Source organism: Klebsiella sp. KP20-425-1 (assembly GCF_025813515.1).
Lineage (GTDB): Bacteria > Pseudomonadota > Gammaproteobacteria > Enterobacterales > Enterobacteriaceae > Klebsiella > Klebsiella pneumoniae.
Window position 1 is genome coordinate 2,147,996 of sequence record NZ_CP109614.1, and the last position, 111,349, is coordinate 2,259,344.

The following is a 111,349-nucleotide window of genomic DNA, read 5'->3' on the forward strand; positions in this document are numbered from 1 at the left end:
TTATCAGCGAAAGAAGGAATCTCAGTATGAAACGCAAAACGATGATCACCTTAGCCCTTCTCAGCGCCCTTGGCGCCTCCACGGCCGCCTGGGCCGTTGATTACCCGCTTCCTCCCGCCAACAGTCGGCTGATTGGTCAGAATCAGTACTGGACGGTCCAGGAGGGAGATCGCAACCTGCAGGCGATTGCGCGCCATTTCGATACCGCGGCGATGCTGATCCTCGAAGCCAACGATACGATTGCGCCGGTGCAGCCGAAGCCCGGCACTCAGGTCCTTATCCCTTCTCAGATGCTGCTGCCCGACGTGCCGAGGGAGGGCATTGTCGTCAACCTCGCCGAACTGCGGCTGTATTACTTCCCGCCGGGAGAGAATCAGGTGCAGGTCTATCCGCTGGGCATTGGCCAGTTAGGTCTGGAAACGCCGGAGATGACTACCCGCGTGGGGCAGAAGATCCCTAACCCTACCTGGACGCCTACCGCCGGCATCCGCGCGCGCTCGCTGGAGAAAGGGGTGACGCTGCCAGCGGTGGTCCCGGCCGGACCGAACAATCCCCTGGGCCGCTATGCGCTGCGTCTGGCCTACGGTAACGGTGAATATCTCATCCACGGAACTAACGCCCCAGACAGCGTTGGTCTGCGCGTCAGCTCGGGCTGTATGCGGATGAACGCTGATGACATCAAAGCGCTGTTCAGCCAGGTGAAAACCGGGACGCCGGTACGGATTATCAATCAGCCGGTGAAGTTTGCCGTCGAGCCGGATGGTAAACGCTATGTCGAAGTCCACAGGCCGCTTTCGCAGACCGAAGGGGAAAACACCCGGACCATCGCTTACACGCTGCCAGCGGCGTTTCACGCCTTCGCAGAGGATAAAGCAGTGGATGACCTGCAGTTGAAAAAAGCGATGTCGAGAAGGGCGGGGTATCCGGTGGTGGTGTCGGCTGGGGCAGGTAGCACGGCGACGTCGCTGTCGGCGCAGAATAGTTCGTCTGACAACGGTCTGCTTACCCAATAGCCCTCATGCTGAGGGCAAAAAAAATGGCGCACAGAGTGCGCCATTTTTATTACCAGAACTCTTACTTACGGTAAGAGTGAGCCTGGTTGTCCAGACGCTGGTTAGCGCGAGCTGCGTCGTCTTTAGCAGCCTGAACGTCGGAACGCATTGCGTTCACGTCGTTGCTCAGCTGGTCAACTTTAGCGTTCAGAGTCTGAACGTCAGAAGACAGCTGATCGATTTTAGCATTGCTGGAGCAACCAGCCAGCAGAGTAGAACCCAGGATTACCGCGCCCAGTACCAGTTTAGTACGATTCATTATTAATACCCTCTAGATTGAGTTAATCTCCATGTAGCGTTACAAGTATTACACAAAGTTTTTTGGGATGAGAATATTTTTTTTACCTGAACGCACTTATTTTTGATCGTTCGCTCAAAGAAGCATCGAATTGCTCAGAATCGCTGAAAAAGGCGAGTGAAAACAGCGCGCTTCCATCGGATTCATCTTAGATAATCCCTTATTAAATAGTAAATTCCGATTTGCATTTTTAATAGGAAGAGCTAATCAATGAATAAAAAAAAGCGCCCCGCGAGGCGCTTTATTAAAAAAAACCAATTAACCTGTAAATTATTACAGCACGTGTACGGAAGCGGTATTAGTCGTGCCGCTCGGCACTAATGCGCCGGAAACCATCACCACTACGTCGCCTTTACGCGCGAGGCCGCTCTTCAGCGCCAGGTCTTTGCCCAGATGATAGAAATCATCGGTAGAGGCAATCTCTTCCACCAGCTGCGGTACCACGCCTTTGCTCAGCACCAGCTGACGAGCGGTGGTTTCGTTGGTGGTCAGCGCCAGGATGGTGGCATCCGGGAAGTATTTGCGCACAGCGCGTGCGGATTTACCGCCCTGGGTGGCGACCACGATCAGCGGCGCTTCCAGTTTCTCAGCGGTTTCTACCGCGCCGCGGCACACCGCTTCGGTGATGCGCAGTTTACGGTTGTCGTTGTTGAAGTCCAGACGGCTGGTCATCACGCGGTCGGTACGTTCGCAAATGGTCGCCATGATGGTGACCGCTTCCAGCGGGTATTTACCTTTCGCGGATTCGCCGGACAGCATCACCGCATCGGTGCCGTCGAGGATGGCGTTAGCCACGTCGCCGGCTTCAGCGCGGGTCGGACGCGGGTTCTTGATCATGGAGTCCAGCATCTGGGTGGCGGTGATAACCACTTTACGCGCGCGGATACATTTTTCGATGATCATTTTCTGGGCGAAGATAACTTCTTCAACCGGGATCTCCACGCCCATGTCGCCACGCGCAACCATGATGCCGTCAGACGCTTCGAGGATTTCGTCGAAGTTGTTCAGGCCTTCCTGGTTTTCGATTTTGGAGATGATCTGGATGTTTTCACCGCCGTGGGCTTTCAGGTGCTCACGGATCTCGACGACGTCGGAACGTTTACGGATGAAGGAGGCCGCGACGAAGTCCACGCCCTGTTCGCAACCGAAGATCAGGTCCTGTTTGTCTTTCTCAGCCAGCGCCGGCAGGGCGATGGAGACGCCCGGCAGGTTAACGCCTTTGTTCTCGCCAAGATCGCCATTGTTCAGCACTTTACAGATAACTTTGTTGCCTTCGATAGCCGTGACTTCCATGCCGATCAGGCCATCGTCCACCAGGACGGTGTTGCCGACGGCGAGGTCGGAGGTGAAGCCTTCATAGGTTACCGCAACGATTTCGTTGTTGCCGATGACGGATTTATCGGTAGTGAAGGTGAAGGTCTGGCCTGCTTTCAGGGAGACGTCGTTGCCGCCTTCCAGCTTGATGGTACGAATTTCCGGCCCTTTGGTGTCCAGCAGAATAGCGGCTTTCTTACCGGTTTTGCTCATCACATTGCGCAGGTTCTGGATGCGCTGACCGTGTTCCGCATAGTCACCGTGGGAGAAGTTCAGACGCATCACATTCATGCCGGCTTCCAGCATTTTGGTCAGCATCTCTTCAGATTCGGTTTTCGGACCGATGGTGCAAACAATTTTGGTCTTTTTCATGACAGTTTTAGTCTTTAAGTTGTGAAGGATATGGAATTCTCGCTCCGCGGGCGCACTGCCGGGGAGCCAAACCTGTATTACGAAAGTTGCTAAGCCACGCCCTAAGGATAGGTGACAACCCTGAAGCGTGCAGAAGAATGTGTGCTGGCGGTTCAGCCCATGAAATGTGGCAAGGTGTTATGCGTTTTATCATGCAGTCCAATGCGCTGAAACCATTCAAGAAAGAATCGAAGCGCATTATACGCTGCCGAAATCAAAAAGGAAAATAAAAACCTCGTTTCAAATTATGGACAAAACGCGTAACAAAACCGGCACGTTATGCAAAAATCTACGCAACACACTTTTTCGTCACCGGCTATGAAAAAGGGTAAAAGAAATGGATTATTTCGCCATCATGAGCCGGTAAAATGCGTCATTGAACCTTTAAAGTGGCGATGGTTTGCGTTGTGCGGGAAATCTATCAATAATGATTTGATTGATAATGATAAAATACGAGCCAAATTCTATGGGAAATAAAGCGAAAGACGACGACCTGTACCAGGAAATGTGCCGCGTGGTGGGTAAAGTCGTGCTGGAAATGCGTGACCTGGGTCAGGAGCCGAAACACATTGTCATTGCCGGTGTGCTGCGCACCTCGCTGGCGAACCGCAAAATCCAGCGTTCGCCGCTCACCGTGGAGGCTATGGAGAAAGTCATTCATGCGCTTTCCGGGCACTGATCCCTTACGCCGGCGGGTCAGGAAATCACGAAGCGGATCACCGCCCTGACGGCAATGTCACAATGGTGAGCCACCATCGCTTCATCGTCGATGGCGGGTAGCGGATCGTCAAGATACAGGCTGCTGAAGGTGTAGAAGTTCGACACCTGATAAAAGCTGAAGCTGCTGATTAACCGGTGGACATCGCGCGCGTCGAGCCCCGCCTGAAAGACGCCCTGCTGCTGGCCGCGCAGTAAAATGTCTTCCAGTATCGACAGGGCGGTACGATTCAGCGGCTTCAGTTCACCCGAGCTTTTTAACCACTTGCCGCGCTGCATATTCTCCATGCAAATGACGCGCATATAGTCCGCATGGGTGGCGTGATAGCGCACGCTCCAGCGCACCAGCCGCACTAGCGCCTCCACCGGCGGCACATTCTCCAGCCCCAGCTGCTGCTCGGTTTCGCGGATCCGCGCATACACATGCTGCAGCACCTCCTGATAGAGCTGTTCTTTGCTTTTGAAGTAGTAAACCACCATGCGTTTGGTGGTCTGCGCCTCGGTGGCGATCTGCTCCATGCGGGCGCCTGACAGCCCGTGTTCAGCAAAGACAGCGATAGCGGCGCTGAAGATCCGCGCCTTCAGGGATTGTGCTTCATCATGGGCAACGACGGTCATGGCAACTCCTTTTTCTTGGGTGACAAAAAATACACATAATGATCACAATTTAGCAACCTGGTATGGCGCAAATGAACCAAATGATACATATTCAAGGCTTACGTCAGCTGTTGACCCGAGGACCTTATGCTGCGCTCTATCGCCACCGTTTCGATTTCCGGCACCCTGCCTGAGAAGCTGCACGCTATTGCGGCGGCGGGGTATCAGGGGGTGGAAATTTTCGAGAACGATCTGCTCTATTATACGGGGACGCCGGCGGAAATCCGCCAGCTTGCCGCCGATTTAGGGTTAAAAATCACGCTTTTTCAACCCTTTCGCGATTTTGAAGGCTCCAGTCGGGCGCAGTTTGCGGCGAATATGGCCCGCGCTCGGCGCAAGTTTGCTCTGATGCGCGAGCTGGGCTGCGAGACGCTGCTGCTGTGCAGCAATGTGCAGCCGGACTGCTCGGCGGATAGCGAATTGCAGGTCGCGGACCTGCGGGCGCTGGCCACGCTGGCGGAAGAGGAGGGGATCGCTATCGGCTATGAGGCCCTGGCCTGGGGAACCCATGTGAACCGCTGGCAGCAGGCCTGGGAGCGGGTGCGGCGGGTGGACAGCCCGGCGTTGGGCCTGGTGCTCGACAGCTTCCATATTCTGGCCCGCGGCGACACGCTGGACGCGCTACCGTCGGTGCCGGTGGAGAAAATCACCTTTGTACAGCTCGCCGATGCGCCGTATATGAAAATGGATTTGCTGGAGTGGAGCCGCCACTTCCGCTGCTTTCCCGGACAGGGGGAGCTGCCGCTGGAGGCATTTGCCGAGCAGATCACCCGCTGTGGCTACCGCGGCCCCTGGTCGCTGGAGATCTTCAATGACGGTTTTCGCGCCTCGCCGAACGGTGCGACGGCCAAAGATGGTTATCGTTCGCTGCTGTGGCTGGAGGAGCAAACCCGCCGTCGGCTCCCGACGTGCGATGCCGATCTGTTTTCACCGCCGCCGCTGCCGGTCTATCACGGGCTGGAGTTTATCGAGTTTGCCGCCAGCGCCGCCGAGGCGCAGCGCCTGGGGCAACATCTGCAGGCGCTGGGTTTTCAGCACGAGGGAAGCCACCGCTCCAGACAGGTGACGCTGTGGCGCAACGGCGGGGCGCGGATCGTCATCAACCATCAGCCGCACAGCTGGGCCGACCATTTTTATCAACGCCACGGGGTATCGCTCTGCGCGATGGCGCTGCGGGTCGAGCACAGCGCGTCGCTTGTCGCCCGCGCCCGCGCGCTGGGGTATGCCACCTGGCAGGGCGACGCCGGGCCGAACGAAACGCCGATCCCGGCGATCTGCGCCCCCGACGGCAGCCTTATCTATCTCATCGACGCCGGGGAGGCTATCTACGAGCGCGATTTTCATCTGCGTGATGGCGTGACGGTGCGCGAGGATTATCTCGGTATCGATCATCTGGCGCTGGGAATGGAGGCCGACAGCCGCGATAACTGGGTGATGTTCTTCCGTACGGTGTTTGGTTTTTCCCTTGAGCATGAGCAGACGCTGCCGGACCCGTATGGACTGGTGCGCAGCCTGGCGGTGCGCAGCCCGCAGGGCGATATCCGTCTGGCGCTGAATATTTCGCAGAGCCGGGCGACGCAGATCGCCCGCTCCGTCGCTTGCTACCAGGGGGCGGGGCTGCAGCATGCCGCCTTTGCCTGCCGCGATCTGCCGGCCGCCTGCGACCAGCTTGCCGAGGTTGCCCGCCATACGCTGCCGATCCCGGCCAATTATTATGACGATCTGCTGGCGCGCTTTGGCGGCGAGCTGGACGTCGGGCAGCTTCAGCGCCAGCAGCTCCTCTATGACCGCGATCCGCAGGGGGGAGATTTCCTGCATCTTTACACCCGGCCGTTTACCGCCGGCCGCTTTTTCTTTGAGTTAACCGAGCGCCGGGCTGGCTATGCGCTCTATGGCGCAGCGAATGCGGCCGTCCGTCTGGCGGCGATGCAGTATTGTTAGCCTGAATCAAATGGTTCATTATGCGTTAAACACAATAACAACACCCTCTGTACCCGAGACAGGAACCGACTATGAGCTCATATAGCCCTAACCCGACGGCTGCCGCCCAGCCAGCCGTCACCGTGCGCCGCTCCCGGCGGCGTATCGGCATTCTTGCGCTGTTGGCCATTGGCACCATGATCAACTATCTCGATCGCACCGTACTGGGGATCGCCGCCCCAAAGCTCACCGCTGAGCTGGGGATCGACCCGGCGATCATGGGAATCCTCTTCTCCGCCTTCGCCTGGACCTATGCTCTGGCGCAGATCCCCGGCGGATTGTTTCTCGACCGCTTTGGCAACAAAGTGACCTACTTTTTGTCACTGACCCTGTGGTCGCTGTTTACCCTGTTCCATGGCATGGCGGTGGGGCTGAAGACGCTGCTGCTGTGCCGCTTCGGGCTCGGCATTAGCGAAGCGCCGTGCTTTCCGGTCAGCAGCCGGGTGGTCAGCGCCTGGTTCCCACAGCAGGAGCGGGCGAAGGCCACGGCGGTGTACACCGTGGGGGAGTATCTCGGGCTGGCCTGCTTTGCGCCGCTGCTGTTCTGGATCATGGACGGTTTCGGCTGGCGGGTGCTGTTCGTCAGCGTTGGCGCCGTCGGCATTCTGTTTGCCCTGGTGTGGTGGCGCTGCTACCGCGAACCGCATGAAGATCCGCGCCTTAGCCAGCAGGAGCGCGAGCATATCGAAAACGGCGGCGGCCTCAGCGCCCCGACCGACCAGCAGGTGGCGTTCAGCTGGCCGCTGGTCCGCCAGCTGCTGAGCAAACGGCAGATCATCGGCGCCAGTATCGGCCAGTTTGCCGGCAATACCGTGCTGGTGTTCTTTCTCACCTGGTTCCCCACCTGGCTGGCCACCGAGCGGCATATGCCCTGGCTGAAGGTTGGCTTCTTCTCCATCCTGCCGTTTGTCGCCGCCGCCGGCGGGGTGATGTTTGGCGGCTGGCTCTCCGACAAACTGCTCAAGGCCACCGGGTCGGCCAACCTCGGTCGTAAGCTGCCGATCGTCGCCGGCCTGCTGATGGCCAGCTGCATCATTACCGCCAACTGGCTGGAGAGCGACCTGGCGGTGATCCTGGTGATGTCGTTTGCCTTTTTTGGCCAGGGGATGGTGGGTCTCGGCTGGACGCTGATCTCCGATATCGCCCCGAAGGGGCTGGGCGGCCTGACCGGCGGCCTGTTTAACTTCTGCGCCAACCTCGCGGGGATCCTCACCCCGCTGGTGATCGGCTTTATCGTTGCCGGGTTCGGCAATTTCTTCTACGCCTTAATCTACATCGGCGGCGCCGCGCTGTTGGGCGTGGTGGCCTATCTGTTTATCCTCGGCGACGTCAAACGTATCGAGTTATCGCAGTAAGCAAAGGAGCAAGGCATGGTGATTAGTGGGAATACGCGGCTGATAGCGCACCTTGGCTATCCGACCGCCAGTTTTAAGGCGCCGATGATCTACAACCCGTGGTTCGTTGACCAGCAGGTGGACGTGAAGGTGGTGCCGATGGGGGTCAGGCCGGAGGACTACGCCGCGTTTATTCCGCCGCTGTTTACGATGACCAACATCATCGGCGCGCTGGTGACGATGCCGCATAAAATCGCCACCTGCGATCTGGTGCAGCGCCTGAGCCCGACGGCGGCCATCGCTGGCGCCTGCAATGCCATCCGCCGCGAGGCTGACGGTAGCCTGAGCGGAGACATGTTCGATGGCGAGGGATTTGTGCTGGGCCTGCGTCGTAAAGGGTTTAACCCGCAGGGGACGCGGGCGCTGGTGGTTGGCAGCGGCGGGGTGGGATCGGCTATCGCCGCCTCCCTCGCGGCGGCGGGGGTCAGCGCCCTGACCCTGTACGATACCCGGCCCAAGGTGGCGCACGCCCTCGCCGGGCGGCTGCATCAGCACTATCCGCAGCTCGATATCACCCTGATGCAGCCCGATCCTGCCGGGCACGAGCTGGTGGTCAATGCCACCCCGCTGGGGATGAAGGCCAGCGATCCGCTGCCGCTGGACGTCGACCGTCTGGCGCCTGGCGCCTGGGTGGGGGAAGTCGTCATGACTCAGGAGTACACCCCGCTGCTGAGGGCCGCTCAGGCACGACAGTGCCACATCCAGCGCGGGACCGACATGCTGTTTGAAATGATCCCTGCCTATCTGCGCTTTTTTGACCTACCGGTAGCCACCCCCGAGCAGCTGCGGGCGCTGGCAGAAATTCGCTACTGACGCGACGGCAAACCGGGTAATATAGCGCTATATTATCCGGTTTATAGCGATATCCTATGGCAAATACCACTCTCACGCTGCTGGCGGCGGGAAGCCTGAGAAGCGCCTTCCTGCCGCTGGTCGCGCACTTTCGGCAGCACACTGGCCTGGCGGTCGATGCGCAGTTTGGCCCTGCCGGCCTGCTGCGCGAGCGGATCGAAGCCGGGGCGCCATGCGCGGTTTTTGCTTCCGCCAATGCGGCGCACCCGCAGGCGCTGCTGCAGGCGGGTCTGGCGCAGGAATGCCAGGGATTTGCCAGCAACCAGCTGATGCTGACCGCCCGGCGGTCGCCGGACAACGATGGCCTGGACTGGCTGGCGCTGCTCAGCACGCCCCGCCTGCGGTTGGCGACCTCCACGCCGGGCTGCGATCCGTCGGGAGATTATACCTGGCAGCTGTTCGCCCGAATTGAGGCACGCTATCCAGGGTTGGGCAACGCGATGGCCGGGCGGGCGCAGCAGCTGGTCGGCGGCAGAGACTCACTGAGCGTGCCGCCGGGAGAGATAGCCGGCGCGTGGCTTATTCGTCAGAATCTGGCGGATCTGTTTATCGGCTATGCTCACTATGGCCCCGCGCTGGCCACCTGCGACGTTCTGCGTACCCTGACCATCCCGGCGCCGTGGAATATTCGCTGCGATTACCAGCTGGCGCGTCTCAGGGCCGATCCCGCCGCGCTGGCCCTGTATCGCTTTATCCTCGGCGACGTTGGCCAGGGGTATCTCCGGCAGGCGGGTTTTATGCCGTTCAGCGACGCAGCGTAAACCCCGGCGCCAGCAGAGGGAACGCGGAGGCGGCATGGCGGATCAGGCGTACCGGCAGGCCGTACGCTTGCCGGAGATGCGTTTCGCTCAGCACGTCGGCGGTCTCGCCCGCCAGCCACCGGCCCTCCGGCAGCAGAAGCAGCGTATGGCTGGCCACCTGTAGAGCGTGGTTGGGATCATGGGTGGTGAACAGGACGGTGCGCGCCTGGCGGTGGGCGAGGTCGCCGATCAGCTGCAGCACCACCTGCTGGTTACCAAGGTCCAGCGCCGAGCAGGGCTCATCCAGCAGGATATTCTGGCTGGCGCTGACCAGCGCGCGGGCAATCAATACCAGCTGCTGCTGGCCGCCGGAGAGGGCGCCGAAGTCATCTTCGGCCAGGGCGGCAATCCCCAGCTGCGCCAGCGCCTGCTCAACCCGCCGGGCATCCTCCTCGTCCGGCTGGGCAAAGAGATCCACGTGACGGGCCCGGCCCATCAGCACCACATCGCTCACGCGCCAGCGAAAAGCGGGACGAAACGACTGCGGAACCAGGGCCACGCCGCCCTCGCACTGCATCTCGCCGCCCAGCGGCGGCAGCACGCCGGTCAGGGTATCCAGCAGGGTACTTTTTCCCCGGCCATTGGCTCCCAGTACCGCCCAGATCTCACCGGGCCGGCAGGCCAGCGTGAGCGGGGCGAAGAGCGGCTGACGGTGGCCGTAGCGTAGCGCTTGCAGCGATAATGAGCTGTTCATCAGGTCGTACTCCGGCGTCGGGATTGCACCAGCAACACGGTAAACAGCGGCGCCCCGAGCAGGGCAGTGATGATCCCGATCGGGATCTCCGCCTGGGTCAGCGTGCGCGCCAGATCGTCCACCACCAGCATCAGCGCGGCGCCGAGCCAGAAGGCGGTGGGCAGCAGGCGACGATGGTCAGCCCCTACCAGCAGACGGGCGAGGTGCGGGACCACCAGACCCATCCAGGCGATGCTGCCGCTGACCGCCACCTGGGCTGCCACCAGCACCGCGCAGCAAACCAGCACGCCGCGACGCAGCGCGGCCACCGGAACGCCAAGACTGCGGGCATCCCGTTCCTCCAGGGCCAGCAGGTTGATACGCCAGCGCAGCTTCCACAGCACCCCGGCGGCAAGCGCCAGGGGCAGGGACATAAGCAGTACCTTATGCCAGCTGGCGGTCGCGAAGCTGCCGAGCAGCCAGAAAACGATGTTCGGTAACGTCTCTTCGCTGTCGGCGAGGTACTGCATCAGGCTGACCAGCGCGGCGAAGAAGCCGCTGAGAATGATCCCGGACAGAATCAGCCCCAGCGTGCTGTCCCGCCCCTGCAGGGCGGCGAGGGCGTAAATCAGCCCCAGCGCGACGAGGCCGAAGAAAAAGGTCGAGGCCATCATCAGCAGACTGCCGACGCCCAACAGGATCGCCAGCGTGCCGCCGAAGGCGGAGCCGGCGGTCACCCCGATGATGTGCGGGTCCACCAGCGGGTTCTGGAACACGCCCTGCAAGGTGGCGCCGCACAGCCCCAGCGCGCCCCCGGCCAGCAGGGCCATCACCACGCGCGGCAGGCGAACCGACCAGACGATCTGCCCGATCACCCCTTCTCCTGGCGGCAGATGGACCAGGGTGTGGCCAACGGCGCTCAGGCTTAACGGGTACTGGCCGAAACAGAGCGAGGCGACCGCGATCGCCAGCGTCGCCAGCGCCAGGCTTCCCTGCACCAGCCAGGGCTGAGAGTTAGCGGGCATCTGGCGTCCACGCCACGCGGTAAAAACGCTGATAATAATCCCTGGCTTTACTGTCCACATCGATGCTCTGGTAGCGCGCAGGATAGAGTTTTTTCGCCATCCACAGCTCACCCAGCGCCAGGGCCTCCGGCATCGGGTAACCCCAGGCTTTGGCATACTCCGGCATCAGCCACACGCGGTGATGTTTCACCGCATCGATCGTCTGCCACTGCGGGTCGTTCTCTATCTGTTTGACCACCTGCGGATAACGGTCCTGGACGAAGATCACCTGGGGGTTCCACTCCAGCACCTGCTCCAGCGACACCTGGCGGGCGCCTTTTACGCTGGCGGCCGCCACGTTCAGCGCCCCGGCGTGCGCCATCATCAGCCCGGTGTATTTGCCAGCGCCATAGGTATTCAGATCGGGGTTGGCCATGTACACCCGCACCCGCTGGTTCGGTGGAATATCGGCCACCGGCGCATTGGCTTGCTTGCGCGCCTCGAAGGTGTAGTGAATCAGCGCCTCGGCCTCGGGCTGGCGTTCGACCACCTCGCCGATAAGGCGGATCCCCTCCATCAGCCCGGCGTTATAGGCCTGCTCTTCGTCAGCCATGGTGGGGTTCATTTTATTTTTTTCCCCGGCGGCATCGTGACGCAGCGAGATGGCCACCACCGGGATCCCGGCCTGTTGGATCTGCGCGATCATCGCCGGCGGCGCATAGTTGGCGACGAAAACCACCTGCGGACGCAGCGCCAACAGGCTTTCAATATTGACCTGGGTGAGATCGCCCGGGGTCGCCAGTTGCCCGATCTCGGGCATAAAGCGGGCGAACTGCGGCCCGAGCTGTTTCTGCCAGCTGCTTAAGACGCCGACGATATCCTCGGCGGCATGCAGTTGTACCAGCAGGTTGAGCGTCTGATGCTGCAGAACCACAACGCGGGTGACGTGGTCGGGGAGGGTGACCTGGCGACCCAACTGGTCGGTGACGGTGCGGTCGGCGAAGGTCTGGCCGGTGAACAGGCTGGCGCTGAGCAGCGTCAGGCCCAGCAGTAAGGGGTGTTTTGACATGGTGTGGCCCGAATGGCGTGAAAATTCGTTGTGTATTAAATTATATAACGAAGCCGGGCGCAATGGTTGATCGCATTTATCCTCATCACGATCAGGGCATTTCGTACCACACTTCTTCCTCTTCCATGCGGGCTTCTATCTGCCTCGCCACCCTCTGCAGCGCAGGGAGATGCTTCTGCGCCGCCTGCTCAATGGTCATCGCGCTGGCGATATAGACCAGGTTCAGGCAGCCGATAACCCGCTGCTGACTGCAGACCGGCACGGCGATCGAGGCGATTTTCTCCTCCTGCCGCCAGCCGCGGAAGTTTTCGCCATAGCCGTTCTGGCGGGTGCGGGCGAGGATCGCCGCCAGCCGTTCCGGTTCGCGGGCCAGCTGATACTCAGCTTCCGGACGGGCGGCCAGCATGCTGACGACGGCGTCGCGTTCCGCGTCGGGGGCAAAGGCCAGCCACGTCAGTCCGGAGGCGGTGAGCAGCAGCGGCAGCCGCCGTCCGACCATCGCGCGGTGAAACGACAGTCGGCTGAAGCGGTGGGTAGTCTCGCGCACCACCATGGCGTCGACGTCGAGGGTGGTGATGTCCGTTGGCCACTGCACCTCGCGCAGCAGCTCGCCGAGCAGCGGCGTGGCGAGGGCGGAAATCCAATGTTCGTCACGAAATCCATCGCTCAGCTGGCGGACGTTAATGGTCAACCGGAAGCTGTCATCGGAGCGGCTGCGGCGGACAAAACCCTCCTCCTGTAGCGTCTCCAGCAGCCGGCGCACGGTGGTGCGATGCAGGCCGCTAAACTCCGCCAGCAGGCCCGGCGTCGCGCCGCCGTCGAATTTATTTAACAATTTTAATAACAATAAACCCCGGCTTAATCCGCGCACCGTTTTGTACGCTGCGGACTCATCGTCACGCATAAATCCTCCATTAAAATGCTTTAAAAACAGTTTTGTGCACCTGGTGCACATTCGATGATGTTTTGATTGTAGCCGAAAACCCCCGCCCTATACTCAGCCCATTATAAAAATACGTTTACACATGATTAACAAATTGCCTGTCAGCCGGGCAGTTTCCGAGTCGTGAGGTCGCTGAGAATGACAACATCTACACCCGATATTCAACCCGCCGTGCAGCATACCGCTCAGGTCGCCATCGTTGGCGCCGGTCCGGTTGGTCTGATGATGGCCAACTACCTTGGCCAGATGGGCATCAGCGTGCTGGTGGTGGAAAAGCTCGCCACACTGATCGATTACCCGCGGGCCATCGGCATTGACGATGAATCCCTGCGGGCGATGCAGGCGGTGGGGCTGGTGAATGACGTGCTGCCGCATACCACGCCGTGGCACGCCATGCGTTTTCTCACCCCAAAAGGCCGCTGCTTTGCCGATATCCAGCCGATGACCGATGAGTTTGGCTGGTCGCGGCGCAACGCCTTCATTCAGCCGCAGGTCGATGCGGTGATGTATCACGGTCTGCAGCGTTTCCCGCAGGTCCGCTGCCTCTTCTCCCGCGAAGTGGAAGCCTTTAGCCAGACCGGTGACAGTGTCACGTTAAATCTTAAAGGACCGGACGGCGAACGGGAGACGGTGCGCGCGGACTGGCTGGTGGCCTGCGACGGCGGCGCCAGCTTTATTCGTCGTACGCTGAACATCCCCTTCGAAGGTAAGACCGCGCCGAATCAGTGGATCGTCATCGATATCGCTAACGACCCGCTGGCCACCCCGCACGTTTACCTGTGCTGCGACCCGGTGCGACCCTACGTTTCCGCCGCGCTGCCCCACGGCGTGCGCCGCTTTGAATTTATGGTGATGCCCGGAGAAACCGAAGCCCAGCTCAGCGAGCCGCACAATATGCGCCGTCTGCTGAGCAAAGTGCTGCCGGACCCGGACCGCGTCGAGCTGATCCGCCAGCGGGTCTATACGCATAACGCCCGCCTTGCCGAGCGCTTTCGCATTAACCGGGTGCTGCTGGCCGGCGATGCGGCGCACATCATGCCGGTCTGGCAGGGCCAGGGATATAACAGCGGCATGCGCGACGCCTTCAACCTGGCGTGGAAGCTGGCGCTGGTGGTCAATGGCAAAGCGGGAGAGACGCTGCTCGACAGCTACCAGCAGGAGCGCCGCGACCACGCGAAAGCGATGATTGATCTGTCGGTCACCGCCGGCTACGTGCTGGCGCCGCCGAAGCGCTGGCAGGGGGCCGTGCGCGACGGTCTCTCCTGGCTGCTAAATTACCTGCCGCCGGTGAAACGCTACTTCCTCGAGATGCGCTTTAAGCCGATGCCGCAGTACCGCGAGGGGGCGCTGCTGACCGACGGCGCCGGCAAGACCTCGCCGGTGGGCAAAATGTTTATTCAACCGCAGGTGACGCTGGAGAGCGGCGAGAGCGTGCTGCTCGACGAGGTTATCGGGGCGAATTTCGCCATTATCGGCTGGGGCTGCAACCCGCAGTGGGGGCTCGACGCCGGGCAGATCGCCCGCTGGCGCGCGATTGGCGTGCGCTTTATCCAGGTGGTGCCCGAGGTGCAGATCCACCGCGAGCAGGATAACGCCCCCGGCACGCTGCGGGTGGGCGATACGCAAAACCGCCTCAAAAGCTGGTTTGCACTGCATAACACCGCCATCGCCGTGGTCAGGCCGGACCGCTTTGTCGCCGCTCTCGCCATCCCGCAAACCCTCGGCGCGCAGCTGACCGCTCTGGCGGAAAAAATGACCCTCGCAACCGGCGATACCGCCCACGCTGAAGAGAAGGTGGCCTGATATGCATGCCTATTTGCACTGTCTCTCCCACACTCCGCTGGTGGGATTCGTGGACCCGGAGCAGGCGGTCCTCGATGAAGTGAACCGGGTGATTGCCGACGCCCGGCGGCGGATCGCTGAATTCGATCCAGAGCTGGTGGTGCTCTTCGCCCCCGATCACTACAACGGTTTTTTCTATGACGTGATGCCGCCGTTCTGCCTCGGCATCGGCGCCACCGCGATTGGCGACTTCGCCAGCGCCGCCGGCGACCTGCCGGTGCCCGCCGAGCTGGCGGAAGCCTGCGCCCACGCCATCCTCAACAGCGGTATCGACCTGGCGGTGTCGTACAACATGCAGGTGGACCATGGCTTCGCCCAGCCGCTGGAGTTTCTGCTGGGTGGCCTGGACAGCGTGCCGGTGCTGCCGGTGTTTATTAACGGCGTCGCCGCGCCGCTGCCGGGTTTTCAACGCACCCGGCTGCTGGGCGAGGCGATGGGCCGCTTTCTCAATACCCTCAATAAGCGGGTGCTGATCCTCGGCTCGGGCGGACTCTCGCACCAGCCGCCGGTGCCGGAGCTGGCGAAGGCCGACGCCCATCTGCGCGATCGCCTGCTCGGCGGCGGAAAACAGCTGCCGCCGGACGAACGCGAACGGCGCCAGCAGCGGGTGATCAATGCCGCCCGACGGTTTACCGAAGACCCGCACTCGCTCCATCCCCTCAACCCGGTCTGGGACAACCGCTTTATGAGCCTGCTGGAGCAGGGGCGGCTGAGCGAACTGGACGCGATCGGCAATGACGAGCTGTCGGCGATGGCCGGGAAATCGACGCACGAAATTAAGACCTGGGTGGCCGCTTTTGCCGCGCTATCCGCTTTTGGCCGCTGGCGCAGTGAAGGCCGCTATTACCGGCCGATCCCCGAGTGGATCGCCGGATTCGGCTCGCTGAGCGCCACCACCGAGATTTGATTAACCGGGAGACTAACATGAGCTATCAACCGCAAACCGAAGCCGCCACCAGCCGATTCCTCAATGTCGACGAGGGGGGCCGCACGCTGCGTATCCATATCAATGACTGCGGCGACGGGAAAGAGACCGTGGTCATGCTGCACGGCTCCGGGCCGGGGGCCACCGGTTGGGCCAACTTCAGCCGCAATATTGACCCGCTGGTCGAGGCGGGCTATCGCGTGCTGCTCCTCGACTGTCCGGGGTGGGGCAAAAGCGATGCTATCGTCAACAGCGGCTCGCGTTCGGATCTCAACGCCCGCATTCTGAAAAGCGTGGTCGATCAGCTGGGGATCGATAAAGTCCATCTGCTGGGCAACTCGATGGGCGGCCATAGCGCGGTGGCCTTCACCCTGAGCTGGCCGGAGCGGGTGGCTAAGCTGGTGCTGATGGGCGGGGGGACCGGCGGCATGAGCCTGTTCACGCCGATGCCGACCGAGGGCATCAAGCTGCTGAACGCCCTGTACCGCGAGCCGACCATTGAAAACCTCAAAAAGATGATGAGCATCTTCGTCTTCGACACCCGCGACCTCACCGAGGCGCTGTTCGAGGCGCGTCTCAACAATATGCTGTCACGCCGCGACCATCTGGACAACTTCGTCAAGAGCCTGGAAGCCAACCCGAAGCAGTTTCCTGACTTTGGCCCGCGGCTGGGCGAAATCAGCGCGCCAACTCTGATCGTCTGGGGACGCAATGACCGCTTCGTGCCGATGGACGCCGGGTTGCGCCTGCTCGCCGGGATCGCCGGTTCGGAACTGCATATTTACCGCGACTGCGGCCACTGGGCGCAGTGGGAACATGCCGACAGTTTTAATCAGCTGGTGCTCAATTTCCTCGCACGGGCTTAAGGAGTAAATGATGACTTTTTCTCTTGACGCGCTGGCCCGGCAGCTGCGCGACGCGGAACAGAGCGGCCAGGCGATCGCCCCGCTGCGCGATATTCTCGGCGTCGACAATGCCGACGCCGCCTATGCCATCCAGCGTCTGAACGTCCAGCACCACGTGGCCCATGGCCGGCGGGTGGTGGGCCGCAAAGTGGGCCTGACCCATCCCAAAGTGCAGCAGCAGCTGGGCGTCAATCAGCCGGACTTCGGCACCCTGTTTGCCGACATGTGCTACGGCGACAACGCCGAGGTGCCGTTTGGCCGCGTGCTGCAGCCGAAGGTGGAGGCCGAGATCGCCCTGGTGCTGAAGCAGGATCTGCCGCATGCCGATACCACTTTTGATGAACTGTATAACGCCATCGAATGGGTATTGCCGGCGCTGGAGGTGGTGGGCAGCCGGATTCGCGACTGGTCAATCGGCTTTGTCGACACCGTCGCCGATAACGCCTCCTGCGGCCTGTACGTCATTGGCGGCCCGGCGCAGCGTCCGGCGGGACTGGATCTGAAGCAGTGCGCCATGCACATGACCCGCAACCAGGAGCTGGTCTCCAGCGGCCGCGGCAGCGAGTGTTTGGGGCATCCGCTGAACGCCGCAGTCTGGCTGGCGCGCAAGCTGGCGAGTCTCGGCGAACCGCTGCGGGCCGGGGATATCGTGCTGACCGGGGCGTTAGGCCCGATGGTGACGATTAACGAGGGGGACAGCTTTGTCGCCCATATCGAAGGTATTGGCTCAGTCGCGGCACGCTTCGTTGCCGCCGGAGAAGGAGATCGTGATGCGTAAACGTAAAGTCGCCATTATCGGCTCCGGGAATATCGGCACCGATTTAATGATTAAAATCCTGCGCCACGGCCAGCATCTGGAGATGGCGGTGATGGTCGGCATCGACCCGCAGTCGGATGGCCTGGCCCGCGCCCGGCGCCTGGGCGTTGCGACCACTCACGAAGGGGTGGGCGGCCTGATGCAGATGGCGGAATTTGCCGACATCGATTTTGTTTTTGACGCCACCAGCGCCGGGGCGCACATCAAAAACGATGCCGCGCTGCGCGAAGCGAAGCCGGGGATCCGCGTTATCGACCTGACGCCGGCGGCGATTGGCCCGTACTGCGTACCGGTGGTCAACCTCGCGGACAATCTCCATCAGGGCAACGTCAATATGGTGACCTGCGGCGGGCAAGCGACCATCCCGATGATCGCCGCGGTCTCGCGAGTGGCGAAGGTGCATTACGCGGAGATTGTGGCCTCGATCGCCAGCCAATCCGCCGGGCCGGGCACGCGGGCCAATATTGACGAATTCACCGAAACCACCTCGCAGGCGATTGAAAAAGTCGGTGGGGCGGGCAAGGGCAAAGCGATTATTGTACTGAACCCTGCGGAGCCGCCGCTGATGATGCGCGATACCGTCTACATCCTGAGCGAGCTGGCGTCGCAGGAGGCGATTGCCGCCTCGATCGCCGAAATGGCGGCAGCGGTGCAGGCTTACGTCCCGGGCTACCGGCTGAAGCAGCAGGTTCAGTTTGAGGTTATCCCCGAGGACAGGCCGGTCAACCTGCCCGGCGTCGGCTGTTTTTCCGGCCTGAAAACCGCGGTGTACCTCGAAGTGGAAGGGGCGGCGCACTATCTGCCAGCGTACGCGGGCAACCTCGATATTATGACCTCGGCGGCGCTGGCGACGGCGGAGCAAATGGCCGGGGCAATGCACAGCGCGGCGGGAGCGACAGCATGAACGGTAAAAAACTTTATATCTCGGACGTGACGCTGCGCGATGGTATGCACGCCATTCGTCACCAGTATTCCCTGGCGCAGGTGCAGCAGATCGCCAGCGCGCTGGATAAGGCCGGGGTCGACTCCATCGAAGTGGCCCATGGCGATGGCCTGCAGGGATCCAGCTTCAACTATGGCTTTGGCGCCCACAGCGACATCGCCTGGATTGAAGCGGCAGCGGATGTCGTGAGCCAGGCGAAAATCGCCACCTTACTGCTGCCGGGCATCGGCACGCTGCACGATCTGAAAGCAGCGTATCAGGCCGGGGCGCGGGTGGTGCGGGTCGCCACCCACTGCAGCGAAGCGGACGTCGCCGCGCAGCATATTGCCTTTGCCCGCGAGCTGGGGATGGACACCGTCGGTTTTCTGATGATGAGCCATATGATCTCCCCGCAGGCGCTGGCGCAGCAGGCGCTGAAGATGGAATCTTATGGCGCGACCTGTATCTATGTGGTGGATTCCGGCGGGGCGATGAACATGAACGACATTCGCGACCGCTTCCGCGCCCTGAAGGCGGTGCTGAAGCCGGAGACCGCCACCGGGATGCATGCCCATCATAATCTGAGCCTCGGGGTGGCGAACTCGATCGTCGCGGTGGAAGAGGGGTGCGATCGCATTGACGCCAGCCTGGCCGGGATGGGGGCGGGGGCGGGCAATGCGCCGCTGGAGGTGTTTATTGCCGCCGCCGACAAGCTCGGCTGGCAGCATGGCACCGATCTCTACGCCCTGATGAACGCGGCCGATGAGCTGGTGCGGCCGCTGCAGGATCGCCCGGTGCGTGTCGACCGCGAAACGCTGGCGCTGGGCTACGCCGGAGTCTACTCCAGCTTCCTGCGCCACAGCGAAGCGGCGGCCAAGCGCTATGGCCTCAGCGCGGTGGATATTCTCGTCGAGCTGGGCAAGCGGCGGATGGTCGGCGGCCAGGAGGATATGATCGTCGACGTCGCGCTGGATCTGCTTAACCGCAATAAATAACTAAGAACGTGCGGCTGACAAAGCATCAGCCGCCAGTCACCTGCTCCGTTTGTTCGGCTATCGCCAAGGTACCCTATGACCAAGATAACGACTGCAACCCCCTCGCGCCTGGTGGTCACCATCGGGCTCTGTTTTATGGTGGCCCTGATGGAAGGGCTGGATCTGCAGGCGGCGGGGATCGCCGCCGTCGGCATGGCGCAGGCCTTTGCGCTGGATAAAATGCAGATGGGCTGGATCTTCAGCGCCGGGATCCTCGGCCTGCTGCCCGGCGCGCTGGTGGGCGGCATGCTGGCGGACCGCCACGGGCGTAAGCGCATTCTGTTGGGGTCGGTGCTGCTGTTTGGCCTGTTCTCGCTGGCCACCGCGCTGGCATGGAGCTTCCCGACGCTGCTGCTGGCGCGCCTGCTCACCGGCGTCGGGCTCGGGGCGGCATTGCCGAACCTGATTGCCTTAACCTCGGAAGCCGCTGGCTCACGTTTCCGCGGCCGGGCGGTAAGCCTGATGTACTGCGGCGTACCCATTGGCGCCGCGCTGGCGGCAGCGCTGGGCTTTTCCGGTCTCGCCGCGGCCTGGCAGATTATTTTCTGGATTGGCGGCGTGGTCCCGCTGCTGCTGATCCCGTTGCTGATGCGCTGGCTGCCGGAGTCGCAGGCGTTTCAGCGCGCGGAGGCCAGCGTGCCGCTGCGCACCCTGTTTGCCCCGGGCCAGGCCGCCGCTACGCTGCTGTTGTGGCTGGGTTATTTTTTCACCCTGCTGGTGGTCTATATGCTGATCAACTGGCTGCCGATGCTGCTGGTGGGCCAGGGATTCCGCGCCAGCCAGGCGGCGGGGGTGATGTTCTCTCTGCAGATCGGCGCCGCCTGCGGCACGCTGCTGCTGGGGGCGCTAATGGATAAGCTCACCCCGCTGCGGATGTCGCTCCTGATCTACAGCGGCATTCTGGCGTCGCTGCTGGCGCTGGGCAGCGCGTCGTCGCTGACTGGCATGCTGCTGGCGGGGTTTGTCGCCGGGCTGTTCGCCACCGGCGGACAAAGTGTGCTTTACGCTCTGGCGCCGCTTTTTTATCCCGCGGCCATCCGCGCCACCGGGGTGGGCACCGCCGTGGCGGTGGGGCGTCTTGGGGCGATGAGCGGCCCGCTGCTGGCCGGCAAGATGCTGGCCCTCGGCACCGGCGCCGTCGGGGTGATGGCGGCCTCGGCGCCGGGCATTGTGCTGGCCGGCGTGGCGGTGTTCTGGCTGATGCATCGCCAGCAGCGCGCGGCCATGGTCTGATATGCATCCGGCGGTCTGGTAAAAAAATGCCGGGCCGCCGCCTTGCCTGTCCGCGTCCCCTGGCCTAAGGTAAGACATCATTCCCTGACGCTTATCGTCCCTATGGCTTACACCTCCCGTTTGCTCAATGCGATCCCTGGCATCCGCCACGCTTTTCTTGATGTCCATGAAACCGCCGCCTTTCCCTATGCCGAGCTGGCTCCGGTGAAGCTGGTGCATGGTAATGAGGTTCATCATTATCAGCAGCCGCTGCCGACGCGCCCGCACGCCGACGCGGTGTTTACCGCGGTAGCCGGGCAAAAGGTGGGGGTGGTGACCGCCGACTGTCTGCCGCTGCTGATCGCCTCGCGCGACGGTCGCTACGTCTGCAGCGTGCATGCCGGCTGGCAGGGGCTGGTCAGCGGTATTGTCGACAACAGTCTGGCCTGTTTTCGCCAGCAGGGGGTGGCATTGGCCGATCTGGTCATCGCCGTGGGGCCGTATATTCACCCCTGCTGTTACGAAGTCTCCGCCGGATTCTATCAGCAACTGCTGGACCAGCCCGGCGGTGACCGGGTGGCCCGCCATCGCCAGCGGCTGTTCCATTCCCGTTCGGGCCCGGTCAGCGATCCGCTCAAAGCCGCCGCGCGTGGCAGCGATAATCTGTGGTTTGATCTGCGCGCCTTTGCCGAAGCGCTCTTCGCAGAGGCGGGGGTGGTGCCGGCGAGCGTTGAATGGCTGGGGAGTTGTACCTACTGCACCCCGCAGTCGCTGGGCTCCTACCGGCGCCGGACCCATTTTCCGGCGCCGAAGAGCTTTCAGTATTCGTGGATCATGCGCGAAGCCTGAGGCGGGCTCGCGCTAGAGCACCCGAAAACCGTGGGTGCCGTCGCGGGCCAGCTGATCCACCAGGCCATACTCCCACTCCAGATAGGCCTGCATGGCCTGGGCGGAATTATCGGTTCCTTCGTACGGACGACGATAGCGGTCACGGCGCTCGACGGCGAGGCCGCTGTCGCCATGCGCCAGCGGCAGACCGGCGGCGATCCACGCCAGCGTCCCGCCGGTAAGCAACTGCACCGGTTTACCGGTCAAGGCCGCCACCTCCGGCACCGCGTAGCGGGCCAGCAGACTGCTGCCGCAGGTCACCACGTAACGTTGGGCGGGAGGGATTGCTTCCAGGGCCTGGCGCAGCTGCGAGCGCGTTAGCCACCACGCGCCGGGGATATGGCGAGCGACAAAGTTGGCGCTGGTGGTAAAATCGAGCACCACCGTACCGGGTTCTTCCAGCTGTTGCGCCAGCTGCGTCGGGCTTATCTCCTCCGCCTGCGGGCCGGGCGGCACCTCGGCGGCAGGCACCCCGCGTTCGCTCAACTGGCTGGTCGACAGCGCGCTCAGCCGCGCCGTCTCCCAGCCCATCTGCGCCAGCCACGAGCCGGTTATCGCCGCCCGGATGCCATCGTCATCCAGCAGCACAATGCGCGCCCCTCGTACGCTGGCGAAGTGGTCGGTCTCCTGCACCAGCTGGCCGCCTGGCGCGCTCAGGCTGCCGGGATAGTGACCCGCCGCGTACTCTTCGGGGCTGCGGACATCAAACAGGAAGGTGGTGCGGTCGCTCTGCTGCTGCCAGCGTTGCAGCGTGGCCTCATCGATGACCGCCACCCCGGCCCGTTCGGCAAAATGCGCCACCTCAGCGGCCCGGGCGCCGGAGGCGCGGGCGGAGGGATCGTATTGCCGCTGTTGCTGGTGCGCCAGCGTCTGGCCGGCCAGCGTCCAGCCGATAGTGCCATTGCGCAGGGCATGGACCGGGTTTGGCACGCCGGCGTTGATCAGCGACTGGGTGCCGATGATGCTGCGGGTGCGTCCGGCGCAGTTGACGATAACCGGCGTCTGCGGGGAGGGCGTCAGGCTCTCTACCCGCAGGGCCAGCTCGCCGCCGGGCACGCTGATGCTGCCGGGGATGCTCATGGTCTGGTACTCATCGAAGCGCCGGGCGTCGACGATCACCACCTCCTGCCGGCTGTCGATGAGCGCCTGAACCTCCTGGGCGCTGAGCGACGGTGTGTGACGCACGCTTTCCACCAGCTCGCCAAAGGCTTTACTGGCGGAGTTGACGTCCTGAAACAGCTCGCCGCCGCTGCGGCGCCAGCCGGCGAGACCCTCGGCCAGCAGGGCCACATCCTGATAGCCCCAGGACCGCAGCCGTTCGATGGCGATCTCCGCCAGACCCTCGCCGTTGTCGTAGACGGTGAGCGGGGTGGTGAAGCGCGGTATCCGCCGGCGGACCTCCAGCTCCAGTTTGCTGAGCGGCAGATTGACGGCAAACAGCGGATGAGCGGTGGCGAAATCGGCCTCTTCACGGACGTCGATCAGCGCCAGTTCACGACGGTCGAGCAGCGCCTGGCGGATCCCGGCGGCCTGGCGATAAGCGTAGGTGGACATAGTGGTTATCCTTGATGTTCGCGGGAGGAATCCCAGATATTGGGTAAATGGCGGTTAGAGTAGCCGGAGATAAACGGTTTCTGCTGCCCTTCCGGGGTATACACGGCGCGCTTCACCGCGCCGATATTGCCGCCGTAGACATGAATGCTGATGGAGACGCGATCCGCCAGCGCATTGCTGACGCGATGAATATCGCCATCGTCAGCGGAGACTTTCTCCACCTGGCCTGCTTCCAGAAGCGTGGCGGCGCCCAGCGCGCGCGGTATGCCATCGGCATCCAGCTGGTAACGCTGGTTTTCCTCCGCGCCGCGCAGCATCCCAATGGCCCCCCACACCCGGTGATCATGGATCGGCGTCGCTTGCCCCGGTCCCCAGACGAAGCTGACAATCGAGAAGCGCTCCCCGGAGTCGGCATGCAGCAGATACTGCTGATAATGGTGCGGATGCGGCAGGGTGTACTCTTCCGGCAGCCAGTCGTCGTAACGCACCAGCGCCGCCAGCCGCTGCGCCACGGCGTCAAGCAGCGGGGCGGTCTGGTGGTGTTCGCGGTGCAGGCGGTCTACCTCATGAATGAAATGGCGTAATTTTTCCAGTCGTGGTGCAGTCATGTGCGGTTCCTGTCAGAGGGACTGGTCAAAACGCTAACAGAGGCGTTAATATTATTTAAATGCAATTTACGCATATATTAATATGCAAATTTAACATAAGGATCCTATGCGCATTGACGATATCGACGCTTTGCTGGCCACGGTGCAGTTTTCCTCCCTCAATCAGGCCGCGGAATATCTGGGGATCACCCAGTCGGCCATCACCCGGCGCCTGCAGCGTCTGGAACAGGAGCTGAACGTCACGCTGTTAGAGCGCCAGACCCGCCCGCTGACCCTGACCGCCGCCGGACACCGGGTGTACGAGCAGTGTCTGAGCATTAAGCGTGAGACGAAAAAACTCTACAGCCTGTTGGATCCGGAAGGCGAGCCGCGCGGCGCGCTGCGTCTCGGCGTGCCGCAGAGTCTCAGCGAGATTGCCCTGCCGGCGGCGCTGTCGGCGCTGAGCCAGCAGTTTCCCGGACTGTCGCCGCAGATCACCTGCGGCTGGAGCGGACAGCTGCAGCGCCGGCTGGAAAACGGCGAGCTGGACGGCATGCTGGCGATGGGGCCCGCCCAGCAAAGCTTCGCCGAGGGCTACAGCGGGCGCCTGCTGTGTCCCCTGGAGGTGGTGCCGATCGTCGGCCGGCGTTTGAATTTGCGCGCGTCATCCCTGCGGGAGTGCGCCGAACGGGGCTGGATCCTTAACCCCGACGGCTGTGGCCTGCGCGCCGGGCTCATTCGCGAGCTGCAGAGCCAGGGATTGCGGTTGACGCTCAACGTCGAGAGCGCGGGCGCGCAGCTGCAGATAGCGCTGGTGGCGCAGGGGCTGGGGCTGGGTCTGGTGCCGAGGGCGGCGCTGGCCAGCAGCCCGTGGCGGGACGAGGTCGCGGTCCTCAGCCTCAGCGATTTTCAGCCTGCGGTCTCACTGTGGCTGATCCACGCCCAGTATCTGGCGAACCTGCAGCCGCCGCTGGCCTTTTTTGCCAGCAAAGTGATGCAGCAGCTGACCGTATCCGACTGAAAGCAAAATGCATTTTTGTTTAATGCTAATTAAGCATATTAAGATATGATAAAAATGCATTTTGCTCATTAACACGCTCTGTATAGGGTAATGACCAGCGCCGCTGTCGCGGCCACTCCATTACCCTGACGCAAGGAGTTGTTCATGAGCATTCAGTTTCTCGGCATGATTGGCCACCGCCTCTCTTCCGAAACGATTGCCCCGGTGGGGCCGATCTTTGACCGCGACTATATCGTTCGCTTTGCGCAAACCCATGAAGCCGCCGGGTTTGATCGTCTGCTGGTCGGCCACTGGTCCGATCAACCCGACGGCTTTCTGGTGACGGCCCTGGCGGGACTGTCGACGCAGAAAATTCAGTACCTGCTGGCCCATCGTCCCGGTTTTGTTTCCCCAACCCTTGCCGCGCGCAAATTCGCTACCCTTGAGCACCTGCTGGGGGGCCGCTTGGCGGTGCATATCATCAGCGGCGGCAACGATGCCGAGCAGCGCCGGGATGGCGATTATCTCGACCACGACCAGCGCTACGCCCGCACCGACGCCTTCCTCGACACCGTGCGCCAGGTGTGGACCAGCGAGCAGCCGGTGGATATTCACAACGATTTCTATCAGGCCGAGCAGGCCTGGTCCGCCATTCGCCCGCTGCAAAAGCCGCATCTTCCCATCTACTTCGGCGGCTCGTCGGAAGCGGCCATCGCCGTCGCCGGCAAACATGCCGACGTCTTCGCGCTGTGGGGCGAGTCGCTGGCGCAAACCGGCGAGACCATCCAGCGGGTGCGCGCCGAAGCGGCGAAACACCAGCGTGATATCGGCTTCAGCGTCTCGTTCCGGCCGATTATCGCCGACAGCGAAGCCGAAGCCTGGGAGAAAGCCGAGCATATCCTGCACGTCGCCACCGAGCAGGCGGCGCAGCGCGGAGGCGGGTTCAAAGCCAAACCGGACAGCATCGGCGCCCAGCGGCTGCGGGCTACTGCGGCGCAGGGCAGAGTGGTGGACAAACGTCTGTGGACCGGCATCGCCCAGCTGGTGGGCGGCGGACATAACTCCACCGCGCTGGTGGGCACCCCGGAGCAGGTGGCGGATGCGCTGCTCGATTACTACGACCTCGGGGTGCGTAACTTCCTGATCCGCGGCTTCGATCCGCTGAACGACGCGGCCGACTATGGCCGGGCGCTGCTGCCGATCGCCCGGGAAAAAGCCGCCCGGCGTGCAGTGGCGGAGCGCGCATCGTGATCCATCCTGAGCGCGACGACTGGGCCCGGCAGCTGACGGCGCTTCGCCAGCAGATGGCGGAGCAGGCGGCCAGCCTTGACGCCAGCGGCGAGTTTCCCTGGCGTAATATCGACCATCTGCGTGCGGGGGGCTGGTTAAGTCTCGCCGTGCCGCCATCCTGCGGCGGCGCGGGCGCCAGTCTGGCCCAGCTGCAGCAGGTCATCGCCGCCATCGCCTGGGGAGAGCCGGCGACAGCGCTGATCGTCTGCATGCAGTATCTCCACCATTTGCGGCTGGCGGAAAATGACGCCTGGCACGCGCCGCTGCGCCAGCAGGTTTTTCACGATGCTGTCGAACACGGTGGCCTCATCAACAGCCTGCGCGTCGAGCCGGAGCTGGGCTCCCCGGCGCGGGGCGGCCTGCCGGACACCGTGGCGACCCGTCGCGCGGAGGGCTGGGACATCAGCGGCCATAAAATTTATACCACCGGCATTGAAGGGCTGCGCTGGCTGGCGGTGTGGGCCAGAAGCGATGATAACCCGCCGCTGGTGGGCACCTGGCTGGTGCCTGGCGACAGCCCGGGCATCAGCGTGGTGAAAAGCTGGGATCACGCCGGGATGCGGGCCACCGGCAGCCATGAAGTTATTTTTAACCACGTGCGGGTGGCGGCAGAGCACGCGGTGGATGTCTGGCCGACCGATGCGCCACCCGCCGCCCAGGCCGAACCGTTTCGCCTGTTCGCCAACCGGCAGACAGCGCTGCTGGCGGCGATCTATGACAGCATTGCCCACGCCGCTCACGACTGGCTGGTGAGGTGGCTGGCGGGGCGGGTGCCCGCCGGTCTCGGCCATCCGCTCTCTCGTCTGCCACGGGTGCAGGAGAAAGTCGGGCAGATCGCCGGGCTGCTGCTGGTCAACCGCAGCCTGCTGGAGCAGGCCGCCGCGCTGCGCTTTTCCGCCATTGAGGCCAATCTGGCGAAAGTCACCATCACCGACAACGCCATTCAGGCGGTGAATATCGCGCTCGAGCTGACCGGCAATCATGGTCTCAGCCGACAAAACCCGCTGGAACGCCACTACCGCAATGTGCTCTGCGGACGGGTACATACCCCACAGAGCGACAGCGCCTGGCTGGCAGCCGGCAACTTCGTCTTTCAATCACAAGGATAATCACGATGCGTCTATCATTTTCAGGCCGGGTGGCGGCCGCGCTGATGCTGCTGGCGCTGGGCGGCTACGCGACAGCGCAGGAGCGGCTTACCCTGCGTATCGCCGATCAAAAAGGCGGCATGCGTTCGCAGCTGGAGGCGGCCAACGCCCTGCAAAATCTCCCTTACGACATTAAGTGGGCCGAGTTCCCGGCCGCCGCGCCGCTGGCGGAAGCCCTCAACGCGGGCGCCGTGGACGCGGGGATCATCGGCGATGCGCCGTTGCTCTTCGCCCTGGCCAACGGTGCGCCGGTCAAAGCTATTGCCGTGGATAAAAGCAACCCGGCGGGGACCGCGGTGCTGGTATCCCCCGGCAGCACGTTAAAAAGCGGCGCTGATTTAAAAGGCAAACGCATCGCCACCGGTAAAGGGTCGATTGGTCATTTCGTGGCGCTGAAAGCGCTGGAGCAGGCGGGGATTTCACCGAAGGAGGTGCAGTGGGTGTTCCTCGGCCCGGTGGACGCCAAAGTGGCGTTGCTAAACGGCTCGGTGGACGCCTGGGCGACCTGGGAGCCCTACACCACCCAAATGGTGAAGACCAACGAGGGGCAGATCCTGGTGAGCGGCAAAGGGCTGCTGCCGGGGAATACCTTCCTCGCGGCAACGGATTCCGCGCTTAACGATCCGCAAAAACGCGCCGCGCTGCAGGATTATCTCCAGCGCCTGGCCGGCGCCGAGCGCTGGGCCTACGCCAATCTCGACAGCTACGGCAAAACGTTGGGGGAGATCATCCGCTTCCCGGCGGAGATCGCCCGCGCGCAGTTTGCCAACCGCCAGTCGCAGTGGCAGCCGCTGGCCGAGGAAACAGTGGCCCAGCAGCAGGCAACGGCGGACTTTTATCTCGCCAACGGCCTGATCCGCACCCGGCTGGACGTGAAGCCGACCTTTGACCGCCGTTTTAGCGTGCCCGCCGCCGAGGTGACGCCATGACCAGAACCACTTTTTCCCGCCGCCGTTTTTTACAGCTCAGCGGCGGCCTGGCGCTGGCCGGGGTCTCTCTGCCGCTGTGGGCTCATGATATGGCGGACATGGCCGGCGGCGATGCCCATCCGGCGCTGCGCCTGCCGCAGCCCTACAAGATCAAGCTGGCGATCAACAAAAGCGCGGTATGCCTCGCGCCGGTCGCCGTCGCCGAGCAGCAGAAGATATTCAGTAAATACAACCTCGACGTTGAGTTTGTTAACTTCGGCAGCTCCACCGATGTGCTGCTGGAGGCGATCGCCACCGGTAAGGCCGACGCCGGGGTGGGGATGGCGCTGCGCTGGCTGAAGGCGCTGGAGCAGGGCTTTGACGTCAAGCTCACCGCCGGGACCCACGGCGGCTGTCTGAACCTGCTGACGGCCAAAGACTCGCCGTTCGGCGGCCTCGAGAGCCTGAAGGGTCAAACCATCGGCGTCACCGACATGGCCGGACCGGATAAAAACTTCTTCGCCATTCTGCTTAAGCGCCACGGTATCGACCCGATCAGCGACGTGCAGTGGAAAGTCTACCCGGCGGATCTGCTCAGCGTGGCGCTGGACAAGCGCGAAATCGCCGCCATCAGCGGCAGCGAGCCGTTCAGCTATCGTCTGCTGGAGACCGGTAAGTATCAGCTGATCGCCAGCAATATGACCGGGGATTATGCCAACCTCAGCTGCTGCGTGCTGGGGGTGAGCGGGAGCCTGGCGCGGGACCATAAACCGGCCGCCGCGGCGCTCACCCAGGCGATCCTTGAGGCGCACAGCTATGCCGCTGCGCATCCGGAAAGCGTGGCGCAATCCTTCCTCGCCCATGCCCTGAATACCAGTGAAGCGGAGGTGAGCGGCATCCTCCACGGGCAGGGCCACGGCCATCACGCGGTGGGCGAAGCGTTCGTGAAAGAGCTGACGCAGTATGCGGTCGACCTGCAGCGGGTGCAGGTGATCAAGCCGGGTACCGATCCCCATCAGTTCGCGGAGAGTATCTATGCCAACGTATTCGCCTGAGCAGGCTCTGGCGCGCCCCACCGGCCGCGCGCCGCTGTGGGGAGAAGGGCTGCTGGCCGCCGCGCTGTGGCTGCTGGGCGGTCTGTTTACTCTGACCTGGCCCGACGCCGGGCGGCGCTGGCCGTTTAGCGAAGGCTGGGCGCTGGCGCAATTCACCCTCGGCGGCGGCTTGCTGCTGCTGGCGCTGAGCTATCGCTACTGGCGGGCGCGCGGCGCGCGTGTGCTGCATGCCGGCAAGTGGCTGGCGCTGCTGCCGGTGCTGTTTGCTGTCTGGGAAGGGCTGACCGCCAAAACTGCCGTGTTGCCGGTACCATTCTTCGCGCCGCCGCAGGCGCTGATCGAGGTGCTGCACGACGACTGGCCGCGCCTGCTCGACAGCCTGCTGCACTCCCTGGGGCTGCTGGGGCTCGGTGTGCTGCTGGGTACCAGCAGCGGGTTCATCACCGGTCTGGCCATCGGCTGGTCGCAACGGATTGGCTACTGGGTGCATCCGGTGTTACGTCTGCTGGGGCCGGTGCCGTCCACCGCGCTGCTGCCGCTGTGCCTGTTTATTTTTCCCTCGAGCTTCGGCGCCAGCGTGTTTTTGATCGCGCTGAGCACCTGGTTCCCGGTCACGGTGCTGACCTGGTCCGGAGTGATGGGCATTGATAAGGCGTGGTACGACGTGGCGCGGACCCTCGGCGCCAGCCAGCGTTTCCTGATCCTGCGGGTGGCGATCCCCGCCGCGTTGCCGAACGTCTTTGTCGGCCTGTTTATGGGGCTCGGCGCGTCGTTTTCGGTGCTGATTGTCGCCGAAATGGTCGGGGTGAAGTCGGGGATCGGCTTTTACCTCCAGTGGGCCCAGGGCTGGGCGGCCTATCCGAATATGTACGCCGCGCTGCTGGTGATGGCCTTGTTATGCTCCGGCCTGATAAGCGGATTATTTATGCTGCGTGACCGGCTGCTGAGCTGGCAGCGAGGAGGGATGCAATGGTAACCGAGACGATAGCGCGCGGCGCGGCGGTATCCATCAGCCATCTTCATCATGCGTTTACGCTTGGCAAACAGACGGTACCGGTGCTGGAGAATATCAGCCTGCAGCTGCGCCCGGGGGAAAGCGTGGCGCTGCTGGGCCCTTCCGGCTGCGGTAAATCAACCCTGCTGCGGCTGCTGGCGGGGCTGGAAGCGCGGCAGAGCGGACAGATGCAGATCGACGGCGCGGCGCTCGGCGCCCCGGGGCCGGAGCGGATCCTTGTGTTTCAGGATCCGACGCTCTATCCGTGGCTGACGGTGCGGCAGAACGTGCTGCTGGGCCCGCAGGCGCAGGGCAAAAAGGGGCTGGAGGTGAAGGCAGACGCGCTGATTGACCGCATCGGGCTGCAGGCCTTCAGCGAGGCGTGGCCGCGGCAGCTGTCCGGGGGGATGGCGCAGCGTGCGGCGCTGGCGCGCGCCTTGTTGAACGAACCGCGTCTGCTGCTGCTCGACGAGCCGTTGGGCAAACTCGATTCGCTGACCCGCATCAGTATGCAGCGGGAGCTGATCGCCCTCTGGCAGCAGCAGGGGTATACCAGCCTGCTGGTGACCCACGATATCGAAGAGGCGCTGCTGCTGTGCGAGCGGGTGCTGGTGATGTCGCCGCGTCCGGGGCGGATTATCGCCGAGTTTGCGCTGCCGCTGGCTTTTCCCCGTCATCGCGATAACCCGCAGCTGCTGCAGCATCGTCAGGATATATTGCGCATCCTCGGCCAGGAGGCGGACTGGTAAGCTGAACGCATTCCCCGGTGGCGCTGCGACAAATGTCACGGAAAGGTAGGCCGGCGCAAACGCAGCGCCGCCCGGCAATGAATATCCGGCGCCAGGCGCCTGTTTTTGCCCGGTGGCGGCTGCGCCTTACCGGGCCTACGAACTGCGACAAATGTCACGGAAAGGTAGGCCGGCGCAAGCGCAGCGCCGCCCGGCAATGAATATCCGGCGCGACGCCATGGTCCGGCTTAAAAATCCATCTTCACCGTGAACTGCACTTCGCGCGGGTCGCCAATCTGGTTGCCGAGGTTATTGGTGCCGATCGAGGAAGTGTAATAGGTCTTATCAAACAGGTTCTTCACATTCACCTGCAGCGTCACCGGATACTGCAGCTTCATCTTATAGGCGGCAAACACATCCGCCACCGCATACCCCTGCAGATAATAATCCGCGCCGTTGGTGCCGGAACGCTTGCTGACCGCGTGGCCGCCGCCGCCGACGGTCAGGGTGTTGCTGTTATAGACGTTATGAATGTCATAGGTCAGGAACAGCGAACCGGTATGTTTCGGTACGTTTGGCAGCGGTTTCCCGGCGTAATCCGGATCTTCCAGCACTTTGGCGTCGGTGTAGCCGTAGCTGGCGATCACGCTGAGGTTATCGGTGATGGACCCGGCCAGATCCACTTCCACGCCCTGGGAACGCACTTTGCCCGCCGTTTTGGCCACCGTCTCATCGCCAATGCTCTCGGTGTACAGCACGTTACGCTTGTGAATATCAAACAGCGCGATATTGGCGGTAATGCCGTTTAACAGGTCGAATTTGGCGCCCACTTCGTAAGAGGTGGACTCTTCCGGCGGCAGCTCGCCGATATAGCTGGCGATCGACGACTGCGGCATAAACGACTGGGCGACGTTGGCGAACAGAGAGACGTTCGGCGTGACCTTGTAGACCAGGCCGGCTTTCGGCGTCCATTTCTCATCGCGGCTGTCGGTATTGACGTTAAACGGTCGACCTTTACCGGCGTACTGGGTGTAGTACTGGTAGCGCACGCCGGCGACGGCGATCCAGTTGTCGGTCAGGTACAGCGCGTCTTGCACGTATGCGGCATAGCTCTCCTGCTGGATCCGCTGGTCGCTGTCGGAGGCGGAGACGGTATTACAGGTGTCGAGAGTGCCGTAGACCGGATGATAGATGTTAAAGCCTTTAACGTTCTTACAGCGCAGCATATCGGTGCGCAGCAGATCGTAATTCTCATAGGCGACGCCGGTCAGCAGCTCGTTATAAAAGCCGCCCACTACCACGTTGCCCTGCAGGTCGGCGCGGGTGGAGTGCATCTTCTGCGTTGAACCGTGGGTACCATCGACCCGGCGGGTGAGGTTGCCGGTCGCCGAATCATAGGCCATCACCCGCGCCTGGTTATCGTTGTAATGATCCTGGCTGTAGCTGTAGTCGAAGCGCGCGGTCCAGGCGTCGTTAAGGCGATACTCGGCGTTGAGCTGAGCGAGATCGGAATAGCCATCGGTAATATTAAACGCTTCATCGAAGCGGGTTTTGCGATCGACGTTAACCGCATGGCCGGTATTCAGATCGAAGATAGTGCCGCGATCAAAGGGGGCGCTGTAGTCGCGGTGCGAATAGGACGCGGTCACCGTTGCCCGCTCGCCAAACCAGGTCAGGGAAGGGGCGATAAAGCTGCTTTTGTTTTTACCGAAATTGCGCCAGTAATCCTCATTCTGATATTCGCCGATCAGTCGGTACGCCAGATTTGTGCCTTCGATGGGGCCGGTGATGTCGACGCTGCCGGTGCCGCCGCCAAAGCTGGTGGAGGTCCCGGAAACCGAACCGGAGAACTGCCGCTCCGGCCGTTTAGTGATGACGTTGATCAGCCCGCCGGGGTCGAGGATACCGTACAGCGTCGAGGCGGGCCCCTTCAGGACTTCCACCCGTTCGGTGGCGGCGTTAAAGCTGCGCGGCAGCACGGTGCGCAGGCCGTTGGTCATGATCGAGCCGTCGCGGTTGGCGCCGAAGCCGCGGCGGGTAAAGGCGTCCTGGGTACCGCCGAGGGTGTTGGTCTGCACCACGTTAGCGACGTTATACAGCGCCTCATCGAGTGAGGTGGCGTGCTGATCTTCGAGAACCCGATCGCTGACGGTATTGACCACCTGGGGAATATCCAGCAGCGGCATCGAGGTTAGCGTCGCGGTGGCGGAGCTGAGCGGCTGATAGCCGCTGGTGGCGCTTTGCTGCGCGCCGTCGGCCACTACGGTGATGGTCTCTTCCGCGTCGTTAGTACTTTTCGCCGCGCGATTGTCGGCGGCCATTAATCCCGGTGAGGCTAAAAAAAGAAGCGAAAAAAGCGCGCGCCCTGGCAACGTCCTGCAGGCGACATGGGGTTGAGTCATTATCTGTTTCTCGTGAACGAATCTGCCTTTGCGGTCAGATTAAGCCAATAAAATCATTGCCCTGAATAATAAAAGCACTCTGTTTAGCGTCTGAATGCGCCTTCAGATGTGTAATTGAGAATCATTCAATCATGAAGGGATGTAGTAGTAAACGTTATGCAAGATAAAAATTCAGCGGCGAGGAACAGGACGTTTTAAACATCTCCAGTAGGGAATGTTCTGTAGTTATCTATCTGATATTATTTTATTTTAATTATATTGCGTTGGCACAGTCTCGCTGTAGTCAGCGTCCCCGTCTGAAGACGATGGCGAGTATTGACTACTACATTCATCCCCGTCATGATCAAAAGAGAATGAGATTTATTTTGATTTGACTGCAGAATGTCCAGCTATCGCCTGGAACGCTGCGGCGCAGGAGCGAGTTATGCCACAGCGGGTGAAACCTGCAGAGCAGGGGATCGTACTGGATGCCCTGTCGGCCGGCTACGGCCAGACCCTGATCGTTGACGATATCAACCTGACCATTCCCACCGGCAAAATGACGGTGCTGGCCGGGGCGAACGGATCCGGCAAATCCACGCTGCTCTCGACCATCGCCAGAATGCTGAAACCGCTCGGCGGCTGTGTGCGTCTGGACGGGCAAGCCATTCACCAGATGCCGACGAAAGCCGTCTCGCGCCAGCTGGGCATCCTCCCGCAATCGCCGTTGACCCCGGAAGGATTGACCGTTTTCGAGCTGGTCTCGCGCGGGCGCTACCCGTGGCAGGGGCTGATGCGCCAGTGGTCCGAGGCCGATGAGCTGGCGGTAGAGGAGGCGCTGCGCTTAACCGGTACCGCCGAATTCGCCCATCTGCCGGTGGACAGCCTCTCCGGCGGCCAGCGTCAGCGCTGCTGGATCGCCATGGCGCTGGCCCAGCAAACGGCCACCATTCTGCTCGATGAGCCGACCACCTGGCTCGATCTGCGCTATCAGGTCGATATCCTTGAGCTGCTCCAGACCCTCACCCGCGAACATGGCCGCACGGTGGTGACGGTGCTCCATGACCTTAACTTTGCGGTGAACTACGCCGATCTGCTGGTATTCCTTAAACAGGGGCGCATCGCCGGCACGATTAGCGACAACGACGTCTGTAGCCCTGAGCTGATTAAACGCGTGTTTGACGTTGACGTGCAGATGTCGATTAACCCGCAAACCGGCAAACCCTTCTTTATGCCGTTTCGCGCCCGCCAGGCAGCGGCACAATGAGCGTGGCCATCCTGCTTTCCGCGCGGCGTCGCCCCCGCCCCCGGCTGGCGCTGCTTCTGCTAACGCTGCTGCTTATCGCCGCCTCGCTGGTGCATCTTGGCTTAGGCGCCCGCTGGATCGGCCCGCAGACGGTGCTGCAGGCGCTGCTGGAGTACGATCCGCGTAACTTTGAGCAGCGGATTATCATCGATCTGCGTCTGGTGCGGCTGGCGGCGGCGCTGCTGACCGGCGCGGCGCTCGGCGTCGCCGGGCTGCTGCTGCAGACGGTGATCCGTAACCCGCTTGGCGAGCCGCATATTCTCGGGCTTAACGCCGGCGCCTCGCTGGCGGTGGTGGCGACCTCGGCGCTGGGCCTGTCCTTCGGCGCTTTCCCCGCCGGGCGCCCGCTGACCGCCGCCTGCGGCGCGGGGCTGCTGTTCGGTGGCGTGATGGCGCTGGCCTCTGCCGGGCGCGGCGGGGCGACGCCGCTGCGCATCACGTTGTGCGGAGTGGCGCTGTCAGGGTTTGCGTCGGCGGTGACGGCGGCGATATTAATTCTCGATGAACAGACGCTGCTGGCGATGCGCACCTGGCTGGCCGGCGACCTGGCCGGACTGAACTGGAGCACGCTGCAGACGGCGCTGGTCCCGGCGCTGATCGGCCTTGGCGTCGCGCTGCTCATTGCCCCACGCCTCAACGTGCTGGCGCTGGGGGATAAGGTGGCGCTGGGCCTTGGCGTTAATCTCGTCCAGACGAGGCTGCTGGGCCTGCTGGCGATTGCGCTGCTCTGCGGCGCGGCGGTGGCGGTGGCCGGGCCGATCGGCTTCGTCGGGCTGGTGGTGCCGCACGTGGTGCGCCGTCTGGTGACGGAAGATATCCGCCTGGCGCTGCCCCTGGCCGCGCCGGTGGGAGCGCTGGCGCTGGTGCTGGCGGATATCGCCGCCCGGACGCTGGTCGCGCCGCAGGAGCTGGCGACCGGGGCGATGACCGCCCTGGTGGGCGCGCCGTTGTTTATCTTTATCGCCGCGAGGTTTTTTAAATGACGCGCGCCGTTCACCGGGCCGGTTTTCGGCCGCTGGCTTTCGCCTCCCGTCATCTGCTGCTGCGTCCTGCGGCGTTAAAAATTGCCGCCAGCATAGTGCTGACGCTGCTGGCGCTGGGGCTGTACAGCCTTAGCCGCGGCAGCTATCCGCTGCCCGCGTCGACGCTGGCGCGAGCCCTGCTGGCGCCGCAGGAGATGGGCGAGCAGCCGCGCTTTATTCTGTTTGATATCCGCCTGCCGCGGATCCTGATGGCGCTGCTGTGCGGGGCCATGCTGGGGCTGGCCGGCGCGGCGATGCAGAGCATCACCCGTAACGGGCTGGCCGACCCGGGGCTGATCGGCGTCAAAGAGGGGGCCAGCATCGTGGTCCTGGCGCTGGTGCTGTTTTTCCCGGCGGTAGGCCTGGTCTGGCGACCGCTGGCGGGGATGGTCGGCGGCATAGCGGTGGCCCTGCTGGTCCTGACGCTGGCCCGCGACTGTTCGCGGCCGCGCTTTATTTTAATTGGCATCGGCGTCTCCTGGAGCCTGGCGGCCGCGGTCGGCATCTTTATGACCACCGCCGACGTACGCGACGTGCAGACGGCGATGATCTGGCTGGCGGGCAGCCTGCAGGCCGCCACCTGGCCGCTGCTGGCGGTGGCTTTTTGCTGGGCGCTGCCCGGGGCCATCATCCTGTTCTGTACCGCCCGGGCGGCGGACGTGGCGCTGCTGGGCAACCGGACCGCCATCGGCCTCGGCGTACGTCTGCAGCAGCTGACGGTGCTGCGCTTTTTTGCGCCGGTGCTGCTGACCTCGGCCAGCGTCTCCTGCGTCGGCAGCCTGGGTTTTGTGGGCCTGATGGCGCCGCATATGGCGCGTTTTGTGCTGCGCGGCGGCCAGGTATCGCTGCTGTGCGGCAGCGCGCTGATTGGCGCCTTGCTGGTGCTGGCGACCGATACCCTTGGCCGGCTGGCGTTTGCCCCGCTGCAGATCCCGGCGGGGATTGTCATTGCCCTGGTGGGCTGCCCGTTCTTCGTTATCTTGCTCTGGCGTCGCCGTGATGCCCTTTAACCAGGAAGGTAGTATGCGTTGGTTCGTCTCATTGCTGCTGTTGCTGACGGGGGCCGTCAGCGCCGCCGACCCACAAACTCAAACTTTCACCGATGATTTAGGCCGCACCGTCACCGTCCCGCTGCATCCGCAGCGTATCGTTTCGATGCACGATCTCGATATTACCATTCCGCTGATTGAGCTCGGGGCGCCGCCGATCGCCAGCCACGGCCGGACGCGCCCGGACGGTAGCCACTACCTGCGATCCAGCGCCCAGCTCACCGGCGTCGATTTCGACAACAGCGATATCCGCTTTATTGGCACCGCCGATATCGATCTGGAAGCGGTAGCCGCCGCCAGGCCGGATCTGATCATCACTGAGCCCAGCCGCCACGTGTCAGTGGAGCAACTGGAGAAGATTGCCCCGGCGGTGAGCATCGATCATCTGCAGGGCAGCGCCCCGGAGATTTACCGCAAGCTGGCGCAGCTGACCGGCACCCAGCCGCGGCTGGCGATCCTCGAGCGCCGCTATCAGGAACAAATTAAACAACTGAAAGCGATGGTCAACCCACCGCAGTACAGCGTCTCAGTGATCCAGGCGAACAACGGCAAGGTCACGGTGCATCATTCGTATCATGCGCTGGGCCGGGTGCTGCGCGACGCCGGGTTCCGCTTTCCGCCGCTGATTGAGCGGATCCCCGATGGTCAGCGCATTGACGTCAGCGCGGAACAGCTGCCGGAGCTGGACGCTGATTTTGTCTTCGCCACCTGGCGGTCGGATACCGGCGGTAAGCCGCAGGATGAGCTGCAGGCGATGGAAGGCGTGATGCCCGGCTGGTGTGACTTTATGCGCGCTTGCCGCACCGGGCACTATATTTTACTGCCGCGGGAAGAGGTGATCTCTAACTCCTACGCCGCGCTGTCCCTGATGGTGGCCCAGGTGCAGTCGCATATTGCCGGCAGGCCGATCCCGGCGGAGGCCAAATGAAAAGCGCGTTAAAAAAAGAGAAGGGCAAAGTCGATCTTTTCGGCGAACGCTATCGCGCCCGGGCGCACCAGCTCTCCCCCCGGCTGCGGGCGGTGGTCAGCTATATCAACGACAACCGCGAGGTGGTGCTGGAGCATACGGCGATGGAGATCGCCACCGCGACCCAGACCTCCGACGCCACGGTGGTGCGTGCCATCCAGGCGCTGGGCTTCGCCGGGCTGCGCGAGCTTAAGCAGACCATGGAGCGCTGGTTCGGCACCTCGGTCACCTCGGCGGAAAAGATGCGCTCGACGGTTACCGCGCTCTCCAGCGACGTCAACTCCAGTATTGATTTTGTGCTTGAAGGCCATCAGCGGGTGTGCGAGGTCCTGTCGCGGGCCGACAACCGCGCGGCGGTGGCTCAGGCGGTGGCATTGCTCAGCGACGCGCGCCAGGTGGGGATCTTCGGTATCGGCGCCTCGGGGATCCTCGCCGAATACACCGCCCGGTTGTTCAGCCGTATTGGCCTGCCGGCGTACGTGATGAACCGCACGGGCTTTAGCCTTGCCGAACAGCTTATCGGCCTGCAGCGCGGCGATGTGCTGATCATGATGGGGCAAAAATCCCCCCATCGCGAAGGGTTGACCACCCTGCGCGAGGCGAAGCGGCTGGGTATTCCGACCATCCTGCTGACCCAGGCGGTGGACTCGCGCTTCAGCCAGGAGGCGCAGGTGGTGATCGACGTCCCGCGCGGCGGGGACAGTAGCCGGATGCCGCTGCACGGTACGGTGCTGGTCTGTCTCGAGATGATTGTCCTGTCGGTGGCCTCTACCACGCCACAAAAAACGGTGAAATCCCTGAAACGAATCAACGATCTGCATCGGGCTATCGGTAAATCCGGCGGTAAACGGGGCCATTGAGAAGATAATTCACCAGCGGGAAGGTTTCCGGTTGCATATAAAAGTGAGTGTGTGTATTTTTATGCAAAATAAATGCATAAAAAGGAAATCTCATGGTCAAGAATTTGCTCAAAGCGTGTTGCATGATAGCCGCGCTGACGGCTGCCGGACAGGCGGCTGCGGAAACCTATACCGTCGGCTCCGGCGGCACCTACCGGCCGTTTGAATTTGAAAATAGCCAGAAACAGCTGGAAGGTTTCGACATCGACATCATCAAAGCCATCGCCAAAGCCGAAGGCTTTGACGTTAAGCTGGTCAATACCCCATGGGAAGGCATCTTCGCCACGCTGAACACCGGCGACCGCGACATCATCATCTCCGGGATCACCATCACCGATAAACGCAAACAGATGGTCGATTTCTCCGCGCCGTACTTCCCGGCCGAACAGTCTATCGTCGTCGCTCAGGACTCGCAGGTGGATTCGCTGGCGGCCCTGAAAAACGAGAAGGTCGGGGTGGTGAACTCCAGCACCGGCGATATCGTGGTTTCTGAGGTGCTGGGTAAAAACAGCACCGCGATCAAGCGCTTCGACAATACCCCGCTGATGCTCCAGGAGCTGTTTGAGGACGGCGTCAGCGCCGCGGTTGGCGACGTCGGGGTGGTGAAGTACTACATCAAACAGCACCCGGAGAAGCAGTTCAAGCTGGTGCCGGATGCCAAATTTGAGCGTCAGTATTTCGGTATTGCGGTGGCGAAAGGCAACAGTGAACTGCTGGGCAAAATCAACGCCGGGCTGCAAAAGATTGTTGCTGACGGGACTTACGCCAAAATCTATAAAACCTGGTTCGACGACAACGTGCCGACGCTGCCAGCGCAATAATCCACCTTTTTCAGTGACCACGGCTATCGCCCAGGCGATAGCCGTATTTTTTAGGGAAGGACTATGACGGGATTCCGTTGGGAGATCATCGAGGAGTACGGCCCGCTGTTTGTGGACGGCGCCCTGATGACGATTAAATGTACCATTATCTGCGTGATCCTCGGGACGCTGTGGGGGTTAACTCTCGGTCTCGGGCGGATGGCGAAGGCCGAGCACGGGCCGTGGAAATATATTCTCCGCTACCTGGTGCAGTTTCCGGTGCGCTTTTACGTCAGCGCCTTCCGCGGCACGCCGCTGTTCGTGCAGATTATGGTGGTGCACTTTGCGCTGGTGCCGCTGTTTATCAATCCGCGCGACGGCCTGCTGGTGACCAGCGGCCTGATGAGCGCCGACTTTGCCCGCGAACTGCGCGCCAGCTACGGGGCGTTCCTCTCCTGCATCGTGGCGATCACCCTTAACGCCGGAGCCTATGTGTCGGAGATTTTCCGCGCCGGCATCCAGTCGATCGACAAAGGGCAGATGGAGGCCTCCCGCGCGCTGGGCATGCCGTGGTGGAAAACCATGCGCAAGGTGATCCTGCCGCAGGCGTTTCGCCGTATTCTGCCGCCGCTGGGCAATAACGCCATCGCCATTGTCAAAGACTCGTCGCTGGCCTCGGCGATCGGCCTGGCCGATCTGGCCTATGCCGCGCGCACCGTCTCCGGCGCCTACGCCACCTACTGGGAACCCTACCTGACCATCTCTCTGGTCTACTGGGTGATCACCTTCCTGCTGGCGCAGCTGGTTAACCGTCTGGAAAAGAGGTTTGGCAAAAGTGATTCACATTAATAACTTACATAAGCGCTTCGGCGACAGCCACGTGCTGCGCGGCATCAGCTGCGATATTAAACCGCAGGAAGTGGTGTGCATCATCGGCCCATCCGGCTCGGGGAAAAGCACCTTCCTGCGCTGCATGAACGCCCTGGAGACGGTCAGCGAAGGCGAGGTGGTGGTTAACGGCTTTGCCGCCCACGACCGGACCACCGACCTCAACAAGATGCGCGAAAGCGTCGGCATGGTGTTCCAGCGCTTTAACCTGTTCCCGCACATGACGGTGCTGGAAAACCTGATCATGGCGCCGATGAATCTGCGCAATATGCCGCGCCAGCAGGCGGTCGACCTGGCGGAAGCCTTGCTGGCGAAGGTGGGCTTAAGCGATAAGCGCGACGCCTGGCCCTCGAGCCTGTCCGGCGGCCAGCAGCAGCGGGTAGCCATCGCCCGCGCGCTGGCGATGAAGCCGTCGATAATGCTGTTCGATGAGCCCACGTCGGCGCTGGATCCGGAGCTGGTGGGCGACGTGCTGGAGGTGATGAAAAACCTCGCCAGCGAGGGGATGACCATGGTGATCGTGACTCACGAAATGGGCTTTGCCCGTGAAGTAGCCGACCGGGTGATCTTCATCGACCAGGGCGTGATTCAGGAAGAGGGCAAGCCGGGGCAGATCTTTAGCGCGCCGACCAACCCACGCACCGCCGCGTTCCTCAGCAAGGTGCTGTAAACCGGGCGGGCTGGCGCGATGCCAGCCCGCTGAGCATTCCGAGTGTATTGACGAAGCTTTTAATCATCCGCGCAAACATTGACTGGGCTCATATATCCCGCGATAACCCCTTTGTTAATCTCAGGGTGTCGATTAGGACTTCTCCAGGAAAATAACGTTGGAAATCTTTTTTTAACCCACTGAAAAATAGCGATTAACTATTTTTCATACGCCAAAAATCATGGTCCGTTAATCACGGACTCGGTTTCGTATGGGTTAAAAAAGGTACGTTATGACAGTTACATGGACGGTCACGCCCGTGGGGTATCAGCACATTGCCAAACGCTGCCCCGCCTGCAATGTAAAACGCGACTTTGCGCCTTCCGGCGCCATCCGGGTGAATTCGCAAAAGAAGCTGCTGGATATCTGGAGCATCTATAAATGCACGCGCTGCGATTACACCTGGAATATCGCCCTGTTTTCCAGGCTGCACGTCAGCAAGATAAACCGTGAACTGCTTCAGCGCCTGCTGCAGAACGATGCAGCCATGGTTCACTATTATGCCGCTGACCTCGCGACGCTGAAGCGCAACCGCGCCGAGCCGTCGGGGCAACCTGATTTTCGTATTCACGAGCAATGGTCGGTTACGTTGATGGCATGTCAGCGGATAACGGTGCGCGTCAGAGTCAGTCAGCCATTTCGCATCAGCCTGCTATCAATACTGAAAAAACAGCTCAAGCTGAGTACGGCTGAAATCCGGTGGTTGGTCGCGACAGGGCATATCGAGGGTATTCCACTAAAACAGCTCAAGACGAAAAAGCTGAAGGCGATGGAATATGATTTTCAGCTGGCGGCGGAAACGCTGTATGCGCGACGCCGGATTACGTTATCACTTTGCGGTAGATAACTTGCCGGGAAGATAAGCCGCAGCGCTTGAGCTGCTGGCTTTTTTATTCCTCGGTGAATAAGGACGGCGAAGTTGGCCGTCCTGACTCCCTTATCTCCGTCTGCATAAGCCACCTCCGCTGCAGCCATTCAATCTGCAGACGCATAGTAAACAAACGCCAGCTTATTGCCGTCGGGATCGCGGACGTAGGCGCTGTAAAAACCGTCGCCATACTGCGGCCGGTGACCGGGACCGCCTTCGTCACGTCCGCCGAGTTGCAGGGCGAGGGCATGCAGTTCCGCAATATGTGCGACGGAGCGGGCGTTAAGCGCCACCATCGTTCCATTACCCACCCCGGCAGGCTGCTGGTCAAAAGGAACGCCCACGCACAGCCCGCAGGTGTGATTGCCGTTGAAGGTGCCCCAGGACGCCCCCTGTTCGTTACGGCCGGCTTTGACGTGCCCCAGCAGCGCCATTAACGGGTCATAGAACTTGATGGCGCGTGGCAGATCGTTCGTTCCCAGCATAATGTATGAAAACATAGTGTTCTCCTGTTGCGGGCAAAAAGGCCTAAACCTTCAGGCTGGCTGAAGAAGATGTTGCTGACGGAGTTTTAACAAGCGCGAGACCAGCATGATGACGACGATTCCTGCTATCAGCGCCAGGCAGTGAAAAGCAATTCTGCCGCCAGCCTGGAAGTAAACCCAGCGCGCTACTTCCACCGAGGCCGCCATAAAACTGAGCGCCACAATGTTGATGGTGGCTGAAACCGTCCCTTTCGGCAGGGAGTGGGAAAAAAGCGCAAAACGGAATAATACGGGGAACAACAGGCCTGTTCCGAGGGCATAGAGACTTGTTCCTGAAACGGACCACCACCAGGTATGGGGCCATGCAATATTTCCCGCCAGTAATACCAACAACCCGGTCAGCTGTATCGGGATAGTGCGCCAGATAAAGCGGGGAGAGGTCGGATCCTTGATAAAACGGGCCACGATGATGCTGGCAATAATAACGCCGCCAAAGACAGGCACCTGGGTCCAGGCATAGGCGCCGCGCGACATCCCGCCGTCATCGATCAGGATCACCGGAGAGAGTGCTACCCAGGTGATTATCGGCAGGTTACTGAATGACAACGCCAGCGCGCCCGTGAGCACCACCGGCTGTTTAAAGGCGCGGACAAACTCGGAAAATACCTCTCCCGGACGAAACCCCCGGCCCTGAGAGGTGACCGTTTCTGGCATGTTAAAAATCAGTAACGCCCAGGCCAGCAAGCTCATGGCGCCGATGATCGCAAACAATAACTTCCAGTGCAGGAAATTCATCAGGCCAGCGCCCGCCAGGGGCCCGATTACCGGCGCCAGCAAAACGATGGATGTCAGCGCCGCCATAATGCGGATAGACTCTTTTTCATCAAAAGCCTCCTGGATGGAGACATAACCGACTGTCGAAATGAAGCAGATACTGGTTCCCTGGATAAAACGGGCGATAAGATATTGATCAATCGACGTGACAAAGATCATGCTGAAGCAGGCCAAAGCAAAGATGATGGCTCCGGTCAGTAGTACGGGGCGGCGACCAATGCGGTCGGAGAGCGGCCCCAGCAGCCACTGTAATGCCAGCCCCCCGGCTAAATAGAGGCTGACAGAGGCCGGGGCTAACGCAACATCAGCCTCAAATTCCCGGATGATGTGGATAATACCCGGCTGAATGAGATCGGTAGTCAGATAAGCAGAAAAATCATAGATAACCATCGCCAGCGGAAATAACAAGATTCTGCTAAAACGGATGTACGGTCCCAACGCTAATTTCATACGCGAAGACTCCCTGGTCGGTGACGGTTTCCCTGGTATCGGGGCCTGGTTGATGTGGATCCCTTGCGGCTGTCGTCACAGGCTGGCCGCGGAATGACAAACCGAAAGATAAAATTCGCCCGGCGACTGTCATTGGGTAAGGCAACGCAACGGCATGCAGAGGGAGTGATCGAGCATGGCAGAGGGATAACGCACCGGGTTAACTGGCTGGGGGTGACGTTTCTTATGCGAGGGAGGGGTCTCGCTGCCATCGCGTGGATGTGGAGCGTTTGTCCGCAGGGGACGAGAATGAATAAAGTCGCTTGCTCCTGAGGGAAAACATTCATACCGGGAAACCTTTGTCATCATCATGGGCAAAATAGGCGAACACTCGCCAGTGTCCGCATTCGATTTCAGCGCAGTGATAATCAGTCCGGCCAGTGATGGTCGGAAGTCTGATTATCAGATGATTAGGTTTTCCAGCATCGACGCCTCAGCTATGGGTATGAATTATTCATTAAGGAAATGATAACACCCACATTTATTATGGGAATTGCGCAGGTAAGGAAATGTGACTTTCGCCCGCTTACTGCGTGAAGCTGATCGCAACAGACCCGGCGCTGCGCTCAACCTTGCCATGGTACACCGCCTCAATATTATTCCCCTGCGGATCCAGCACAAAAGCGGCATAGTAACCAGGATGATAGTGTCGTTCGCCAGGCGCGCCGTTATCACGTCCGCCATGGGTCAGCGCCGCATGGTAAAAAGCGTCCACCATGTCACGATCTCTGGCCTGGAATGCCAGGTGGTGGCGCCCAGTCAGTTTCCCGGCAGCCTCCGGGCTGCGGCGTGAGGCCACCACCAGTTCGTCGGCCAGCAAGTATTCATTGGCGGTGGTGATAACCGGGATCTCCAGCGCCGACAGTACGGCGGTATAGAAGTTTTTGCTTGCCTCAAAGTCTTCGACAACCAGCAGAATATGATCGATCAATCTGCCACGATGTAAGGTATTACTTTCCATGGGATTTCCTTTCGGCTGGGGGGCCGGCAATGGTTAACAGCAGTGAGCCAGCAAGAACAGGATACCCTCCGGTGAGGGCCATAAAAAAGGGCTGGCGCCAGGCCAGCCCGTGAGGACTACCGTGCGGACTCCGTCGCCTCGTCCATGTCATCTTCCTGCTCACTGGCAAGCAGGGTTTTCTCGTTTTTGCACAGACACTGAATCAACAGGAACAGTACGCCGCTGGCCACCAGGGTGACGATCAGGCCATCGTAACCAGTGATGCCGATCAGCATGCCGCTGACTACCGGCCCGGCAACGCTGCCGGCGGACCAGAAAAAGCCGAACAGTGCGTTAATCATAATCAGCTTCTGCCCATTGAAGGTTTTCCCCGCCCGCACCAGCGACAGGGTATAAAGCGCACCCGCCGCGGCGCCCAGCAGCAGACAAATGGCCATCAGCTGAATGCGCGAGCCGAGCATCAGCGGCAGGGCCAGCAGCGACAGGCTGAAAACCACCGCGCAGCTCAGATGCACGCGGCGAATCCCGACCCGGTCGGCCAGCCAGCCGAGCGGGGTCTGGAACATCGCATCTCCGGTCAGCACCACGGTGACCAGCAGCACCGCCAGCCCTTCATTCAGCCCTTTGTCCATGCCGTACAGCGGCAGCAGGGCGAGGATGCTGGCGTCAAAGAAGGCGAAGCAGAAGACCCCGGAGGCCAGTACCGGCAGAAAGGCGCCGAGGCTGCGCCAGCTGGCGCGCTCCCCGAGGCTTTCACGAGTGCCGGTGGGCAGATGGCGCAGCATCAGCAGGCAGACGGCGGTGACCGCGACAATCGCTATCAGCGCTGATGTCTGCCAGGCGGGGCCGACGGAGATCAGCAGCGGCCCGGCCAGCTGGCAGCCGGTAAAGGCCGAGGCGTAGAGACCGGTGAGGGTAGCGCGCTGGCTGCCCGCCGCGCCGCCGGTGATCCAGCTTTCGCCGAGTACGATAATGACCCCGGAGGCCAGGCCGGTCAGCAGGCGCGGCAGCAAAAGCAGCGTCATATCGGTAGTCATGCATGAGGCGATGGTCGCCAGCGCCAGCAGGATCAGACTGCCGCTCAGCAGCACGCCCATTTCAACGCGCCGGCACAGCGCAGGAGAGAGGAAAGAGGAGATCATCATGCCGGCGGGCGGCAGGGCGGCCAGCAGGCCGACGTACAGCGGCGCGATCTGCTGCTGCGCCAGCTCAAGACTGATTAACGGCACCGTATAGCCGGTGATAAATCCCACAAGCGACGCGGCCATGATCATCGCCAGCGTGGGGGCAAGACGATTCTGGTCTGGGTTAAACATTTTATTTCCGATGACGGAGAGGTCAGTAGTGGATCCTTCGGCAAATTGCCGTCCTGAGTTGCATAATAATTAATCGACTGGCCGTTGTCACCGTTGAAATCACTACCAAAAAAGGGCCGCAGGGCGGCAGGTGGGCTGTACGCCGCGCCGCCGCCGCATTTCGTGACGTTGTCAGCGTGGTAACGACAGGATATAACGGAGGGAGCGGCAGCGCCCCGACGCCGGTGAGCGACGGGGAAAAACGCGACGCATGACCGATTATTCAGCATTACGCTATGCAGGAAAGGAGTAATACATGGCCGTATCGCCGTCACTGATCGCCGAAGCCGTTGGCTGGCGACGTGAATTTCACGCCGCGCCTGAGCTCGGATATCAGGAGCAGGAGACCTCGCGCCGCGTTGCGGAGCTGCTGGCCTCGTTTGGGCTGCAGGTGCATCGCGGGCTGGCCGGCACCGGCGTCGTGGCGACGCTGGAGAACGGCCCCGGGCCGGTTATCGGCCTGCGCGCCGATATGGACGCCCTGCCGATCACCGAGCTGGGGAGCGTCAGCTACCGTTCACGCCGCGCCGGGGTGATGCACGCCTGCGGCCACGATGGACACACCGCGATGCTGCTGGCGGCCGCCGCCCATCTGGCGCAGACCCGCCATTTCAGCGGCACCGTCCACTTTGTCTTCCAGCCGGCGGAAGAGAACCTCGGCGGCGCGCGCAAAATGGTGGAGGAGGGGTTGTTCGAGCGCTTCCCGATGGACGCCATCTACGCGCTGCATAACTGGCCGGGGATCCCTCTTGGCGAAGTGGCGCTCAGCGATGGCGCGATGATGGCCTCGCTGGACGCCTTCGAGATCACCCTGCGCGGAAAGAGCTGTCATGCGGCGATGCCGGAGAGCGGGGCCGATCCGATCGTCGCGGCGGCGCAGCTGATAATGGCGCTGCAGACCATTCCTTCCCGCCGCTTGTCGCCGCAGGATTCCGCGGTGGTCAGCATCACCCAGATAAACGGCGGCGAGGCGATCAACGTCCTGCCGGACACCGTGGTGCTGCGCGGTACCTTCCGCTGCCTGAGCAATCGCGTTCGCGCCCGCGTGCGGGAGCTTATCGAAAGCTATGTGGCGACCCAGCCGCAGGTGTCCGATGTGCAGGGCGAGATTAGCTGGTTCCCGGGTTATCCGGTGACCAAAAACCATGCGCTGCAGGCGCAGCAGGTGCGCGAGGTGGCCGTCGCCACTCTCGGCGCGCAAGCGGTGCGCTGGAATCAGGCGCCGTCGATGGCCTCCGAAGATTTTGCCTGCATGCTGGAGGCCTGTCCGGGGGCCTATTTCTGGATAGGCACCGACGGCGAAACCCCGTCGAAGCCGCTGCATAACGCCAGCTATGACTTTAACGATGCGCTGATCGGCCCCGGCGTCGCCATCTGGGTGGGGCTGGTGGAGAAACAGCTGCCGGCGGCGTAACCCACCGGCAGCGGCAGAGGGAGCGCGCTGCGCTCCCTGAGGTCAGACGTCGGCAGCGGCTTTCAGTCGCGCTTTCATGTCGCTGTAGGCCGTCCAGGCATAGCGCTCCGCCCATTGCTGGTCGGCAATCGCTTCCACTTTCACCGCACAGTATTTGGTTTCCGGCGTTTTGGAGATCGGATCGAGGTTATCCTGGGTCAGCTCATTGCAGGCGCCCACCCACCACTGATAGGTCATATAGACCACCCCCGGATTGATGCGATCGCTGAGGTCGGCGCGGGAGATCACCTTCCCGCGCCGGGAGCTGATCCACACCAGCTGTTTGTCGGCGATCCCCAGTCGTTGCGCATCCGCGGGATTCATCTGCACCCGTCCCGGCTCGTCGGCCAGCGACTGCAGCGCGGCGCAGTTGCCGGTCATCGAGCGGCAGGAATAATGCCCGACTTCCCGCACGGTGCAGAGCACCAGCGGCCACTCGTCATCCGGGCGCTCCGCCGGCGCGCGCCAGGCGGTGGCGAACAGCTGCCCTTTACCCGAGGGGGTGTCGAAGCGGTTGTCTTTATACAGCCATGGCGTACCGGGATGATCGAGGGTCGGGCACGGCCACTGGACATGGCCCATATCGCCCATTTTCTCCCAGGTCACGCCGTAGAACAGCGGGCAGAGCTCGCGCATCTCGTCCCAGATTTGCTGGTTGTTCTCATAGTGCATCGGATAGCCCAATTCGCTGGCCAGCAGGCTAATGATCTCCCAGTCGCGCTTCACATTTCCCGCCGGAGGGATCGCCTGTTCAAACCGCTGGAACCCGCGGTCGGCGCAGGTGAAGACGCCGCCGTGCTCGCCCCAGGAGGTGGCCGGCAGCAGGACATCGGCCATTTCCGCTGTTTTGGTCATGAAGATGTCCTGCACGACCACGAAGTCCAGCGCCTCGATGCCTTTGCGCACCAGGCCGAGGTCGGCTTCGGTCTGCAGCGGATCTTCGCCCATGATATAATAGGCTTTGATCTCGCCGGTCAGCGCTTTATGCGGCACCTCGGTGATGCGGGTGCCGACCTGGTCGTCCATCAGCGCCGGGTCGATGCCCCAGGCGGCAGCGAATTTCGCCCGCACGGCGGGGTCGGTGACCTCCTGATAGCCGGGGAACAGGTTCGGCAGCACGCCCATATCGCAGGCGCCCTGTACGTTGTTTTGCCCGCGGACCGGCCCCACGCCGACGTTGGGTCGTCCCAGGTTGCCGGTGAGCAGCGCCAGGCTTGCCAGGCCGCGCACCACGTCCACCGCCTGGCCAAACTGGGTGACCCCCATGCCCCACATAATGGTGGCGGATGGGGCGGCGGCGAACATGCGCATCGCCTCCCGGATTTCCCGCGCGCTGACCCCGACAATCCCTTCCACCGCTTCCGGGGCGTAATCCTTCACCGCCTCGCGGTAAGCATCCAGCCCTTCGGTATAGCGTTCGACATAGGTTTTGTTGTACAGCTCCTCCTCCAGCAGCACATAGCCGAAGGCATTTACCAGCGCCATGTTGCTGCCGTTGTTGAGCTGCAGATGACGATCGGCAATGCGCGCGGTTTCAATGCGCCGCGGATCGCAGACGATGATTTTGGCGCCGTTGTCCCGGGCCTTGATTACCCGGCGGGCGACGATGGGATGGGAGTCGGCGCAGTTGTAGCCAAAGACCAGCAGGCACTTCGAGTTTTCGATGTCGCTAATCGAGTTGCTCATCGCCCCGTTGCCCAGCGCCTGCTGTAGCCCGGCGACGGAGGGGCCGTGGCAGACGCGGGCGCAGCAGTCGACGTTATTGGTGTTCAGCACCGCGCGGGCGAACTTTTGCATCACATAGTTGGTTTCGTTGCCGGTGCCGCGCGAGGAGCCGGTGGTCATGATGGCGCGCGGGCCATGCTTCTCTTTGATCTCCCTGAGCTTGCTGGCGGTATAGCGAATCGCCTCCTGCCAGCTGACCGGCGTGAAGGCGCCGCCTTTCTGGTAGCGGATCATCGGTTGTTTAAGACGGGGCGTCAGGAGCTGCGTATCGTTAAGAAAATCCCAGCCGTAGTAGCCTTTCAGGCACAGCTGGTTCTGGTTGGTGACGCCGTCGGCGGCCTCCGCGCGAATGATTTTATTGTTGTCGACAACCAGTTTAAGTTTGCAACCCGCCCCGCAGTAGGGGCACACGCTCGTGATTTTTTTCATCAGTAACAGACCTGTTAACAGTGAACTGAGGATCGCTGTCGCGCCGGGCCCGACGGGCAACGATCGCGGTATCGCCTGGTGGTGATGCAGACGCAGGCCTGTTGCGCTATGCAGGTCTTGTGCCAGAATTTAAACCCTTGATCTGTATTGAAAAATGAAAAGAGATTGATGACGGGAGCATGACCTCGTCACTAATGACGATGACGCAGAGCGCCGACGTCAGACGCTCTGCGGGAGTAAAACGCGGCTAGGCGAGAGGGCGGCAGCGGTCGAAGTGCGATTCGCTCAGGCCGACGTCGCGCGCGGCGGCGCAGATAGCCTGCCAGCTGCCGGCATCCAGCGGGATCCCCTGCGCCAGCCGCGCTTCGCGGTTGGCGGCCTCCCATTCGCCGGGCGCCAGCACCGGGGCATCGGCATCGTGCGGCGACTGCTTACACCATGCGATAAAGGCCTCCGTCTGTGCCTGGCTGTCCGGGGCATCGAACGCGTCCGGGCGCAGGATCACCGTAGTCATGCAGTTAAAGATGGCGTCGACGCTGGTCTGCAGGCTCTCCTGATGGGTGGTTTGCCCGCCGGAGAGCGCGCCGCCGAGCACTTCGCACAGCGTCGCCAGGGCATAGCCTTTGTGCTGGGCGAAGGTGAGCAGGGCGCCCAGCGGCGAGGTCTGCATCACCGCCGGGTCGGTAGTGGGTCGACCCTCGGCGTCAATCAGGCAGCCGGGGGCCACGGCTTCGCCTTTATGCCAGGCGACGCGGGTTTTACCAAAGGCGATGGCGCTGGTGGCGTAGTCCAGCAGCAGCGGCGGATGGCCCGCGCGGGGAAACACCACGCACAGCGGGTTGGTGCCGAAGCGGCTGTCCTTCCCGCGGAACGGGGCGACCATCGGGTCGCCGATGACGCTGACGAAGTGAATGGAGATCAGCCCGGCGGCGGCGCACTGTTCGGCCCAGTAGCCGATGCGACCGACGTGATGCGCATTGCGCAGGGCGATAGCCGCCATACCATGCTGCTTCGCCTTTTCAATGCCTAACTGCATCGCTTCGTGGGCGACCACCTGGCCGAAGCCGGCGTTGCCGTCGAGGGTGACCACGGCGCCGGCGTCTTTGGTCACCGTGGCGTGGCGGTTGAGCTGCAGAAAACCACCGGCGTGGGATTTGACGTAGCTGGGGATCATCCCGACGCCGTGGGAGTCATGCCCGGCAAGATTGGCGGCGATCAGATGGTCCGCGACGAGGGTGGCTTCCCCTGGGGTACTGCCGAGATGGGTAAACAGTGAGACGACAAACTGATGCAGATCCGTCGCCAGAAAGCGGTGTCCTGTAGGCACTGATTCTCTCCTGTAGTCTGTTGTTATTTTGTTATGTTTGCCGTTTTATGCTGCGCCGCCCGGCGCAGAAGGTCAAGGGCGGCGTCTCCCGGCGACATGCCGCTGCGCCAGCGCCTGCGCATACGACAGACGATAAAAAACCGGGCCGGGATCGCGTTTTAATTAACGCCATAAACACCACATTTTTAAATTCTGCCAGTGTCACAAAAGCCAGAAAAAAGCCATCCCCGTCGTTGCAAGGGGAGCTGATACCACTATATGTTAAATTTGTGTTTATTAATTGATGATTAAAGGTTGGTATCATGTATAAGAAAATAAGTGGTTTAGTGGTTTCACTGACGGCCGTTTTCGCCTGTGCCGCCTGGGCGGAGGTGCCTGCGGGCTATCCCGCGGATTATCAAAAAACGATTGATGCCGCCGTAAAAGAGGGCAAGGTGGTGATCTATTCCACGACCGATACCAAAGCGGCCGGGCCGTTAATTAAGGGATTTGAAGCGCAATACCCGGGCGTCAAAGTCGAATATAACGACATGAACAGTACTGAGCTGTATAACCGCTATATCAGCGAACAGGCCGCCGGGGGCGGCAGCGGGGATGTGGTGTGGAGCTCATCGATGGATACCGCGCTGAAATTAGCCACCGAATACGCCGAACAATATGCCTCGCCGGAGGTGAAGCAATTACCCGACTGGGCGGTCTGGCAGCAAAAAGCCTATGGCACTACCTATGAGCCGGTGGTGTTTATCTATAACAAACGGCTGATCCCGCAGAATGAGGTTCCGGATTCGCATACCGCGCTGGCAAAACTTATCGCCAGCCAGGCCGATAAATTTAAAGGCAAAGTCACCACCTACGATATCGAAAAATCGGGCCTCGGCTTTATGCTGGCGGTACAGGACAGCCAGGCCGACGCGAACTATTTTGCCGACCTGGCGAATATCGCCAAAGGCGGCCTGACGGTGCAGTCTTCCACCGGCACAATGATGGAGCGCGTCTCCTCCGGCGAAAACCTGATCGGCTATAACATTCTTGGCTCTTATGCCGAAGCGCGGGCGAAAAACGATCCCTCTTTAGGTATTGCCTATCCGAAAGATTACGTGCTGGTGCTCTCCCGCGTCTCGTTTATTAGCCAGGAGAGCGAACATCCCAATGCGGCAAAATTGTGGCTCGACTATGTCTTGTCGGAAAAAGGCCAGCAGATCCTCGCCAGCCAGGCGGATATTCCCTCAATTCGTCGCGATATTGCAGGTAAAAATGATATCGATGGTATGACCGCGCTGTTGGGCAAAGCGTTAAAACCGATCCCGGTCAACGAAACGCTGCTCGATTATTTACAGCCGCAAAAACGTCTGCAGTTTATTAAACAATGGCGCAGCGCCGCCGCGAAATAATCCTCCTTTGGGGCATCGCCGATGCCCCTTATTCACACCCGGCGGGTTTATTCACCTGACCGAAGGGATGAACCATGAACGTATTACGCAGAAAGTGGCAGGGGCTGCCGCGCGGCGTGGTGGTGTGCATCACGGCGCTGGTGATTTATGTCCCGCTGTTATTTATTGTGGTGCAGAGTTTTCTCTCGGCACCGTTCTTTTCCCGCTCCAAATCGTGGAGTCTGGAAGCCTTCGCCTTTATTTTTACCGACCCGGATTTTTATCTGGCATTAAGGTCAGGTTTTATTCTGGCCTTTGGCCTGGTGATTATCGCCATTCCGCTGGGCGGTATTTTGGCGTTTCTGATGGTGCGCACCGATTTACCCGGCCGGCGGATCATTGAGCCGCTGATCCTGGTGCCGATCTTCGTCTCGCCGATGGTGCTGGGCTTTGGCTACGTGGTGGCCGCCGGGCCGGTAGGCTTCTTTTCCCAGTGGGCGCAGCAGCTGATCGGCTTTGTGCCGTGGAATATCTACTCGATGTTCAGCATTGTGGTCATCGCCGGCTTAACTCACGTTCCGCATGCCTATCTCTATATCTCTTCGGCGCTGCGCAGCGTCGGCTCCGACGTGGAAGAGGCGGCGCGCACCGTCGGCGCCACGCCGCTGCAGGTGATGACCTCGGTGAGTCTGCCGATGGTGCGGCCATCCATTCTTTACGCCTGCGTGTTGCTCTTTTTCCTCGGTCTGGAAGTCTTCGGTCTGATGCTGGTGCTGGGCGACCCCGAGGGCAACATGGTGCTGGCGACCTATCTCTACAAGCTGACTAACAAGCTCGGCACCCCCTCCTACCATCTGATGGCGGCGGTGGCGGTGGTGCTGATCTGCATCACCATCCCGCTGGTGATGCTCCAGCGGCGGCTGATGCGCACCGCCAACCGCTTTGTCACCATGAAGGGCAAGGCGTCCCAGGCGCGGGCGCTGCCGCTGGGCAAATGGCGCTGGGTGGCCGGGGCGGTGGTGGTGGCCTGGCTGACGGTGACCATCGGCGTACCGCTGCTCGGCGTGGCGCTGCGCGCTTTTATCTCCAACTGGGGCGTCGGCGTGTCGCTGTGGGATGAGCTGTCGCTGGCGACGTTCCACAATATCTGGCAGCAGCCCAACCTGCTGCGGGCGATCGTCAACTCGATGGCTATCGGCATCATCGGCGGCGCGCTGGCGGTGATCTGCTATCTGTTTGTCGGCATCGCCATGCACCGCAAAGCGGACAACGTCACCCGCTTTCTCGACTACAGCGTGCTGGTCCCGCGCGCGGTACCGGGGCTGCTGGCCGGCCTGGCCTTCCTGTGGGTATTCCTGTTTGTACCGATGTGGCTCGATCAGTCGCTGAAGCACGGCTGGCTCTCGGCGCTGCCGGTGGCCGACTGGCTGCGGGAGCACCTTATCGTGCAGCTGCGCGCCCTGCGCAACACCATCTTCAGCGTCTGGCTGGCCTACACCGTGGTGTGGATGGCCTACGGCCTGCGGCTCATCTCCTCGACGCTGCTGCAGGTGGGCCCGGAGCTGGAGGAGGCGGCGCGTAGCACCGGCGCCTCGCGGGGGCAGATCACCCGCCACGTGACCGTTCCGCTGTCGCGCTATGGGCTGATTGGCTCCTGGCTGCTGATGTTCCTGATCTTTGAGCGCGAGTATTCCACCGGCGTCTATCTGCTGTCGCCGGGTACCGAAACCATCGGCTCGATGCTGGTGTCGCTGTGGGCGGCGGGGGCCATCGATATCGTCGCGGCGCTCTCCTTTATCAATATTCTGCTGGTGGTGATTGGCCTGGGTATCGCCCTGCGCTTTGGAGTGAAATTACATGATTGAGTTATCGGTAGAAAATCTGCATCTCACCTATGGCGATAACCCGGTGTTGAAGGGGGTGTCCATGACGCTCGGCCGGGGGGAGGTAGTATCGCTGCTGGGGCCTTCGGGAAGCGGCAAAACCACGCTGCTGCGGGCGGTGGCCGGGCTGGAAAAACCGACGAGCGGACGGATCGCCATCGGCAACCGCACGGTGTACGACGGCACGCCGCGCAGCGAGATCCCGGCCGAAGAGCGTAACCTGGGCCTGGTCTTTCAGTCCTATGCCCTGTGGCCGCACAAAACGGTGTTCGACAATGTGGCCTATCCGTTGAAGCTGCGTAAAGTCGCCGCCGGGGAGATAAAAGAGCGGGTGCAGCGTGTGCTGGATCAGCTGGGGCTGGGGCACCTTGGCAACCGCCATCCGCACCAGCTCTCCGGTGGCCAGCAGCAGCGGGTGGCCATCGGCCGGGCGCTGGTTTACAACCCGCCGGTGATCCTGCTGGATGAACCGCTCTCCAACCTTGACGCCAAGCTGCGCGAAGAGGCGCGGGTGTTTCTGCGCGAGCTGATCATTAAGCTGGGCCTGTCGGCGCTGATGGTCACCCACGATCAGAATGAAGCAATGGCCATCTCCGATCGTATTCTGCTGCTGAACAATGGCGTCATTGAGCAGCAGGGGACGCCGCAGGAGATGTACGGCAGCCCGGCGACGCTGTTCGCCGCTGAGTTTATGGGCAGCAATAACCGCCTGCACGGCAAAGTGATGGCGCTGGAGAACGGCAGGGCGCGGATCGAAGGCGCCAGCTGGAGCCTGTGGGGGCGAGCGGGCGAGGGGGTTAGCGTTGGCGAACCGGCGACGGCGGTGATCCGCGTCGAGCGCCTGCGACTTGACGGCGCCGCGCAGGATAATAGCCTCCAGCTACCGCTGCTGACCAGCATGTACCTCGGCGACCGCTGGGAGTACCTGTTCCGTACCGAAGGCGACGACTTTCCGCTGCGCGCCTACGGAACGGCGCTGCGCGATGCCGAACACTGCCATCTGACGCTCCCGGCGGAGGATGTGTGGATTTTTCCGCAGCGGTAGCCGCCCGTTACCCCGCCAGATGGCACACGGCTTCAATATTGTGTCCGTCTGGCGCAATCACAAACGCGGCGTAGTAACTGGCGTGGTAGTTTGGCCGTAGCCCCGGCGCGCCGTTGTCCTTTCCTCCGGCGGCCAGCGCCGCCTGCCAGAAGGCATCGACCTGCTCGCGGCTGTCGGCGCGAAAGGCAATGTGCAGCGGCGCCGGTTTTTCCGCACTTTGATAGAGGCATAGAGAAGCATCGCCGCTGCCGGCCAACTCTGCGCCGTAGCTCGGTTCGCCTTCGCCAACCAGCGTTACGCCAAGCGGGGCCAGGGCCTGCAAAAAGAACGCTTTGCTGGCGGCATAGTCGCTAACGCCGAATTTCACATGATCGAACATATCTTCTCTTCTCCTGTGGACGGGATATCGCCAGCTGAACGCGCTAGCCGGACAATAGATGCAAGATAGTTAACAACGGTTATTAACTTTTTTAACAGCTCAAAATGTTTAATTATTCCTAATACGAGTATTTACAGACGTTTAATCTGCCATGTACCATAAACAAAAAATAACATTTGTGATACAAGTCACTCTTTTTGGGCGCATGGGTAAGCTCAGCGCGGTGTGAATGCCGCTGGTTTACCGCCTCAAGGTTATGGCAGCACTCTTCTCACGATGACAGACCGGTGAATTTCTCTCCGATTTCCCGCGTTTCGTTGAGAATCGTCTACTATCCAAACGATAACCCTATAAATGATATCGCCTCTGGCGATGTTTTATCCGACTTGCCGGGCCGGGCCAGACGCTAAGCGGTTTAAAAGCGCAATGGTATCGGTTCCAGCACGACATTCACTGGTTTTGTCAGCGACAAAAACAGTAATTTTCAATGACAGGAATGTGATGATGTCGAGCGAGAAAACCAACAATTCCAGGCGTGATTTCCTGGTGAAATCGATGGCGCTGATCCCGACGGTGGTGATCGGCGGCGCGGGAGCAGGGGCTATTGGCGTGGCCACCAGCGCGACCGCGCAGGCGGCCCCCGCTTCAGAGCCAGCCTCCGGGAACACCGCGGCGGCCAGCGACTGGAAGCCGCAGTTCTTCAACGATCGTGAGTGGGCGTTTATCAACGCCGCCGTCGCTCGCTTAATCCCGGCGGATGAACTCGGTCCCGGCGCCAAAGAGGCCGGCGTGCCGGAGTTTATCGACCGCCAGCTCAATACCCCTTACGCCACCGGCTCCATCTGGTATATGCAGGGGCCCTTCAATCCCGACGTGCCGAAAGAGATGGGTTATCAGCTACCGCTGGTGCCCAAACAGATCTATAACCTCGGGATCGCCGACGCCGAGGCGTGGTGTCAGGACAAATATCATAAAACCTTCGCTGAACTGAGCAGCGAGCAGCAGGACGAGGCGCTCGGCCTGTGGGAATCGGGTAAAGCCGAGTTCAAACAGCTGCCGGCCTCGCTGTTCTTCACCTATCTGCTGCAAAACACCCGCGAAGGGTTCTTCAGCGACCCGATCCATGGCGGCAATAAAGGCATGGTCGGCTGGACGCTGATTAATTTTCCCGGCGCGCGCGCCGACTTTATGGACTGGGTTGAACGGGGCGAACGCTACCCCTTCCCGCCGGTATCAATTAATGGGGAGAGGGCGTAATCATGGCCACCGTATTGAAAAAAACCGATGTCGCGATCGTCGGCTTCGGCTGGGTTGGGGCGATCATGGCCAAAGAGCTGACCGAAGCGGGGCTCAACGTCGTCGCGCTGGAGCGCGGCCCGATGCGCGACACCTGGCCGGACGGCGCCTATCCGCAGGTGATTGATGAGCTGACCTACAACATCCGCCGCAAGCTGTTCCAGGATCTGTCGAAAAGCACCGTCACCATCCGGCATAACACCAGCCAGCAGGCGGTGCCCTATCGCCAGCTGGCGGCCTTCCTGCCGGGTACCGGCGTGGGCGGCGCCGGGCTGCACTGGTCCGGCGTCCATTTCCGCGTCGATCCCATTGAGCTGCGGATGCGCAGCCACTATGAAGAACGCTACGGCAAAAACTTCATCCCCCAGGATATGATCATCCAGGATTTCGGCGTCACCTACGACGAGCTGGAACCGTTCTTCGATAAAGCGGAAAAAGTATTCGGTACCTCCGGGACCGCCTGGTCGATCAAAGGCAAGGTCGTCGGCAAAGGCCGCGGCGGCAACGCCTTCGCCCCGGACCGCTCGGACGACTTCCCGCTGCCGGCGCAGAAAAACACCTGGTCGGCGCAACTGTTTGAAAAAGCGGCGCTGGAAGTGGGGTATCACCCCTATAACCTGCCGTCGGCCAACACCTCCGACTCCTATACCAACCCCTACGGCGCGCAGATGGGCCCGTGCAACTTCTGCGGTTTCTGCAGCGGCTACGCCTGCTACATGTACTCTAAAGCCTCGCCGAACGTGAACATTCTGCCGGCGCTGCGCCAGGAAAAACGCTTTGAGCTGCGGACCAACGCCAACGTGCTGAAGGTCAACCTGACCGACGACAAATCCCGCGCCACCGGCGTGACCTACGTCGACGGCCAGGGGCGCGAAATGGAACAGCCGGCGGACCTGGTGATTATCGGCGCCTTCCAGTTCCACAACGTGCACCTGATGCTGCTCTCCGGGATCGGCAAACCGTACAATCCGGAGACCGGCGAAGGGGTGGTGGGGCGTAACTTCGCCTACCAGAACATGACCACCATCAAGGCCATTTTCGACAAAGACACCTATACCAACCCGTTTATCGGCGCGGGCGGCAACGGCGTCGGGGTCGACGACTTCAACGCCGACAACTTCGACCACGGCGCGGCGGGCTTTGTCGGCGGTTCGCCATTCTGGGTCAACCAGGCCGGGACCAAGCCCATCTCCGGTTTCCCGGTACCGCCGGGCACCCCGGCGTGGGGCAGCAAGTGGAAAGCGGCGGTGGCCGACACCTACACCCATCACCTGTCGATGGATGCCCACGGCGCGCACCAGTCCTATCGGCAGAACTACCTCGATCTTGATCCGAACTACAAAAACGTCTTCGGCCAGCCGCTGCTGCGCATGACCTTCGACTGGCAGGAAAACGACATCAAGATGGCGCAGTTTATGTTCGATAAGATGGCGCCGATCGCCAAAGCGATGAAGCCGAAATATATCCTCGGCAGCCCAAAAAACGCCAACAGCCACTTTGATACCACCACCTACCAGACCACCCATATGAACGGTGGGGCGGTGATGGGGGAAGATCCGAAAACCAGCGCCGTTAACCGTTATCTGCAAAGCTGGGACGTGCATAACGTCTTCGTCATCGGCGCCTCCGCGTTCCCGCAGGGGCTGGGCTACAACCCAACCGGCACGGTGGCAGCGCTGGCCTACTGGTCAGCGAAGGCGATCCGTGAGCAGTATCTGAAAAATCCGGGTCCCCTGGTGCAGGCATAAAGGAAGGCAGATGATGAAAATGCAATGGTTATCGGCCCTGGTGCTTGGGGCATTGAGCTGCGCGGCCTTCGCCGAAGAGGCGCCTGCGGACAGCAATCTGATTAAGCAGGGGGAGTATCTGGCGCGGGCGGGGGACTGTGTCGCCTGCCACACCAACGGCAAAGCAGGGAAACCTTTCGCCGGCGGTTTGCCGATGGAGACGCCGATCGGCACCATCTACTCCACCAATATCACGCCGGATAAAGAACACGGCATCGGCGGGTACACCTTCGAAGAGTTCGACGACGCGGTGCGCAAGGGCGTGCGGAAAGACGGTTCCACGCTCTATCCGGCGATGCCGTATCCCTCGTTCGCGCGGATCAGCGAAGCGGACATGCGCGCCATGTACGCCTACTTTATGCACGGCGTGGAGCCGGTGAATGTCGCCAACAAGGACACCGACATCCCATGGCCGCTGTCGATGCGCTGGCCGCTGGCGTTCTGGCGCGGCATCTTCGCCCCGACGCCGAGCGACTTTGTCGCCAACCCGCAGGTTGACCCGGTGCTGGAGCGCGGCCGCTATCTGGTGGAAGGTCTGGGCCACTGCGGCGCCTGTCATACCCCGCGTAGCCTGACGATGCAGGAAAAAGCGCTCAGCGAAAGCGAAGGCGATGATTACCTGGCGGGCAGCAATGCGCCGATTGACGGCTGGGTCGCCTCCAGCCTGCGCGGCGAAAACCGCGACGGTCTGGGGACCTGGAGCGAAGCCGAGCTGGCCGAGTTCCTCAAAACCGGACGCAACGATAAATCCGTGGTCTTCGGCGGCATGAGCGATGTGGTGGAGCATAGTCTGCAGTATCTCTCTGATGACGACATCACCGCCATCGCCCGCTACCTGAAGTCGCTCCCGCCGCGCGGCGGCAAACAGACCCCAGCCCCGGTGGAAGACAGCGTGGCGAAAGATCTGTGGAAGGGTAACGACAGTAAAACCGGCGCCGCACTGTACGTCGATAACTGCGCCGCCTGCCACCGCACCGACGGCGTAGGCTATAAGCGCGCCTTCCCGTCGCTGAAGGGCAACCCGGTGGTACAGACGGAAGATGCCACTTCGCTTATCCACATCGTTCTGACCGGGAGCACCACGCCGGCGGTGAAAGATGCGGTCTCCAACCTGACCATGCCGTCGCTCGGCTGGCGCCTGGACGACCAGCAGGTGGCGGATGTGGTCAATTTCATCCGCACCAGCTGGGGCAACAACGCGCCGGCGGTCAGCGCCAGCGATGTGGCGAAGGTGCGTAAGGAGACTGCGGCGCACGATGAGAAGGCGTTAGGCAACGCCGATATCTCGAAGCTGCCGGGGGCCGGACAGTAACCGTCAGGGTTGCGTCGCCCGCGCGGCGCAACCCATACTTAGCGACGACGTAAAATACTGTCTGAATCAAGGAGTTTGCCTTCATGCTGCATGCAGAGCGACTGACCTGCATCGTTGACGATCGACCGCTGTTTGCGGCGCTGACGCTGTCCCTCGCTGCCGGCGAGCTGCTGCAGATCGCCGGTGATAACGGCGCGGGGAAAACCTCGCTGCTGCGGATCCTCTGCGGCCTGGCGCGCCCGGAAAGCGGGGTGGTGAGCTGGCAGGGCCAGCCGCTGGCGAAGGTCCGGGAGTCATTTCACCGTCAGCTGCTGTGGCTGGGCCATAAACCCGGCGTTAACGCGGCGCTGACCGCCGATGAAAACCTGCGTTTCTTCTTTCCGGCCAGCCGCCTTCAGCAGCGGGAAAGCGCCCTCGCCGCCGTCGGCCTGGCGGGCTATGAAGACCTCCCCTTGAGCCAGCTCTCCGCCGGGCAGCAGCGTCGGGTGGCGCTCACCCGCCTGTGGTTAACCGACGCGCCGCTGTGGATCCTCGATGAGCCGTTCACCGCCCTCGACGCCACGGCGATGGAAACCCTGACCCGTCGCCTGGAGCAGCACGCCCGGCAGGGGGGATGCGCCATCCTCACCACCCACCAGCCGCTGCGGCCGCTGGGCTGTCCGTTGCGCACCCTGCGCCTCGGCGGCGACGCGGGAGGCGGGCAATGATGCGTGCGCTGTTGGCCCGGGAACTGCGCCTGGCGTGGCGCAGCGGGGCGGAGATCCTCAATCCGCTCTGGTTCTTTCTGATCGTCATCACCCTGTTTCCGTTCGGCGTAGGCGCCGCGCCGCAGCTGCTGGCGCAGATTGCGCCGGGCGTGGTGTGGGTCGCCGCGCTGCTGGCGGCGCTGCTGGTGATGGATCGGTTGTTTCGCGACGACTGGCAGGACGGTTCCCTGGAGCAACTGATGCTCCTGCCGACGCCGCTGGTGGCGGTGGTGCTGGTGAAGGTGGTTGCCCACTGGATGATGAGCGGCCTGCCGCTGCTGATCGTCTCGCCGCTGGCGGCGCTGCTGCTGGGGATGAGTCTGCATGACGCCGGTGTGCTGGCGCTGACCTTGCTGCTCGGCACCCCGACGCTCAGTTTTCTCGGCGCGGTGGGGGTTGGCCTGACGGTCGGCCTGAAGCGCGGCGGCGTCCTGCTGAGCCTGCTGGTGCTGCCGCTGGCGGTGCCGCTGCTGATTTTCGCCACCGCGGCCTGCCAGGCGGCCGCCGCCGGGCTCCCGGTCGGCGGCTATCTGGCGATGCTGGCGGCGTTCTTAACCGCCAGCGCCACCCTGTGTCCGTTCGCCACCGCCGCTGCGCTGCGGCTGACCGTGCGATAACTCGCTGCGCCTGCGGGCGCGGCCATCATAACCGTGTGAGTAAGCGTCTATGTGGAAAGCGTTACATCAACTGGCGATCCCCGAGCGGCTGTACCGCCTGTGCGGATGCTGGATCCCCTGGCTGGCGGCGTTGAGCGCGCTGTTGCTGGTCATCGGCCTGGGGTGGGGCTTTGGCTTCGCCCCCGCGGACTATCAGCAGGGGGAAAGCTACCGGATCATGTACCTTCACGTCCCGGCGGCGATGTGGTCGATGGGGCTGTACCTGGCGATGGCCGTCGCGGCCTTCGTCGGGGTGGTCTGGCAGATCAAAATGGCCGATCTGGCGATCGCCGCCCTGGCGCCGGTGGGGGCGGTCTGCACCCTGGTGGCGCTGGTCAGCGGCGCGGCATGGGGCAAGCCGATGTGGGGGACCTGGTGGATCTGGGACGCCCGCCTGACCTCAGAGCTGGTGCTGCTGTTTCTGTATGCCGGGGTCATCGCCCTGTGGCACGCCTTTGACGACCGGCGGCTGGCCGGGCGCGCGGCGGGGATCCTCGTGCTGGTCGGGGTGGTCAATCTGCCCATCATTCATTACTCGGTCTACTGGTGGAACACCCTGCACCAGGGCTCGACCAACCTGCAGCAAACCATCGACCCAAGCATGCGTCTGCCGCTGCGGATCTGCATCTTTGCCTTCCTCACGCTGTCGGTCACCCTGACCCTGATGCGCCTGCGTAACCTGATCCTGCAACTGGAGCGCCGTCGACCGTGGGTGGTGGCGCTGGTGAATAAAGGAGCCGCCCGATGAGCCCCGCCTTTTCGTCTTTCGCCGCCTTCCTCAATATGGGTGGCTATGCCGTGTACGTCTGGCTGGCGGTGGCCGTGACCGTCGCCGCCTTTGGCCTGCTGACGGTGCATACCCTGTGGGCGCGGCGGGCGCTGTTCCATGAGGTGCGACGCCAGCAGGCGCGCGAGCGGCGGATCGCTGCCGCCCGCGAACATGACAAGGAGGCCGCGGATGCAAGCGCGTCGTAAAACCCGGCTATATATCGTGCTGGCGGTGCTCGCCGGCCTCGGGCTAACCGTCAGCCTGACGCTGTACGCCCTGAGTAGCAATATCGATCTGTTCTACACCCCGGGGGAAATTATCTACGGTAAAACGGAAACCCGGGCGCTACCCCATACCGGGCAGCGCCTGCGGGTGGGGGGCTACGTTCAGCCGGGCTCCCTGCAGCGCGACCCGCAAACCCTCGACGTGCGCTTTAAGCTGTATGACGCCCGCGGGGGGGTGGACGTCAGCTATAAGGGCATTTTGCCGGACCTGTTTCGTGAAGGGCAGGGCGTGGTGGCCCAGGGCGTGCTGGACGGCGAGCGGCATATTACCGCCCAGCAGGTGCTGGCCAAACATGATGAAAATTACACGCCGCCGGAGGTGAAAAACGCCATGACGCCGGAGAAAACGGGGGCGCAGCCATGATGCCGGAGCTGGGCAACTTTTTATTGTGTCTGGCGGCGGGGCTGGCGCTGCTCCTGAGCGTTTATCCCCTGTGGGGCGCGGCGCGGCAGGATCGGCGGCTGATGGCCCTGGCGCGGCCGCTGGCCTGTGGGCTATTCGCCTGTATCGGCGGCGCCTTCCTGCTGCTGGTGCACGCCTTTGTGGTCAATGACTTTACCGTCCGCTATGTGGCGGAAAACTCCAACAGCGCGCTGCCGGTGTGGTATCGGGTGGCGGCGACCTGGGGGGCGCACGAGGGCTCGCTGCTGCTGTGGGTTCTGCTGCTCAGCGTCTGGACCTTCGCCGTCGCCATCTTCAGCCGCCGGATGCCGCTCGACGCCGTCGCCCGGGTGCTGGCGGTGATGGGGATGATCGCCTTTGGTTTCCTGCTGTTTATCCTCTTCACCTCCAATCCGTTCAGCCGCGGCCTGCCGCAGTACCCCATTGATGGCCGCGACCTCAATCCACTGCTGCAGGATATCGGCATGATTTTCCATCCGCCGATCCTCTATATGGGTTATGTCGGCTTCTCGGTGGCCTTTGCCTTCGCCATCGCCTCGCTGCTGGCGGGCCGGCTGGATACTGCCTGGGCGCGCTGGTCGCGTCCCTGGACCCAGGCGGCATGGATGTTCCTCACTCTCGGCATCGTGCTGGGCTCGGCGTGGGCATACTACGAACTGGGCTGGGGCGGCTGGTGGTTCTGGGACCCGGTGGAAAACGCCTCGTTTATGCCGTGGCTGGTGGGAACCGCGCTGCTGCACTCCCTGGCGGTGACCGAAAAGCGGGGCAGCTTCCGCGCCTGGACGGTGCTGCTGGCCATCGCCGCCTTCTCCCTGTGCCTGCTGGGCACCTTCCTGGTGCGCTCCGGGGTGCTGGTTTCGGTGCATGCCTTCGCCTCGGATCCGTCGCGCGGGCTGTTTATTCTGGTACTGCTGATTGTCGCCATCGGCGGATCGCTGCTGCTGTACGCCCTGAAGGGCGGCCGGGTGCGGGCGCGGGTGGAACATACGCTGTGGTCGCGCGAGTCGTTCCTGCTTGGCAACAATATCTTGCTGATGGCCGCGATGCTGGTGGTGCTCCTCGGAACGCTGCTGCCGCTGGTGCATAAAGAGCTGGGCCTCGGCAGCATCTCCATCGGCGAGCCGTTCTTTAACACCATGTTCACCGCCCTGATGGCGCCGTTTGCGCTGCTGCTGGGGCTGGGGCCGCTGATCCGCTGGCGGCGCGATGACGTCGCCAGGCAGATTAAGCGCCTGATTATCGCTCTGCTGGTGACGTTGTCACTTTCTCTGGCGCTGCCGTGGCTGCTGCAGGACCGTATCACCGCCATGGCGGTCATAGGCCTGATGATGGCCCTGTGGGTGCTGATCTTCGCCCTGCTGGAGGTTCACGAACGGGCCACCCACCGCCACGGTTTCTGGCGCGGCCTGCGCGCCCTGACCCGCAGCCAGTGGGGGATGGTGCTCGGTCACGTCGGCGTGGCGGTGACCGTTATCGGCATCACCTTCAGCCAGAACTACAGCGTGGAGCGCGATGTACGGATGCGTCCCGGCGACAGCATCGATATCCACCGCTATCACTTTGTGTTTAACGGCGTGCGCAATATCGTCGGCCCCAACTGGACCGGCGGCGAAGGCATTATCGCCGTGACCCGCAACGGCCGCCCGGAAGCGACGCTGTATGCTGAGAAGCGCTTTTACACCGCCAGCCGGATGATGATGACCGAGGCGGCGATCAGCGGCGGGCTGACCCGCGATCTGTACGCCGCGCTGGGGGAAGAGCTGAGCGACGGCAGCTGGGCGGTGCGTCTGTACTATAAACCGTTCGTTCGCTGGATCTGGTACGGCGGGGTGCTGATGGCCCTCGGCGGTCTGTGCTGCATGCTCGACCCGCGCTACCGGATGCGTAAGAAGCTGCAGGAGGCCTCATGAACCGGAAGCTACTGTTTATCCCGCTGGTGCTGTTTCTGGCGCTGGCCGCCGCGCTGTTCTGGCAGCTGATGCGCAACGCCGATGGCGATGACCCGACGACCCTCGAGTCGGCGCTGATTGGCAAACCGCTGCCGGAATTTCGCCTTGAAGCGCTGAATACCCCCGGTCAGACGCTGGACCGACGGACGCTGATTGACGGCAAGCCGCTGCTGCTCAACGTCTGGGCCACCTGGTGTCCAACCTGTCGCGCCGAGCATCAGTTTCTCAACGGCCTGGCGCAGCAGGGCGTGCGGGTGGTGGGGATGAACTACAAAGACGATCGCCAGAAGGCGATGAGCTGGCTGCAGCGCCTGGGTAATCCCTACAGGCTGAGCCTCTACGACGGCAACGGCATGCTTGGCCTGGATCTCGGGGTCTATGGCGCGCCGGAGACGTTTCTCATCGACGGTCAGGGCATTATCCGCTGGCGGCACGCCGGCGACCTGAACGAACGGGTGTGGCGCGAGGAGCTCCAGCCGCTGTGGGATCAATACAACCGGAGGGCGGGTTGATGAGAGGGGTAATGGTCATCCTGCTGGCGCTGATGCTGACCGGCCAGGCGTGGGCCGCCATCGATACCTGGCAGTTTAAGGATGAGGCCCAGGAGCAGGCCTTCCGCGAGATCACCTCCCAACTACGCTGCCCTAAATGCCAGAACAACAGCATCGCCGACTCAAACGCGATGATTGCCGCTGATATGCGGCAGAAGGTGTACGAGCTGATGCAGCAGGGGAAAACGAAAGGGCAGATCGTTGACTATATGGTGGCCCGCTACGGTCATTTTGTCAGCTATGAGCCGCCGCTGACCGCGGGCACGGTGCTGCTGTGGCTGGGACCGGGGTTGTTCGTGCTGGCGGGCGCGGGAGTGATTATCGCCCGCGCCCGCCGTCGCGACATTCCTGACGCGGCACTCACCGCCGAAGAGCGCCAGCGGCTGGCGGCATTATTGAAAGAAGGAAAAGAACGATGAGCCTGTTGGTGGTTATCGTCGCGCTGCTGCTGGCTGGCGCGCTGGGGCTGCTGTACTTCCCGTGGTCGGGCAAAGGGGCGGTAGACCGCGATGCCCTCAACCGCGCCCTGTACCAGTCGCGCCTGCAGGAGCTGGCGCAGGAGCGCGGCGAGGACAACCCGGCGCTGGTCGTCGAGCTGCAGCGCACGCTGCTGACGGATATTCCGCCCCAGGCACAGTCTGGCGAACGGCCGCTACGCCGCTGGGCGCTGCTTCCGGGCGCGCTGCTGCTGGTGGTCCTGAGTCTGGGCCTGTATCTGAAAACCAGCGATATTGGTCAGGTGCTGCTCTGGCAGCAGGCTGAACGACATTTTCCTGCGCTGTTGCAGCAGGTTAAGGACCCGACGGCGGCGCCGCTGCGAATGGATGAGCTGGCGGAGCTGCGGCTTGGCCTGCGCAGCCACCTGCAGGATACTCCGAACGACCTCGCCGGCTGGCAGCTGCTTGGGCGGCTGGGCCTGTTGTTAAACGATGGCGAGACGGCGATCGGCGCCTTTGGCCGGGCGCATGCTCTGGCGGCGGACGACCCGGCAGCGGCTTTCGATTACGCCAGCGCGCTGGTGCGGGCGGGAGATAGCGGTCAGGTTCGGATGGGCGAGCTGCTGCTGCGTGACCTGCATCAGCGGCAGCCGAACAGCCTGCCGGTGCTGGAGATGCTGGCCCTGAGCGCGGTGCGCAATGAAGATTACCCCGAGGCCGTGGCGGCCCTGCAGGCGTTGCTGGCCCGGCTACCGGAAGGGGATGCGCGGCGCGAGGCGATCGTCCGCCAGCTGGCGCAAGCGCAGCAGCAGGCGCAGTAACTGCCCGGCGGCGCTGCGCTTGCGCGGGCCTACGAAGGGCGCGAATAGAGCGCCAAATCGCGGGTAGCCTTTGTAGGCCGGGTAAGCGAAGCGCCACCCGGCAACATGTTGGGCTCGGAGCCTGATTTCTTGCCGGAGACGGTTATCGGTTTTCCTGGTTCTCAGCCCGGGAAAGCGTTTCTCACGCGTGACTTCAGCGTACTCTGTGCTCCCGCTTCGTGGTGCTGCACCTGGTTCTCCGTGGCGCAGGGAGCGTCATGGAACGGCAACGACTGCCGTACGGTTCTCTCTCCCTCCGGAAGAAGGCCTGGGTGAGGGAAAGCACTGCCGGGAAGTCTTTTATGTTATCTGTGGCTTCAGCGTATTTTGCGCTCCCGGTTAATCTTCTGCGTTATGCCTGGCATGGCGCAGGGAGCGCACAGGGGGCGGCCAGTCGCCGCCGCCCCCTGTACCCCCGGGCTCCGGCCAGCAAAATCGCCGCTACGCGGTCCCTTCGACTTATCCCTGCAGGCTTCGGGTCGGGCCGAGGCAGCGTCCGTGCAAAACACGGCCCTCAGCCCGCATCCATGCGGGCTGCCCCGGCCTTCCGGGAACGTCTCAGCGATTTTGAGGCCGCAACACCGGCAGTTTCAGCAACAATGGTGAATAAATTAACGACAAGTCGCACGGACCGTAGGCCGGGTAAGTCGCAGCCGCCACCCGGCACAAAACCGGCTCCGCACCCGCTGCCCTTGCCCGGCGGCGCTACGCTTGCGCGGGCCTACGAAGGGCGCGAATTGAGCGCCAAATCACCGGGTCGGGTAAGGCGTAGCTGCCACCCGGCAAAAATACGGCACCAGAGCGTAGCCCGGATAAGGCGCCATACGCCGCCATCCGGGATTTTCTCTGCTGGCGCTGTCATGCCGCTGACGCGGCTTTCAGAAGCCTCTCGATGTTGTAAGTGTACGAATGCTATTCCAGAATTTCATGTCTGCTGTGTGCCAGGAGCGGACGTTGCCGCCTCACTCAAATTTGATGGGTATGCTTTAGAATTTTTATGGTAGATGTAAATGGTTCGCAGAATAAAACGTACAAGGAAAAGGTATGAAGATCAGACTTGCTGTGCCTGTGGAGGCAGAAGAATGCTGGAACATTCGAAATCAGGCTATACGTTACGGATGTAAGAGTAGTTATGATGATGCGGTTATTGCAGCCTGGACACCGGAAAAAATGCCTGAGAGCTACAGGAACGCCATTGTAGTGAATCCTTTTTTCGTTGTTGCTGCCCCTGATGGCAGACTGTTAGCTACAGGCTATCTTGATCTATCTACAGGAAGTATTGAGGCTGTATTTACGCTACCTCAATATACAGGTAAAGGTTTAGGTAGTCAGATTATTGAAGCCATCAAAAGTGAAGCTCGTGGACGTGGTTTTGAGCAATTGACTTTGTCCTCAACACCTAATGCCCAGACTTTTTATGAGAAACATGGTTTCAAACTTATGCAGGAAAGCATGTATCCCTCTGCCTTGGCGCAGGCTGAACTGCGCTGCATGGAAATGTCTATAAATCTCCTGGGATAGTGGTTCGCTGTCTAATCGCAATGATCAATATGCCCAGTTACCACTGCAGGTAGATCTTAAAAGCTTCAAAATTAACGTCCGCTCTTTGCACCGCCCGGACCTTGCTGAGCATGAATTTCTTCTGTCCTCAAGTGTGGAAGTGGCTAACAACATTCTGTATGAATCGCAATGTGGAGTGTGCCAAAGGAGCCAAGCTGGCAATCAGGCAGAGCATGGGATTACGCTAGGGACTAAGTTAATCAATCCTGCCATCGCAACACTAGATTAGCGTCAAGAAACGCTTTAGATTGCCGACATATACATTTAGCGTTATTCCTGAAAATAAACAAAATGGATTGAGCCGAATGAAAAAACTTTCACTTCTTGTTCCACTGGTGTTTACTGCGCCGGTACAGGCTTCTGAAGTCACGGTAGGTCAGATTTGCAAGGCGGCTTCTGCTGCGATGTTTGGCCGTGACCATAAGATCATGCAACTGGATAAAGTGGAATCAGGTATTGCCTACGTACATTATATCCGACAGAACGATGGCACCCGTTGGGCAATAAAGTGTAAACTTATAGGTGATCAGGTTATGTGGGCATCTGATAACCCTGACAGCACCGGTCGCTGGCGGGATGATCCTGCGGACAGTACAGTCAAATATTCTATTGATGGTAAAAAAATAATTATTACCGAGCTCTATACTGACGGTTCCAGTACCACGAACTCTTATCCCTTGATGCAGCTAAAATGACTTTGACCTGCTCTCCGTTGATTACGACACCTCAATGTTAGTAACGTAGTTGTGGGCGTGGCAAATTTCCGCTCCTCGCTCATGGCGGACCTTTGGCTCATCTGGTTTGTCCGCTCAATGCCAGGAGCAGGAAGAGCTGGCATCACTATGTAACACTCAACGCGGCGCGAGCCAGTCAGTCAGCTAGCGAGTTTTTGTAGGCCGGGTAAGGCGCAGCCGCCACCCGGCAAAAATACGCCACAAGAGCGGCACAACAGCGTAGCCGGGATAAGGCGTCACGCACAGCTATCCGGGATCCTCCCTGCTGGCGCTATGTTCAGCCGCTTCCGGGTTAAGTTCCCCGGTGTCGCAGAAATGACTGAAGAATCTCCCCCTTAGCATCAGCAGCAAGCTGCCGCTAAGCCCGCGGAGAACACCCTCTTAACGTCGCAACCGCGGTAGATCCCGAACACAGAAGTCAAAAAGGATTAGCTGAACGTCTTCAGCGCGGGACGCGAATAAATGCTAATCACTTGAGGGTGTTAGCTCGGTCATGTTCCCCGACGAACCGGATAGCGCTGCTGGCAGCTGGCAAAAGAATCGTTGATATACTCGCTCAGCTCCCACTAGTCCTGATAGCGAAACGACCCCGGGAATGGATGTGGTACGAAGCGCCTGGTAAGTAGGTCAAAGGGATTGCAGCTGAAGACGCGGTATTCACTGATCATTTCATCTGGCAGCCTGTCACTCGCACCGTTGGTAACGTGAAGATTCATGGTTAATTTTGGAATTCGGACGATTTATGCAAGCTATCAGACTATTCACCCTGATTCTGCCATTGTTCCTGGCACTCTGCGCCGGTATACCGGCCAGCGCCAGCACACCTTCAGGCAGCATTTCCTCTGCAAACACAGCAATTACCACTCATGATAATAACGGAAACCTCCTGCCGAATGCTCTGCGGATTCAGTATGATGTTGATTCAGATGGCAGAGTTCAGAATGTAAAGATACTGGAATCGACAACGACTCCGGAGTTTGAACATAAAATCATCGAGAAAATGATGAGTAAATGGCGCTTTGAAAAGGGGAAACCGGGAATAGCTAAAAGAGTAGTCGTCATGAGCCAACCCAAATCAACCGGCGGTCCCGCGAATAAGCAGTAAGCACTTTTGAGGATTAGTCGCCTGACGCATCATCTACGCCGGTAAAGTCCCTTGGGTGCCATGAGCAGACCTTTTAAAGGCTCATAGAAAAAACAAGCGGAGTGTTCGCCTGTTAATTTTACATCCTGGCTTTATTTATAGATTATGGAATTCTATATGTTCTGAAAAGGATCTATCCATGAGTGTCCTCTTTCCACCCAGGCTGGCTCCAGGAGATGTTATTGGTGTAACCGCTCCCTCTGCTGGCGTACCTGAACATCTGCATCCCAGACTGGAACTCGCCATAAAAAACCTAAAGAAAAGAGGTTACCAGGTCCGCGAAGGACGCTGCTTACGCTCGCAGCACAAAAATAAAAGCGCCACTAAATTTTCCCGCGTTGAAGAATTAATGTCTTATCTTACTGACCCAGATATAAAAGCTGTTATGCCACCTTGGGGCGGTGATCTGGCGATGGAATTGCTTGATTTGATTGATTTTGATCTGTTGTCCCGGTCTAAACCAAAATGGTTTGTGGGCTTTTCAGATCTGAGTACACTTCATTTCCCACTGACGACGATATCGGGCTGGGCTACTTTGCATGGGCCAAACCTCATGGATCTTGGCGCTCAAAAGTTAGATGCCACCACTCAGGCCGTATGGGAAATTCTGGAATCGAATCGGGGAACTGTAATCAAACAGTACTCTTCAACAGCATTTCAAGCGGATGAAAATCAATGGGGAACAGCGTCAGACGGAGGTTTCAATCTGACCCAAAAAACACAGTGGAAACGCCTTGATGGTGTTACATCTTCTCTGACATTTAGCGGGAAACTGATCGGCGGCTGCCTCGAAATAATATCCAGGTTAGCAGGTACACCATTCGGGAATGTGCCCTTGTTCAAGGCGAGCAATAGCCCTCAAGGAATAATCCTCTATTTTGAAAATGTGGAAATGGCTCCCTGTGAATTAACACGCGCATTATTTAGCTTACGATTACAGGGTTGGTTTGATAACTTAAATGGTGTTCTTATCGGCAGAAGTGCTGCACCCGACGTAAGCGACCCGACTAAACATAATTATCTGGATGCCCTTAAAGCCGCTTTTGAGAATATTGCCGTGCCCGTACTGTATGATGTTGATATTGGCCACATACCTCCTCAAATATCCCTGGTCAATGGAGCCGATGCGACGGTATTTTTCGCTGAAAATGGTAGCTGGGTAACTCAGCAGTTGTAGATAAGGCAGTATTAATCACAAAGGCGGGCCTTGCTGTTCTTTTGCACTAAAGATCCGCTCTTCGTTCAGAGCGGATCTTCAGTGCAGTTAACTTTTCCGATTCGTGCAAGGCGCGGACAATGGTCCGGATTAATTTCTGTTAATAAAGAAGCAAGTCGGTCCATATACTCTCCATAATTTGCAAAAAATAAATCAACAAACCTCTGTCAGAATTTCCTTTCTGAACCGGAGGTGTTATGAACAAAATAAACTATCAAATCAAATACATTGAATATTTGTTAAGAAAATGCAGAACAATTTTGACTAATGACATTTCATTTCATGCAGACAGGTTAAGAGAAATATCTGGCACATATCCGGATTTACTCAACCCTGTAACGCTTAATGAGAAAATTTGCCATCGCATTTTATTTATCCACAACCCATTTTATACATTGCTTGCTGATAAACTTCTGGTCAGGCAGTATGTTGAGAAACGGACTAATTTAATTAAGCTTATTCCTTTAGTAGGTGTTTATAATAGAGTTGATGATATTGATTTCGACAAACTTCCCTCAAAATTTGTTTTGAAATGCAATCATGATAGTGGTAGCGCGGTCATATGCACGGATAAAACGAATATTGATCCCGCTAAGGTTAAAAGCAAATTAAAACTATCTCTTAAAAAGAACATGTATTATACGACCCGAGAATGGCAGTATAAAAACATACCACCCGTGATCCTATGCGAAATGTATCTGGATCTATTTTCCAGTAAACACCGGAATATAACTCCGGAAATGATAAGAATACATTGCTTTCACGGTGTGGCATGTTTTATCGAGGCCGACTTTACTGACAGCGATGGAAACGAATTCATTAACGTTTATGACAGAGCGTGGAATTTACAACCCTTTCAGATGGAATACCCAAACACGCCATTGCCGGTTGATGAACCAGAATCATTTCATAAATCCGTTATTGCCGCCCAGGACTTAGCAAAAGAAATAGACTACTGCCGCGTCGATCTTATGCTAAAAGGAGATGATATCTATTTCAGCGAAATAACATTAAGTCCCAAAAGAGGCAAACTTAAAATCACCCCATCAATTTGGGACGCAAAACTCGGCAGTATGTGGGATCTGTCTCTTGCTAAAACAGGTTCGATCGAGCCTGTGTATTCATGCCCTTAAACAGGCCATGAGAGTTTGAAAAGTGAGCCATTTTCTGGTGTTAAACTATAGCTAACGTCTCCACCGTGGGCGCACATAATGGCTTTAACTACCGACAACCCTAAACCACAGCCCTCTGGATTAATATTTTTGGCGTATTCTCCTCGCTGAAAAGGCTGGAATAAGGACTTCTGGAGTTCTTCAGGAATTCCAGGTCCTTGGTCCTGAACGATAATAAAATTATCGTTTCCTGTAATACCATTCTTTATTAACAGCGTTTGTGATGTGGAGTATTTTAAGGCATTGTCAAAAAGAACGGTGAGGCACTGAATAATGCGTAAGGGATCGCAAACGCAATACTGCTGGTTAATCTCAGTGACAATTTTGAAATGCTTTTTATCAAAGTCCGGCCAAAAGGTATCAAGCGCATTTGAAATCGTGGCCTTGAGATCGACTTCACTCAGCATCAAGGAGTACCCTGCGCCTCCTGAAGAACTCACGACGCGGAGATCTTCAATTAAGTTGGTCAGACCTTCAGTTTGTTTAAGAAGGTTTCTGAATAACGACGGTTCTGGTTCGAAAACGCCGTCAACCAGTCCCTGAAGCCTCCCACGTAAGATAGTCACCGGCGTCCGGAGTTCATGAGCAATTGCAGCATTCCATAAATTTCGCTGCGCATCCAGCGTCTGTAACTTTTCAGCCATCTCATTAAAGTCATTGACGAGCCTATTCATCTCTCCCAACTTAGAACTGCTGTTAAATGCTCTGGCACTAAGGTTTCCCTGAGAGATTTGTTTCAGGCTGTATGCAACGTCATTCAGTGGGTTGAATATTCTTGCAGACAGCTTTACGGTAAAGAAAAGTGCAACGACCAGACTGGTAATGGACGCCATCAGAATCCACATCCAGTCAAGGAATGTCATAGCATCTTCACTACCTTCGTTCATTCCACCCGGCAGGTAATAAATCAGGAAACTATAAAATAAGTAGGAACCTAGTATTGCAATGGCAATAATAACAAACGTTAACAACAACATATATGTCAAAATCTGACGGCTCAGAATCGTTTCTTTGTTCATTTTTTGTCACCCAACCGGTAGCCTAATCCTCGGATGCTTTCCGGAATGCCCTTCAATCCGGCATGTTCAAGCTTTTTCCGAAGTTTACTCATATGACTGTCTACAGTACGATCCAGCGAGTCTCCCTCAGGTAAACACGCATCGAGTAACTCTTCACGTGAACAGACTTTTCTCGGGTTTCTCGCCAAATAGGTTAAAAGCTTAAACTCAGTGGTGGTTAATACTGGCGTGGAAACCTCACCTTGTGCAGTGATTTCAACGTAAAACTCATCAGGATAAATCGTTAAAAAAGGCGTTCTTAAAGGCCGTGAATGTGTAGACTCTGCAACCGGTCTGGTTCTGCGAAGCACAGCTTCAACCCGGGCAATAACCTCAGATGGATTGAAGGGTTTTATCACATAGTCGTCAGCCCCGAGCCGTAGCCCCATCAGTTTATCAACGTCTTGATCCAGTGCTGTCACCATGATGACCGGTACATTCGTTTCCTTTCTTAACGTGGTGAGAACATTCCAGCCATCGTACACGGGCAGGTGGATGTCCAATAGCAGGAGATCAGGCTTGTTCAGACGGGTAAGATTGATTGCCTGCTCACCGTCTTCGGCTCTTAAGGTTTTCATACCTGCCTTACGTAAATAGCCTGTCAGTATGGCAGCGATGTCATCATCGTCTTCTGCGACGATAATCAGATTGTTGTTGTTCATATTTTCTTCCACAGTGCTGATGACAACATGCATTTTACCCTGAAAGCACTTTTATCGTCATGCTTAAAGCTCTTTAACTCAATTACAAACATTAATTTTCAATTTGATGTCTTTTGACAGGTACTTTTTGGAAAAGTTCATCAAGAAATTTTCTTAAAATTTTACCAGACTCACTCTCCATATTCACTACACATTTTATAAATAATTAATCAACATCGCTAAGTGATAATCTACAACCAGGTTAAGTGGTGCATGCAATATGTACTTTGTCTAAGGAGTTTTATGGTGCTGACTAAATGTTTTTTCCGGCGCGAGAATTTGATGGCCTCACTTTTATTTTGCATCGTTTCATATGGGTTGCTATCTACCTGGCTTTACCTTGTGCATTCAATTAATGAAAAAGTAGAATCAACATTACCCTCATCTTTACTGATTCGTGTTTTGATAATCATTACAGCATTATCATTTATTATTCAGAAAAAACCTGGAGTTTTTAAAAACTTCATTGCAATAACATTCGGTCTGGTTTTAGTGTTTATACACACCATCATTGTATTACATCTGCTTTTGAATACTTTTCCAGATATCTATGATTTTGTTTTTTATTATGAATTTTTTTTAATGGTTTTCTTTTGCGGACTACCTTTATGTTTATGTATAAGAATGGTTTGATATTATGCAATGTCAATATGATACATAACCTCAGGAGTGAGTACACATATCCTCCATAAAACATCCATTCACGATTGACATCATCACGTTACACTTAGCACATGGATTTATGACTGCTCTGTTCTGCTGTCTCGTTTCACTTAGCTGACATAATAAACCAACTGCAGAACCCTTTACACACAGATGTTTAATATAATTTATCATGATTTATAAAGGCAACGACAAACCTATGGCCCCCGGGGTTGCTATCTCACTTAAGAGACTTGCCTGGCGGCACAGAAAGAAATTGTGCATTACTTTCATGCTGGTTATTGCTGAAAACGTTGCATTCCTGCTCTACCCCGTTCTGGCGGGCATGGCGATAAATGCCATCCTGGGCGGACAGACGTCACATGCGGCCCTTTATGGCCTGATGGTTCTGTTCATGTGGTGCATGGGAGCCGCCAGACGTAGTGTCGATACGCGAACGTTTGCACGTATCTACGCAAGTCTTGCTGTGACTGTAGTATTATCCCAGCGAAAATATTCACTTAATCACTCGACTATTGCTGCGAGAGTCACTCTGTCGCGTGAATTTGTAGATTTCTTCGAGTTGCACCTTCCCGTATTGATCACCTCGATCATTTCCCTTTTCGGCGCAGCAATTATGCTGTTATGGATTGAATTCTGGACAGGTATAGCCTGTTTGATCATCGTGGCAATACTGATGTGTTTTGTCTCAAGCTATGCCAGCAAAAATGAGACATTCTACAGACGGCTGAATAATCGCCTTGAGAAAGAGGTCGATTATGTTAATAAGGCGTCTTTTGGTGCTCTTAAGCGACATTATGACACACTTGCTCGTCTGCGCGTGGTGTTATCCGACAGAGAGGCATGGGGATATTTATCAATAGGCCTTCTGGTTTCTGCTCTCTTTTCCATGACCATTATCAGGATGAGCATGGAATCCGGAATTAATGCCGGACATATTTATTCCGTCATGACCTATATGTGGATGTTTGCAACAAGCCTTGATGACGCACCACAACTTCTTGAGAAATTTTCCCAGCTCAGGGATATCGGTAAACGGGTTTCGACTGACGATGAGACCTCTTTATCAGGAAAACCATGCTGAACTTTTACCCTTTGTATGTTGACTGGAAGTACACCTGATGCCGCACTTTTTCATTGAGCGCCCCATCTTCGCATGGGTTATTGCCCTGTTTATTGTTCTGACGGGACTGTTGTCCATACCTCGTTTACCGGTTGCGCAATACCCTGAAGTTGCGCCACCCGGTATTATCATTTCAGTGAGTTACCCTGGAGCTAGCCCGGAAGTGATGAACACATCCGTCGTGTCTCTGATCGAGCGTGAAATTTCGAGTGTTGACAATTTACTCTATTTTGAATCTTCCAGTGACACGACAGGGATGGCGTCAATTACGGTAACTTTCAAACCCGGCACCGACATCAAACTCGCCCAGATGGATCTGCAAAACCAAATTAAAATTGTGGAATCTCGCCTGCCGCAGTCGGTAAGACAGAATGGGATAAATGTTGAGGCAGCTAATTCCGGTTTTTTAATGATGGTGGGGTTAAAATCGCCAAGCGGAGCCTATCAGGAAGCTGACTTAAGCGATTATTTTGCAAGGAATGTTACTGATGAACTCCGTCGCGTACCTGGTGTAGGTAAAGTCCAGCTTTTTGGCGGAGAAAAGGCACTCCGCATATGGCTGGACCCGATGAAATTACACAGCTATGGGCTCTCTGTTACGGATGTATTAAGCGCCATCAGTCAACAAAACGTGATTGTTTCACCGGGCAGAACCGGAGATGAACCCGCGACGAGCAGTCAAGAGGTGACCTATCCAATAACGGTAAAAGGGCAGCTCTCTTCGGTTGAAGAATTTCGCAATATCACGATTAAATCACAGGTCTCAGCCGCCCGGGTGACACTGGCAGACGTTGCCCGCGTGGAATCCGGGTTGCAAAGTTACGCATTTGGCATCCGTGAAAATGGCGTGCCTGCAACGGCTGCCGCCATTCAGTTGTCTCCTGGCGCAAATGCGATTAGTACTGCGTCGGGTATCCGCGCGCGGTTAACAGAACTGTCCGGTGTGCTTCCCGAGGGAATGACATTCACCGTGCCTTTCGATACGGCTCCATTTGTAAAGCTATCGATATTGAAGGTAGTTGAGACATTTGTTGAAGCCATGGTTCTGGTCTTTTTCGTGATGCTGCTTTTCCTTCACAAGATACGCTGTACGCTTATTCCTGCGATTGTGGCACCCGTGGCGCTGCTCGGCACATTTACCGTAATGCTATTAAGCGGTTATTCCATCAATATTTTAACCATGTTTGGAATGATACTGGCCATCGGGATTATTGTTGACGATGCTATTGTTGTGGTGGAGAACGTCGAACGACTGATGGAAGACAAAAAAATGTCTCCACAGGATGCAACGCGAGAAGCGATGCGTGAAATTACGCCGGCAATCATTGGTATTACGCTGGTGCTCACTGCGGTGTTTATACCAATGGCCTTTGCCAGCGGTTCTGTGGGTATTATTTATCGACAGTTCAGCATTTCGATGGCGATATCCATTTTACTGTCGGCATTCCTGGCGCTGACGTTAACGCCTGCGCTTTGTGCAACCCTGCTCAAACCACATGGTATTCATCAGGGTAAAAGCAGCGTATTTTCAGCGTGGTTTAACGCTCACTTTCATCGCCTGACTTCGTTTTACGCCACTGGTCTGGGATTTGTACTGAAGCGTACTGGCCGTATGATGATGATCTACGCTGCATTATGTTTGGCATTGTTTGCCGGGCTGTCCACCTTACCATCATCATTTTTACCCGATGAAGATCAGGGTTATTTTATGTCCTCAATCCAGCTTCCTTCTGATGCCACGATGCAGCGGACGCTTAAGGTCGTCGATACATTTGAAGAGGAGATCGCCCATCGGCAGGCGGTAGAAAGTAACATTATGATTCTGGGATTTGGTTTTTCAGGGTCAGGCCAAAATTCGGCCATGGCATTCACCACCCTCAAGGACTGGAGACAACGCAAAGGAACCACGGCACAGGAAGAAGCTGACCATATTCGGTCCCAAATGGCAAACGTGCCGGACGCCGTAACAATGAGTCTGCTGCCTCCGGCTATTTCTGATATGGGAACCTCATCCGGGTTCACTTATTATTTACAGGACAGAGGGGGGAAAGGCTATCAGGCACTCAAAAAGGCGGCCGATGAGCTTATTGTACAGGCAAATCATAATCCTCACCTTGCCGATGTCTATATTGATGGACTTGGTGAGGGAACAAGCCTTTCCCTGCATGTCGACAGGGAAAAAGCGGAAGCCATGGGGGTTTCGTTTGATGAAATAAATCAAACCATTTCCGTTGCAGCAGGTTCCAATTATGTTAATGACTATACCAATAATGGTCGGGTTCAGCAGGTTATCGTCCAGGCGGATGCGCCATACCGGATGCAGCCTGAACAACTTTTGGCTTTGTCTGTTAAAAACCGTCTGGGGCAGATGCTTCCATTATCCACTTTTGTGACGCTTTCGTGGAATGTTGCACCGCAGCAACTGATACGCTATCAGGGATATCCTGCCATACGCATAACCGGGAGTTCCGCACAGGGAAAATCGTCAGGTACCGCAATGGCGGCAATGGACAATCTGGCTAAGCACTTACCACCGGGGTTCGCCGGGGAGTGGGCGGGAAGTTCGTTACAGGAAAAAGAGTCTGCATCACAGCTTCCGGGTCTTATTGTGCTCTCGGTACTGGTGGTATTCATGGTGCTGGCTGCTCTTTACGAAAGCTGGTCCATTCCCTTCGCGGTCATGCTCGTTGTTCCTCTGGGGCTGCTCGGCGCTGTGCTGGCCGTATCCGTTACAAATATGACGAATGACGTCTTTTTCAAAGTGGGTCTGATAACCCTGATTGGACTTTCCGCCAAGAATGCGATTCTGATTATCGAGTTCGCGAGACAATTGATGAAAGAAGGAAAGAGCCTTATTGACGCGACATTGACGGCTGCAAAGCTACGCTTACGGCCAATTCTGATGACTTCTCTGGCTTTCACATTAGGTGTTGTTCCGCTGATGCTTGCCAGTGGAGCCAGCGACAGCACGCAGCATGCGATTGGTACCGGTGTATTCGGCGGGATGATTAGCGGAACGCTACTGGCCATTTTCTTTGTTCCGGTATTTTTCGTGACGATCACACGATTTACAGGCATGCGAAAATACAGACTGGGGAATAGCCGGAACGGCTAATCTCTGCCCTGTGTTCCGGCCAGTTTAAAGCAGACTTCTTGCTGAACTGGCTGGCATTACATTATCAAGGACATTATGACCATCATTACCACTCAAAGATTAATCATTCGCCATTTTAAGGAAGAGGATGCGGCAGCTCTTTTCGATTACCTCTCTTCACCACGTACTCCTTGCTTTAAGGATGAAAAGTTACATTCACTCGCTGAGGCAGAGGTCGACGTGGCTAAACGAGCCTCTGACCCAACACAGTTTGCCGTTTGTCTAAAAGAAACCGATACGTTAATCGGACATCTTTTTGCGGACAATAGCAACGAACCAGACAACAATACCTGGTCAGTAGGCTGGCATTTTAATCAACGTTTTGAACATCAGGGATATGCAAGCGAGTCAGTTGCTGTACTGTTTGATTATTTATTTAAAGTAAAAGGCGCCAGACGTTTGTATGCCTGGGTGGAAGATTATAATTACTCCTCTCAAAAACTATGCGAGCGACTACTTATGCGACGTGAAGGATGTTTTAAAGAATTTGTCTCCTTTGAAAACGAGGAGGGTAAGGCAAGGTATGACGACACATACATCTATGCGTTACTGCATAAAGAATGGACGAAGTAGAGGACGAAGAAAAATGTCCGCTCCTCGCTCATGGCGGACCTTTGGCTCAGTTAACAGTTCGCGCCGTGCCAGAAGCGGATCTCGCTTACTGCCAGGTATCAGTATTTACGGGAAGCAGATCAGCCAGGCTAGGGATATCTATTATTGAGTATTGAACTGAAATCGTATGTCTTGGATTTAAAATCGTTTGCGGGTGGGATATAGGCATTGAGCTTTTTACTGATGCTTGATACTCTCAGAGCACAAGCAGCGACCCAACACCATACTATAAAAGCCACAATAACGACGTATAGAGATTTCAAAATCTCTATACCATCACTCTGTGAAGAACCTCTGTATATCTCAGCACCGATATATAATAGCAACGATATTAACACAAAAGGTATTATCCACTTATGGAATTTATGAGGGTATATATTCCCGTTAGTAATTGTGTACATGCCCTGATAACGCAAGACTGCCTTCAAGGACGGAATCAATGACTGTGCATAATCGGAACTCAAGCATATGATTTTATAAGATAAATGCCAATCTCTATGCAGTCCGAACGACTGTAGGCGGAACTGCTGTTCCGCCTTTGCTAACGGATCGGAGATGGGTACAGAAGAGGTTCTAAGCCATTCGACTGCTTTTATCTGCTCGGAGGATGAGCGTGAAAAAAAGTCTCTGCGATGAAACTGAATATACTTTTTTGTAATCGCTCCAATGATAGTAAGAATGACTGCGGAACCCACTTGGTTACTAAATAGGTCCTTTATTATCGATATCATAGCTTTTCTCCTGCTTATCTAATTTCTAAAAGAGATAATATTTTATTTTTTAAAAGCTAAAAAATTTGGTTCCTCAATTTTATAGCAACTACAGTTCCTTTCAAAAGATCTCAGTCTAAAGAATACTACTTTCTCCGGCAGCAACTCCATTACCTGTGGTTTAACACGTAGCATAAAGTCATCAATGGAGCTATCCCGTTCCCGAACTTCCGCTCCTCGCTCAAATCAGACCTTCATCCCAGTCAGATTGCCCACGTCGTGTCGAAGCGTAAGTGAGAACGCCAGAAGCCCTCAAATATCGATGCTTCGTTTCTCCGGGATGCTTACACTTACACCCAAACCAAAAAAAGCCCCTGCGCGAAAGCAGGGGCAAGCCATGTCAGAGCTTTTTTTATTAGTTAAACACCATCCCGCCGTCGATCAGCAATGACTGACCGGTCATATAATCAGAATCCGGGCTGGCAAGATAGGAGACGCAGGCGGCGACATCTTCCGGCTCGGACAGGCGGCCGAGGGTGATGCGTTTGGCGAACTCGGCGGTACCGTAGCCCAGCGGTTTACCGGCGGCTTCGGACACCTGGCGGTCAATTTCGGCCCACATTGGCGTTTTGACAATCCCCGGGCAGTAGCCGTTGACTGTGATGCCCAGCGGCGCGAGGTCGCGAGCGGCGGTCTGGGTTAAGCCGCGTACGGCGAATTTACTCGAGCTATATACCGCCAGCTCCGGGTTGCCGACGTGGCCGGCCTGGGAACAGGCGTTGATGATTTTCCCGCCGTGACCCTCTTTCTTAAAGGCCTCGACCGCCGCCTGGATGCCCCAGATCACCCCTTTGACGTTGATATTGTAGACTTTGTCGACAATCTCCGGGGTAATGGACTCGATCGGCGTGGACGGCGCCACGCCGGCGTTGTTGACGATGACGTCGAAGCCGCCCAGCGTTTTGCGCGCCTGTTCGACGGCGGCAAATACCTGGTCGCGGTCGGAGACATCCACTTTCACCGCCATGGCGCGGCCGCCGGCCTGGTTGATTTCGGAGGCGACCGCTTTGGCGGTGGCGTCGTTATAATCGGCAATGGCCACGGCAAATCCATCCTTCACCAGACGAAGGGCGATAGCTTTACCAATCCCCTGGCCGGCGCCGGTAACAAGTGCGACTTTTTTCATTTTCCTTTCCTTATTGTGATGACTTACAGAATCTGACTCAGATGCAGCTGGCCCATCAGCAGCGGGTTATCGCGATAATCCACCGGGATGGCCACTACCGCCGGGCCGTCGACGTCCATCGCCGCGCGCAGGGTCGGCTCCAGCGCCTCGGCGCTTTCCACGGCAAACCCTTTCGCGCCGAAGGATTCGGCATAGGCTTTAAAATCCATCGGCCCGAACTCGACGCCGGACAGGCGCTGATATTTTTTCTCTTCCTGGATAGCGACCATGTTGTAGCCGTTATCGACCCAGATCAGGTGCAGCACGTTGGCTTTCAGGCGGACGGCGGTCTCCAGCTCCATGCTCGACTGCAGGAAGCCGCCGTCGCCGGAGACGGAGACCACTTTGCGCTCAGGATTGACCAGCCAGGCGCCGATGGCCCAGGGTAGGGCGACGCCCATGGTCTGCTGGCCGTTGGAGATCATCACCTGGCGGGCGCGGAAGCTGTACAGGTAGCGGGCAATCCAGATATGGAAGCTGCCCATGTCCACGGTTAACGTGACGTCGCTGTTGACGATGTCCTGCATGGCGCGAACGATGCGCAGGGGATGCAGGGCAAACTGGTTGAGCTGCGCGCCGCGGCGGTCCAGCAGCTCGCGCTGGTGCTGGCGGTCGCGGAGGATCTCCGCCGCCTGCGGGGAGAGCACCAGCCGATGATCGATATTTTGCGCCAGCTTGTTGAGAGTGCCGGCGATATCGCCCACCAGCTCGACATCCGGGGTGTAGTTGCGCTCTTCATAGGCGGGCAGCACGTCGATGTGCACCAGCGTCGCGTTGCCGCTGTTCCACATCGCCGGTTCGTATTCCACCGGGCTGTAGCCGATGCAGATCACCAGGTCGGCGAGCTGCAGCAGACGGTCCCCGGCCTGGTTGTTAAACAGCCCAACCCGGCCGGCGAAGCGTGAGAAGTTATCCTGATTCACCGCTCCGGCGGCCTGATAGGTGCTGGTGACTGGAATATGGCTGGTCTCCAGCAAACGGCGCAGCGCCTTGCTGTTTTCCGGCTGGCTGGCCATCAGGCCGAGCAGGAAGATCGGGTTCTTCGCCTGGGCGATAAGCTTCGCCACCTGGTCGATGGCATCATCCGGCGCGGCGCCCATCTGCGGGGCCCCGCTGGCCGGCAGCACTTTGCCGCTGACCGGGCCATCGACCACATCCTGCGGCAGGCTAACGAACGCGCTGCCCGGCCGGCCCTGCTCGGCGGCGCGGAAGGCGTTGGAGACCACTTCCGCCAGCGCATCCGGCGCCGTCACCTCGACGGCGTATTTGGTTACCGGGCTGAACATCGCCACCGTATCCATACTCTGATGGACCTGTTTGGCTTTATCGGCGCGTTTTACCGCGCCGCCCAGGGCCACCACCGGGTCGCCTTCGCTGTTCGCGGTGGCCATGCCGGTGATCAGGTTAGAACAACCCGGACCGGAGGTGACCAGCGCCACGCCCGCTTTGCCGGTAATACGTCCGACGGCGGCGGCCATAAATGCGGCGTTGGCTTCGTGGCGTACCGGAATAATGCGAATGGAGGAATCCAGCAGTGAGTCGAAGACCTTGTCGATTTTGGCGCCGGGGATGCCGAACACCTGGCGTACCCCCTGAGCTTCCAGCTGACTGACGACGAGATCGGCGCCGTGCGCCCACTGGCGTACCGGATACTGTTTGTCCATGTGACCCCCTTAACTTTCTACGGAACGGATGGCGGCATCGAGATTATCGGGATGCAGATTAGCCTGCAGGAACGCGCTGTCGGCGGGCAGGTCGATCATCAGCTTGTGAATTTCGCCGAAGGTCAGCACCCCGTGGTCGAGCTGGTAATCCAGCAGGTGACCGCCGCCTTTGCGGTCATCGGTAATAAAATGCTCGTGATACCCGGCGACGTTGATCCCCTGCATATGCTGCGGGGTCCGAAAGCCGACCAGCACCCCTTCGCGCTGGTTAAAGCGGAACACCGGCTGATCGTCGAGGACGTCGGTCATCGCCCGGTACGGCGGCGTCTGGCGCGGCACGGTGCGGGTATGGGCATGGCGGAAATGGCCGTCGATGCGCAGGGCGCAGAACAGGTTGTCAGAGGGGATTTGCTGGTCGATCACCGCGTGCAGCTGCTGGCGGCTCACCGGATGGTCAAAGGTTTTCCGGTACTGCGGCTGGAACCAGGTCATCACCGCGAACGGCGTTTTCTGCTCCGGCTGGGCTTTGCGCGCGCTGCCGTCGGCGCGCAGCTGATAGACCTGACTGCTGAAGGCGATCAGCTCCCCGTCCAGCTCATTAAAGGTGCCGAGGCCGAAATCGCCGTGTTTCAGCAGGTCGGCGATGGTGGTGCTGCCTTCGTAAACCCCGCTCAGCAGGGCGCTCATGAGCGATGTCTGATAGAGTACGCTCTCGGGATGCTGCGCGGAAAACGCCCGCAGGGTTTCGCATAGACTCTCTTCGCAGGTGCATTCAGCAGAATGATTCATAAACCACTTCCTCGTTCAACAAATATAAGAAAGGTTAAATAAATGTTGACCCGATTCAGCTCACAGTTCCAATATAGAAACCATGCTGGTTTGAGACGTTTTCGATATGGAACTTCGTTATCTTCGCTATTTTGTCGCCGTCGCCAGGACGCGGCACTTCACCCAGGCCGCCAAGGAGCTGGGTATTTCACAGCCTCCGTTAAGTCAGCAAATTCAGCGGCTTGAGCGCGAAGTGGGGACCCCGCTGTTTCGGCGTTTAACCCGCGGGGTGGAGCTGACGGAAGCGGGAGAGTCTTTCTATGAGGATGCCCGCCAGATCCTCGCCATGAGCGATGCGGCGCTGGAGAAGGCCAAGGGCATTGCGCGCGGGATGAACGGCAGCCTGTCGCTAGGCATTACCAGTTCTGATGCTTTCCATCCGCAAATCTTCACGCTGCTGCACCGTTTTCAGCTCGACCACCCCGGGGTGACCCTGCACCAGATGGAAGACAATATGGCCAATCTGATGACCGCCCTGAGCGAGGCCGAGCTGGATATCGCCTTCGTCCGCCTGCCGTGCGAGAGCAGTAAAGCCTTTAATCTGCGGATTATCGATGAGGAGCCGATGGTTATCGCGCTGCCGCGCGATAACCCGCTGGCGACGCAGCCGACCCTGGCCCTGGAGAAGCTGCGCGACGTGGCGCCGATCCTCTTCCCGCGGGAGGTGGCCCCCGGGCTGTATGAGCTGGTGTATAACAGTTGCCTGCGCGCCGGGATCGATATGGAGCGCGCCTGGCAGTCGTCGCAAATTTCGTCGTCGCTGAGCATGGTCAATGCTGGCTTCGGCTTCGCGCTGGTTCCGCAGTCGATGACCTGCATCCAGCAGCCGAACGTCAGCTATCACCCGCTTAGCGGGGCGCCGCTGAAGACCGATATCGCCATCGCCTGGCGGCGCTTCGAGCGCTCGCGTACGGTGAAACGCTTTCTGGCGATGTTCTGATCTTCGCGGCGCCAGCGGCTTACTGCGCCACCCAGCCGCCATCCATGTTCCATGCGGCGCCGCGCACCTGGGCGGCGGCATCGCTGCACAGAAACAGCGCCATTTCGCCCAGCTGCTGCGGGGTGACAAACTCCCCGGAGGGCTGCTTTTCCGCCAGCAGCTGCGCGCTGGCCTGCTCCGGGTCGACCCCCTCAGCGATGCGTTTGTCGATCTGCTGCTGCACCAGCGGGGTTAGCACCCAGCCAGGGCAGATGGCGTTGCAGGTGATGCCGCTACGCGCGGTTTCCAGGGCCACGGTTTTGGTCAGCCCGACCACCGCGTGCTTGGCGGCGACGTAGGCCGATTTCTCTTTCGACGCCACCAGGCCATGCACTGAGGCAATGTTGATGATGCGCCCCCAGTTGCGCTGGCGCATACCCGGCAGCGCCAGGCGGGTGGTGTGGAAGACGCTGGAGAGATTGATGGCGAGAATATCGTTCCATTTGTCCACCGGGAACTGCTCCACCGGGGCCACGTGCTGGATGCCGGCGTTATTGATCACGATATCGACGCCGCCGAAGGTGCTTTCGGCATAGTGCATCATCGCCTCGATCTGCCCGACGTCGCGCAGGTCGGCGTCGTGATAGCCGGGGATCTTGCCCAGCGCGGCGACTTCAGCCCGGGCGTGGCTGCTGTCGCCGAAGCCATTGAGCACCAGCTGGGCGCCTGCCTGCGCAAGCACTTTGGCGATCCCTAAACCGATGCCGCTGGTGGAGCCGGTGACCAGCGCCGTTTTACCGTGTAAGTTCATTTTATTACTCCTTCAATCTGGTATCAGACAATGCCGGTCACATAGAACGTGGCAATGACAAACAGTACCGCGAGGCTTTTGATCACCGTGATGGCGAAAATGCCGCCGTAGGCCTGGCGATGGCTCAGGCCGGTGATCGCCAGCAGGGTGATCACCGCCCCGTTATGCGGCAGGGTGTCCATGCCGCCGCTGGCCATGGCGGCGACACGGTGCAGGACCTCGAGCGGAATATTGGCGGCGTGGGCGGCGGCGACAAAGGTCTCGGACATCGCCGCCAGGGCGATGCTCATCCCCCCGGAGGCCGAACCGGTGATCCCGGCCAGCACCGTGACGCTGATCGCCTCGTTTAACAGCGGATTGGGAATGGTCGCGAGGGCTTTTGACAGCACAAGGAAACCCGGCAGGGCGGCGATAACCGCGCCGAAGCCATACTCAGAGGCGGTGTTCATCGCCGCGAGAATAGCCCCGCCCACCGCCGTCCGACTTCCCTCCGCCAGCCGGCCGCGGATATTGCGATAGCCGCAAACCAGCACCAGCACAATGCCGGAGAGCAGCGCCGCCTGCACCGCCCAGATGGCGGTGATTTTCCCCACTTCGGTGACGACAGGCTTCGCCAGACCCGGCAGGGTGAGCTCATGGCTTGCGCCGTACCACTGCGGGATCCAGTGGGTGAACAGCAAATTCAGCACCCCCACCAGCAGCAACGGGGCGATAGCGATTAGCGGATGCGGCAGATCGATGTCATCCGGGGTCTGCGGCTCATTTTGCAGGTCGGTCCCATAGCCTTCGCCGCGGGCCTGCGCTTTGCGGCGCTGACGCTCCAGCCACAGCAAACCGAAGATGATAATGAACAGCGAGCCGATAAGCCCCAGCCATGGGGCCGCCCAGGCGTTGGTGCCGAAGAAGCTGGTGGGAATAATATTCTGGATCTGCGGCGTGCCGGGCAGGGCGTCCATGGTAAACGAGAATGCCCCGAGGGCGACGGTGGCGGGGATCAGCCGTTTGGGGATCCCGCTCTGGCGAAATAGTTCGGCGGCGAAAGGGTAGACGGCAAAGGCCACCACAAACAGCGACACCCCGCCGTAGGTCAGCAGGGCGCACACCAGCACGATCACCGGGATCGCGTGGCGGCGCCCAAGGATGCGGATGGCGGCGGCGACAATCGAACGTGAGAATCCCGACAGCTCAATCAGCTTGCCGAATACCGCGCCCAGCAGAAACACCGGGAAATAGAGCTTCACAAAGCCGACCATTTTTTCCATAAACAGGCCGGTAAAGGCCGGGCCGACCGCGCCCGGGTCGGTGAGGAGCACCGCGCCGAGGGCGGCGATCGGCGCAAAGAGGATCACGCTGTATCCACGGTAGGCTGCCAGCATCAGTAACGCCAGCGCGGCCAGGGCTATTATCACACTCATCACGACGTCTCACTCTCATTGTTATTGTAGGGGTACAGAACGCGATACTAGGGTTTCAGGGCGAAGCGCAGCTGGTGTTCCCGGCGCGACTGGATGCGCTGGTGCCGGGCCTCGTCCCAGAGGTAAAAGCCTTGCCCGCTGCGGGCGCCGGTGTCGCCTCGCGCCACTTTCTCCGCCACCAGCGACATCATCTCCGTGCCGCTGGCCAGCTCCGGCAGCAGGTGCTGGCAGATATCCTGGACTGTCGCCAGGCCGGTCATGTCCGCAGCCTCCAGCGGGCCGACCATCGCATAGCGGCGGCCCAGCGAGGCGCGCATCACCTGGTCCACCACCTCCGGGGAAGCGATGCCGCTGTGGACGATATGCAGTGCTTCGCGCAGCAGGGCGAACTGCAGCCGGTTGCCGACAAAGCCCGGCGCGGCGCGGTTGAGCACCACCGCCTCCAGCGCGCAGGCGGCGCAAAAGTCGCTCACCTGGCGTGCCAGATGAGGCAGCGTGGCGCTCCCGGGCACCACTTCCACCAGCGGGATCAGGTGCGGCGGATGCCAGAAATGAGCGATCAGTAGCCGTTCCGGGAGGCGCATGCCCTGAGCCAGCCGATCCGGCGGCAGGCCGCTGGTGTTGCTGGCGATAATCGCCTCGTCGGCGATCAGCGTTTCCAGCTCGGCGTACAGGGCGTGCTTCAGCGCCAGCCGCTCGGGGATCGCTTCAATCAGCAGCGTGGCATCGGCCAGGGCATTCAGCGTCGGGGTGGGGGTCAGACGGGCCAGCACCGCGTCGCGGTCGGCGGGATCCTGCTGACCGCTGGCCTCCAGCTCGCACAGGATGGCGCTGGCCACCGCCGGAACCTCGGCGAGACGCTGCGGGTCGGTGTCATACAGGCGGACGGCGTGACCGTGACGGGCGAAATGGCAGGCGATACCGACGCCCATCAGTCCCGCGCCGAGTACCGCCAGGCGTGGTGTAAACATAGTGGCTCCTGTTAACGTTGTAGAGTCATGGCGATGCCCTGGCCGCCGCCGACGCACAGGGTTGCCAGCCCTTTGCTGGCGCCCCGGCGCTGCATCTCATGCACCAGGCTGACGAGGATCCGGCAGCCGGAGGCGCCGATGGGATGTCCAAGGGCGATGGCGCCGCCGTTGACGTTGACCTTCTCGCTATCCCACTCAAGCAGCTGACCGACGGCCAGCGCCTGGACGGCAAAAGCCTCGTTGGCTTCGATAAGGTCCACCTCGTCCAGCGTCCAGCCGGCGCGCTGCAGCGCCTGGCGGCAGGCGCTCACCGGGCCGATGCCCATCACCGATGGGTCGACCCCGGCGACCGCTGAGCTGACAATGCGCGCCAGCACCGGCAGCCCAAGCTCGCGCGCTTTATCGACGCGCATCAGCAGGACCGCCGCGGCGCCGTCGTTCAGCGACGAGGCATTCCCGGCGGTGACGCTGCCGTCAGCCGGGCGAAACGCCGGGCGCAGCTGGGCCAACTGCTGCTCGCTGGTCTCCGGGCGCGGTTGCTCATCGTCAGTCACGAATCGCGGCGGCTTTTTGCCCTGCGGGACGCTGACCGGAACGATCTCCTCACGAAAGCGCCCGGCGGCGATAGCAGCCGCCGCTTTGCGCTGGGAGCTGGCGGCGAAGGCGTCCTGGCGCTCGCGGCTGATGTCGAAGGCGTCGGCGAGGTTCTCGGCGGTAATGCCCATGTGGTAGTCGTTAAAGGCGTCCCACAGGCCGTCCTGGATCATGCTGTCCTGCAGGCTGGCGTGGCCGAAACGCAGGCCGTCGCGGGCGCCATGCATCAGATAGGGAGCATTGCTCATACTCTCCTGGCCGCCGGCGATAACGATCCCGGCGTCGCCGCAGCGGATCGCCTGCACCGCCTGCTGAACCGCTTTCAGTCCGGAGCCGCACACCAGATTGACGGTGACCGCCGGAGTGTCGACCGGCAGGCCGGCCCGCAGCGCGGTCTGGCGCGCCGGGTTTTGCCCGCAGCCGGCGGTAAGCACCTGGCCGAAAATTAGTTCGTCGACCGCTGCGGCGGGCAGCTGGCAGCGTTCAAGCAGGCCGCGCACCACCGCTGCGCCGAGGTCGACGGCGGAAAGAGGGGCGAAGGCGCCGCGAAAGCTGCCTACCGGGGTGCGTACTGCAGCAACAATGGCAATATCGGTCATGGTCTCTCCTTAACTGAAGCGCATTTCGCGCACGTCGTCAGCGACGATCAGCCGTCCCGCCGTTTTACGTATCACCTCGTCGGGGCTGACCCCCGGGGCCACTTCGCGCAGGACAAACGCGCCGTCGACAATCTCCAGCAGGGCCAGATCGGTGAGTACCCGGCGAATACAGCCCACGCCGGTGAGCGGCAGGGTGCACTGCGGCAGCAGTTTGGATTCGCCGTTTTTTGAGGCGTGGGTCATCACCACGATGATGTTCTGCGCGCCGGCTACCAGGTCCATGGCGCCGCCCATCCCCTTGACCATTTTTCCAGGGATCATCCATGAGGCGATGTTGCCCGCGACGTCGACCTCAAAGGCGCCAAGAACGGTCAGGTCGACGTGGCCGCCGCGGATCATGGCGAACGACTGGGCGGAATCGAAGATCGCCGCCCCGGTTTGCGCGGTGACGGTTTGTTTACCGGCGTTAATCATGTCGGCGTCGATGGTTTCCTCATCGGGAAATTCGCCCATCCCCAGCAGGCCGTTCTCCGACTGGAGCATCACTTCAATGCCGGCGGGAATGTAGTTGGCCACCAGCGTCGGGATACCGATCCCGAGGTTGACGTAGTCGCCGTCGCGCAGCTCCTGGGCGACGCGCATCGCCATTTGTTCACGGGTCAGCATCTCAGTGCCCTCCGGCGCGCAGGGTGCGCTGTTCAATACGTTTTTCGAATTGCCCGACGATCAGCCGGTCGACATAGATCCCCGGAGTATGGATGGCGGAGGGGGGCAGTTCGCCCGGCGGCACAATCTCTTCCACCTCCACCACCGTAATGCGCCCGGCGGTGGCCATCAGCGGGTTGAAATTCTGCGCGGTGTGGCGATAGACCACGTTGCCGTACCAGTCGGCTTTCCAGCCTTTGACCAGCGCGAAATCGCCGCGGATCGCCTCTTCAAGGATGTAGTGTCGGCCGTCGAACTGGCGCACCTCTTTGCCTTCGGCGACCGGGGTGCCATACCCGGTGGCGGTGTAAAAGCCGGGGATGCCAGCGCCGCCGGCGCGGATTTTTTCCGCCAGCGTTCCCTGCGGGGTGAGTTCTACCGCCAGCTCGCCGCTCAGCACCAGCTGTTCAAACAGCGCGTTTTCCCCGACGTAAGAGGCCACCACCTTGCTGACCTGGCGCGACTCCAGCAGCATGCCGAGACCGAAACCGTCGACCCCGCAGTTGTTGGAGACCACCGTCAGCCCCTGCACCTGGCGACGCTGCACCTCGGCGATCAAGTTCTCGGGAATGCCGCACAGGCCGAAGCCGCCGGCGAGCAGCGTCATGCCGTCCGTTAACCCTTCCAGCGCCGCTTCGTAACTGGCGACGCGTTTATCCAGTCCTGCCATCTTGTCTCTCCTGCCTTGCGATAGCCTTATCATTGGCGCAGGCGACTGATTTGATAATTTTGAATTTGTGACTCACTCATTTGGAATTTTAATTAATTTCCTGTTAACTAATTTTTTTCAATTAGTTAACAGGATGAAAAATGAGAATGAGTGTCAAACAGTTACGCGCGTTTTTAGCGGTAGCTCACACTCTGAATTTCGCCCACGCCAGCGAAAGGCTGAATCTGTCGCAGCCAGCTCTCAGCCTGACCATCAAAGGGTTGGAGGAGGCGCTGGGCGGCGCGCTGCTGCAGCGCAGCACCCGCAAAGTGACCCTTACCCAGGAGGGGGAACTCTTTCTGCCGATGGCCCGTCAGCTGCTGGCCGACTGGGATAACGTCGAGGAGGCCATGCGTCAGAGCTTTACCCTGCAGCGGGGTAAAATTTCGGTCGCCGCGATGCCGTCGTTTGCCGCCAACGTTCTGCCGGAGGCGCTGAAAGCCTTTCGCGACCGCTATGCCGGGGTGAACGTTACGGTGCATGACGTGATTAATGAGCAGGTGATCGAGATGGTGCGCGAGGGGCGGGTGGAGATGGGCATCGCTTTCGAGCCATCGCCCAACCACAACCTGCTGTTTACCCCGCTGGCGGTGGACCGCTTCGTGGCGATCGTTCCCCAACAATCCCCGCTGGCGAAGAAAAAGCAGCTCACCTGGCAGGAGCTGTTGACCCTCGACTTTATTACCCTGCAGCGCCCCTCGGCGGTACGCCTGATGCTGGAGGAGGCGCTGGCGCGCAGCGGACGTCAGCTGGACGTGGCGCTGGAGAGTCATCAGCTGGTGACGGTGGGGAGGATGGTGGCCAGCGGCCTGGGGGGCAGCGCGGTGCCGGCGCTGTGTAAAACGCAGATGGCATCGTTGGGCGCCGTCTGCATCCCGCTCAGCGATCCGCCGATTGAGAAGTGCGTCGGCGCGATCCATGCCGGACATCTGCCGCTGTCGAAGGCGGCGCAGGCGCTGCTGGATACGCTGAAAGGGTTTTTACCCACCTGAAGGTGTGGGCGTCAAAAAAAAACCGGCCTGCTGGCCGGTTTGACAATCAGATTTTACAGGCGTCGCCGCAGTCGTCGTCGGCAACGATCGCCTGGGCTTTTTTGTCCGCTTCTTCCAGACGCTCCGCGTTGCGCTCTTCCGCTTCATCCAGGCCGCTGAAGACCAGGTTGTCGAGATCAATTTCCATAAGTTACCTATCGTTGCTGGTTTTGAATCAGGGTCAAGTATAGGGCATAACCGCCAGCGGATGTAGCCGCGCTTCGCGCCGAAGGCACAGAGCGTTAAGTCGCTGAGCGGAGGGCGTTACCTACCATAATTCATCGTTGACAGAATAAGTTTAGCGACAAATAACGTCGCCAGGATAATTTCCTGCCTAAATATTAAATGAAAGGACAACGAAGGAGTAATTAAGCGTTGACGAAACGCTTTTATGTTAATATGGCCGCGATTATGGATGAATCTATGGATCTTAATCAATGGAACATACTGTTGCAGGCGCCATCAAAGAATGGCGTAAACATAATAAAGTGATCGGTCAGGTCAAAATAAGCTATAAAAAAATTTTACGAAAATGCAGAGAGCTCTCGCTCGCAGGAGGTAAATACAGAGAATATCAAGGACTTTGTGCGAAATATCAGTGCGCGCGGTTGACCGCGGTGACCAAAGGACTGGTGCCTTTTGAGGATAAACCGTTTAAAGCGTATCTCAATAAACGGCTGTCAAAACGACGCAAACTGGATATTGCCCATGGTTCACTGAATTTCATCGAGAAAACGTTTCACCCTGATGTCCTGCCGCAGCTCTACAATGTCGCGGATTTTGGCCGCGAGATGTTTTCTATTCCCTTGAAAAATGGCGATAAGCTTGACGTTAAGCTGCTGGCCTCGCCGTTTCAGGAGGAAGGGGAGCTGATGCTGCAGCTGTTTCTTGGCGACCGGCGCGTCTATAGCGTCTGTTTTTCCTGCACCGACGATGGCCGCGCTTATATCGGCGGCATCCAGGGCGGGAAAGATATCACCAATGACGAAGTGAAGGTGCTGACTAAAGAGCTGCATGGCGCGCGGCCGAAAAATATCATCATGAGCGTGCTGTATGGTTTGCTGCGATATTTCAACATCTCCACGGTCTACGCCATCGATTCTGATTATCACGTGAAAAGCGATCTGGTGAAAGCCAGTTATTCATCGCTGTGGCTGGAAATGGGCGGTGAGAAACAGGCTCGCGGCTGGTATAAACTGCCGGCGCAAGAGATCAAAAAGAGTATTGAAGAGGTGAAAAGTAAGCACCGGAGCCAGTTTATTAAGCGCGAAGGTCTTAAAGAGCTGATTCAGATTAATATGGCGAACGCCCTGCAGCAAATTACCTTGCCTGCGCGGGTGAATTAACGCCACTCACACGTCAGGCGGGCAGCAGGGGGCTGCTGCCCGGCTGGCGATTTCCTCTCTCCCCAGGTCGCTGTGCCGTAGGTTACTGCCCGCTCTCGCCGACTGGCGGTGACGCGGAGACGGTGAGCAGCGGAGCGCTGCGCCACCATACCATCAGGGCGACAATCGCGATAACGCTCAGCACGCCGAAGGCGGTGGCATAGGAGTAGTGCCCGGCGATAGACCCGGTTAACGCCGGACTCATTGCCGCCCCGGCGCCCTGCATCAGCATCACCACGCTCTGTCCAGCGTTAACGTGCCCGCTGCCGCGCAGCAGCGAGACGATAAAGCTGGGCACCGCCACCCCCAAAATCCCTGCCGCCAGGCCATCAAGAATTTGCACCGGGACCATCATCGCCGGGGCGTCGCTGGACGCCGCCAGCGCCGCCCGGATGGGCATGATCAGCAGCGCCAGCAGGATGCATCGCCAGTAACCGTATTTGTCGATGCTGCCGGCGACCCGGATGGCCACCGGGATCATCACCACCTGCGAAATAATCACCGTGGCGGCGGCAAACAGTCCGGGATTGAGGTGTCCCGGCGCGGCGGCGATCCGCATGCTCAGCATCGGCAACAGTGCGGCATTGGCGAGATGGAACAGCATCAGGGTTACGCCGGCGATCAGCAGCGGCGTATGGCGGAACAGGATGGCAAACCCCGGCAGGGAGGGCGTGGATGCCGCTTCGATGCCGCGGGCGGCATCATCGTCGATATCGCCGCCGCGGATCGCCAGCAGGGCGACCAGGGTAAGCAGCGTGGTACAGGCCATCAGAATGAAAATGCCGCCGATGCCCCAGTACCAGGCGATAGCCCCGGCCATTAGCGCGGTGAAGAAATTTCCCGCGTGGTTGAAGGCTTCGTTTTTCCCCATCTGGGCGCTAAAGCCGCGCTGTCTGGCAAGACCGAGGGTAATCCCGGCGATCAGCGGTCCGACAAAGGCCGCGCAGATGCCGCTGGCGACTTGCGAGAGGGCGACCACGCTGGTCTTCTGACTAAACCAGAGCAGCAGGGTGGTGAGGGTGATCACCAGGCAGACCCCGGCCAGCAGCAAGCGCTTATGCCGCGAGCTGTCGGTGATGAAGCCGGCGGGCAGGGTCGCCAGCAGGCCGGCGATACCGCCGACGGACATCAGCAGGCCAATGTCCTCCGCCTGCCAGTGACGCTGGGTGAGAAAGATCCCCAGAAACGGGCCGAGGCCGTCGCGCACGTCGGCAATAAAAAAGCTGGTCAGACATAAAGCCCGCAGAGAACGAAGCGACATTTTCTACCTTTAGCATGCGCGATCTGCGCGTCGGAATGGTCACCGGATACCTTCATCCTTTATCGCACAGTTCGATGAAACAAAAATGTCCCGCGCTCGTCGGGTACCGTGGCTATGCAACATACCCGCTTGCGGCGGCTTTCGCCAGAGGCGTACGAAAGTTCTGTAGCGGCGCTATTAGCGTTCGTCTGCCTTGACGATCTGCAGGGCGGCGGGGCTCGCCACGGTGCCGCTGGCAGTAATAAACCCCGGATGGACAGCCTCGCCGCTGGCGCTGTCCACCAATGCTATATGCGGCGCACTGTGCAGCACGTGCTGGTGGCCCCATTCCATCAGGGCGAACAGCACCAGCGCCAGGCTACGGCTTTTATCAGTCAGAACATATTCATACCGTTCGCGGGAGCCGGCTTCCCGGTAGGGCACTTTGTTGAGCAATCCCGTTTCGGTCATGGTTTTTAACCGGGTGGTGAGCGTCTGGCGGGTAATATGGGTGTGCGACAGCAACGTTTCAAAGCGCGTCACGCCGTAAAACGCCTCGCGTAGGATCAGCAGCACCCAGCGGTCGCCGAGTATTTTGGCTCCTTCCGCCAGGCCGCACAGCGCCGGGTCGAGGTAGGGCAGTGATTTATTTTTTGACATCGCGAGATTGACCTTCTACTCTGAGTTTGAATTTTAGACCTAGATGCTAAGGAGAATAGCGTGCCATTTGTTAACGTGCAAACCATTAAAGGGATCATGACCGCGGAACAGAAAAGTGAGCTGCTGCGACGGATGACCGATCTGCTGGTGGAGATTGAGGGGCAGGGCGATCCGCAGTTCCGTCAGTCCGTCTGGATCCGCATTGACGAACATGACCCGGAGCAGTGGAGTCTGGGCGGCGTCCAGCCGACGGCCGCAATGATCGCGGCGAAATTTGCCGCCGCGCGGCGCGACGGATCCCCGGAATAAAACGCGCGGCGAAGCCCGGCCCGGCGATCTGACGCAGAAGAGGGGCCAGATCGCCGGGTAATATTGCGATTCGCTATGGTGCAAAAGCGTATTTTGCGGCTAAGGTAACGGTCAGGGAACCCAACAAACAGGGCGCGATGCCAGACGGCCAGCCTGGCGCCACTCTCAAACCGGTGAAAACAACGGATGTCTACAGAACACATGCTGCCGCTGGCGGTGCAGAACAAAAACATCTTTCGCCTGGCTGCCGCTCAGGCGCTGGCCGGCGCCAACTCGGTGGTCTTCTACGCTACCGGCGCGATAGTGGGTAACGCGATTGCCCCCAGCCCGTCGCTGGCCACGCTGCCGATCACCCTGTTTGTGCTGGGGATGGCGGCCTCCATTCTGCCTTTCGGCGCGCTGGGGCGAACGCGGGGCCGCAAAGCGGCGTTCAGGCTCGGCACCGGCGCCGGGATGGTGACCGGACTGGCGGCCGCCCTGGCGGTAGTGCTGAATTCTTTTCTGCTGTTTTGTCTCGCCGCGATGCTTGGCGGCGCCTATGCTGCCGTGGCGCTCAGTTTTCGTTTTGCCGCCACCGACGGCGTCGCCCCGGCGCGTCGCGCCCGTGCGCTGTCGCTGGTGATGGGCGGCGGTGTGGCCGCCGGGATCATTGGCCCGATGCTGGTCACCGGCACCATGCACCTCTGGCCGGCACATACCTTCGCCGTCACCTTCCTCGCTCAGGCGCTGGTTGCAGTGCTGGCCGCCTTTTTGTTGAGAGGGGTGACGCCGGCGGAGCCCACCGCGGCCAGCGTGCGCGGAGGGCGGTCGCTGCGCGAGATTGTCCGCCAGCCGGGTTTTGCCACTACGGTATTCAGCGGCGCGGTGGCCTATATGGTGATGAATTTTCTGATGACCGCCGCGCCGCTCTCCATGCATATGCACGGTCTTTCCCAGCAGGCCGCCAACCTTGGGATCCAGTGGCATGTGATGGCGATGTACGGCCCGGGATTTTTCACCGGCCGGCTGATCCAGCGCTTCGGCGCAGTGCGAATGGCGGCGGCGGGATTGCTGATCACCGCCGCGTCGGTGGCGGTCGGCCTGAGCGGTCTCGGCGTGTATCATTACTGGCTGTCGCTGATTTTGCTCGGCATCGGCTGGAACTTTGGCTTCACCGGCGCCTCGGCGAAAATCATCGATTTCCACCGCCCGGAAGAGAAGACCCAGGTTCAGTCGCTCAACGATTTTCTGGTCTTCGGCGTGATGATCGTGGGGTCGTTTTCGTCCGGGGTTCTGCTCAACGCCTTCGGCTGGAACGCCGTGCTGTGGGGCTCCCTGGTCCCGGTTGCGGTGGCGTTGTTGACCCTGCTGCTGCGCCCCTTATCCCCATCCCGCGCTTAGCGCCTGGCCTGCCGCTGCGCAGGCCGTCTTTTGCTTTTTTCAGCTATGCATTGCTGAAATTCATCTCACCCTGCGCGCGAATAAACGTCACACACGCTACATGCTGTAGTAATCTCTACATCATGACAATGCATCTCTTGATCCTTAACCTGACGACCTCTCAAGCCACGCTGCGCATGCGTGTCTGGCGAACCCTGAAGCAGAGCGGGGCGGCGGTCCTGCGCGATGGGGTCTATCTGCTGCCCGACGTGCGCCAGGGCTATGATACCTTCCTCAGCGCCTGCCAGGCGATCCGCGCGGAGGGCGGGGCCGGGTATGTGTTTACGATTGAGTCGGCGGAAGAGGAGGCGCTCAGGCCGCTATTCGATCGCCGCGAACAGTATGATGCGCTGTTGCAGGATCTGCAGGCGCTGCAGGGGGCGTTAGCCGCCGACGGACTGGCGGCTCAGCTCAAACAGCTGCGTAAAATTCAGCGTGACTACCGGCGGATCGAGGCTATTGATTTCTTCCCGGGGGCCGCCCGGGAGCAGGCCGCTGAGCGACTGGCCACCCTCGAGCAGGCGATTAATCAGCGGCTGTCGCCGGACGAGCCGCAGGCGGTTGCGGGCGAACTGAGCCTGCTGGACAGAGAGGCCTTTCGCGGCCGTTTGTGGGCCACCCGCCGACGGCCGTGGGTCGATCGTCTGGCCAGCGCCTGGCTGATTCAGCGCTTTATCGACCCTGAGGCGCGGTTCCTGTGGCTTGCCGCGCCTGAGGATTGTCCGGCGACGGCGGTCGGTTTTGATTTTGACGGGGCGCCGTTCAGCCACGTCGGCACGCGGGTGACCTTCGAAGTTCTGGTCCGGCGCTTTGCTCTGGAGGCCGCGATCCCCGACGCCCTGGGGCGGCTGATCCACTTCCTGGACGTCGGTGGGGAACCGACCCCGGAGGCGGCGGGGGTGGAAAGCATTCTGGCAGGGCTGCGGGAAACCATTACGGACGATGACCAACTGCTGGCGGCAGCCTGCTCGCTGTTCGACGGCTTACTGAAGTCCTGTGAAATGAGGTCTGGTAATCATGAGCAAAACGGTCGTTCTTCCGCAGAGTGACAGCCCTTCCGTCGTCGCTTCCGTCCCCTTCTGGCAGGCAATTCGCTTCTGGCTGAAGCTCGGCTTCATCAGCTTCGGCGGGCCTGCCGGGCAGATCGCCATGATGCACCAGGAGCTGGTGGATAACCGACGCTGGATCTCGGAAGGGCGATTCCTGCACGCGCTCAACTTTTGTATGGTCCTGCCGGGCCCGGAGGCTCAGCAGCTGGCGACCTATATCGGCTGGCTGATGCATAAAACCTGGGGAGGCGTCATCGCCGGGGTGCTGTTTATCTTGCCCTCGCTGGTGTTGCTCATCGCGCTGGCGTGGATCTACCTCGTCTGGGGAGATGTCGCGGTGGTGGCGGGGATTTTTTATGGCATCAAACCCGCCGTGGCGGCGATCGTGCTGCAGGCGGCGCACCGCATCGGCTCGCGGGCGCTGAAAAATGGCGCCTACTGGGCCATCGCCGCCGCGGCCTTTGTCGCTATTTTTGCGCTGAACGTTCCTTTTCCGCTGATCGTCCTCGCCGCGGCACTGGTGGGTTTTATCGGCGGACGGCTGGCGCCGACGATATTCGGCAAAGCGGACGCCCACCGTGCGCAGAGTCACCCTGGCGGAGCCGCCATCATTGATGACACGACGCCGATCCCGGCCCATGCCATTTTCAGCTGGCGGCGCACCTCTCAGGTGCTGATCGCCGGGATGCTGCTGTGGCTGGCGCCGATGGCCGCCCTCACGCTAATGCTGGGCTGGGCGCATCCGCTGACCCAGATGAGCTGGTTCTTTACCAAAGCCGCGCTGATGACCTTTGGCGGGGCATATGCCGTCCTACCTTATGTTTACCAGGGGGCGGTGACCCACTATGGCTGGCTGACGGCAGGGCAGATGATGGATGGCCTCGCCCTTGGGGAGTCGACCCCCGGACCGTTGATCATGGTGGTGACCTTTGTCGGGTTTGTCGGCGGCTACACCAAAGCGGTGTTGGGCGTCGATGATGTGCTGCTGGGGGGCATCGGGGCGGCGTGCCTGGTGACATGGTTTACTTTTTTACCCTCGTTTATTTTTATTCTCGCCGGCGGGCCGTTTATTGAAACGACCCATAATAAGGTGGGATTTACCGCGCCGTTGACCGCCATCACCGCCGCGGTGGTGGGCGTTATCCTGAATCTGGCGCTGTTTTTTATCTGGCATAGCGTCTGGGGACCATCCGGTTTCGACCCGTGGTCCGCAGCCATAGCCCTGGGCGCCGCCGGGCTGCTGTTTCGTTATAAGTGGAAGCTGACCTGGGTACTGGCCGCCGCCGCCGCAGTAGGGCTTATCGTCCATATGGCGGGACTGTCCGGCGCAGGATGAGGTTGGGCGGCAACGGGCCAGCGACCCGTTAGCGCCCAACCGGACCGGGGACCATCAGGTCGTGGGGCTTTCGCGGGTGGCCCGCGTCAGCGGGTTGCTGTCGAGTTCCAGCTGGTCGCGCAGCGCCCAGCCGCGCAGCTTGCCGGGGTTAAGCAATCCCGCCGGGTCGAGAGACTGTTTCACCGCCACGACGTCGGGACGAATCACGCCCTGTTTGCCGTCCTCAACCTGCAGCACGTGGGGGTTGTTAATCTTGACGTCGTTGTCGCGAAATATCTGCATGATGGCGTTAAGACGTTCGGGCGTGGTATAGCGCACCAGCTGCAGACCGCTGGCGGTGAGATTGCCCTCGATATCGCGCAGGAATTCAATATGGGACATCACCTCCCCGGCGAAGTGCTGCTCCATCTGTAAAATTTGCTGCGGATAGCGCAGCGGATCAAACGCCGTCTGCAGATAGGTCAGCGTATTGTCCACCTTGAGCGCATGCAGGGTGGTGTGGTTCCAGCAGTATTCCATTAACGAGCCGTTGCGCGTCCGGGCCTCGTCGCTGGCCTGCCGGATGGCGTTGCTCCCGCGATGGCGCGGTAACAGGCTGGCGCAGAGTCCTTCGCTCTCCTCGGCGATCAGGCTGATAACCGCATGCTGCCCGGCGCGGTAACGATCGTTGAGGTGGCTAAAATAGTCAGCGATCGGCGTGGCCAGCAGCGCCACCTGGCGCTTCACCAGCCCCGGCGAGCGGACGCAGGCGTTGGCATAGTTCAGCGCATCGGCGAAATCGTCAAACACGTCCAGACGTTCAATCCACTGGTGCGCAGGCGCCAGCGCCAGCTCAACCTCCAGGATAATGCCGTTGGTGCCGTAGGCGTGATGCAGCAACAGCGCTTCGGGAGCCGGGACGGTCAGCACGCGGGGGACCGGCTCGACGGTCATCACTTTGACGCTGAGCACATTGCCGGGCGCCGCCAGCGGCCCATAGTTGATGGAGCCGATACCGCCGAACCCGCCGCCGTAGAGACCGCCCAGGCTCGCCAGTCGATAGGTCGATGGCATACAGCGCAGCTCCCAGCCCGTCTGGCGGGCGGCGGTTTCGATGTCCGCCAGGCGAATGCCGGCCTGGGCCCTCACTGTGCCGTTGCCGAGGGCGACGATCTGGTTGAGCCCGGTCATATCCACCAGCAGCCCGCCTTCGAGGGGGACCAGTTGGCCATAGTTGCCGGTGGCGCTGCCGCGCAGGGTCAGCGGCAGCTGGTGCTGCGCGCAGGCGCAGACCAGCTGGCGCAGCTCCTCTTCATCGCGCGGGCGAACCACCGCGTCCGCCTGTTTCCCCGCCAGTTGCTCGGTGAGTAGCGGACTGAACCAGTGAAAATCGCGGGAGAGCCGTTTGATCTTCGCCGGCTGTAAGGTCCACTCCAGCGCCGGGAGTGCCTGCTGGATCGCCGCGACCGCGTGTTGACGCTGTTCATCAGTCATCATTCTTTTTCCTGTTCGTCAGCAGAACATTAATGAGATTGCACGGCTTCGCTTTCATGCCAGGCGCTAAGCGCCCGGCGCGAAACCCAGGACATCACGCCAAACAGCGCGATACCGGCGAGAGAGATCAGCAGCAGCGCGGCAAACATCAGCGGGATATCCAGCTGGTAGCCGGCCTGCAGGATCTGATAGGCCAGTCCGGTATTGGTCCCGCCGGTCCCGGCGACAAACTCCGCCACCACCGCGCCAATCAGCGACAGCCCACTGGAAATACGCAGCGCGCCGAAGAAATAGGGCAGCGCCGAGGGGATACGCAGCCGCACCAGCGTTTGCCAGCGGCTGGCGTGATTGAGGCGAAAATAGCTCAGCAGGCCGGGGGAGACGCTGCGCAGTCCCTGAGTGGTATTGGAGATGATGGGAAACACCGCCATCAGGGTGGCGCACACCACCAGCGAGAGCGTGGCATCCTTCACCCAGATGATGATCAGCGGGGCGATGGCGACGATCGGCGTCACCTGCAAAAACACGATGTAGGGAAACAGGGCGGTTTCCACAAAGCGGTTCTGCACCAGGATAAACGCCACCGCGGCGCCGATGACAATCGACAGCAGAAACGAGATCAGGGTGATCTTGAGGGTGAACAGCAGCGCCAGCAGCAGCGGCGTGAGATGCGTCCACAGGCTTTCCAGCATCACCAGCGGCGACGGCACCAGAAAGGCCGGGATACGGAAATAGCTCACCGCGCCCTGCCACAGGAGCACCATCGCCACCGCGACGAGGGTCGGATAGAGAATTTTGAGAAAACGCGGATGCTGGATCCACGGCGTTGCGGTTGTGGTTTTCATATTATGGCTCCATACCAGACTGGCTGGCCTGCAACAGACTGTCCTGCAGCTGACGGGCATACAGGGAAAAGGCCGGGCTGACGCGGAACGCCTCGCTGCGCGGGAACGGCTCGCGGATGGGGATATCTTCGACCACCCGTCCGGGACGGGCCGCCATCATGATCACCCGCTGGGAGAGAAACACCGCTTCGTGGATCGAGTGGGTGACGAACACCACCGTCAGGTTCTGCTCCTGCCAGAGACGCAGCAGGTCGCTGTCGAGTTTGTTACGCGTAATTTCATCCAGCGCGCCGAAGGGCTCATCCATCAGCAGCAGCTTTGGTCGGGTGACCAGGCCGCGGGCGATGGAGACGCGCATTTGCATGCCGCCGGAGAGTTCGCGCGGCAGGACGTCGGCGAACTTGCCGAGGCCCACCAGCTCAAGGACTTCACTCACCCGGGTATTTCCCTCCGCCCGCGGCACGCCGGCCAGATCCAGCGGCAGCCTGACGTTATTGCGCACGCTGCTCCACGGCATCAGGGTGGCTTCCTGGAAGACGAACGACAGCGGATGCTGGGCCTTTTCCCGACTGTCGCGCCGCCACAGCATCAGCTTGCCGTCGCTGGGCTCCACCAGGCCGGCGACCATCTTCAGCAGGGTGCTTTTACCGCAGCCGGACGGGCCGAGCAGGGTAATAAACTCCCCCTGATTGATGGTCAGGTTGACGGGCAGCAGCGCCCGGGTGCCGTTGCTGTAGATTTTCTCCGCCGACAGCACCTCGATGGCCGGGGTGGCAGCGGCGGGTATAAAGCGGGTATCGCTCATCACGGTCAGTTTCGGGGCGGTATTCATGGCATCACTCCGGCGTCTTTGACCATCTCCAGGGTGTAAGTCTGCTCAAACGGCACCTTGCTGGCGTCGATCAGTTTGTTTTTCACCAGCATGTCCCAGGTTTTCTTCAGCCGCGGCTCGGTGATGATGCCGATGCCGCCGGTCTTAGCATCGCCGCCGGTCACCAGCTGGTACTGCTTCATCTGGGCAATGCCAAAGGCGATCTGCTCGGCGCCCATTTGCGGATTCGCTTTGCCGATCAGGTTGTTGCCGGGGGCGGGATCCCGCAGGTAGCTTTTCCAGCCTTCCATGGAGGCTTTGACGAAGGCCGCCACCGCCGCCGGACGTTTGCGGATGGTGTCGGCCATACAGATAATCGAGTTGCCGTAGGGCGGGTAGCCCCAGTCGCTGAGCGGATAGACATAGAACGGCTGTCCGCCTTTGGCAACGGAGAACGGCTCCGAGGTCACGTAGCCCTGCTGCACCAGATTTTTATCGGCGAGGAACGGCTGAACGTTAAAGGTATAGGGGCGCACTTTGCTGCCAGCCAGACCCAGCTCGCTTTTCGCCCACGGCCAGAAGGAGGTATAGGCCTCGGTGGCGAGCAGGAAGGTTTTGTCTTTAAGTTCCGCCGGGTTCTCCACCTTGTCATGGGTGATAAACACCGTCGGCGAGTGCTGGAACACGGTGGCGACGGTCACCGCGTGCACCCCGGCCTGCCAGGTCTCCAGCGCCTGGCCGTTGTCGCCAAGGGTGCAGTCCGCCTGACCTGCCGCCATCAGCTGCATGACGTTGATCTGCGGGCCGCCCATTTTAATTTCGACATCGAGACCGGCGTGTTGATACAGCCCGGTGGCCTGGGCCTGGTAAAACCCGCCGTGTTCGGCCTGGGCATACCAGTTGGTGAGAAAGGTAAACTTCTCCGCCGCGAAGCAGGAGGCTGAGGTCGCGAGGGCGGCCACGGTCAGCAGGGTAAAAACGGGCGTCAATCTGGTATTCATCAGGGCTCCCTGGATTCAGCAGCGAAAGAAGGTGGTAGGGACTGCACAAAGCCGTGCCAGTGCTGTTTGCCCCAGGTCGGTTCGCGACGTTCGACCCAGGCCATGCGGTGGATCTCGATGATCGCCTGCGCCCAGCTGGCGGCGAGGGAGTCGAGAAGCCCTTCGCCTTGCTCCCGCGTCGCCGGGGTCGGGTCGCCAATCACCCCGCTGGGGCCAAAGTCATACGACGCCCACGCCGCCGCCGGGCGGCCTTTCGACAGGGTCGGGCAGGGGAATTCCGGGGGGAAATTAGCGACGGCCCGTTCCATATGGACGCACTCCGGCGCCAGCGCCAGCATCAGCGCCGTTTCGCTATGCCCGGCGTGCATCGCCATCCGCTGTTCATGCGGGCTGAGAAACTGTTTTTCGCAGTTGGGCACGTTGAACACGTCGTGGGGGATGGCGATGAAATCCCCGTGGCGCAGGCGCATTTCCCGGCAGGCGATCTGCAGGATCTGCGGCTGGCCGCCGTGGCCGTTGATCATCAGCAGCTTGCGAAAACCGGCCCGATAGAGAGATTCGGCGATCTCCAGCAGGGTATGCAGCAGCGTATCGCCGCTAAGGGTCAGGGTGCCGGGAAAATGCAGATGCTCCTCGGACTTACCGTAGACGATCGGCGGAATGGCGTAGGCCGGGATCGTCGCCGGCAGCCTGGCGAGGGCATGGCCCGCCACGCCGGAAGATATCACGCTGTCCACCGAGCAGGGCAGATGCGGGCCGTGCTGTTCGATCGCCCCGGTGGGGAGGACGATAACCGTATTGCTTTTATCCGGCAGGGCGGCCACGTCCGTCCAGCTCAGAAAAGGAAGAAAGCGCGCGGCAGGAATGTAACCGTTAATCATCGCGGTGCCTCGGAGTTAAATGACGGGGGTAACCAGACGGTCGCTTCGACTTCAATCAGTACCGTGGCGTCGGGCAGCATTTCGCTGACCTGCACCACGGTGGAAACGGGCGGCTGGTCGGGGTAAAACAGCTTCCTGACCCGGCTGTAATAGGGAAAATGGTCAAGGTTGCGAAAGTACTGCACCAGCTTGATAACGTCGCTCATCTGCCCTCCCGCGGACGCCACGGTGCGGCGGATGCTCTCCAGGACGTACCAGCTCTGGGCGAGGATCGGGCCCTGTTTCGCATCGGTCGAAAATTCGCCGGTCGCCCCCAGCAGCTCCCGCACCGGCTCAGGCACATCCTGAAAGCCGTTGACGATGGTGCCGGTCAGGGGATTGACCGGAATAATGCCGGAGAGAAAGATAAAATCGCCGGCTCTGCGCCAGGCGGCATACCGCGCCAGCGGCGCCCCGGCGCCTGCTTCAAGACTCATGTGCCATCTCCTCCTGCCACACGCGCCGGTGGGTTAACCTGCCGTGGTTAACCACCAGACGGGCGGCGCTGTTTAAAGGCCAGATAAAACGGTCGCTACCCGGGAAAATCACCACGCTGGCCGTCGCCCCGACGGCAAAGGGCGCCGCGTCTGCCGGCGAACCGGTTAGCGCCGCGCGATCGCAGATCAGCCGCGACTGCTGGTCGAACAGGTCGCTGAGCTGAGCGCTGAACAGACCGCAGGCCAGGGTGTCCAGCGGGTCATAGCTCCCCGCCGGACAAAAAGCGTCCTGCACGTTGTCGCAGCCGAGCAGGGTGGCCACGCCGGCGGCCTGCGCCTCGTGCAGCAGGGTGATCCCCCGCTGGCGCGGCGTGCGACCGAACGTCGCATCCTGCAGCAGCAGGTTGGTCATCGGCAGAGCGATAAGGGTGACGCCGTGCGCCGCCAGCTGGCGCAGGATCGGCGCCGCCTGTTCGTCGCTGCCAGCGGCCAGCGCGCAGCCGTGGCTGCAGCAGATATGCCCGGGAAAAGGGTGGCGGGAGAGATGGTCCGCCAGCCAGGTCAGCCCCTGAGACACTTCGCTGAGCTCCTCATCAATATGCAAATCCAGATCCAGCTCCCAGCGGGCCGCGCTATCCAGCAGGTTTGCCATGGCGGCGGCGTCCCAGTTGGAGGAGTGGATGAAGCCGCCCAGCAGGCAGCCCTCCCCGCTGGTGGCGACCGTCCGGGCGATGGCCTCCGCTTGCGCCGGATCGCGAAACAGGGTCAGCGGGACCAGCGCCACCCGCTCCAGGGTGATGCCGACGGTATCGAGGCGGGCGATCTCCTGCCAGGCGTCCGGTGCGTCGGCGGTAAACCAGTCGATATGGCTGCGTAAATGGGTCACACCATTTGCTGCCGCCCTGGCCAGCGCAGCGGACGCCCGACGTTGAATATCCGCCCTGGTCCAGTGCTGGCGATCCTCGTGCATAGCGTGGATCGCCGCCAGCAGCCCGGCCTGCGCCGGACGGCAGCGTTCAATGGTAAAGGTCTTGTCCAGATGGGCATGAGGTTCCACCAGGCCGGGGAGCGTCAGGGCCCCCGCCAGGTCCCACAGGCCGGGAGTCGGCTGGTCGGTCGGGGTCAATGCGGCAATCCGTCCATCGCGAAAGGCCAGGTCCGCCAGCACCGGTTCACCGTTGGCCCGCGTCGGCCAGCCGTCGGGCAGCGCCCAGGCCGGGAGTCGGGCGCGGCTGATACCGGCGAGCGGCGCGCAAGAGGAGGGGAACGTCATCGTCAGTCTCCTCACAGATCCAAAACCAGACCCGGCGATTTCGCCCGCGAACAGCAGAGCGTGATCTGGTCGTTGTCAGCTTTCTCTTCCGCCGTCAGCACGCTGTCCCGGTGTTCGGGGATCCCGTCGAGGACCCCGGTAATACACGACCCGCACATTCCCTGTTCGCAGGAGAGCATTACCTCCACCCCGGCGTGCTGTAATACCTGAGCAATGGTTTGATCCGCGGCGACCTGCAGGCGCTGCCCGCTGGAGGCCAGCTCAATATAAAACGCATTTTTCGCTGCAGTATTATTTTCCGCCGCGGGAGTAAAACGCTCGAAAACGAATTGCGACGGCGACCAGCGATATTCCTCCATGACCGACTGCAGTCGCTGAATAAAACCCTCCGGGCCGCAGGCGACCACTGCGGTATCAGGATCGGGCGTGGTTAAGCAGGCGGGGATCCGCTGGCGAAACGACGCGCCTTCCTCGCTACAGTGGATCGCCACCGTGCCGCCCGCAGCCAGCTGGGTCAGGCGCGGGGAGAAGGCCGTCTGGCGCGCGCTGGCGACATAATAATGCAGCTCCAGCCCCCCCTTTCTGGCGGCAATCGCTTCGGCCATCGCCAGCAACGGCGTGATGCCGATACCGCCGGCAAACAGCAGGTAGCGCCCGGCCTCCGGCAGGGGAAAATGGTTGCGCGGAGGCGAAATGGCGAGCCGATCGCCGGCTTTGAGCTGCTGGTGCAAATAGCGTGAGCCGCCGGTGGAGGTGTCAGTCAGCCTGATGCAAACTTCATAGCCATTGCCGCGGTCAGGCATGCCGCACAGGGAATACTGCCGGGGGCCAATGCCGGGGATAATAATATCGATATGCGCCCCGGCAGAGTAGGTCGGTAATATTTCCCCGGCCGCCGCCTGCAATATTAATGATAGATTTCCCTCTCCGTTGGGGCGTATTTCCCCGACCGAGACCGAAATAAGATCGTGGCTGTGCATTACCGTTTACTCTCCCTCATTCCGCTGTCTGCAGGGCGGCCAGGGTCGGCGAAGAGATAACTCCTCTTCGCGGTAAACTGTCCGGCGTGCAAGAAAATGGGTGAAACGATCGTTTCTCCGCTATGAATGCTACGGTATTGTGATAAAACTGTTGCGTCCAGAGCTTTGATTCGCACAACCCGTTGCAAAAAAGAGAGCACCCAAACCATGTTTGCCTTCTCCCGATTTCTGCTCTATTTCACCGAAGTGGCCCGTCAGGGATCGTTTCGTAAAGCGTCAGAGGCGTTGCATGTGTCGGCGTCTTCCATCGACCGTCAGATTTTGCGCGTGGAACAGGAGCTGGCGATGCCGCTCTTCGAGCGCCATCCCACCGGGCTGCGGCTGACCGCCGCCGGGGAGCTGCTCCTGCACGCGGCCAATAACTGGAAAAAGGACTTTACCCGGGTCTGCGAACAGCTGGATGACCTGCGCGGGTTGCGGCGGGGGCATGTGCGCATCGCTACCATCGATGCCATTAACCGGCATTTTTTTTCGACGATGCTCAAAGAGGTGCATAAACATTATCCCAACATCTCTTTTACATTGACCACCATCAACAATATCCACATTCAGCAGGCGCTGATCTCCGGTGAGGCGGATTTCGGCATCATGCTCAATCCCCAGACCTCTCGTGAACTGCAGGTGCGGGCGTTTGCCGAGATGAATATGGGGATCGTGGTGCCCACCGGCCATCCGCTGGCCAGCCGCAGCGCGGTGCGCTTTAGTCAGTGCCTCGACTACCCGTTTATCCTGCCGTCCGCCCCGTTGATGATCAGCGAGCCGGTGGAGGCGCTGGTGAACATCAGCGGCAACGAGGTGAAGGAGGTGGCGGTGTCGAATAACATTCACATGATCCGCACCCTGATCAAAGAGCAGATGGGCATTGGCATCCTGTGCCGACTGGATATTCTCGATGAGATCGAGTCCGGCCAGCTGGCGTTTGTGCCGCTAACCGATCCGCAGCTTAAGCCTTTCACCCTGGCGCTGTGCGTCTCGCCCGCCCGCCAGCTTTCCCTCGCCGCCTCGATGATGTTGAACCAGCTGGAGATGCTCTTCAGTCAGTTGTGAGAGACCGGGCAGGCACTAAAATCATTCATTAACGCACCATGATGGTGCGTTTTTTGTGTGCATGAATCAAAGGTTGCATGCCCAAGGGCGGCGGCGCAGGCGATTTCTCGCGGCCGCTCGCGGGGCAATCAAATCTGGCATTGTTTTTGTATAGCTGAGTGTGAGTAGAAGCGGTCAGTACGGGTTATCCATACGGGACATTGCTCAGTCACCATGTCGCGGTTCAATGTTGACCGGGATGGGAGGCTGAGCCGTGGTTTGCTCGCCCCTCTCCCGGCATGAAGAGGAGAGGGATAATGAAAAGTCGTGCACGCCTTCCCCGGGGCTTTCGCTGGCTGGGCCTGATGGCTCTCGGCGGTGTCTCGCTGGCCGTTCAGGCCGAGGAGAAAATCGTTCTGCTGACCTCCTGGTACGCTCAGGCGGAGCAGGGGGGTTATTATCAGGCTCAGGCCACTGGGCTGTACAAAAAATATGGTCTCGACGTCGAGATCCGCTCCGGTGGCCCCCAGGTCAACGGCATGCAGTTGCTGTTGTCGAAGCGGGCCGATGTGATAATCGGTTACGACCTGCAGCTGCTGGAAGGCATTCAGCGCGGCTTCCAGGCGAAAGCCATTGCCGCGCCCTTTCAGTACGATCCCCAGGGGCTGCTGACCCATGCCGATGTCACCTCCCTGCAGGGGCTGAAAGACAAAACGCTTCTGGTCTCCAGCTCCGGTCAGGCGACGTGGTGGCCGTGGCTGAAGGCGCAATATCAGCTGAGCGACGCTCAGGTTCGCCCCTATACCTTCAATATTCAACCCTTTGTCGTCGATGACGCCGTCGCCCAGCAGGCCTATGTCAGCTCCGAGGTGTTTCAGGTGCAGAAGGCCGGGGTGAAGGCGAACTTCTTCCTCTTTTCCGAACACGGCTATCCCCCCTACGGCGGCATCCTTATCGCCCGCCCGGATACCATCGCCGAGCGTAAAGCGGCGATGGCGAAGTTCGTCCGCGCCTCAATGGAGGGCTGGGTGAGCTATCTCAAGGATCCGGCGCCGGGAAATGCGCTGATTAAGCAGGACAACCCGAAAATGACCGACGATCTGCTCGCCTGGGGCGTGACCCAGATCCGTGAGCATCACCTGATCGACGGCGGGGATGCCGCCAGCCAGGGCTGGGGGACGATGACCGACGCGCGCTGGCAGAAGACCCGCGACTTTATGGTCAGCGCCGGTCTGCTGGCGGCGGCCACCGACTGGAAACAGGCCTACACCACCGAATTTGTTCAGGCCATGCAGGTTAAACCCTGAGGAGCGACGCCATGTCATTAATGATTAAAAATGCCCATGCCATCCTCAGCGGTCTGCCCGGAGAGGCGGCGCGGCTGGCCGGGCCGGATATTCGCATCCGCGACGGCAAGATTGCCGCCATCGGCAGCCTGACGCCGCTGCCGGAAGAGCGACAGATCGATGCCCGCGACTGCGTGATCTATCCGGCATGGGTGAACACGCACCACCATCTTTTTCAGTCGCTGCTGAAGGGCGAGCCGCAGGGGCTGAACCAGAGCCTGACGGCCTGGCTGAGCGCTACGCCGTACCGCTTTCGCGCGGCTTTCGATGAACATACCTTTCGTCTGGCGGTGCGCATCGGCCTGGTGGAGCTTCTGCGCTCGGGCTGCGCCAGCGTGGCGGATCACAACTACCTGTACTGGCCGGATATGCCTTTCGATACCTCGGAGATTGTCTTCAGCGAAGGGGAAGCGCTGGGGATGCGCATCGTTCTGTGCCGGGGTGGGGCGACCCAGGGCCGGGCGGTGGAGCAGGATCTGCCGGTGGCGCTGCGTCCGGAAACCTTCGACGGCTATATGGCGGATATCGAACGGCTGGTCAGCCGCTATCACGACCCCCGGCCCGATTCTCTGCGCCGGGTGGTGATGGCGCCCACTACCGTCCTGCACTCCGCGCCGGGCGCCCAGCTGCGGGAGATGGCGAAGCTGGCCCGCCAGCTGGGGATCCGGTTGCACAGCCATTTATCGGAAACCGTCGATTATCTCGACGCCGCGCGGCAGAAATTCGCCATGACGCCGGTTCAATTCTGCGCGGAACACGACTGGCTGGGAAATGACGTGTGGTTTGCCCATCTGGTGAAGCTGCTGCCGGAGGAGATTGCCCTGCTGGGCCGCACCGGAACCGGCATCGCCCACTGCCCGCAAAGCAACGGCCGGCTGGGCAGCGGCATCGCCGATCTGCTGGCGCTGGAGCAGGCCGGGGTCCCGGTCTCGCTGGGGGTGGACGGCGCTGCCTCCAATGAAGCGGCGGATATGCAAAGCGAAGCCCATGCCGCATGGCTGCTACAGCGCGCGCGCAAGGGGATGCTGGCGCAGCCGCGCTACGCCGGGGGCGCCTTCGAGGGGGGGGCCGATGCGGCCACGGTGGAGGATGTGGTGCGCTGGGGCAGCGCCGGCGGGGCGCAGATCCTCGGCTTAGCGCAGAGCGGCACCCTGCAGGTCGGGATGCAGGCGGACCTTGCCATTTACCGGCTGGACGATCCGCGCTACTTCGGCCTGCACGATATGGCCATTGGGCCGGTGGCCTGCGGTGGGCGCGCCGCGCTGAAGGCGCTACTGCTCAATGGCCGCCCCATCGTGGAAGACGACGCCATTCCCGGTCTCGACCTTGACGCGATGCGCCACGACGCGCTGGCTGCCGTCCGTACCCTCCAACAGCGCGCCGCTGTTTAACTGATAACAGGATAATGACGATGAACGCAACCACCCAGAATCAACGCTACGCCTTACAGGAACTGGAAAAAGAGGCGCTGATGGGCGCCGAGGGCGAAGAGACCTTCGCCCGCGAAGTGCGCTGTATCGACCTGTCGAACTTTGCCGCAAGAAAAAATGACATTGCCGAACAACTGTGGGAGGCGGCGGTGGAGATTGGCTTCTTCCAGGTCAGCCATCACGGTATTCCGCTGGCGGAGATCCGCCAGGCGTTCAGCATGACCGAGGCGTTTTTCAACCTGCCCGACGAGGTGAAGCGCCAGTATCCGCTGGCCGGTAACGCCGGCTGGGAAAGCAAAGCGCAGGTTCGGCCGTCGACTCGCACCCCGGATCAAAAAGAGTCGTATCAGATAACCCGGCCTCTGATGGCCGGGCGCTGGCCCA

General features: G+C 60.0%; 106 protein-coding genes and 2 pseudogenes (1 of these 108 only partly in view). 68 read left to right on the plus strand and 40 right to left on the minus strand.

The window, feature by feature from the left end:
• The first annotated feature begins 26 nt into the window (after nt 1-26).
• The gene (gene ldtE, locus OHJ17_RS10495; protein ID WP_004143241.1) at nt 27-1,013 is read left to right on the plus strand and encodes a L,D-transpeptidase LdtE; all 987 of its coding nucleotides are present in this window, start codon (nt 27-29) and stop codon (nt 1,011-1,013) included.
• A 61-nt stretch (nt 1,014-1,074) separates the two neighbouring features.
• Here ldtE and OHJ17_RS10500 read toward each other — a convergent pair whose 3' ends face one another.
• Nucleotides 1,075-1,311, minus strand: a complete 237-nt coding sequence (locus OHJ17_RS10500; protein ID WP_002908860.1) for a major outer membrane lipoprotein — start codon at nt 1,309-1,311, stop codon at nt 1,075-1,077.
• A gap of 312 nt (nt 1,312-1,623) precedes the next feature.
• Nucleotides 1,624-3,036 carry a pyruvate kinase PykF gene (gene pykF / locus OHJ17_RS10505; RefSeq protein WP_002908859.1) on the minus strand — a complete coding sequence of 471 codons (1,413 nt, stop codon included), beginning with the start codon at nt 3,034-3,036 and terminating at the stop codon, nt 1,624-1,626.
• Nucleotides 3,037-3,173: 137 nt separating this feature from the next.
• On the opposite strand from pykF, the gene OHJ17_RS10510 reads away from it, so the two are divergent.
• The 3 genes from OHJ17_RS10510 to fumD all read left to right on the plus strand — a co-directional run bounded on the left by OHJ17_RS10510 (nt 3,174) and on the right by fumD (nt 3,754).
• On the plus strand, nt 3,174-3,305 hold the full coding sequence (locus OHJ17_RS10510; protein ID WP_004217210.1) for a hypothetical protein: 132 nt from the start codon (nt 3,174-3,176) through the stop codon (nt 3,303-3,305).
• Between the two features lie 88 nt (nt 3,306-3,393).
• A complete protein-coding gene (locus tag OHJ17_RS10515) occupies nt 3,394-3,552 on the plus strand; it encodes a hypothetical protein (RefSeq protein ID WP_004143246.1) in 159 nt (52 codons plus the stop codon).
• Entirely contained in the window at nt 3,542-3,754 is a 213-nt protein-coding gene (fumD, locus tag OHJ17_RS10520; protein WP_004180357.1) for a fumarate hydratase FumD, read from the plus strand. Before OHJ17_RS10515 ends, fumD begins: the two co-directional genes overlap by 11 nt.
• 17 nt (nt 3,755-3,771) lie before the next feature.
• Here the strand turns inward: fumD and OHJ17_RS10525 are convergent, their stop codons facing one another.
• The gene (locus OHJ17_RS10525; protein ID WP_002908844.1) at nt 3,772-4,410 is read right to left on the minus strand and encodes a TetR/AcrR family transcriptional regulator; all 639 of its coding nucleotides are present in this window, start codon (nt 4,408-4,410) and stop codon (nt 3,772-3,774) included.
• Between the two features lie 126 nt (nt 4,411-4,536).
• Here OHJ17_RS10525 and OHJ17_RS10530 point away from each other — a divergent pair, with 126 nt between their 5' ends.
• The 4 genes from OHJ17_RS10530 to OHJ17_RS10545 all read left to right on the plus strand — a co-directional run bounded on the left by OHJ17_RS10530 (nt 4,537) and on the right by OHJ17_RS10545 (nt 9,436).
• A complete protein-coding gene (locus OHJ17_RS10530) occupies nt 4,537-6,390 on the plus strand; it encodes a bifunctional sugar phosphate isomerase/epimerase/4-hydroxyphenylpyruvate dioxygenase family protein (protein ID WP_023278900.1) in 1,854 nt (617 codons plus the stop codon).
• A gap of 71 nt (nt 6,391-6,461) precedes the next feature.
• Nucleotides 6,462-7,784, plus strand: a complete 1,323-nt coding sequence (locus OHJ17_RS10535) for an MFS transporter (protein ID WP_114505171.1) — start codon at nt 6,462-6,464, stop codon at nt 7,782-7,784.
• Between the two features lie 15 nt (nt 7,785-7,799).
• Nucleotides 7,800-8,636 carry a shikimate dehydrogenase family protein gene (locus tag OHJ17_RS10540; protein ID WP_039818276.1) on the plus strand — a complete coding sequence of 279 codons (837 nt, stop codon included), beginning with the start codon at nt 7,800-7,802 and terminating at the stop codon, nt 8,634-8,636.
• Between the two features lie 56 nt (nt 8,637-8,692).
• Nucleotides 8,693-9,436, plus strand: coding sequence for a substrate-binding domain-containing protein (locus OHJ17_RS10545; RefSeq protein WP_039818277.1), 744 nt, complete (start codon nt 8,693-8,695; stop codon nt 9,434-9,436).
• On the opposite strand, the gene OHJ17_RS10550 is transcribed toward OHJ17_RS10545, so the two are convergent.
• The 4 genes from OHJ17_RS10550 to OHJ17_RS10565 form a co-directional block, all read right to left on the minus strand.
• Complete coding sequence (locus OHJ17_RS10550) at nt 9,420-10,169, minus strand: ABC transporter ATP-binding protein (protein ID WP_004151841.1); 750 nt, start codon at nt 10,167-10,169, stop codon at nt 9,420-9,422. The genes OHJ17_RS10545 and OHJ17_RS10550 overlap by 17 nt on opposite strands.
• Nucleotides 10,169-11,173, minus strand: a complete 1,005-nt coding sequence (locus OHJ17_RS10555) for a FecCD family ABC transporter permease (protein WP_039818278.1) — start codon at nt 11,171-11,173, stop codon at nt 10,169-10,171. Before OHJ17_RS10555 ends, OHJ17_RS10550 begins: the two co-directional genes overlap by 1 nt.
• Nucleotides 11,163-12,221 (minus strand): ABC transporter substrate-binding protein, encoded by a 1,059-nt coding sequence (locus tag OHJ17_RS10560; protein ID WP_032412477.1) that lies wholly within the window; start codon nt 12,219-12,221, stop codon nt 11,163-11,165. Before OHJ17_RS10560 ends, OHJ17_RS10555 begins: the two co-directional genes overlap by 11 nt.
• 91 nt (nt 12,222-12,312) lie before the next feature.
• Nucleotides 12,313-13,125, minus strand: coding sequence for a DNA-binding transcriptional regulator (locus OHJ17_RS10565; RefSeq protein ID WP_004184404.1), 813 nt, complete (start codon nt 13,123-13,125; stop codon nt 12,313-12,315).
• A 177-nt stretch (nt 13,126-13,302) separates the two neighbouring features.
• Here OHJ17_RS10565 and OHJ17_RS10570 point away from each other — a divergent pair, with 177 nt between their 5' ends.
• The 8 genes from OHJ17_RS10570 to OHJ17_RS10605 all read left to right on the plus strand — a co-directional run bounded on the left by OHJ17_RS10570 (nt 13,303) and on the right by OHJ17_RS10605 (nt 21,670).
• The gene (locus OHJ17_RS10570) at nt 13,303-14,967 is read left to right on the plus strand and encodes a bifunctional 3-(3-hydroxy-phenyl)propionate/3-hydroxycinnamic acid hydroxylase (RefSeq protein WP_039818280.1); all 1,665 of its coding nucleotides are present in this window, start codon (nt 13,303-13,305) and stop codon (nt 14,965-14,967) included.
• Between the two features lies 1 nt (nt 14,968).
• Nucleotides 14,969-15,913 (plus strand): 2,3-dihydroxyphenylpropionate/2,3-dihydroxicinnamic acid 1,2-dioxygenase, encoded by a 945-nt coding sequence (gene mhpB, locus OHJ17_RS10575; protein ID WP_039818281.1) that lies wholly within the window; start codon nt 14,969-14,971, stop codon nt 15,911-15,913.
• A 17-nt stretch (nt 15,914-15,930) separates the two neighbouring features.
• Complete coding sequence (gene mhpC / locus OHJ17_RS10580) at nt 15,931-16,797, plus strand: 2-hydroxy-6-oxonona-2,4-dienedioate hydrolase (protein WP_004151837.1); 867 nt, start codon at nt 15,931-15,933, stop codon at nt 16,795-16,797.
• 10 nt (nt 16,798-16,807) lie between these two features.
• On the plus strand, nt 16,808-17,614 hold the full coding sequence (gene mhpD / locus OHJ17_RS10585; RefSeq protein WP_002908598.1) for a 2-keto-4-pentenoate hydratase: 807 nt from the start codon (nt 16,808-16,810) through the stop codon (nt 17,612-17,614).
• Nucleotides 17,607-18,557, plus strand: a complete 951-nt coding sequence (gene mhpF / locus OHJ17_RS10590) for an acetaldehyde dehydrogenase (protein ID WP_004189514.1) — start codon at nt 17,607-17,609, stop codon at nt 18,555-18,557. Before mhpD ends, mhpF begins: the two co-directional genes overlap by 8 nt.
• Nucleotides 18,554-19,570, plus strand: a complete 1,017-nt coding sequence (gene mhpE, locus OHJ17_RS10595) for a 4-hydroxy-2-oxovalerate aldolase (RefSeq protein ID WP_004180340.1) — start codon at nt 18,554-18,556, stop codon at nt 19,568-19,570. The genes mhpF and mhpE overlap by 4 nt, the downstream gene beginning before the upstream one ends.
• Before the next feature lie 75 nt (nt 19,571-19,645).
• Nucleotides 19,646-20,842: a 3-(3-hydroxy-phenyl)propionate transporter MhpT gene (gene mhpT, locus OHJ17_RS10600; RefSeq protein ID WP_023282706.1), complete on the plus strand. Its 1,197-nt coding sequence runs from the start codon at nt 19,646-19,648 to the stop codon at nt 20,840-20,842.
• Between the two features lie 102 nt (nt 20,843-20,944).
• Nucleotides 20,945-21,670: a purine nucleoside phosphorylase YfiH/LACC1 family protein gene (locus OHJ17_RS10605; RefSeq protein WP_039818286.1), complete on the plus strand. Its 726-nt coding sequence runs from the start codon at nt 20,945-20,947 to the stop codon at nt 21,668-21,670.
• Between the two features lie 12 nt (nt 21,671-21,682).
• Here the strand turns inward: OHJ17_RS10605 and OHJ17_RS10610 are convergent, their stop codons facing one another.
• Together OHJ17_RS10610 and OHJ17_RS10615 are read right to left on the minus strand one after the other, a co-directional pair.
• Nucleotides 21,683-23,263 (minus strand): rhodanese homology domain-containing protein, encoded by a 1,581-nt coding sequence (locus OHJ17_RS10610; RefSeq protein WP_039818288.1) that lies wholly within the window; start codon nt 23,261-23,263, stop codon nt 21,683-21,685.
• A 5-nt stretch (nt 23,264-23,268) separates the two neighbouring features.
• Complete coding sequence (locus OHJ17_RS10615) at nt 23,269-23,871, minus strand: cysteine dioxygenase family protein (RefSeq protein WP_002908526.1); 603 nt, start codon at nt 23,869-23,871, stop codon at nt 23,269-23,271.
• A gap of 106 nt (nt 23,872-23,977) precedes the next feature.
• Here OHJ17_RS10615 and OHJ17_RS10620 point away from each other — a divergent pair, with 106 nt between their 5' ends.
• From OHJ17_RS10620 to OHJ17_RS10650, 7 genes and pseudogenes are all read left to right on the plus strand, one after another.
• Complete coding sequence (locus OHJ17_RS10620) at nt 23,978-24,871, plus strand: LysR family transcriptional regulator (RefSeq protein WP_004180333.1); 894 nt, start codon at nt 23,978-23,980, stop codon at nt 24,869-24,871.
• A 144-nt stretch (nt 24,872-25,015) separates the two neighbouring features.
• Nucleotides 25,016-26,111 (plus strand): annotated as a pseudogene (locus tag OHJ17_RS10625) (LLM class flavin-dependent oxidoreductase).
• The gene (locus OHJ17_RS10630) at nt 26,098-27,249 is read left to right on the plus strand and encodes an acyl-CoA dehydrogenase family protein (protein WP_004151831.1); all 1,152 of its coding nucleotides are present in this window, start codon (nt 26,098-26,100) and stop codon (nt 27,247-27,249) included. Before OHJ17_RS10625 ends, OHJ17_RS10630 begins: the two are co-directional and overlap by 14 nt.
• Before the next feature lie 5 nt (nt 27,250-27,254).
• Complete coding sequence (locus OHJ17_RS10635; RefSeq protein WP_004175710.1) at nt 27,255-28,217, plus strand: ABC transporter substrate-binding protein; 963 nt, start codon at nt 27,255-27,257, stop codon at nt 28,215-28,217.
• Nucleotides 28,214-29,251, plus strand: a complete 1,038-nt coding sequence (locus OHJ17_RS10640; RefSeq protein WP_039818292.1) for an ABC transporter substrate-binding protein — start codon at nt 28,214-28,216, stop codon at nt 29,249-29,251. The genes OHJ17_RS10635 and OHJ17_RS10640 overlap by 4 nt, the downstream gene beginning before the upstream one ends.
• Nucleotides 29,232-30,227, plus strand: coding sequence for an ABC transporter permease (locus tag OHJ17_RS10645; RefSeq protein WP_004148681.1), 996 nt, complete (start codon nt 29,232-29,234; stop codon nt 30,225-30,227). Before OHJ17_RS10640 ends, OHJ17_RS10645 begins: the two co-directional genes overlap by 20 nt.
• The gene (locus OHJ17_RS10650) at nt 30,221-30,994 is read left to right on the plus strand and encodes an ABC transporter ATP-binding protein (RefSeq protein WP_039818293.1); all 774 of its coding nucleotides are present in this window, start codon (nt 30,221-30,223) and stop codon (nt 30,992-30,994) included. The genes OHJ17_RS10645 and OHJ17_RS10650 overlap by 7 nt, the downstream gene beginning before the upstream one ends.
• Before the next feature lie 227 nt (nt 30,995-31,221).
• Here the strand turns inward: OHJ17_RS10650 and OHJ17_RS10655 are convergent, their stop codons facing one another.
• Nucleotides 31,222-33,294, minus strand: coding sequence for a TonB-dependent siderophore receptor (locus OHJ17_RS10655; protein WP_004891261.1), 2,073 nt, complete (start codon nt 33,292-33,294; stop codon nt 31,222-31,224).
• A 505-nt stretch (nt 33,295-33,799) separates the two neighbouring features.
• Here OHJ17_RS10655 and OHJ17_RS10660 point away from each other — a divergent pair.
• The 9 genes and pseudogenes from OHJ17_RS10660 to OHJ17_RS10700 all read left to right on the plus strand — a co-directional run bounded on the left by OHJ17_RS10660 (nt 33,800) and on the right by OHJ17_RS10700 (nt 41,841).
• The gene (locus OHJ17_RS10660) at nt 33,800-34,621 is read left to right on the plus strand and encodes an ABC transporter ATP-binding protein (protein WP_002908416.1); all 822 of its coding nucleotides are present in this window, start codon (nt 33,800-33,802) and stop codon (nt 34,619-34,621) included.
• The gene (locus OHJ17_RS10665; RefSeq protein ID WP_023283848.1) at nt 34,618-35,643 is read left to right on the plus strand and encodes a FecCD family ABC transporter permease; all 1,026 of its coding nucleotides are present in this window, start codon (nt 34,618-34,620) and stop codon (nt 35,641-35,643) included. The genes OHJ17_RS10660 and OHJ17_RS10665 overlap by 4 nt, the downstream gene beginning before the upstream one ends.
• Entirely contained in the window at nt 35,640-36,692 is a 1,053-nt protein-coding gene (locus tag OHJ17_RS10670; RefSeq protein ID WP_032432481.1) for a FecCD family ABC transporter permease, read from the plus strand. The genes OHJ17_RS10665 and OHJ17_RS10670 overlap by 4 nt, the downstream gene beginning before the upstream one ends.
• Nucleotides 36,682-37,659, plus strand: coding sequence for an ABC transporter substrate-binding protein (locus tag OHJ17_RS10675; protein WP_072196946.1), 978 nt, complete (start codon nt 36,682-36,684; stop codon nt 37,657-37,659). The genes OHJ17_RS10670 and OHJ17_RS10675 overlap by 11 nt, the downstream gene beginning before the upstream one ends.
• A pseudogene (locus OHJ17_RS10680) lies at nt 37,625-38,558 on the plus strand (MurR/RpiR family transcriptional regulator). Before OHJ17_RS10675 ends, OHJ17_RS10680 begins: the two are co-directional and overlap by 35 nt.
• A 92-nt stretch (nt 38,559-38,650) precedes the next feature.
• A complete protein-coding gene (locus OHJ17_RS10685) occupies nt 38,651-39,418 on the plus strand; it encodes a basic amino acid ABC transporter substrate-binding protein (RefSeq protein ID WP_002908376.1) in 768 nt (255 codons plus the stop codon).
• Between the two features lie 63 nt (nt 39,419-39,481).
• The gene (locus OHJ17_RS10690) at nt 39,482-40,246 is read left to right on the plus strand and encodes an amino acid ABC transporter permease (protein ID WP_004151161.1); all 765 of its coding nucleotides are present in this window, start codon (nt 39,482-39,484) and stop codon (nt 40,244-40,246) included.
• Nucleotides 40,233-40,955, plus strand: coding sequence for an amino acid ABC transporter ATP-binding protein (locus OHJ17_RS10695; RefSeq protein ID WP_004189541.1), 723 nt, complete (start codon nt 40,233-40,235; stop codon nt 40,953-40,955). The genes OHJ17_RS10690 and OHJ17_RS10695 overlap by 14 nt, the downstream gene beginning before the upstream one ends.
• Before the next feature lie 298 nt (nt 40,956-41,253).
• Nucleotides 41,254-41,841: a DUF1062 domain-containing protein gene (locus OHJ17_RS10700; protein ID WP_004151162.1), complete on the plus strand. Its 588-nt coding sequence runs from the start codon at nt 41,254-41,256 to the stop codon at nt 41,839-41,841.
• Between the two features lie 128 nt (nt 41,842-41,969).
• Here OHJ17_RS10700 and OHJ17_RS10705 read toward each other — a convergent pair whose 3' ends face one another.
• The 4 genes from OHJ17_RS10705 to OHJ17_RS10720 form a co-directional block, all read right to left on the minus strand.
• Nucleotides 41,970-42,362: a VOC family protein gene (locus OHJ17_RS10705; RefSeq protein ID WP_009486105.1), complete on the minus strand. Its 393-nt coding sequence runs from the start codon at nt 42,360-42,362 to the stop codon at nt 41,970-41,972.
• 36 nt (nt 42,363-42,398) lie between these two features.
• Complete coding sequence (locus tag OHJ17_RS10710; RefSeq protein ID WP_002908368.1) at nt 42,399-43,631, minus strand: multidrug efflux MFS transporter MdtM; 1,233 nt, start codon at nt 43,629-43,631, stop codon at nt 42,399-42,401.
• Nucleotides 43,632-44,196: 565 nt separating this feature from the next.
• A complete protein-coding gene (locus OHJ17_RS10715; RefSeq protein ID WP_009486106.1) occupies nt 44,197-44,631 on the minus strand; it encodes a VOC family protein in 435 nt (144 codons plus the stop codon).
• Between the two features lie 116 nt (nt 44,632-44,747).
• Nucleotides 44,748-45,947, minus strand: coding sequence for an MFS transporter (locus OHJ17_RS10720; protein ID WP_004148650.1), 1,200 nt, complete (start codon nt 45,945-45,947; stop codon nt 44,748-44,750).
• Nucleotides 45,948-46,242: 295 nt separating this feature from the next.
• Here OHJ17_RS10720 and OHJ17_RS10725 point away from each other — a divergent pair, with 295 nt between their 5' ends.
• A complete protein-coding gene (locus OHJ17_RS10725) occupies nt 46,243-47,400 on the plus strand; it encodes a M20 aminoacylase family protein (RefSeq protein WP_032432484.1) in 1,158 nt (385 codons plus the stop codon).
• 42 nt (nt 47,401-47,442) lie between these two features.
• Here OHJ17_RS10725 and fdhF read toward each other — a convergent pair whose 3' ends face one another.
• Together fdhF and OHJ17_RS10735 are read right to left on the minus strand one after the other, a co-directional pair.
• Nucleotides 47,443-49,593 (minus strand): formate dehydrogenase subunit alpha, encoded by a 2,151-nt coding sequence (fdhF, locus tag OHJ17_RS10730; RefSeq protein ID WP_019705846.1) that lies wholly within the window; start codon nt 49,591-49,593, stop codon nt 47,443-47,445.
• A 247-nt stretch (nt 49,594-49,840) separates the two neighbouring features.
• Nucleotides 49,841-50,920 carry a malate/lactate/ureidoglycolate dehydrogenase gene (locus OHJ17_RS10735; RefSeq protein WP_004148647.1) on the minus strand — a complete coding sequence of 360 codons (1,080 nt, stop codon included), beginning with the start codon at nt 50,918-50,920 and terminating at the stop codon, nt 49,841-49,843.
• Nucleotides 50,921-51,222: 302 nt separating this feature from the next.
• On the opposite strand from OHJ17_RS10735, the gene OHJ17_RS10740 reads away from it, so the two are divergent.
• The 3 genes from OHJ17_RS10740 to OHJ17_RS10750 all read left to right on the plus strand — a co-directional run bounded on the left by OHJ17_RS10740 (nt 51,223) and on the right by OHJ17_RS10750 (nt 55,218).
• A complete protein-coding gene (locus OHJ17_RS10740) occupies nt 51,223-52,311 on the plus strand; it encodes an ABC transporter substrate-binding protein (RefSeq protein WP_002908297.1) in 1,089 nt (362 codons plus the stop codon).
• 74 nt (nt 52,312-52,385) lie between these two features.
• On the plus strand, nt 52,386-54,155 hold the full coding sequence (locus OHJ17_RS10745; protein WP_002908294.1) for an ABC transporter permease: 1,770 nt from the start codon (nt 52,386-52,388) through the stop codon (nt 54,153-54,155).
• A complete protein-coding gene (locus OHJ17_RS10750) occupies nt 54,148-55,218 on the plus strand; it encodes an ABC transporter ATP-binding protein (protein ID WP_002908292.1) in 1,071 nt (356 codons plus the stop codon). Before OHJ17_RS10745 ends, OHJ17_RS10750 begins: the two co-directional genes overlap by 8 nt.
• 7 nt (nt 55,219-55,225) lie before the next feature.
• Here OHJ17_RS10750 and OHJ17_RS10755 read toward each other — a convergent pair whose 3' ends face one another.
• Nucleotides 55,226-55,597: a VOC family protein gene (locus tag OHJ17_RS10755; RefSeq protein WP_002908289.1), complete on the minus strand. Its 372-nt coding sequence runs from the start codon at nt 55,595-55,597 to the stop codon at nt 55,226-55,228.
• A gap of 501 nt (nt 55,598-56,098) precedes the next feature.
• On the opposite strand from OHJ17_RS10755, the gene OHJ17_RS10760 reads away from it, so the two are divergent.
• The 17 genes from OHJ17_RS10760 (at nt 56,099) to OHJ17_RS10840 (ending at nt 72,434) form a co-directional block, all read left to right on the plus strand.
• Nucleotides 56,099-56,854, plus strand: a complete 756-nt coding sequence (locus OHJ17_RS10760) for a gluconate 2-dehydrogenase subunit 3 family protein (RefSeq protein ID WP_004175724.1) — start codon at nt 56,099-56,101, stop codon at nt 56,852-56,854.
• A 2-nt stretch (nt 56,855-56,856) separates the two neighbouring features.
• A complete protein-coding gene (locus OHJ17_RS10765) occupies nt 56,857-58,641 on the plus strand; it encodes a GMC family oxidoreductase (RefSeq protein ID WP_002908285.1) in 1,785 nt (594 codons plus the stop codon).
• 10 nt (nt 58,642-58,651) lie between these two features.
• Nucleotides 58,652-59,992, plus strand: coding sequence for a c-type cytochrome (locus OHJ17_RS10770; protein ID WP_072196947.1), 1,341 nt, complete (start codon nt 58,652-58,654; stop codon nt 59,990-59,992).
• Between the two features lie 83 nt (nt 59,993-60,075).
• Nucleotides 60,076-60,699, plus strand: coding sequence for a cytochrome c biogenesis heme-transporting ATPase CcmA (gene ccmA / locus OHJ17_RS10775; RefSeq protein WP_004175727.1), 624 nt, complete (start codon nt 60,076-60,078; stop codon nt 60,697-60,699).
• Nucleotides 60,696-61,355 (plus strand): heme exporter protein CcmB, encoded by a 660-nt coding sequence (gene ccmB / locus OHJ17_RS10780; protein WP_004151166.1) that lies wholly within the window; start codon nt 60,696-60,698, stop codon nt 61,353-61,355. The genes ccmA and ccmB overlap by 4 nt, the downstream gene beginning before the upstream one ends.
• A 49-nt stretch (nt 61,356-61,404) precedes the next feature.
• The gene (locus OHJ17_RS10785; protein ID WP_002908223.1) at nt 61,405-62,142 is read left to right on the plus strand and encodes a heme ABC transporter permease; all 738 of its coding nucleotides are present in this window, start codon (nt 61,405-61,407) and stop codon (nt 62,140-62,142) included.
• Nucleotides 62,139-62,369, plus strand: a complete 231-nt coding sequence (ccmD, locus tag OHJ17_RS10790) for a heme exporter protein CcmD (RefSeq protein ID WP_004143390.1) — start codon at nt 62,139-62,141, stop codon at nt 62,367-62,369. Before OHJ17_RS10785 ends, ccmD begins: the two co-directional genes overlap by 4 nt.
• Complete coding sequence (gene ccmE, locus OHJ17_RS10795) at nt 62,353-62,811, plus strand: cytochrome c maturation protein CcmE (RefSeq protein WP_014343150.1); 459 nt, start codon at nt 62,353-62,355, stop codon at nt 62,809-62,811. Before ccmD ends, ccmE begins: the two co-directional genes overlap by 17 nt.
• Complete coding sequence (locus OHJ17_RS10800) at nt 62,808-64,760, plus strand: heme lyase CcmF/NrfE family subunit (RefSeq protein ID WP_032433165.1); 1,953 nt, start codon at nt 62,808-62,810, stop codon at nt 64,758-64,760. The genes ccmE and OHJ17_RS10800 overlap by 4 nt, the downstream gene beginning before the upstream one ends.
• Nucleotides 64,757-65,311 carry a DsbE family thiol:disulfide interchange protein gene (locus tag OHJ17_RS10805; RefSeq protein WP_002908216.1) on the plus strand — a complete coding sequence of 185 codons (555 nt, stop codon included), beginning with the start codon at nt 64,757-64,759 and terminating at the stop codon, nt 65,309-65,311. The genes OHJ17_RS10800 and OHJ17_RS10805 overlap by 4 nt, the downstream gene beginning before the upstream one ends.
• Before the next feature lie 11 nt (nt 65,312-65,322).
• On the plus strand, nt 65,323-65,769 hold the full coding sequence (locus OHJ17_RS10810; RefSeq protein WP_072196948.1) for a cytochrome c-type biogenesis protein: 447 nt from the start codon (nt 65,323-65,325) through the stop codon (nt 65,767-65,769).
• Nucleotides 65,766-66,608, plus strand: a complete 843-nt coding sequence (ccmI, locus tag OHJ17_RS10815) for a c-type cytochrome biogenesis protein CcmI (RefSeq protein WP_004200186.1) — start codon at nt 65,766-65,768, stop codon at nt 66,606-66,608. The genes OHJ17_RS10810 and ccmI overlap by 4 nt, the downstream gene beginning before the upstream one ends.
• Before the next feature lie 1,083 nt (nt 66,609-67,691).
• The gene (locus OHJ17_RS10820) at nt 67,692-68,168 is read left to right on the plus strand and encodes a GNAT family N-acetyltransferase (RefSeq protein ID WP_004189563.1); all 477 of its coding nucleotides are present in this window, start codon (nt 67,692-67,694) and stop codon (nt 68,166-68,168) included.
• 344 nt (nt 68,169-68,512) lie between these two features.
• Nucleotides 68,513-68,902, plus strand: a complete 390-nt coding sequence (locus OHJ17_RS10825; protein ID WP_004189565.1) for a hypothetical protein — start codon at nt 68,513-68,515, stop codon at nt 68,900-68,902.
• Between the two features lie 781 nt (nt 68,903-69,683).
• The gene (locus tag OHJ17_RS10830; protein ID WP_004200182.1) at nt 69,684-70,046 is read left to right on the plus strand and encodes a TonB family protein; all 363 of its coding nucleotides are present in this window, start codon (nt 69,684-69,686) and stop codon (nt 70,044-70,046) included.
• A gap of 178 nt (nt 70,047-70,224) precedes the next feature.
• Nucleotides 70,225-71,262: a S66 family peptidase gene (locus tag OHJ17_RS10835; RefSeq protein ID WP_004200181.1), complete on the plus strand. Its 1,038-nt coding sequence runs from the start codon at nt 70,225-70,227 to the stop codon at nt 71,260-71,262.
• 236 nt (nt 71,263-71,498) lie between these two features.
• Complete coding sequence (locus tag OHJ17_RS10840; RefSeq protein WP_004148636.1) at nt 71,499-72,434, plus strand: ATP-grasp fold amidoligase family protein; 936 nt, start codon at nt 71,499-71,501, stop codon at nt 72,432-72,434.
• Here OHJ17_RS10840 and ccrB read toward each other — a convergent pair.
• Both ccrB and OHJ17_RS10850 read right to left on the minus strand, forming a co-directional pair.
• Nucleotides 72,431-73,492, minus strand: coding sequence for a HAMP domain-containing histidine kinase CrrB (ccrB, locus tag OHJ17_RS10845; RefSeq protein WP_004184324.1), 1,062 nt, complete (start codon nt 73,490-73,492; stop codon nt 72,431-72,433). The genes OHJ17_RS10840 and ccrB overlap by 4 nt on opposite strands.
• Nucleotides 73,489-74,193, minus strand: coding sequence for a response regulator (locus tag OHJ17_RS10850; protein ID WP_004151175.1), 705 nt, complete (start codon nt 74,191-74,193; stop codon nt 73,489-73,491). The genes ccrB and OHJ17_RS10850 overlap by 4 nt, the downstream gene beginning before the upstream one ends.
• A gap of 282 nt (nt 74,194-74,475) precedes the next feature.
• Here OHJ17_RS10850 and OHJ17_RS10855 point away from each other — a divergent pair, with 282 nt between their 5' ends.
• From OHJ17_RS10855 to OHJ17_RS10870, 4 genes are all read left to right on the plus strand, one after another.
• Entirely contained in the window at nt 74,476-74,865 is a 390-nt protein-coding gene (locus OHJ17_RS10855; RefSeq protein ID WP_004219658.1) for a colistin resistant protein CrrC, read from the plus strand.
• A gap of 229 nt (nt 74,866-75,094) precedes the next feature.
• Nucleotides 75,095-75,979, plus strand: coding sequence for an ABC transporter six-transmembrane domain-containing protein (locus OHJ17_RS10860; protein ID WP_004151176.1), 885 nt, complete (start codon nt 75,095-75,097; stop codon nt 75,977-75,979).
• A 37-nt stretch (nt 75,980-76,016) separates the two neighbouring features.
• A complete protein-coding gene (kexD, locus tag OHJ17_RS10865) occupies nt 76,017-79,133 on the plus strand; it encodes a multidrug efflux RND transporter permease subunit KexD (protein ID WP_004151177.1) in 3,117 nt (1,038 codons plus the stop codon).
• A gap of 75 nt (nt 79,134-79,208) precedes the next feature.
• Complete coding sequence (locus OHJ17_RS10870; RefSeq protein WP_032432495.1) at nt 79,209-79,745, plus strand: GNAT family N-acetyltransferase; 537 nt, start codon at nt 79,209-79,211, stop codon at nt 79,743-79,745.
• A gap of 128 nt (nt 79,746-79,873) precedes the next feature.
• On the opposite strand, the gene OHJ17_RS10875 is transcribed toward OHJ17_RS10870, so the two are convergent.
• From OHJ17_RS10875 to budA, 4 genes are all read right to left on the minus strand, one after another.
• Nucleotides 79,874-80,515 carry a hypothetical protein gene (locus tag OHJ17_RS10875; RefSeq protein ID WP_004145379.1) on the minus strand — a complete coding sequence of 214 codons (642 nt, stop codon included), beginning with the start codon at nt 80,513-80,515 and terminating at the stop codon, nt 79,874-79,876.
• Nucleotides 80,516-80,909: 394 nt separating this feature from the next.
• Entirely contained in the window at nt 80,910-81,680 is a 771-nt protein-coding gene (locus OHJ17_RS10880; protein WP_004151179.1) for a (S)-acetoin forming diacetyl reductase, read from the minus strand.
• A gap of 23 nt (nt 81,681-81,703) precedes the next feature.
• Entirely contained in the window at nt 81,704-83,383 is a 1,680-nt protein-coding gene (alsS, locus tag OHJ17_RS10885; protein WP_004175750.1) for an acetolactate synthase AlsS, read from the minus strand.
• A 9-nt stretch (nt 83,384-83,392) separates the two neighbouring features.
• A complete protein-coding gene (budA, locus tag OHJ17_RS10890; RefSeq protein WP_032433164.1) occupies nt 83,393-84,172 on the minus strand; it encodes an acetolactate decarboxylase in 780 nt (259 codons plus the stop codon).
• 106 nt (nt 84,173-84,278) lie between these two features.
• On the opposite strand from budA, the gene OHJ17_RS10895 reads away from it, so the two are divergent.
• A complete protein-coding gene (locus tag OHJ17_RS10895; protein ID WP_032416243.1) occupies nt 84,279-85,151 on the plus strand; it encodes a LysR family transcriptional regulator in 873 nt (290 codons plus the stop codon).
• A gap of 19 nt (nt 85,152-85,170) precedes the next feature.
• On the opposite strand, the gene OHJ17_RS10900 is transcribed toward OHJ17_RS10895, so the two are convergent.
• Genes OHJ17_RS10900 through OHJ17_RS10925 form a run of 6 tightly spaced genes read right to left on the minus strand, consistent with a single transcriptional unit; the run spans nt 85,171 to nt 90,895 of the window.
• The gene (locus tag OHJ17_RS10900; protein ID WP_004189574.1) at nt 85,171-85,941 is read right to left on the minus strand and encodes a 3-hydroxybutyrate dehydrogenase; all 771 of its coding nucleotides are present in this window, start codon (nt 85,939-85,941) and stop codon (nt 85,171-85,173) included.
• Nucleotides 85,942-85,964: 23 nt separating this feature from the next.
• Nucleotides 85,965-87,359 (minus strand): GntP family permease, encoded by a 1,395-nt coding sequence (locus OHJ17_RS10905; RefSeq protein WP_196518524.1) that lies wholly within the window; start codon nt 87,357-87,359, stop codon nt 85,965-85,967.
• Between the two features lie 44 nt (nt 87,360-87,403).
• On the minus strand, nt 87,404-88,327 hold the full coding sequence (locus OHJ17_RS10910; protein WP_032416240.1) for a 3-hydroxyacyl-CoA dehydrogenase family protein: 924 nt from the start codon (nt 88,325-88,327) through the stop codon (nt 87,404-87,406).
• A gap of 11 nt (nt 88,328-88,338) precedes the next feature.
• On the minus strand, nt 88,339-89,520 hold the full coding sequence (locus OHJ17_RS10915; protein WP_019705777.1) for an acetyl-CoA C-acetyltransferase: 1,182 nt from the start codon (nt 89,518-89,520) through the stop codon (nt 88,339-88,341).
• 9 nt (nt 89,521-89,529) lie between these two features.
• Nucleotides 89,530-90,186 carry a CoA transferase subunit B gene (locus OHJ17_RS10920; RefSeq protein WP_002908192.1) on the minus strand — a complete coding sequence of 219 codons (657 nt, stop codon included), beginning with the start codon at nt 90,184-90,186 and terminating at the stop codon, nt 89,530-89,532.
• Nucleotide 90,187: 1 nt separating this feature from the next.
• On the minus strand, nt 90,188-90,895 hold the full coding sequence (locus OHJ17_RS10925) for a CoA transferase subunit A (protein ID WP_004175762.1): 708 nt from the start codon (nt 90,893-90,895) through the stop codon (nt 90,188-90,190).
• 140 nt (nt 90,896-91,035) lie between these two features.
• Here OHJ17_RS10925 and OHJ17_RS10930 point away from each other — a divergent pair, with 140 nt between their 5' ends.
• The gene (locus OHJ17_RS10930) at nt 91,036-91,926 is read left to right on the plus strand and encodes a LysR family transcriptional regulator (RefSeq protein ID WP_004189584.1); all 891 of its coding nucleotides are present in this window, start codon (nt 91,036-91,038) and stop codon (nt 91,924-91,926) included.
• Between the two features lie 46 nt (nt 91,927-91,972).
• On the opposite strand, the gene OHJ17_RS10935 is transcribed toward OHJ17_RS10930, so the two are convergent.
• Nucleotides 91,973-92,113 (minus strand): hypothetical protein, encoded by a 141-nt coding sequence (locus OHJ17_RS10935; RefSeq protein ID WP_002908189.1) that lies wholly within the window; start codon nt 92,111-92,113, stop codon nt 91,973-91,975.
• Between the two features lie 289 nt (nt 92,114-92,402).
• Here OHJ17_RS10935 and OHJ17_RS10940 point away from each other — a divergent pair, with 289 nt between their 5' ends.
• Nucleotides 92,403-93,311, plus strand: coding sequence for a DUF535 family protein (locus OHJ17_RS10940; RefSeq protein WP_004180248.1), 909 nt, complete (start codon nt 92,403-92,405; stop codon nt 93,309-93,311).
• Nucleotides 93,312-93,393: 82 nt separating this feature from the next.
• Here the strand turns inward: OHJ17_RS10940 and OHJ17_RS10945 are convergent, their stop codons facing one another.
• Together OHJ17_RS10945 and OHJ17_RS10950 are read right to left on the minus strand one after the other, a co-directional pair.
• Nucleotides 93,394-94,611, minus strand: coding sequence for an MFS transporter (locus OHJ17_RS10945; protein WP_004189586.1), 1,218 nt, complete (start codon nt 94,609-94,611; stop codon nt 93,394-93,396).
• Between the two features lie 177 nt (nt 94,612-94,788).
• Nucleotides 94,789-95,250: a winged helix-turn-helix transcriptional regulator gene (locus OHJ17_RS10950; protein ID WP_004175770.1), complete on the minus strand. Its 462-nt coding sequence runs from the start codon at nt 95,248-95,250 to the stop codon at nt 94,789-94,791.
• 60 nt (nt 95,251-95,310) lie between these two features.
• Here OHJ17_RS10950 and OHJ17_RS10955 point away from each other — a divergent pair, with 60 nt between their 5' ends.
• The 4 genes from OHJ17_RS10955 to chrA all read left to right on the plus strand — a co-directional run bounded on the left by OHJ17_RS10955 (nt 95,311) and on the right by chrA (nt 99,363).
• Nucleotides 95,311-95,559: a tautomerase family protein gene (locus tag OHJ17_RS10955; protein ID WP_004175772.1), complete on the plus strand. Its 249-nt coding sequence runs from the start codon at nt 95,311-95,313 to the stop codon at nt 95,557-95,559.
• A 186-nt stretch (nt 95,560-95,745) separates the two neighbouring features.
• On the plus strand, nt 95,746-96,939 hold the full coding sequence (locus OHJ17_RS10960) for an MFS transporter (protein WP_223174957.1): 1,194 nt from the start codon (nt 95,746-95,748) through the stop codon (nt 96,937-96,939).
• A 128-nt stretch (nt 96,940-97,067) separates the two neighbouring features.
• Entirely contained in the window at nt 97,068-98,027 is a 960-nt protein-coding gene (locus OHJ17_RS10965; protein WP_077255452.1) for a chromate resistance protein ChrB domain-containing protein, read from the plus strand.
• Nucleotides 97,996-99,363, plus strand: coding sequence for a chromate efflux transporter (chrA, locus tag OHJ17_RS10970; RefSeq protein WP_032433162.1), 1,368 nt, complete (start codon nt 97,996-97,998; stop codon nt 99,361-99,363). Before OHJ17_RS10965 ends, chrA begins: the two co-directional genes overlap by 32 nt.
• Before the next feature lie 54 nt (nt 99,364-99,417).
• Here the strand turns inward: chrA and OHJ17_RS10975 are convergent, their stop codons facing one another.
• The 8 genes from OHJ17_RS10975 to OHJ17_RS11010 are packed head-to-tail and all read right to left on the minus strand — an operon-like array spanning nt 99,418 to nt 107,103.
• Complete coding sequence (locus OHJ17_RS10975) at nt 99,418-100,839, minus strand: FAD-binding oxidoreductase (RefSeq protein WP_016946484.1); 1,422 nt, start codon at nt 100,837-100,839, stop codon at nt 99,418-99,420.
• 26 nt (nt 100,840-100,865) lie between these two features.
• Entirely contained in the window at nt 100,866-101,681 is an 816-nt protein-coding gene (locus OHJ17_RS10980; protein WP_004145364.1) for an ABC transporter permease, read from the minus strand.
• A gap of 1 nt (nt 101,682) precedes the next feature.
• Entirely contained in the window at nt 101,683-102,513 is an 831-nt protein-coding gene (locus OHJ17_RS10985) for an ABC transporter ATP-binding protein (protein WP_020802952.1), read from the minus strand.
• Nucleotides 102,510-103,493 carry an ABC transporter substrate-binding protein gene (locus tag OHJ17_RS10990; protein ID WP_032433161.1) on the minus strand — a complete coding sequence of 328 codons (984 nt, stop codon included), beginning with the start codon at nt 103,491-103,493 and terminating at the stop codon, nt 102,510-102,512. The genes OHJ17_RS10985 and OHJ17_RS10990 overlap by 4 nt, the downstream gene beginning before the upstream one ends.
• A complete protein-coding gene (locus OHJ17_RS10995) occupies nt 103,493-104,374 on the minus strand; it encodes a creatininase family protein (RefSeq protein WP_004151186.1) in 882 nt (293 codons plus the stop codon). Before OHJ17_RS10995 ends, OHJ17_RS10990 begins: the two co-directional genes overlap by 1 nt.
• The gene (locus OHJ17_RS11000) at nt 104,371-104,850 is read right to left on the minus strand and encodes a RidA family protein (protein ID WP_002908128.1); all 480 of its coding nucleotides are present in this window, start codon (nt 104,848-104,850) and stop codon (nt 104,371-104,373) included. Before OHJ17_RS11000 ends, OHJ17_RS10995 begins: the two co-directional genes overlap by 4 nt.
• On the minus strand, nt 104,840-106,123 hold the full coding sequence (locus tag OHJ17_RS11005) for an amidohydrolase family protein (protein ID WP_032433160.1): 1,284 nt from the start codon (nt 106,121-106,123) through the stop codon (nt 104,840-104,842). Before OHJ17_RS11005 ends, OHJ17_RS11000 begins: the two co-directional genes overlap by 11 nt.
• 11 nt (nt 106,124-106,134) lie before the next feature.
• Nucleotides 106,135-107,103, minus strand: coding sequence for a PDR/VanB family oxidoreductase (locus tag OHJ17_RS11010; RefSeq protein ID WP_032433159.1), 969 nt, complete (start codon nt 107,101-107,103; stop codon nt 106,135-106,137).
• Nucleotides 107,104-107,310: 207 nt separating this feature from the next.
• On the opposite strand from OHJ17_RS11010, the gene OHJ17_RS11015 reads away from it, so the two are divergent.
• The 4 genes from OHJ17_RS11015 to OHJ17_RS11030 all read left to right on the plus strand — a co-directional run.
• Nucleotides 107,311-108,210: a LysR family transcriptional regulator gene (locus OHJ17_RS11015; protein ID WP_002908057.1), complete on the plus strand. Its 900-nt coding sequence runs from the start codon at nt 107,311-107,313 to the stop codon at nt 108,208-108,210.
• Nucleotides 108,211-108,506: 296 nt separating this feature from the next.
• Complete coding sequence (locus OHJ17_RS11020; protein WP_012541484.1) at nt 108,507-109,496, plus strand: ABC transporter substrate-binding protein; 990 nt, start codon at nt 108,507-108,509, stop codon at nt 109,494-109,496.
• Nucleotides 109,497-109,507: 11 nt separating this feature from the next.
• Entirely contained in the window at nt 109,508-110,926 is a 1,419-nt protein-coding gene (locus tag OHJ17_RS11025; protein WP_032433158.1) for an amidohydrolase family protein, read from the plus strand.
• 20 nt (nt 110,927-110,946) lie between these two features.
• On the plus strand, nt 110,947-111,349 hold the 5' portion of the coding sequence (locus OHJ17_RS11030) for an isopenicillin N synthase family dioxygenase (RefSeq protein ID WP_072196933.1). Its footprint extends 587 nt past the window's final position; 403 of the gene's 990 nt are visible here — the first part of the coding sequence; it begins with the start codon at nt 110,947-110,949; the stop codon falls past the right edge of the window.

What these genes read in the sequence shown, in the direction of transcription:
- chrA (WP_032433162.1), top strand. Translation starts at nt 97,996, where the DNA reads ATGAGCAAAACGGTCGTTCTTCCGCAGAGTGACAGCCCTTCCGTCGTC.
- OHJ17_RS10685 (WP_002908376.1), top strand. Translation starts at nt 38,651, where the DNA reads ATGGTCAAGAATTTGCTCAAAGCGTGTTGCATGATAGCCGCGCTGACG.
- OHJ17_RS10830 (WP_004200182.1), top strand. Translation starts at nt 69,684, where the DNA reads ATGCAAGCTATCAGACTATTCACCCTGATTCTGCCATTGTTCCTGGCA.
- OHJ17_RS10555 (WP_039818278.1), bottom strand. Translation starts at nt 11,173, where the DNA reads ATGCCCGCTAACTCTCAGCCCTGGCTGGTGCAGGGAAGCCTGGCGCTG.
- ccrB (WP_004184324.1), bottom strand. Translation starts at nt 73,492, where the DNA reads ATGAACAAAGAAACGATTCTGAGCCGTCAGATTTTGACATATATGTTG.
- OHJ17_RS10855 (WP_004219658.1), top strand. Translation starts at nt 74,476, where the DNA reads ATGGTGCTGACTAAATGTTTTTTCCGGCGCGAGAATTTGATGGCCTCA.
- OHJ17_RS10835 (WP_004200181.1), top strand. Translation starts at nt 70,225, where the DNA reads ATGAGTGTCCTCTTTCCACCCAGGCTGGCTCCAGGAGATGTTATTGGT.
- OHJ17_RS10610 (WP_039818288.1), bottom strand. Translation starts at nt 23,263, where the DNA reads ATGTCCACCTACGCTTATCGCCAGGCCGCCGGGATCCGCCAGGCGCTG.
- OHJ17_RS10535 (WP_114505171.1), top strand. Translation starts at nt 6,462, where the DNA reads ATGAGCTCATATAGCCCTAACCCGACGGCTGCCGCCCAGCCAGCCGTC.
- OHJ17_RS10770 (WP_072196947.1), top strand. Translation starts at nt 58,652, where the DNA reads ATGATGAAAATGCAATGGTTATCGGCCCTGGTGCTTGGGGCATTGAGC.
- OHJ17_RS10915 (WP_019705777.1), bottom strand. Translation starts at nt 89,520, where the DNA reads ATGACCGATATTGCCATTGTTGCTGCAGTACGCACCCCGGTAGGCAGC.
- OHJ17_RS10705 (WP_009486105.1), bottom strand. Translation starts at nt 42,362, where the DNA reads ATGTTTTCATACATTATGCTGGGAACGAACGATCTGCCACGCGCCATC.
- OHJ17_RS11020 (WP_012541484.1), top strand. Translation starts at nt 108,507, where the DNA reads ATGAAAAGTCGTGCACGCCTTCCCCGGGGCTTTCGCTGGCTGGGCCTG.
- ccmI (WP_004200186.1), top strand. Translation starts at nt 65,766, where the DNA reads ATGAGCCTGTTGGTGGTTATCGTCGCGCTGCTGCTGGCTGGCGCGCTG.
- OHJ17_RS10850 (WP_004151175.1), bottom strand. Translation starts at nt 74,193, where the DNA reads ATGAACAACAACAATCTGATTATCGTCGCAGAAGACGATGATGACATC.
- OHJ17_RS10540 (WP_039818276.1), top strand. Translation starts at nt 7,800, where the DNA reads ATGGTGATTAGTGGGAATACGCGGCTGATAGCGCACCTTGGCTATCCG.
- OHJ17_RS10570 (WP_039818280.1), top strand. Translation starts at nt 13,303, where the DNA reads ATGACAACATCTACACCCGATATTCAACCCGCCGTGCAGCATACCGCT.
- OHJ17_RS10860 (WP_004151176.1), top strand. Translation starts at nt 75,095, where the DNA reads ATGGCCCCCGGGGTTGCTATCTCACTTAAGAGACTTGCCTGGCGGCAC.
- OHJ17_RS10990 (WP_032433161.1), bottom strand. Translation starts at nt 103,493, where the DNA reads ATGAATACCAGATTGACGCCCGTTTTTACCCTGCTGACCGTGGCCGCC.
- OHJ17_RS10825 (WP_004189565.1), top strand. Translation starts at nt 68,513, where the DNA reads ATGAAAAAACTTTCACTTCTTGTTCCACTGGTGTTTACTGCGCCGGTA.
- alsS (WP_004175750.1), bottom strand. Translation starts at nt 83,383, where the DNA reads ATGGACAAACAGTATCCGGTACGCCAGTGGGCGCACGGCGCCGATCTC.
- mhpE (WP_004180340.1), top strand. Translation starts at nt 18,554, where the DNA reads ATGAACGGTAAAAAACTTTATATCTCGGACGTGACGCTGCGCGATGGT.
- fdhF (WP_019705846.1), bottom strand. Translation starts at nt 49,593, where the DNA reads ATGAAAAAAATCACGAGCGTGTGCCCCTACTGCGGGGCGGGTTGCAAA.
- OHJ17_RS11025 (WP_032433158.1), top strand. Translation starts at nt 109,508, where the DNA reads ATGTCATTAATGATTAAAAATGCCCATGCCATCCTCAGCGGTCTGCCC.
- OHJ17_RS10920 (WP_002908192.1), bottom strand. Translation starts at nt 90,186, where the DNA reads ATGCTGACCCGTGAACAAATGGCGATGCGCGTCGCCCAGGAGCTGCGC.
- OHJ17_RS10740 (WP_002908297.1), top strand. Translation starts at nt 51,223, where the DNA reads ATGTATAAGAAAATAAGTGGTTTAGTGGTTTCACTGACGGCCGTTTTC.
- OHJ17_RS10895 (WP_032416243.1), top strand. Translation starts at nt 84,279, where the DNA reads ATGGAACTTCGTTATCTTCGCTATTTTGTCGCCGTCGCCAGGACGCGG.
- OHJ17_RS10635 (WP_004175710.1), top strand. Translation starts at nt 27,255, where the DNA reads ATGCGTCTATCATTTTCAGGCCGGGTGGCGGCCGCGCTGATGCTGCTG.
- OHJ17_RS10820 (WP_004189563.1), top strand. Translation starts at nt 67,692, where the DNA reads ATGAAGATCAGACTTGCTGTGCCTGTGGAGGCAGAAGAATGCTGGAAC.
- OHJ17_RS10785 (WP_002908223.1), top strand. Translation starts at nt 61,405, where the DNA reads ATGTGGAAAGCGTTACATCAACTGGCGATCCCCGAGCGGCTGTACCGC.
- OHJ17_RS10965 (WP_077255452.1), top strand. Translation starts at nt 97,068, where the DNA reads ATGCATCTCTTGATCCTTAACCTGACGACCTCTCAAGCCACGCTGCGC.
- OHJ17_RS10805 (WP_002908216.1), top strand. Translation starts at nt 64,757, where the DNA reads ATGAACCGGAAGCTACTGTTTATCCCGCTGGTGCTGTTTCTGGCGCTG.
- OHJ17_RS11000 (WP_002908128.1), bottom strand. Translation starts at nt 104,850, where the DNA reads ATGAGTCTTGAAGCAGGCGCCGGGGCGCCGCTGGCGCGGTATGCCGCC.
- ccmE (WP_014343150.1), top strand. Translation starts at nt 62,353, where the DNA reads ATGCAAGCGCGTCGTAAAACCCGGCTATATATCGTGCTGGCGGTGCTC.
- OHJ17_RS10760 (WP_004175724.1), top strand. Translation starts at nt 56,099, where the DNA reads ATGATGTCGAGCGAGAAAACCAACAATTCCAGGCGTGATTTCCTGGTG.
- OHJ17_RS10810 (WP_072196948.1), top strand. Translation starts at nt 65,323, where the DNA reads ATGGTCATCCTGCTGGCGCTGATGCTGACCGGCCAGGCGTGGGCCGCC.
- OHJ17_RS10640 (WP_039818292.1), top strand. Translation starts at nt 28,214, where the DNA reads ATGACCAGAACCACTTTTTCCCGCCGCCGTTTTTTACAGCTCAGCGGC.
- OHJ17_RS10675 (WP_072196946.1), top strand. Translation starts at nt 36,682, where the DNA reads ATGCCCTTTAACCAGGAAGGTAGTATGCGTTGGTTCGTCTCATTGCTG.
- OHJ17_RS10710 (WP_002908368.1), bottom strand. Translation starts at nt 43,631, where the DNA reads ATGAAATTAGCGTTGGGACCGTACATCCGTTTTAGCAGAATCTTGTTA.
- kexD (WP_004151177.1), top strand. Translation starts at nt 76,017, where the DNA reads ATGCCGCACTTTTTCATTGAGCGCCCCATCTTCGCATGGGTTATTGCC.
- OHJ17_RS10525 (WP_002908844.1), bottom strand. Translation starts at nt 4,410, where the DNA reads ATGACCGTCGTTGCCCATGATGAAGCACAATCCCTGAAGGCGCGGATC.
- OHJ17_RS10615 (WP_002908526.1), bottom strand. Translation starts at nt 23,871, where the DNA reads ATGACTGCACCACGACTGGAAAAATTACGCCATTTCATTCATGAGGTA.
- mhpC (WP_004151837.1), top strand. Translation starts at nt 15,931, where the DNA reads ATGAGCTATCAACCGCAAACCGAAGCCGCCACCAGCCGATTCCTCAAT.
- budA (WP_032433164.1), bottom strand. Translation starts at nt 84,172, where the DNA reads ATGAATCATTCTGCTGAATGCACCTGCGAAGAGAGTCTATGCGAAACC.
- OHJ17_RS10765 (WP_002908285.1), top strand. Translation starts at nt 56,857, where the DNA reads ATGGCCACCGTATTGAAAAAAACCGATGTCGCGATCGTCGGCTTCGGC.
- OHJ17_RS10670 (WP_032432481.1), top strand. Translation starts at nt 35,640, where the DNA reads ATGACGCGCGCCGTTCACCGGGCCGGTTTTCGGCCGCTGGCTTTCGCC.
- OHJ17_RS10875 (WP_004145379.1), bottom strand. Translation starts at nt 80,515, where the DNA reads ATGATATCGATAATAAAGGACCTATTTAGTAACCAAGTGGGTTCCGCA.
- ccmD (WP_004143390.1), top strand. Translation starts at nt 62,139, where the DNA reads ATGAGCCCCGCCTTTTCGTCTTTCGCCGCCTTCCTCAATATGGGTGGC.
- OHJ17_RS10935 (WP_002908189.1), bottom strand. Translation starts at nt 92,113, where the DNA reads ATGGAAATTGATCTCGACAACCTGGTCTTCAGCGGCCTGGATGAAGCG.
- OHJ17_RS10545 (WP_039818277.1), top strand. Translation starts at nt 8,693, where the DNA reads ATGGCAAATACCACTCTCACGCTGCTGGCGGCGGGAAGCCTGAGAAGC.
- OHJ17_RS11015 (WP_002908057.1), top strand. Translation starts at nt 107,311, where the DNA reads ATGTTTGCCTTCTCCCGATTTCTGCTCTATTTCACCGAAGTGGCCCGT.
- ccmB (WP_004151166.1), top strand. Translation starts at nt 60,696, where the DNA reads ATGATGCGTGCGCTGTTGGCCCGGGAACTGCGCCTGGCGTGGCGCAGC.
- OHJ17_RS10745 (WP_002908294.1), top strand. Translation starts at nt 52,386, where the DNA reads ATGAACGTATTACGCAGAAAGTGGCAGGGGCTGCCGCGCGGCGTGGTG.
- OHJ17_RS10725 (WP_032432484.1), top strand. Translation starts at nt 46,243, where the DNA reads ATGGCCGTATCGCCGTCACTGATCGCCGAAGCCGTTGGCTGGCGACGT.
- OHJ17_RS10980 (WP_004145364.1), bottom strand. Translation starts at nt 101,681, where the DNA reads ATGAAAACCACAACCGCAACGCCGTGGATCCAGCATCCGCGTTTTCTC.
- OHJ17_RS10840 (WP_004148636.1), top strand. Translation starts at nt 71,499, where the DNA reads ATGAACAAAATAAACTATCAAATCAAATACATTGAATATTTGTTAAGA.
- OHJ17_RS10940 (WP_004180248.1), top strand. Translation starts at nt 92,403, where the DNA reads ATGGAACATACTGTTGCAGGCGCCATCAAAGAATGGCGTAAACATAAT.
- OHJ17_RS10655 (WP_004891261.1), bottom strand. Translation starts at nt 33,294, where the DNA reads ATGGCCGCCGACAATCGCGCGGCGAAAAGTACTAACGACGCGGAAGAG.
- OHJ17_RS10510 (WP_004217210.1), top strand. Translation starts at nt 3,174, where the DNA reads ATGTGTGCTGGCGGTTCAGCCCATGAAATGTGGCAAGGTGTTATGCGT.
- OHJ17_RS10975 (WP_016946484.1), bottom strand. Translation starts at nt 100,839, where the DNA reads ATGATGACTGATGAACAGCGTCAACACGCGGTCGCGGCGATCCAGCAG.
- ldtE (WP_004143241.1), top strand. Translation starts at nt 27, where the DNA reads ATGAAACGCAAAACGATGATCACCTTAGCCCTTCTCAGCGCCCTTGGC.
- OHJ17_RS10645 (WP_004148681.1), top strand. Translation starts at nt 29,232, where the DNA reads ATGCCAACGTATTCGCCTGAGCAGGCTCTGGCGCGCCCCACCGGCCGC.
- OHJ17_RS10720 (WP_004148650.1), bottom strand. Translation starts at nt 45,947, where the DNA reads ATGTTTAACCCAGACCAGAATCGTCTTGCCCCCACGCTGGCGATGATC.
- OHJ17_RS10620 (WP_004180333.1), top strand. Translation starts at nt 23,978, where the DNA reads ATGCGCATTGACGATATCGACGCTTTGCTGGCCACGGTGCAGTTTTCC.
- mhpF (WP_004189514.1), top strand. Translation starts at nt 17,607, where the DNA reads ATGCGTAAACGTAAAGTCGCCATTATCGGCTCCGGGAATATCGGCACC.
- OHJ17_RS10515 (WP_004143246.1), top strand. Translation starts at nt 3,394, where the DNA reads ATGAAAAAGGGTAAAAGAAATGGATTATTTCGCCATCATGAGCCGGTA.
- ccmA (WP_004175727.1), top strand. Translation starts at nt 60,076, where the DNA reads ATGCTGCATGCAGAGCGACTGACCTGCATCGTTGACGATCGACCGCTG.
- mhpT (WP_023282706.1), top strand. Translation starts at nt 19,646, where the DNA reads ATGACCAAGATAACGACTGCAACCCCCTCGCGCCTGGTGGTCACCATC.
- OHJ17_RS10660 (WP_002908416.1), top strand. Translation starts at nt 33,800, where the DNA reads ATGCCACAGCGGGTGAAACCTGCAGAGCAGGGGATCGTACTGGATGCC.
- OHJ17_RS10750 (WP_002908292.1), top strand. Translation starts at nt 54,148, where the DNA reads ATGATTGAGTTATCGGTAGAAAATCTGCATCTCACCTATGGCGATAAC.
- OHJ17_RS10550 (WP_004151841.1), bottom strand. Translation starts at nt 10,169, where the DNA reads ATGAACAGCTCATTATCGCTGCAAGCGCTACGCTACGGCCACCGTCAG.
- OHJ17_RS10800 (WP_032433165.1), top strand. Translation starts at nt 62,808, where the DNA reads ATGATGCCGGAGCTGGGCAACTTTTTATTGTGTCTGGCGGCGGGGCTG.
- OHJ17_RS10650 (WP_039818293.1), top strand. Translation starts at nt 30,221, where the DNA reads ATGGTAACCGAGACGATAGCGCGCGGCGCGGCGGTATCCATCAGCCAT.
- OHJ17_RS10995 (WP_004151186.1), bottom strand. Translation starts at nt 104,374, where the DNA reads ATGATTAACGGTTACATTCCTGCCGCGCGCTTTCTTCCTTTTCTGAGC.
- OHJ17_RS10500 (WP_002908860.1), bottom strand. Translation starts at nt 1,311, where the DNA reads ATGAATCGTACTAAACTGGTACTGGGCGCGGTAATCCTGGGTTCTACT.
- OHJ17_RS10880 (WP_004151179.1), bottom strand. Translation starts at nt 81,680, where the DNA reads ATGAAAAAAGTCGCACTTGTTACCGGCGCCGGCCAGGGGATTGGTAAA.
- OHJ17_RS10950 (WP_004175770.1), bottom strand. Translation starts at nt 95,250, where the DNA reads ATGTCAAAAAATAAATCACTGCCCTACCTCGACCCGGCGCTGTGCGGC.
- OHJ17_RS10530 (WP_023278900.1), top strand. Translation starts at nt 4,537, where the DNA reads ATGCTGCGCTCTATCGCCACCGTTTCGATTTCCGGCACCCTGCCTGAG.
- OHJ17_RS10690 (WP_004151161.1), top strand. Translation starts at nt 39,482, where the DNA reads ATGACGGGATTCCGTTGGGAGATCATCGAGGAGTACGGCCCGCTGTTT.
- fumD (WP_004180357.1), top strand. Translation starts at nt 3,542, where the DNA reads ATGGGAAATAAAGCGAAAGACGACGACCTGTACCAGGAAATGTGCCGC.
- OHJ17_RS10605 (WP_039818286.1), top strand. Translation starts at nt 20,945, where the DNA reads ATGGCTTACACCTCCCGTTTGCTCAATGCGATCCCTGGCATCCGCCAC.
- OHJ17_RS10560 (WP_032412477.1), bottom strand. Translation starts at nt 12,221, where the DNA reads ATGTCAAAACACCCCTTACTGCTGGGCCTGACGCTGCTCAGCGCCAGC.
- OHJ17_RS10900 (WP_004189574.1), bottom strand. Translation starts at nt 85,941, where the DNA reads ATGAACTTACACGGTAAAACGGCGCTGGTCACCGGCTCCACCAGCGGC.
- OHJ17_RS10960 (WP_223174957.1), top strand. Translation starts at nt 95,746, where the DNA reads ATGTCTACAGAACACATGCTGCCGCTGGCGGTGCAGAACAAAAACATC.
- OHJ17_RS10565 (WP_004184404.1), bottom strand. Translation starts at nt 13,125, where the DNA reads ATGCGTGACGATGAGTCCGCAGCGTACAAAACGGTGCGCGGATTAAGC.
- OHJ17_RS10930 (WP_004189584.1), top strand. Translation starts at nt 91,036, where the DNA reads ATGAGAATGAGTGTCAAACAGTTACGCGCGTTTTTAGCGGTAGCTCAC.
- pykF (WP_002908859.1), bottom strand. Translation starts at nt 3,036, where the DNA reads ATGAAAAAGACCAAAATTGTTTGCACCATCGGTCCGAAAACCGAATCT.
- OHJ17_RS10910 (WP_032416240.1), bottom strand. Translation starts at nt 88,327, where the DNA reads ATGTTTACACCACGCCTGGCGGTACTCGGCGCGGGACTGATGGGCGTC.
- OHJ17_RS10665 (WP_023283848.1), top strand. Translation starts at nt 34,618, where the DNA reads ATGAGCGTGGCCATCCTGCTTTCCGCGCGGCGTCGCCCCCGCCCCCGG.
- OHJ17_RS10985 (WP_020802952.1), bottom strand. Translation starts at nt 102,513, where the DNA reads ATGAATACCGCCCCGAAACTGACCGTGATGAGCGATACCCGCTTTATA.
- mhpB (WP_039818281.1), top strand. Translation starts at nt 14,969, where the DNA reads ATGCATGCCTATTTGCACTGTCTCTCCCACACTCCGCTGGTGGGATTC.
- OHJ17_RS10755 (WP_002908289.1), bottom strand. Translation starts at nt 55,597, where the DNA reads ATGTTCGATCATGTGAAATTCGGCGTTAGCGACTATGCCGCCAGCAAA.
- mhpD (WP_002908598.1), top strand. Translation starts at nt 16,808, where the DNA reads ATGACTTTTTCTCTTGACGCGCTGGCCCGGCAGCTGCGCGACGCGGAA.
- OHJ17_RS10925 (WP_004175762.1), bottom strand. Translation starts at nt 90,895, where the DNA reads ATGGCAGGACTGGATAAACGCGTCGCCAGTTACGAAGCGGCGCTGGAA.
- OHJ17_RS11010 (WP_032433159.1), bottom strand. Translation starts at nt 107,103, where the DNA reads ATGCACAGCCACGATCTTATTTCGGTCTCGGTCGGGGAAATACGCCCC.
- OHJ17_RS10715 (WP_009486106.1), bottom strand. Translation starts at nt 44,631, where the DNA reads ATGGAAAGTAATACCTTACATCGTGGCAGATTGATCGATCATATTCTG.
- OHJ17_RS10945 (WP_004189586.1), bottom strand. Translation starts at nt 94,611, where the DNA reads ATGTCGCTTCGTTCTCTGCGGGCTTTATGTCTGACCAGCTTTTTTATT.
- OHJ17_RS11005 (WP_032433160.1), bottom strand. Translation starts at nt 106,123, where the DNA reads ATGACGTTCCCCTCCTCTTGCGCGCCGCTCGCCGGTATCAGCCGCGCC.
- OHJ17_RS10870 (WP_032432495.1), top strand. Translation starts at nt 79,209, where the DNA reads ATGACCATCATTACCACTCAAAGATTAATCATTCGCCATTTTAAGGAA.